The organism is Paenibacillus sp. KN14-4R, assembly GCF_052180255.1.
In the GTDB taxonomy this organism is placed as follows: domain Bacteria; phylum Bacillota; class Bacilli; order Paenibacillales; family NBRC-103111; genus Paenibacillus_AM.
Window position 1 is genome coordinate 80,172 of sequence record NZ_CP197466.1, and the last position, 115,343, is coordinate 195,514.

The 115,343-nt window shown below is 43.2% G+C and carries 106 protein-coding genes (1 of these 106 only partly in view); 99 read left to right on the forward strand and 7 right to left on the reverse strand.

All coding sequences use genetic code 11. The annotated features are described in order from the left end of the window. Positions 1-24: 24 nt before the first annotated feature. From atpD to ACSBOP_RS00600, 38 genes are all read left to right on the forward strand, one after another. Complete coding sequence (gene atpD / locus ACSBOP_RS00415; protein WP_442602562.1) at positions 25-1,428, forward strand: F0F1 ATP synthase subunit beta; 1,404 nt, start codon at positions 25-27, stop codon at positions 1,426-1,428. A gap of 78 nt (positions 1,429-1,506) precedes the next feature. After that, positions 1,507-1,914 (forward strand): F0F1 ATP synthase subunit epsilon, encoded by a 408-nt coding sequence (locus ACSBOP_RS00420; protein ID WP_442602563.1) that lies wholly within the window; start codon positions 1,507-1,509, stop codon positions 1,912-1,914. Positions 1,915-2,136: 222 nt separating this feature from the next. Then, on the forward strand, positions 2,137-2,502 hold the full coding sequence (locus ACSBOP_RS00425; RefSeq protein WP_442602564.1) for an NADH-quinone oxidoreductase subunit A: 366 nt from the start codon (positions 2,137-2,139) through the stop codon (positions 2,500-2,502). Next, positions 2,487-3,005 (forward strand): NuoB/complex I 20 kDa subunit family protein, encoded by a 519-nt coding sequence (locus tag ACSBOP_RS00430; protein WP_258209261.1) that lies wholly within the window; start codon positions 2,487-2,489, stop codon positions 3,003-3,005. Before ACSBOP_RS00425 ends, ACSBOP_RS00430 begins: the two co-directional genes overlap by 16 nt. Then, positions 3,002-3,919: an NADH-quinone oxidoreductase subunit C gene (locus tag ACSBOP_RS00435; RefSeq protein WP_442602565.1), complete on the forward strand. Its 918-nt coding sequence runs from the start codon at positions 3,002-3,004 to the stop codon at positions 3,917-3,919. Before ACSBOP_RS00430 ends, ACSBOP_RS00435 begins: the two co-directional genes overlap by 4 nt. 3 nt (positions 3,920-3,922) lie before the next feature. Next, positions 3,923-5,020 carry an NADH-quinone oxidoreductase subunit D gene (locus ACSBOP_RS00440; protein ID WP_442602566.1) on the forward strand — a complete coding sequence of 366 codons (1,098 nt, stop codon included), beginning with the start codon at positions 3,923-3,925 and terminating at the stop codon, positions 5,018-5,020. Next, positions 5,020-6,042 carry an NADH-quinone oxidoreductase subunit NuoH gene (gene nuoH, locus ACSBOP_RS00445; RefSeq protein ID WP_442602567.1) on the forward strand — a complete coding sequence of 341 codons (1,023 nt, stop codon included), beginning with the start codon at positions 5,020-5,022 and terminating at the stop codon, positions 6,040-6,042. The genes ACSBOP_RS00440 and nuoH overlap by 1 nt, the downstream gene beginning before the upstream one ends. A gap of 3 nt (positions 6,043-6,045) precedes the next feature. Then, entirely contained in the window at positions 6,046-6,498 is a 453-nt protein-coding gene (gene nuoI, locus ACSBOP_RS00450) for an NADH-quinone oxidoreductase subunit NuoI (protein ID WP_442602568.1), read from the forward strand. Beyond that, on the forward strand, positions 6,491-7,018 hold the full coding sequence (locus ACSBOP_RS00455; RefSeq protein ID WP_442602569.1) for an NADH-quinone oxidoreductase subunit J: 528 nt from the start codon (positions 6,491-6,493) through the stop codon (positions 7,016-7,018). The genes nuoI and ACSBOP_RS00455 overlap by 8 nt, the downstream gene beginning before the upstream one ends. A gap of 1 nt (position 7,019) precedes the next feature. Next, on the forward strand, positions 7,020-7,331 hold the full coding sequence (nuoK, locus tag ACSBOP_RS00460; protein ID WP_442602570.1) for an NADH-quinone oxidoreductase subunit NuoK: 312 nt from the start codon (positions 7,020-7,022) through the stop codon (positions 7,329-7,331). 19 nt (positions 7,332-7,350) lie between these two features. Beyond that, positions 7,351-9,231, forward strand: a complete 1,881-nt coding sequence (gene nuoL / locus ACSBOP_RS00465; RefSeq protein ID WP_442602572.1) for an NADH-quinone oxidoreductase subunit L — start codon at positions 7,351-7,353, stop codon at positions 9,229-9,231. Continuing rightward, on the forward strand, positions 9,225-10,838 hold the full coding sequence (locus tag ACSBOP_RS00470; protein ID WP_442602573.1) for a complex I subunit 4 family protein: 1,614 nt from the start codon (positions 9,225-9,227) through the stop codon (positions 10,836-10,838). The genes nuoL and ACSBOP_RS00470 overlap by 7 nt, the downstream gene beginning before the upstream one ends. Beyond that, on the forward strand, positions 10,798-12,363 hold the full coding sequence (locus ACSBOP_RS00475; protein WP_442602574.1) for an NADH-quinone oxidoreductase subunit N: 1,566 nt from the start codon (positions 10,798-10,800) through the stop codon (positions 12,361-12,363). The genes ACSBOP_RS00470 and ACSBOP_RS00475 overlap by 41 nt, the downstream gene beginning before the upstream one ends. Positions 12,364-12,498: 135 nt before the next feature. After that, on the forward strand, positions 12,499-14,631 hold the full coding sequence (locus tag ACSBOP_RS00480; RefSeq protein WP_442602575.1) for a S8 family peptidase: 2,133 nt from the start codon (positions 12,499-12,501) through the stop codon (positions 14,629-14,631). Beyond that, positions 14,628-14,885: a DUF1146 family protein gene (locus ACSBOP_RS00485; protein ID WP_442602576.1), complete on the forward strand. Its 258-nt coding sequence runs from the start codon at positions 14,628-14,630 to the stop codon at positions 14,883-14,885. The genes ACSBOP_RS00480 and ACSBOP_RS00485 overlap by 4 nt, the downstream gene beginning before the upstream one ends. Positions 14,886-15,063: 178 nt before the next feature. Continuing rightward, positions 15,064-16,410, forward strand: a complete 1,347-nt coding sequence (gene murA / locus ACSBOP_RS00490) for a UDP-N-acetylglucosamine 1-carboxyvinyltransferase (protein ID WP_442602577.1) — start codon at positions 15,064-15,066, stop codon at positions 16,408-16,410. Positions 16,411-16,726: 316 nt separating this feature from the next. Continuing rightward, positions 16,727-17,992 (forward strand): stage II sporulation protein D, encoded by a 1,266-nt coding sequence (gene spoIID / locus ACSBOP_RS00495; RefSeq protein ID WP_442602578.1) that lies wholly within the window; start codon positions 16,727-16,729, stop codon positions 17,990-17,992. An 88-nt stretch (positions 17,993-18,080) separates the two neighbouring features. Then, entirely contained in the window at positions 18,081-18,809 is a 729-nt protein-coding gene (locus tag ACSBOP_RS00500) for a peptidoglycan DD-metalloendopeptidase family protein (protein WP_442602579.1), read from the forward strand. Between the two features lie 181 nt (positions 18,810-18,990). Then, the gene (gene spoIIID / locus ACSBOP_RS00505; protein WP_258209248.1) at positions 18,991-19,281 is read left to right on the forward strand and encodes a sporulation transcriptional regulator SpoIIID; all 291 of its coding nucleotides are present in this window, start codon (positions 18,991-18,993) and stop codon (positions 19,279-19,281) included. A gap of 170 nt (positions 19,282-19,451) precedes the next feature. After that, the gene (locus ACSBOP_RS00510; protein ID WP_442602580.1) at positions 19,452-20,450 is read left to right on the forward strand and encodes a rod shape-determining protein; all 999 of its coding nucleotides are present in this window, start codon (positions 19,452-19,454) and stop codon (positions 20,448-20,450) included. A 38-nt stretch (positions 20,451-20,488) separates the two neighbouring features. Further along, positions 20,489-21,391 carry a flagellar hook-basal body protein gene (locus ACSBOP_RS00515; RefSeq protein ID WP_442602581.1) on the forward strand — a complete coding sequence of 301 codons (903 nt, stop codon included), beginning with the start codon at positions 20,489-20,491 and terminating at the stop codon, positions 21,389-21,391. Between the two features lie 14 nt (positions 21,392-21,405). Further along, the gene (locus tag ACSBOP_RS00520) at positions 21,406-22,263 is read left to right on the forward strand and encodes a flagellar hook-basal body protein (RefSeq protein WP_442602582.1); all 858 of its coding nucleotides are present in this window, start codon (positions 21,406-21,408) and stop codon (positions 22,261-22,263) included. A 4-nt stretch (positions 22,264-22,267) separates the two neighbouring features. Beyond that, positions 22,268-22,516, forward strand: a complete 249-nt coding sequence (locus tag ACSBOP_RS00525) for a DNA-directed RNA polymerase subunit beta (RefSeq protein ID WP_442602583.1) — start codon at positions 22,268-22,270, stop codon at positions 22,514-22,516. A 114-nt stretch (positions 22,517-22,630) separates the two neighbouring features. Then, on the forward strand, positions 22,631-23,143 hold the full coding sequence (locus tag ACSBOP_RS00530) for a CDP-alcohol phosphatidyltransferase family protein (RefSeq protein WP_442602584.1): 513 nt from the start codon (positions 22,631-22,633) through the stop codon (positions 23,141-23,143). Between the two features lie 24 nt (positions 23,144-23,167). After that, on the forward strand, positions 23,168-23,599 hold the full coding sequence (gene fabZ, locus ACSBOP_RS00535; protein WP_442604328.1) for a 3-hydroxyacyl-ACP dehydratase FabZ: 432 nt from the start codon (positions 23,168-23,170) through the stop codon (positions 23,597-23,599). Positions 23,600-23,672: 73 nt separating this feature from the next. Next, positions 23,673-25,412 (forward strand): phospho-sugar mutase, encoded by a 1,740-nt coding sequence (locus tag ACSBOP_RS00540; protein WP_442602585.1) that lies wholly within the window; start codon positions 23,673-23,675, stop codon positions 25,410-25,412. 132 nt (positions 25,413-25,544) lie between these two features. Continuing rightward, positions 25,545-27,608, forward strand: a complete 2,064-nt coding sequence (locus ACSBOP_RS00545; protein ID WP_442602586.1) for a DUF5693 family protein — start codon at positions 25,545-25,547, stop codon at positions 27,606-27,608. Next, entirely contained in the window at positions 27,581-28,831 is a 1,251-nt protein-coding gene (locus ACSBOP_RS00550) for a polysaccharide pyruvyl transferase family protein (protein WP_442604329.1), read from the forward strand. The genes ACSBOP_RS00545 and ACSBOP_RS00550 overlap by 28 nt, the downstream gene beginning before the upstream one ends. 9 nt (positions 28,832-28,840) lie before the next feature. Then, positions 28,841-29,638 (forward strand): WecB/TagA/CpsF family glycosyltransferase, encoded by a 798-nt coding sequence (locus ACSBOP_RS00555; RefSeq protein ID WP_442602587.1) that lies wholly within the window; start codon positions 28,841-28,843, stop codon positions 29,636-29,638. Positions 29,639-29,766: 128 nt separating this feature from the next. Next, complete coding sequence (locus ACSBOP_RS00560) at positions 29,767-30,897, forward strand: glycosyltransferase family 4 protein (protein WP_442602588.1); 1,131 nt, start codon at positions 29,767-29,769, stop codon at positions 30,895-30,897. A 213-nt stretch (positions 30,898-31,110) separates the two neighbouring features. Further along, a complete protein-coding gene (locus ACSBOP_RS00565; RefSeq protein ID WP_442602589.1) occupies positions 31,111-34,992 on the forward strand; it encodes an S-layer homology domain-containing protein in 3,882 nt (1,293 codons plus the stop codon). A gap of 526 nt (positions 34,993-35,518) precedes the next feature. Then, entirely contained in the window at positions 35,519-38,851 is a 3,333-nt protein-coding gene (locus ACSBOP_RS00570; RefSeq protein WP_442602590.1) for an S-layer homology domain-containing protein, read from the forward strand. A gap of 109 nt (positions 38,852-38,960) precedes the next feature. Further along, a complete protein-coding gene (locus tag ACSBOP_RS00575; RefSeq protein ID WP_442602591.1) occupies positions 38,961-39,437 on the forward strand; it encodes a hypothetical protein in 477 nt (158 codons plus the stop codon). Positions 39,438-39,522: 85 nt separating this feature from the next. After that, on the forward strand, positions 39,523-41,679 hold the full coding sequence (locus tag ACSBOP_RS00580; protein WP_442602592.1) for an S-layer homology domain-containing protein: 2,157 nt from the start codon (positions 39,523-39,525) through the stop codon (positions 41,677-41,679). Positions 41,680-41,785: 106 nt separating this feature from the next. After that, positions 41,786-42,055 (forward strand): small, acid-soluble spore protein, alpha/beta type, encoded by a 270-nt coding sequence (locus ACSBOP_RS00585; RefSeq protein WP_442602593.1) that lies wholly within the window; start codon positions 41,786-41,788, stop codon positions 42,053-42,055. A gap of 155 nt (positions 42,056-42,210) precedes the next feature. Beyond that, positions 42,211-43,416 carry a methionine adenosyltransferase gene (metK, locus tag ACSBOP_RS00590; protein WP_442602594.1) on the forward strand — a complete coding sequence of 402 codons (1,206 nt, stop codon included), beginning with the start codon at positions 42,211-42,213 and terminating at the stop codon, positions 43,414-43,416. A 125-nt stretch (positions 43,417-43,541) separates the two neighbouring features. Further along, complete coding sequence (locus ACSBOP_RS00595; RefSeq protein WP_442602595.1) at positions 43,542-43,856, forward strand: nucleotidyltransferase domain-containing protein; 315 nt, start codon at positions 43,542-43,544, stop codon at positions 43,854-43,856. Beyond that, positions 43,844-44,263, forward strand: coding sequence for a hypothetical protein (locus ACSBOP_RS00600; RefSeq protein WP_442602596.1), 420 nt, complete (start codon positions 43,844-43,846; stop codon positions 44,261-44,263). The genes ACSBOP_RS00595 and ACSBOP_RS00600 overlap by 13 nt, the downstream gene beginning before the upstream one ends. 80 nt (positions 44,264-44,343) lie before the next feature. Here the strand turns inward: ACSBOP_RS00600 and ACSBOP_RS00605 are convergent, their stop codons facing one another. Both ACSBOP_RS00605 and ACSBOP_RS00610 read right to left on the reverse strand, forming a co-directional pair. Then, complete coding sequence (locus ACSBOP_RS00605; protein WP_442602597.1) at positions 44,344-45,411, reverse strand: SGNH/GDSL hydrolase family protein; 1,068 nt, start codon at positions 45,409-45,411, stop codon at positions 44,344-44,346. Continuing rightward, positions 45,386-46,804, reverse strand: coding sequence for an MBOAT family O-acyltransferase (locus ACSBOP_RS00610; protein ID WP_442602598.1), 1,419 nt, complete (start codon positions 46,802-46,804; stop codon positions 45,386-45,388). Before ACSBOP_RS00610 ends, ACSBOP_RS00605 begins: the two co-directional genes overlap by 26 nt. 170 nt (positions 46,805-46,974) lie before the next feature. Between ACSBOP_RS00610 and ACSBOP_RS00615 the strand changes: the two genes are divergently transcribed. The 47 genes from ACSBOP_RS00615 to ACSBOP_RS00845 all read left to right on the forward strand — a co-directional run bounded on the left by ACSBOP_RS00615 (position 46,975) and on the right by ACSBOP_RS00845 (position 98,060). Next, positions 46,975-49,587 carry a stalk domain-containing protein gene (locus ACSBOP_RS00615; protein ID WP_442602599.1) on the forward strand — a complete coding sequence of 871 codons (2,613 nt, stop codon included), beginning with the start codon at positions 46,975-46,977 and terminating at the stop codon, positions 49,585-49,587. Positions 49,588-49,677: 90 nt separating this feature from the next. Beyond that, the gene (locus ACSBOP_RS00620; RefSeq protein ID WP_442602600.1) at positions 49,678-50,844 is read left to right on the forward strand and encodes a sensor histidine kinase; all 1,167 of its coding nucleotides are present in this window, start codon (positions 49,678-49,680) and stop codon (positions 50,842-50,844) included. Then, positions 50,837-51,568 (forward strand): response regulator, encoded by a 732-nt coding sequence (locus ACSBOP_RS00625; RefSeq protein WP_442602601.1) that lies wholly within the window; start codon positions 50,837-50,839, stop codon positions 51,566-51,568. The genes ACSBOP_RS00620 and ACSBOP_RS00625 overlap by 8 nt, the downstream gene beginning before the upstream one ends. Positions 51,569-51,654: 86 nt before the next feature. Continuing rightward, a complete protein-coding gene (locus ACSBOP_RS00630) occupies positions 51,655-52,023 on the forward strand; it encodes a glycosyltransferase family A protein (RefSeq protein ID WP_442602602.1) in 369 nt (122 codons plus the stop codon). A gap of 583 nt (positions 52,024-52,606) precedes the next feature. Further along, positions 52,607-54,205 (forward strand): DEAD/DEAH box helicase, encoded by a 1,599-nt coding sequence (locus tag ACSBOP_RS00635; RefSeq protein ID WP_442604330.1) that lies wholly within the window; start codon positions 52,607-52,609, stop codon positions 54,203-54,205. A gap of 292 nt (positions 54,206-54,497) precedes the next feature. Then, positions 54,498-55,025, forward strand: coding sequence for a ComF family protein (locus ACSBOP_RS00640; RefSeq protein ID WP_442602603.1), 528 nt, complete (start codon positions 54,498-54,500; stop codon positions 55,023-55,025). 50 nt (positions 55,026-55,075) lie between these two features. Then, on the forward strand, positions 55,076-55,504 hold the full coding sequence (locus ACSBOP_RS00645) for a TIGR03826 family flagellar region protein (RefSeq protein WP_442602604.1): 429 nt from the start codon (positions 55,076-55,078) through the stop codon (positions 55,502-55,504). A gap of 105 nt (positions 55,505-55,609) precedes the next feature. Next, positions 55,610-55,867 (forward strand): flagellar biosynthesis anti-sigma factor FlgM, encoded by a 258-nt coding sequence (gene flgM / locus ACSBOP_RS00650; protein WP_442602605.1) that lies wholly within the window; start codon positions 55,610-55,612, stop codon positions 55,865-55,867. A 62-nt stretch (positions 55,868-55,929) separates the two neighbouring features. After that, complete coding sequence (locus tag ACSBOP_RS00655) at positions 55,930-56,430, forward strand: flagellar protein FlgN (RefSeq protein ID WP_442602606.1); 501 nt, start codon at positions 55,930-55,932, stop codon at positions 56,428-56,430. A gap of 18 nt (positions 56,431-56,448) precedes the next feature. After that, positions 56,449-58,011 (forward strand): flagellar hook-associated protein FlgK, encoded by a 1,563-nt coding sequence (gene flgK / locus ACSBOP_RS00660; protein WP_442602607.1) that lies wholly within the window; start codon positions 56,449-56,451, stop codon positions 58,009-58,011. 26 nt (positions 58,012-58,037) lie between these two features. Further along, on the forward strand, positions 58,038-58,952 hold the full coding sequence (flgL, locus tag ACSBOP_RS00665; RefSeq protein ID WP_442602608.1) for a flagellar hook-associated protein FlgL: 915 nt from the start codon (positions 58,038-58,040) through the stop codon (positions 58,950-58,952). A gap of 33 nt (positions 58,953-58,985) precedes the next feature. Continuing rightward, the gene (locus ACSBOP_RS00670; protein ID WP_442602609.1) at positions 58,986-59,555 is read left to right on the forward strand and encodes a DUF6470 family protein; all 570 of its coding nucleotides are present in this window, start codon (positions 58,986-58,988) and stop codon (positions 59,553-59,555) included. An 84-nt stretch (positions 59,556-59,639) separates the two neighbouring features. After that, positions 59,640-60,113 (forward strand): flagellar assembly protein FliW, encoded by a 474-nt coding sequence (gene fliW, locus ACSBOP_RS00675; protein WP_442602610.1) that lies wholly within the window; start codon positions 59,640-59,642, stop codon positions 60,111-60,113. Next, the gene (csrA, locus tag ACSBOP_RS00680; protein WP_442602611.1) at positions 60,107-60,331 is read left to right on the forward strand and encodes a carbon storage regulator CsrA; all 225 of its coding nucleotides are present in this window, start codon (positions 60,107-60,109) and stop codon (positions 60,329-60,331) included. Before fliW ends, csrA begins: the two co-directional genes overlap by 7 nt. A 139-nt stretch (positions 60,332-60,470) precedes the next feature. After that, positions 60,471-61,319 (forward strand): flagellin Hag, encoded by an 849-nt coding sequence (gene hag, locus ACSBOP_RS00685; protein ID WP_442602612.1) that lies wholly within the window; start codon positions 60,471-60,473, stop codon positions 61,317-61,319. Between the two features lie 147 nt (positions 61,320-61,466). Further along, positions 61,467-61,865: a flagellar protein FlaG gene (locus ACSBOP_RS00690; protein WP_442602613.1), complete on the forward strand. Its 399-nt coding sequence runs from the start codon at positions 61,467-61,469 to the stop codon at positions 61,863-61,865. Positions 61,866-61,890: 25 nt separating this feature from the next. Beyond that, positions 61,891-63,459 carry a flagellar filament capping protein FliD gene (fliD, locus tag ACSBOP_RS00695; protein ID WP_442602614.1) on the forward strand — a complete coding sequence of 523 codons (1,569 nt, stop codon included), beginning with the start codon at positions 61,891-61,893 and terminating at the stop codon, positions 63,457-63,459. Positions 63,460-63,480: 21 nt separating this feature from the next. Continuing rightward, the gene (gene fliS / locus ACSBOP_RS00700; RefSeq protein WP_442602615.1) at positions 63,481-63,885 is read left to right on the forward strand and encodes a flagellar export chaperone FliS; all 405 of its coding nucleotides are present in this window, start codon (positions 63,481-63,483) and stop codon (positions 63,883-63,885) included. Then, complete coding sequence (locus ACSBOP_RS00705) at positions 63,878-64,210, forward strand: hypothetical protein (protein WP_442602616.1); 333 nt, start codon at positions 63,878-63,880, stop codon at positions 64,208-64,210. The genes fliS and ACSBOP_RS00705 overlap by 8 nt, the downstream gene beginning before the upstream one ends. A 145-nt stretch (positions 64,211-64,355) precedes the next feature. Continuing rightward, positions 64,356-64,946, forward strand: coding sequence for a hypothetical protein (locus ACSBOP_RS00710; protein WP_442602617.1), 591 nt, complete (start codon positions 64,356-64,358; stop codon positions 64,944-64,946). Positions 64,947-64,957: 11 nt separating this feature from the next. Next, positions 64,958-66,838 (forward strand): motility associated factor glycosyltransferase family protein, encoded by a 1,881-nt coding sequence (locus ACSBOP_RS00715; RefSeq protein WP_442602618.1) that lies wholly within the window; start codon positions 64,958-64,960, stop codon positions 66,836-66,838. After that, entirely contained in the window at positions 66,838-67,872 is a 1,035-nt protein-coding gene (locus ACSBOP_RS00720) for an SDR family NAD(P)-dependent oxidoreductase (RefSeq protein WP_442602619.1), read from the forward strand. The genes ACSBOP_RS00715 and ACSBOP_RS00720 overlap by 1 nt, the downstream gene beginning before the upstream one ends. Further along, positions 67,869-68,591: a cytidylyltransferase domain-containing protein gene (locus ACSBOP_RS00725; protein WP_442602620.1), complete on the forward strand. Its 723-nt coding sequence runs from the start codon at positions 67,869-67,871 to the stop codon at positions 68,589-68,591. The genes ACSBOP_RS00720 and ACSBOP_RS00725 overlap by 4 nt, the downstream gene beginning before the upstream one ends. Beyond that, complete coding sequence (gene pseG / locus ACSBOP_RS00730; protein ID WP_442602621.1) at positions 68,588-69,619, forward strand: UDP-2,4-diacetamido-2,4,6-trideoxy-beta-L-altropyranose hydrolase; 1,032 nt, start codon at positions 68,588-68,590, stop codon at positions 69,617-69,619. Before ACSBOP_RS00725 ends, pseG begins: the two co-directional genes overlap by 4 nt. A 13-nt stretch (positions 69,620-69,632) precedes the next feature. Continuing rightward, on the forward strand, positions 69,633-70,217 hold the full coding sequence (locus ACSBOP_RS00735) for a formyltransferase family protein (RefSeq protein ID WP_442602622.1): 585 nt from the start codon (positions 69,633-69,635) through the stop codon (positions 70,215-70,217). Between the two features lie 13 nt (positions 70,218-70,230). Continuing rightward, a complete protein-coding gene (gene pseI / locus ACSBOP_RS00740; protein ID WP_442602623.1) occupies positions 70,231-71,289 on the forward strand; it encodes a pseudaminic acid synthase in 1,059 nt (352 codons plus the stop codon). Positions 71,290-71,322: 33 nt separating this feature from the next. Beyond that, positions 71,323-72,270 (forward strand): dTDP-glucose 4,6-dehydratase, encoded by a 948-nt coding sequence (locus tag ACSBOP_RS00745; protein WP_442602624.1) that lies wholly within the window; start codon positions 71,323-71,325, stop codon positions 72,268-72,270. A 30-nt stretch (positions 72,271-72,300) separates the two neighbouring features. After that, positions 72,301-73,491 (forward strand): UDP-4-amino-4,6-dideoxy-N-acetyl-beta-L-altrosamine transaminase, encoded by a 1,191-nt coding sequence (gene pseC / locus ACSBOP_RS00750; RefSeq protein ID WP_442602625.1) that lies wholly within the window; start codon positions 72,301-72,303, stop codon positions 73,489-73,491. A 180-nt stretch (positions 73,492-73,671) separates the two neighbouring features. After that, entirely contained in the window at positions 73,672-74,922 is a 1,251-nt protein-coding gene (gene fliB, locus ACSBOP_RS00755; protein WP_442602626.1) for a flagellin lysine-N-methylase, read from the forward strand. Positions 74,923-75,073: 151 nt separating this feature from the next. Continuing rightward, complete coding sequence (locus ACSBOP_RS00760; RefSeq protein WP_442602627.1) at positions 75,074-76,192, forward strand: DUF2920 family protein; 1,119 nt, start codon at positions 75,074-75,076, stop codon at positions 76,190-76,192. Between the two features lie 298 nt (positions 76,193-76,490). Next, complete coding sequence (gene hpf / locus ACSBOP_RS00765) at positions 76,491-77,039, forward strand: ribosome hibernation-promoting factor, HPF/YfiA family (RefSeq protein ID WP_442602628.1); 549 nt, start codon at positions 76,491-76,493, stop codon at positions 77,037-77,039. Positions 77,040-77,208: 169 nt separating this feature from the next. After that, positions 77,209-79,719 (forward strand): preprotein translocase subunit SecA, encoded by a 2,511-nt coding sequence (secA, locus tag ACSBOP_RS00770; RefSeq protein ID WP_442602629.1) that lies wholly within the window; start codon positions 77,209-77,211, stop codon positions 79,717-79,719. A gap of 115 nt (positions 79,720-79,834) precedes the next feature. Then, a protein-coding gene (gene prfB, locus ACSBOP_RS00775) for a peptide chain release factor 2 (protein ID WP_442602630.1) occupies positions 79,835-80,942 on the forward strand; the annotation gives its coding sequence in 2 pieces (ribosomal slippage) (positions 79,835-79,906 and positions 79,908-80,942; 1,107 coding nt in all). An 82-nt stretch (positions 80,943-81,024) separates the two neighbouring features. After that, positions 81,025-81,903 (forward strand): YitT family protein, encoded by an 879-nt coding sequence (locus ACSBOP_RS00780; RefSeq protein WP_442602631.1) that lies wholly within the window; start codon positions 81,025-81,027, stop codon positions 81,901-81,903. A 313-nt stretch (positions 81,904-82,216) separates the two neighbouring features. Continuing rightward, positions 82,217-83,275: an N-acetyl-gamma-glutamyl-phosphate reductase gene (argC, locus tag ACSBOP_RS00785; protein ID WP_442602632.1), complete on the forward strand. Its 1,059-nt coding sequence runs from the start codon at positions 82,217-82,219 to the stop codon at positions 83,273-83,275. A gap of 45 nt (positions 83,276-83,320) precedes the next feature. Continuing rightward, positions 83,321-84,550 carry a bifunctional glutamate N-acetyltransferase/amino-acid acetyltransferase ArgJ gene (argJ, locus tag ACSBOP_RS00790; RefSeq protein WP_442602633.1) on the forward strand — a complete coding sequence of 410 codons (1,230 nt, stop codon included), beginning with the start codon at positions 83,321-83,323 and terminating at the stop codon, positions 84,548-84,550. Positions 84,551-84,756: 206 nt separating this feature from the next. Beyond that, complete coding sequence (gene argB / locus ACSBOP_RS00795) at positions 84,757-85,551, forward strand: acetylglutamate kinase (protein ID WP_442602634.1); 795 nt, start codon at positions 84,757-84,759, stop codon at positions 85,549-85,551. A gap of 47 nt (positions 85,552-85,598) precedes the next feature. Next, positions 85,599-86,801 (forward strand): aspartate aminotransferase family protein, encoded by a 1,203-nt coding sequence (locus ACSBOP_RS00800; protein WP_442602635.1) that lies wholly within the window; start codon positions 85,599-85,601, stop codon positions 86,799-86,801. 50 nt (positions 86,802-86,851) lie between these two features. Further along, positions 86,852-87,799 (forward strand): ornithine carbamoyltransferase, encoded by a 948-nt coding sequence (argF, locus tag ACSBOP_RS00805; protein WP_442604331.1) that lies wholly within the window; start codon positions 86,852-86,854, stop codon positions 87,797-87,799. A 46-nt stretch (positions 87,800-87,845) separates the two neighbouring features. After that, a complete protein-coding gene (locus ACSBOP_RS00810; RefSeq protein WP_442602636.1) occupies positions 87,846-89,081 on the forward strand; it encodes an argininosuccinate synthase in 1,236 nt (411 codons plus the stop codon). A 29-nt stretch (positions 89,082-89,110) separates the two neighbouring features. Continuing rightward, complete coding sequence (gene argH, locus ACSBOP_RS00815) at positions 89,111-90,535, forward strand: argininosuccinate lyase (protein WP_442602637.1); 1,425 nt, start codon at positions 89,111-89,113, stop codon at positions 90,533-90,535. Between the two features lie 143 nt (positions 90,536-90,678). Beyond that, positions 90,679-93,381 carry a TPM domain-containing protein gene (locus ACSBOP_RS00820; protein WP_442602638.1) on the forward strand — a complete coding sequence of 901 codons (2,703 nt, stop codon included), beginning with the start codon at positions 90,679-90,681 and terminating at the stop codon, positions 93,379-93,381. A gap of 66 nt (positions 93,382-93,447) precedes the next feature. Continuing rightward, positions 93,448-94,260 carry a class I SAM-dependent methyltransferase gene (locus tag ACSBOP_RS00825; RefSeq protein ID WP_442602639.1) on the forward strand — a complete coding sequence of 271 codons (813 nt, stop codon included), beginning with the start codon at positions 93,448-93,450 and terminating at the stop codon, positions 94,258-94,260. 50 nt (positions 94,261-94,310) lie between these two features. Continuing rightward, complete coding sequence (locus ACSBOP_RS00830; protein WP_442602640.1) at positions 94,311-94,769, forward strand: NUDIX domain-containing protein; 459 nt, start codon at positions 94,311-94,313, stop codon at positions 94,767-94,769. A gap of 258 nt (positions 94,770-95,027) precedes the next feature. Continuing rightward, the gene (locus tag ACSBOP_RS00835; protein WP_442602641.1) at positions 95,028-96,356 is read left to right on the forward strand and encodes an FAD-dependent oxidoreductase; all 1,329 of its coding nucleotides are present in this window, start codon (positions 95,028-95,030) and stop codon (positions 96,354-96,356) included. Positions 96,357-96,541: 185 nt separating this feature from the next. After that, positions 96,542-97,513 (forward strand): quinone oxidoreductase family protein, encoded by a 972-nt coding sequence (locus ACSBOP_RS00840; RefSeq protein WP_442602642.1) that lies wholly within the window; start codon positions 96,542-96,544, stop codon positions 97,511-97,513. 19 nt (positions 97,514-97,532) lie between these two features. Next, on the forward strand, positions 97,533-98,060 hold the full coding sequence (locus ACSBOP_RS00845; protein WP_442602643.1) for a GNAT family N-acetyltransferase: 528 nt from the start codon (positions 97,533-97,535) through the stop codon (positions 98,058-98,060). Positions 98,061-98,145: 85 nt separating this feature from the next. Here the strand turns inward: ACSBOP_RS00845 and ACSBOP_RS00850 are convergent, their stop codons facing one another. After that, positions 98,146-98,583 (reverse strand): universal stress protein, encoded by a 438-nt coding sequence (locus ACSBOP_RS00850; RefSeq protein ID WP_442602644.1) that lies wholly within the window; start codon positions 98,581-98,583, stop codon positions 98,146-98,148. Positions 98,584-98,662: 79 nt separating this feature from the next. Then, complete coding sequence (locus ACSBOP_RS00855) at positions 98,663-98,899, reverse strand: 3-dehydroquinate dehydratase (protein ID WP_442602645.1); 237 nt, start codon at positions 98,897-98,899, stop codon at positions 98,663-98,665. 115 nt (positions 98,900-99,014) lie between these two features. Here ACSBOP_RS00855 and ACSBOP_RS00860 point away from each other — a divergent pair, with 115 nt between their 5' ends. The 5 genes from ACSBOP_RS00860 (at position 99,015) to ACSBOP_RS00880 (ending at position 103,193) form a co-directional block, all read left to right on the forward strand. Further along, positions 99,015-99,830 (forward strand): inositol monophosphatase family protein, encoded by an 816-nt coding sequence (locus tag ACSBOP_RS00860; RefSeq protein ID WP_442602646.1) that lies wholly within the window; start codon positions 99,015-99,017, stop codon positions 99,828-99,830. A gap of 24 nt (positions 99,831-99,854) precedes the next feature. Then, positions 99,855-100,181 (forward strand): hypothetical protein, encoded by a 327-nt coding sequence (locus ACSBOP_RS00865; RefSeq protein ID WP_442602647.1) that lies wholly within the window; start codon positions 99,855-99,857, stop codon positions 100,179-100,181. 237 nt (positions 100,182-100,418) lie between these two features. Continuing rightward, entirely contained in the window at positions 100,419-100,979 is a 561-nt protein-coding gene (locus ACSBOP_RS00870) for a TetR/AcrR family transcriptional regulator (RefSeq protein WP_442602648.1), read from the forward strand. A 105-nt stretch (positions 100,980-101,084) separates the two neighbouring features. Next, positions 101,085-101,720, forward strand: a complete 636-nt coding sequence (locus ACSBOP_RS00875; RefSeq protein ID WP_442602649.1) for a GNAT family N-acetyltransferase — start codon at positions 101,085-101,087, stop codon at positions 101,718-101,720. Between the two features lie 144 nt (positions 101,721-101,864). Next, positions 101,865-103,193, forward strand: a complete 1,329-nt coding sequence (locus tag ACSBOP_RS00880) for an APC family permease (RefSeq protein WP_442602650.1) — start codon at positions 101,865-101,867, stop codon at positions 103,191-103,193. 310 nt (positions 103,194-103,503) lie between these two features. Here the strand turns inward: ACSBOP_RS00880 and ACSBOP_RS00885 are convergent, their stop codons facing one another. Further along, on the reverse strand, positions 103,504-104,592 hold the full coding sequence (locus tag ACSBOP_RS00885; RefSeq protein WP_442602651.1) for a hypothetical protein: 1,089 nt from the start codon (positions 104,590-104,592) through the stop codon (positions 103,504-103,506). Between the two features lie 350 nt (positions 104,593-104,942). Here ACSBOP_RS00885 and ACSBOP_RS00890 point away from each other — a divergent pair, with 350 nt between their 5' ends. The 4 genes from ACSBOP_RS00890 to ACSBOP_RS00905 all read left to right on the forward strand — a co-directional run bounded on the left by ACSBOP_RS00890 (position 104,943) and on the right by ACSBOP_RS00905 (position 107,591). After that, positions 104,943-105,962, forward strand: coding sequence for an S-layer homology domain-containing protein (locus tag ACSBOP_RS00890; protein ID WP_442602652.1), 1,020 nt, complete (start codon positions 104,943-104,945; stop codon positions 105,960-105,962). Further along, a complete protein-coding gene (locus tag ACSBOP_RS00895) occupies positions 105,959-106,204 on the forward strand; it encodes an N-acetylmuramoyl-L-alanine amidase (RefSeq protein ID WP_442604332.1) in 246 nt (81 codons plus the stop codon). Before ACSBOP_RS00890 ends, ACSBOP_RS00895 begins: the two co-directional genes overlap by 4 nt. A 333-nt stretch (positions 106,205-106,537) precedes the next feature. Then, complete coding sequence (locus ACSBOP_RS00900) at positions 106,538-106,690, forward strand: transposase (RefSeq protein WP_442604333.1); 153 nt, start codon at positions 106,538-106,540, stop codon at positions 106,688-106,690. Between the two features lie 427 nt (positions 106,691-107,117). Then, the gene (locus ACSBOP_RS00905; protein WP_442602653.1) at positions 107,118-107,591 is read left to right on the forward strand and encodes a hypothetical protein; all 474 of its coding nucleotides are present in this window, start codon (positions 107,118-107,120) and stop codon (positions 107,589-107,591) included. A gap of 249 nt (positions 107,592-107,840) precedes the next feature. Here the strand turns inward: ACSBOP_RS00905 and ACSBOP_RS00910 are convergent, their stop codons facing one another. Then, positions 107,841-109,286: a VanW family protein gene (locus ACSBOP_RS00910; protein WP_442602654.1), complete on the reverse strand. Its 1,446-nt coding sequence runs from the start codon at positions 109,284-109,286 to the stop codon at positions 107,841-107,843. A 233-nt stretch (positions 109,287-109,519) separates the two neighbouring features. Then, positions 109,520-110,419 (reverse strand): hypothetical protein, encoded by a 900-nt coding sequence (locus ACSBOP_RS00915; RefSeq protein ID WP_442602655.1) that lies wholly within the window; start codon positions 110,417-110,419, stop codon positions 109,520-109,522. A gap of 454 nt (positions 110,420-110,873) precedes the next feature. Between ACSBOP_RS00915 and ftsE the strand changes: the two genes are divergently transcribed. From ftsE to ACSBOP_RS00940, 5 genes are all read left to right on the forward strand, one after another. After that, a complete protein-coding gene (ftsE, locus tag ACSBOP_RS00920) occupies positions 110,874-111,560 on the forward strand; it encodes a cell division ATP-binding protein FtsE (RefSeq protein ID WP_442602656.1) in 687 nt (228 codons plus the stop codon). Next, entirely contained in the window at positions 111,550-112,449 is a 900-nt protein-coding gene (gene ftsX, locus ACSBOP_RS00925; protein WP_442602657.1) for a permease-like cell division protein FtsX, read from the forward strand. The genes ftsE and ftsX overlap by 11 nt, the downstream gene beginning before the upstream one ends. Positions 112,450-112,475: 26 nt before the next feature. Next, on the forward strand, positions 112,476-113,699 hold the full coding sequence (locus tag ACSBOP_RS00930) for a murein hydrolase activator EnvC family protein (RefSeq protein ID WP_442602658.1): 1,224 nt from the start codon (positions 112,476-112,478) through the stop codon (positions 113,697-113,699). An 84-nt stretch (positions 113,700-113,783) separates the two neighbouring features. Then, positions 113,784-115,235, forward strand: a complete 1,452-nt coding sequence (locus ACSBOP_RS00935) for a S41 family peptidase (RefSeq protein ID WP_442602659.1) — start codon at positions 113,784-113,786, stop codon at positions 115,233-115,235. A gap of 88 nt (positions 115,236-115,323) precedes the next feature. After that, a protein-coding gene (locus ACSBOP_RS00940) for a PDZ domain-containing protein (protein ID WP_442602660.1) crosses the window boundary here: on the forward strand, positions 115,324-115,343 show its beginning. The gene runs 1,276 nt beyond the window's last position; 20 of the gene's 1,296 nt are visible here — the first part of the coding sequence; its start codon is at positions 115,324-115,326; its stop codon lies off the right edge, out of view.

Sequence of the window (115,343 nt, forward strand, 5' to 3'; positions counted from 1 at the left end):
TGTATGTGACTAGGAGGGAAACAAATGAATAAAGGACGCATTGTTGCCATTATGGGTCCGGTTGTCGACATCGAATTCGAACGTGGTCACCTTCCGGAAATTCTTAATGCGATCAAAATTGAACGTAAAGCACAAAGCGCGAACGAAGTAGACATCGACTTAACAGTTGAAGCTGCTTTGCAACAGGGCGATAACATCGTTCGTTGTATCGCGATGTCCACAACGGACGGCCTTGTTCGTGGTATGGAAGCAATCGATACAGGCACGCCAATCTCTGTACCAGTAGGTCCAGCAACACTTGGCCGCGTGTTTAACGTATTGGGTAACCCAATCGACGATCAAGAAATTGACCGTACGTTAGTAAACCCTATTCACCGTCCAGCTCCTGTATTTGAAGAATTGTCCACAACTGCGGAAATTCTTGAAACAGGAATTAAAGTAATTGACTTGCTTGCTCCTTACGCTAAGGGTGGTAAGATCGGTTTGTTCGGTGGTGCGGGTGTAGGTAAAACCGTTACAATTCAAGAGTTAATCAATAACATTGCGCAAGAGCACGGCGGTATCTCCGTATTTGCTGGTGTAGGCGAAAGAACTCGTGAAGGTAACGACTTGTACCATGAGATGAAAGATTCCGGCGTTATTAACAAGACAGCAATGGTGTTCGGTCAAATGAACGAGCCACCAGGCGCACGTCTTCGTGTAGCATTATCCGGTCTTACAATGGCTGAATACTTCCGTGATGAAGAAAATAAAGACGTATTGCTCTTTATCGACAACATCTTCCGCTTTACTCAAGCAGGTTCTGAGGTATCCGCATTGCTAGGTCGTATGCCTTCCGCGGTAGGTTACCAACCAACTTTGGCTACAGAAATGGGTCAATTGCAAGAGCGTATTACATCCACGAAAAAAGGTTCCGTAACATCGATTCAAGCGATTTACGTTCCTGCGGATGACTATACGGATCCAGCTCCAGCTACAGCGTTTGCTCACTTGGATGCAACGACTAACTTGGAGCGTCGTATTTCCGAGATGGGTATCTTCCCAGCGGTAGATCCACTTGCTTCTTCTTCCCGTATCCTAACTCCAGAAGTTGTCGGCGAAGAGCACTATCAAGTTGCTCAAGGCGTGAAGCAAATTCTTCAACGTTACAAAGAGCTTCAAGATATTATCGCGATCTTGGGTATGGATGAGTTGTCTGATGAAGACAAGCTCGTTGTACAACGTGCGCGTAAGATTCAGAACTTCTTGTCTCAACCATTCCATGTTGCTGAACCGTTTACTGGTAAGAAAGGTAAATACGTTCCAATTAAGGAAACAGTTCGCAGCTTTAAAGAAGTACTTGAAGGTAAGCATGATGACTTGCCAGAGGGTGCATTCATGTACGTAGGTACAATTGAAGAAGCGATCGAAAGAGCGAAAAGCATGTAATTTCGTTTTTTAAAATAAAGCCTGTAAGTTCACCCTTTCCTGCAGTTTTGCAAAAAGGGAAGCATAGGGGGAATAAACGTGAGTACATTCCTGTTGGAAGTTGTCACTCCGGAACGTAAAGTGTACGCGAAGGACGCTTCAATGATCGTTGTTAGAGGTGCAGAGGGAGAACTTGGTATTCTCCCAAACCACATTCCACTCGTAACTCCTTTACGTATTGCGCCTTTAGTTGTTAAACATGCCGGTGGCAAGGATGAGATCATTGCTGTAAACGGTGGGTTTATGGAAGTGCGCAAGGATAAAGTTGTTATTCTCGCGGAAAGTGCTGAACTGCCTGAAGAGATCGATACGGAGCGTGCGATGGTCGCTAAAGAACGTGCTGAAAAACGTCTTGCTTCTAGTCAGCATGATGTGAATATGCTGCGTGCTGAGCATGCTTTGCAAAGAGCACTCAATCGAATGCATGTATCCGAAAACAGAAAATAAGATGGATGAAAAGAGCCCTTTGGGGCTCTTTTTTTATGAATATTTATGAACAAACAAGGTAATTTGACTTCCTATCAAGAAATTATATAGAAGGTTCATAATATTGTGAGTATTTTCATTAGACACTCAAAAAAGCCCTGTGATATAATTGTATAGGCGAATATTACCAATTTTAATGGTTGTGATAAGCATCCTTGATAAGATGGAGGCGGTTTCAAACAAATGCATTCGAACAATTATCTCATTGTCGCTATTTTTCTTCTATTGGGTATTGGACTCGCGATCGTTGCATTTTCGGTAGGAAAATTGTTACGGCCTTACAAGCCGACTGAACCGAAATACACGACTTATGAGAGCGGGAACGAACCTGTCGGAGAAGGACAAATTCGCTTTAACATTCGTTATTACTTATTTGCGCTGATGTTTGTTATTTTTGACGTGGAGACGGTGTTCTTATATCCATGGGCTGTTGCATATAATCAGCTTGGATTATTTGCATTAGTTGAGATGTGCATCTTTATCGTTCTGCTCTTGGTCGGTCTACTTTACGCTTGGAAGAAGAAGGTGCTGCAATGGAATTCAATTTAGAATCAATCTCTCCTGAAGAGAGACAAGAGCTGGAGCGCAATGTGTTCATGACAACGCTGGAGCAAGTTAAAGCGTGGGCCCGAAGCAATTCACTGTGGCCATTAACGTTTGGACTTGCGTGCTGTGCGATTGAAATGATGGGCACAGGCGCTTCTCACTATGATTTGGACCGATTTGGTGTTATTTTTAGAACTTCGCCGCGCCAATCGGATGTTATGATCGTCGCTGGAACGGTAACGAAGAAGATGGCGCCACTACTTCGCCGATTGTATGACCAGATGCCAGAACCCAAATGGGTCATTGCGATGGGATCATGTGCAACAGCTGGTGGTCCTTATGTAAAATCCTATGCGGTTGTAAAAGGCGTGGATCAAGTGGTACCCGTTGATATTTATATTCCAGGCTGCCCACCCAATCCAGCTGCACTTATCTACGGTATTAACAAGCTGCAAGAAAAAATCCGTTATGAAGCGAAGACTGGGAAGCAGGTGACGAATCGATGAGCGATGAGCAAAAACGAGACGAAACCCTTACACAAGCGAAGGTAGCTGCAGAGAATAAAGAATCGACAGCATTGGACAATACTGCGGCAAACCCAATCGAAGCAGTTTCCGAAGCAGAAGATAGTAAGCGTTCTCATAATGCTGAAGAGCATGCATCTAACGAGGGTTTAACTTCAGAAGATGGACAACCTGCTTCGACGGATAAGCCGTCTGCGACAGAATCAGCGCCGCCAGCGGAGCCTGCGGCGCAATCACCCGCGCCCGCAGCAGAGCCGGGCGCTGCAGGCGCATCCGACGTCCCTGCGGGAGACGTCGAAGATGCCGCCGCCGCTAAAGCTGCAGCAGCGGCAGCAGCCCGTGCCGCGCGCGATCAAGCTCGCGCGGCCAAAGCCGCAGACGCCGCAGCTGAAGCGGAAGCGGCGCCCAAAGCTCCCTCCCCGAATCAGCCTGTGCTGGATCGGGTCGTAGCCATCCTCCGCGAACAAATTGACGCGGAAGCTGTCGTTGAGGCGTCGATCAACGAGACCGACGCCGATGCCCCTGTTGTGGTCGTTCACAGCGACCATTGGCTGCGTGCAGCTAAGCTGCTGCGCGATCACGAAGAGCTGGAACTAACGTATCTGCGTAACCTCTCAGGTGTCGATCATGGCACGTTCATGGAAGTGACGTACCACTTGATCTCACTGAGCAAGCGCATCGATTATACATTTAAAGTGAGAACCGATCGGGATACACCGTCCGTTCCTTCTGTTACGCCAATCTGGGCGACTGCGAATTGGAACGAGCGCGAGACGTACGATTTGTTTGGTATTGATTTCCCGGGGCACCCGGCACTTACGCGGATCATGTTATCCGATGATTGGATCGGCCATCCACTGCGTAAAGATTATGAACAGTATGACCCGGAGGTGTAGCTCTTGTTACGGACAGAAGAACTGCTGCTGAACGTCGGTCCTCAGCACCCGAGTACGCATGGTGTGTTTCGTATTATCGTGAAGCTGGATGGAGAGATCATTCAAGAAGCGATTCCGGTTATGGGTTACTTGCATCGTGGAACCGAAAAACTGGCGGAGAATCTGAACTATACACAGATTATTCCGTATACGGATCGTATGGATTACGTGTCAGCGATGACAAATAACTATGTGCTAGTAAATGCAGTTGAACAAATGATGGGCCTCGTTATACCTGAACGTGCAGAATACCTTCGTTTGGTCGTAATGGAACTGCAGCGTATCGCGTCTCACTTGGTTTGGTGGGGCACATATCTCTTGGATATTGGAGCGCTGAGCCCGTTCTTATATGCATTCCGTGAACGTGAAATCATCATTGATTTATTCAACGAACTATGTGGTGCGCGGCTTACTTATAACTACATGCGTGTAGGAGGAGTGAAGTGGGACGCACCTGATGGATGGCTAGACAAAGTACGTGATTTCTTGCCGTTAATGAGTTCCAAGATTGAGCAATACGAGAAGCTAGTATCTGGCAATGAAATTTTCCTAGCTCGGGTTAAAGGAGTCGGTAAATACGACGCTGAGACAGCGATTCAATACGGATTAAGCGGAGCTAACCTGCGTTGTACCGGTGTAAACTGGGATTTACGAAAAGATCAACCATACTCGATTTATGATCGATTTGAGTTTGACGTCCCTGTTCGGGATGGTGGTGATTGCTATGACCGTTATTTGATTCGGATGGAAGAGATGCGTCAATCGATTCGTATTTTGGAGCAAGCAATGAAGCAATTCCCGGCTACAGGTGAAATTATGGGCAAAGTCCCACGGATCTTGAAGCCGACAGGTGAGATTTACTCCGCAATCGAATCACCGCGTGGTGAGATTGGCTGTCATATCGTGGCACAAGGTCGACCTGAGCCGTATCGTCTTAAATTTAGAAGACCGTCATTCGTAAACCTGCAAATATTACCGAAACTTCTCGTCGGAGAATCCATGACGAACCTCATCACCATTTTGGGCGGGGTTGATATTGTAGTCGGGGAGGTTGACGCCTAATGCTTGAGTTAGTAGCTGAAACATTAACGTGGAGCAACTTTGCAATTTTCATTGCAGTTGGAATTGCGATGCTATTGATCGTACTTGGTTTCGTTACGTATGCCATTTACTTTGAACGTAAAGTTATTGGATATATGCAATTCCGCTACGGTCCGACTCGTACAGGGCCTTTTGGCTTGCTACAATCCGTTGCGGACGTATTAAAATTGCTTCTCAAAGAAGACACCATTCCGCGCAAAGCGGAGCGTCAATTGTTTATTTTAGCTCCGATTATTACGTTCGTGCCTTCATTCTTAGTGGTCGCGACAATTCCGTTTACAGCAAATTTCTTGCATGCGGATTTGAATATCGGGGTTTTGTACGTGATCGCACTATCGGGAATTTCCACGATGGGTATTGTACTGGGTGGTTGGTCGTCTAACAACAAATACGCGCTGCTTGGCGGGATGCGCTCTGCTGCACAAATGATTTCCTATGAAATTCCACTTGTTATGTCGATTGTAGGTGTGGTGATGATGACAGGTTCAATGAACCTTCGCATCATCGTGGAAGGTCAACAAGGTTACTTCTGGCAGTGGAATTTCCTTCCGCAGATTATTGGTTTCTGCGTCTTTATTGTAGCGATGATTTCAGAGCTCAATCGTACACCGTTTGACCTTCCTGAAGCGGAGTCTGAGCTTGTTGCAGGTTACCATGTGGAATATAGTGGTTTCCGTTTTGCCTTCTATATGCTTGCGGAATATGTGTATGTGTTCGTATTCTCCGCACTGCTCACGATTCTTTTCTTGGGCGGCTGGAATGCACCGATTCCACAGCTCGATTTTATACCAGGAATTATCTGGTTCATATTGAAGTTTTCACTTGTTGTCTTCTTCTGCTTCTGGCTGCGTGCGACATTACCACGTGTGCGTATCGATCAACTGATGAGCCTCGGATGGAAAGTGCTGCTGCCACTGGCATTGCTTAATGTTTTTGTAACAGCGGGATATATGAGTCTGAAATCCTGGATCATGGGAGGGTAACCGATGAAAGGGATCGTCAAAGGTCTAGGTATAACGCTCAAAGCGTTTACGGAGAAAAAAGTAACATACGCTTACCCGGATGTCCCGCTTAATATGCCGGATCGTTTCCGTGGTATTCAGCATTTTGAGCCAGATAAATGCATCGTGTGCAACATGTGCGCGAAGATTTGTCCGACCGACTGTATTACGCTTACAGGTAAGCCGAACCCAGACCCTGAGAAGAAGGGGAAGGTTATCGATACGTACGATATTAACTTTGAAATTTGTATCCTTTGTGATTTATGTACCGAAGTGTGTCCGACAGAGGCGATCGTCATGACGAACAATTTTGAGCTTAGCACGTATTCGCGTGATGAGTTGTTCAAGGATAGGGATTGGCTGACGAACAACGACTCTTTGGTACGTAAAGAGAACGTTCCTATGGCTCCGAAAGGGGGCGCGACGAAGGATGTTTAGTGGACTCGGAGATTTTTTATCGAATGGTCAAAATATTGCATTCCTCATACTCGCTATGTTTGCGATCGGCGGGGGACTTTATATGATCATGTTCGCGAAAGTCATTCACATGCTCATTTCAGTCGCAGTTACGTTCCTTTCCTTAGCGGGCATTTATCTGATCTTGGATGCTGAGTTCCTAGCAGTTGTTCAAGTGCTGATTTATGCGAGTGCAATCTCGATTCTGATGATTTTCGGCATTATGATGACGAAACATCGGAGCGAAGAGGAGAAGGATACGCGCAAATGGCATATTGCTTTTTCATTTATCGGAGCATTGGCACTGTTCGGTATTTTGTTCTATGCGATCCAGACAGCGACATTCCCGGATGGCACACCATTTGACCCGGGTAAAGATAATACACTTGAAATTGGTAAACTGCTGTTCAACCAGCATGTGATTCCGTTTGAAATTATGTCCGTGCTTCTCACAGTTGCCTTCATCGGTGCTGTCATTATCGCGAAAAGGGAGGAAGAGTAAGATGGGTGGAGTTATTGCTCCTTACTTAACGCTGGCTGCGATATTATTTACGATCGGTTTATTTGGCGCTCTAACGAAGAAGAATGGTGTCATTGTGCTGCTCTCCATTGAACTGATGCTCAATGCAGTGAACTTGAATTTGGTCGCCTTCTCCAAGATGGGAGTTAAACCTTCGCTTACTGGACAAATATTTTCCTTGTTCAATATCACAATCGCTGCAGCCGAGGTAGCAGTTGGTGTCGCAATATTGATCCTCCTCTACCGCAACAAGGGAACGACTGACGTGACAGAAATCGATTCAATGAAACGATAAGGGAGAGGATGGTTAAAAGATGGCTTCAGACTACTCGCAATACGCCTGGTTAATTCCGTTGTTTCCTCTGCTCGCGTTTCTTGTTTTGATGGCTGTAGGGCGTCAATTGAAGGGATTCGGCAGTTATATCGGCATCATTGCCATGCTCGCTTCCTTTGTGTTAGCTGTACTGATCTTCCTAGAGCGGATGGGTGGCAAAGTAGCTGATTATTCGTGGAGTGACTGGCAGTGGCTCAGCATTGGTGATTTTTCAATCCGTATGGGTTTTGAAATTACAAATCTGAATGCACTTATGCTTGTAATCGTCACACTGGTGGCGCTGCTCGTTAATATTTATTCCAAAGGCTATATGAAAGGTGACGAACGCATTAACGTATTTTTCTCCTATGTTGCGTTGTTCACATTCTCCATGTTAGGCCTTGTGATATCTGTCAATTTATTAGAACTTTATATTTTCTGGGAGCTTGTTGGGGTGTGTTCGTTCCTTTTGATTGGCTTTTGGTATCACAAGCCAGAGGCGCGCGCAGCTGCGAAGAAAGCTTTTATTATTACAAGAATTGGTGATGTTGGTTTATTGATCGGCCTTCTTCTGTTGTTCTGGTATATGCCAGGGCATGCACTTGATTTTAGCTCGATTCATAATGTGTTTGCTTCGGGCAATGGAGGTATTTCTCAAGGCGTCATAACAGCGATTGCGATTATGATCTTTATTGGTGCGATTGGTAAATCAGGTCAGTTCCCCCTACATACATGGTTGCCTGATGCAATGGAAGGGCCGACACCGATTTCTGCACTTATTCACGCAGCGACGATGGTTGCAGCGGGTGTGTATTTGGTAGCAAGAACGTATGATATTTTCCTTGCTTCCCCAGACGCACTGATTGTTGTTGCTTATGTGGGCGGATTTACAGCTATTTTTGCAGCGACGATTGGTATTGCACAGAACGATATAAAGCGCGTTCTTGCGTATTCTACGGTATCGCAGCTCGGTTACATGATGATGGGACTGGGCATTGGTGTATCGTATACGTCAGGCATGTTCCACTTGTTCACACACGCATTCTTTAAAGCGTTATTGTTCCTTGCAGCAGGCAGCGTCATTCATGCGGTTAAGACGCAAGATATTCGTGAAATGGGCGGCTTAGCTGGCAAAATGAAAATAACGACGATCACCTTCGCCATCGGTGCATTAGCACTAGCAGGGATTGCACCACTTTCTGGTTTCTGGTCAAAGGATACGATCTTAACGGAAGCCTATGAACACAATCAACTGCTGTTCTGGGTCGGCCTTGCAGCTGCATTCTTTACGGCTCTGTACATGGCTCGCGTGTTTTTCCTCGTTTTTACTGGAAAGAAGCGTTCGAATTATGAACCTCATGAATCACCGGTATCGATGACATTACCACTGATCCTATTGGCTGTATTAGCAGTTGCTGCAGGTTTCATAATGACACCTTTCAACCCTTGGCTGGGTGAATTCTTAACAGGTGCTCATCACGAGGAAACAGCAAATTGGATCGTTATCATTCTTTCTACACTTGTAGGTCTACTTGGAATTGGTGTTGGATACGCCTTGTACTATAAGCGTCCAGTTCAATCACCAGGTACACAAGATAATAAGTCAGTACTTTATACCATGCTTCAACGTAAATATTACATCGATGAAATTTATGATTGGGTAATCGTGACACCACTTAAAGGATTGGGTTGGCTGTTGAAGCTATTCGATGAATACGTCGTAGACGGTGTGGTGCGATTAACGACAGCTTCTGTGGTTGGCCTTGGTCGTCTTGGCTCTAGATTGCAAAATGGTCAAGTACAGCGTTATGGCCTAGTATCGCTGGTCGGGCTCGTCATCTTGATGTTGGCCCTTGTGGCAAGGAGGTTCTTCCCATGGTGAATCATATTTTGACAATGGTACTGCTGTCGCCTCTCCTTGGGGTATTGATCCTGTTGTTTATGCCCAAAGACAAGGGCAATTGGCATAAGACTGTAGCCATTCTGACGTCGCTGCTTGCACTAGGACTTGCTATATGGATGTATGTGAGCTTCCAAACGACAGAAGAAGGTATGCAGTTCAGAGAAACACTGGACTGGATCAAGTTCCCGCTTAATCATGAAGGCTTGCCACAGGTGACTTCACTATTTTTCGAAATGAAATTTAGCTTGGCTGTGGATGGAATATCGATGCCACTTGTCTTTTTAACGGCGCTCGTCTCTGTCATGGCGGCTCTGGCATCGGTTAACATTAAGAAACGCTGGAAAACATTTTACATTTTGTTTCTATTACTTGAAGCCGGTATGTTCGGTGTTTTCATGGCACAGGACTTATTCTTATTCTTCTTATTCTTTGAAATGACGCTTGTCCCTGTGTTTTTCTTAGTTGGAATTTGGGGATTTTTAGAAAAAGAGAAAGCGGCAAATCGCTTCCTCATTTATAACGGACTTGGTTCTGCGATCATGTTTGTTGTGTTCCTAATTTTAGTTAGTACGGCTGGATTTAGTGAAATTCGGACAGCGAATGAATGGCACATTTTCTATAGTGGTGATATTCAGAACATGATGAACAATCTTTTAGTAAATCCGCAAGCTTATGTGAATGTGCCAGAAATGGCCGACTTTTACTTAAGCTCCGGTATGAAGTGGACATTGTTCATTCTGCTCCTTGTGGCATTCGGTATCAAGCTGCCCATCTTCCCGTTCCATACGTGGATGTTGAAAGTGCATACGGAAGCACCAACTTCGATCGTTATGATTCACTCTGGCATATTGCTGAAGATGGGGGCATACGGACTTATTCGTTTTGGTGTTATGTTCTTCCCAGAGCAGGCGTATAGCTGGGCTTGGGTGCTTGCGCTACTTGGCGTCATTAACATTTTATATGGAGCTATTCTTGCTTTTGTCCAAAATGAATTCAAGCTTGTGCTTGCATATTCCTCGATTTCGCACATGGGAATCGTGCTGTTAGGTATCGCAGCATTTAATGAAATTGGTCTGCAAGGCGCTATGTTCCAATTGGTATCACACGGCCTTATTTCAGCCTTTTTATTCCTAATTGTCGGTATGATTTATGAGCGTACAGGTACGACTGAGTTAAGCAGACTGGGTGGATTAGCTAAATCCATGCCGTTTATTAGCGGTATGCTGCTTGTTGGTGGTATGGCATCACTTGGTTTACCTGGTTTGTCAGGTTTTATTTCCGAATTCCTAGCTTTCCTAGGTCTATTTGAAAATCATAAAGTATACGCGATTCTCGGTATTATGGGTGTCATTCTAACAGCCGTGTATGTTCTTCGTGCTGTACTTGGGATTACGTACGGGAAGTTGCCAGAGCAGTATGCAAACCTCCGAGATGCGAGATGGATTGAAGCTCTGCCGATGGTTGTGCTCGTGGCATTCATACTCGTGATTGGCATTTATCCGAGTGTACTAAGTGACCCAATGAAGCTGACGTTGAGTGGGTTTGATGCTTTTATGCAAGCTATCGCTCAGAAGATGGGGGGTTAAACCAGTGGAACAGTTACGATTACATGCATCGGATTTAAACCATCTCTGGCCAGAATTAATACTTGTCATCGCAGCAATTGTGTTGTCTGTTCTTGATTTGGCTCTGCCGAGCAAGCGCAGCCGCACATTTGTTGGTTGGTTGACACTTGTAAGTTTGATTGTATCCGGGGTATTCGTTTGCCTACAGCTAAATCTTGAAGCACCGGTTGAATTATTACTAGGTTCGTATCGTGTGGATGATTTCGCTAGTCTCCTGAAGCTGGTATTCCTCTTAGGTACAGCATTTGTTGTACTGATGAGCATTGGCTCTGTGAAGAAGACGGATATTCCGAATGTAGGCGAGTACTATTACTTCCTCCTTCCAGCAACATTAGGAGCGATGGTAATGGCATCATCTGCTGATATGATTACCCTATATGTGGGACTTGAGCTGCTTAGTATCACATCATACATCATGGTTGCGATGCGTAAGAACAGTTTCCGTTCTAACGAAGGTGCTTTCAAGTATCTCGTGATGGGCGGTATTTCCTCGGCAATGATTCTGTATGGAATGTCGTTCTTATATGGGATTTCAGGTTCAACTAATTTGGCCGCTGTAAAAACAGGCATCCTTACTAATTTCACATCTTTTGAAGCTTTGATCTACGTTGCGTTTTTCTTTTTAATTGCAGGTTTCGGTTTTAAAATAGCGGCAGCTCCGTTTCACACATGGGCACCAGATGTGTATCAAGGCGCACCAACACCGATTACGGCTTTCTTAGCAGTTGTGTCCAAGGGAGCGGCATTTGCAATTTTATTCCGCATTGTATACAACTTGTTCCTTCTACTACCGCAAGATGGTCCTACAGGAGCACTTGTATCTGATGTGTTCTTAACACTTGGCGTTGTGGCTGCAATCGCGATGATTGTCGGTAATGTAGTTGCTTTACGTCAGACGAGTGCAAAGCGGTTACTTGCTTACTCCGGAATTGCGAATGCAGGTTATTTACTTGTACCGCTTGCCACGCAGTTCTCGACGGCTCATTACAGTAATTTCTCTGAATTTATTTATTACTTAATTGCCTATTTGTTTATGAATATTGGGGCTTTAGCCATCGTAACTCTCGTAGAGAAGTCCTCAGGTAGTGATGAAATTAGTGGATTCGCTGGACTCTACTACCGAGCACCGTATACGGCAGTTGCAATGACACTTCTTATTTTGTCGCTTGCAGGTATTCCAATCACAGGCGGATTTTTCGGTAAGTTGTTCATCTTGCTCGGTACGATGGAAACCCATAATTACTGGTTAGCAGCGATCATGCTCGCTACATCAGTTGTGTCCTTTTACTACTACTTTGGCATTGTTCGTCAAATGTATATGCGCAGCGATTATGAATCTGCTCCTATGCAAGTGCCGGGAACAATCGGTTTTACGGCTTGGCTCTGTGTGATTGTCAGCGTAGCGCTAGGAATTTTCCCTAATGTATTGTTACAATATATTGAAAGTGTATTTACCATTACAAAAGATCTGCTATTTGTGTCATAAATTTGCTATAATGAAAGCCACTCCATATTTATGGGGTGGCTTTTGTTCATTTTCACATAATTTCATACATTTTTAGGAAATGGTACATAGATCTATTTTGCAAATTAGGTAAATTTAGGTGAGGATATCGTAAAAATGACAAAAAAATGGAAATGTATCTTTTTGGTAATTGTATGGATGATGAGCATAAGTTGTTCTTTTTCACATCCTTTACAAGCCGCAATTGTGACTGCAACGGACCCTTTACGCGGGAAACAAGCGTACTTGGATCGGATCGGCATTGAGGCAGCCTGGAAAGCAGCATCTTCCTCCCAGAAACCAATCGTTATCGCAGTTGTGGATACAGGAATTGATCTAAACCACCCTGATCTCAAAGCGAATTTAGTACCGGGAACGAACATATTAAATCCGAAGCTGCCACCCCAAGATGAATTTGGCCATGGCACGAATGTTGCTGGTGTCATTGGCGCCATTGCGAATAATGATATCGGGATTGCTGGGATTGTGCGCAACGTGAAACTTATGCCGATTAAAGCGCTCGCTAATGATGGATTTGGTGATGAGAAGAAGTTAGGTGAAGGAATCAAGTATGCCGTTGATCATGGTGCAAAGATTGTTGTGTTATCGCTTGGTCTAAATAAGCAATCTTCCTACTTGGAGAATATAGTGAAGTATGCCGAAGAGCGCGACGTACTTCTAGTAGCGGCGGCAGGCAATGATGGCAGTGCCATTCGGTATCCGGCTGCTTATGCTTCTGTACTTGCTGTAGGTGGAGTTGATGCGAATAATGAGGTTGAACCACGTTCTAACTTTGGGTCTGAGCTCGATGTTGTAGCACCTTGGAATGTGTTCACAACGGCACTTGATGGTCGATATGAGTACAATGAAGGTACTTCAATGGCTGCCCCTCAAGTAGCAGGTGTGGCGGCTCTTATTTGGAATAAATTCCCGCAACTTAAAGCGCATCAGGTACGATCTTTGATTGAGCAAACAGCACAAGATGTTAACACACCAGGTTGGGATGAGCGTACTGGCTATGGATTGGTACGCGCAGATTTGGCACTGACTCGCCCGTATACAGACGACAGTTTTGAACCGAATGATACCAAAGAATTGGCCAAAACGTTATCTGTGAACAAATTAATTCAAGCCTCCTTTTCGTCGCAACAAGATGAAGATTGGTATGCAGTAGACAGCCCTTATGATGGCACCTTGACGCTACGAGCCGATTGGGCAGATAACTCGTCTGTAAGTTTGCTTCATGATGCTGCGGATGGAAGCACAAAATCTTATAAGCTGAAATCCAAGGAAGCTGTACGAATTGGTGTGCATCGTGGGAGAAATTATTTGATGCTGCAGCTGCCACAGATGAAATCAAACATAGCGATTCCATATTCGTTAGAAACAAGCTTTGAAATCTATGCGGATCCTTTTGAAGATAACGATCAACAATATAAAGCGTATGTGCTTCCAGCGCGTACAGGATCGATATTGGGGACTTTTCATCAGACAAAAGATCAGGATTGGTATAAGCTTGTATTGAGCAGATCTGGATCGCTGCGTATTCGTGTTTCGGTCGATACAGCGAGGATGGACCCTGTTCTACTGGTTCAAAGGAAGGGTGAAAAATCCGTTGTTTTCGATAAAAAAGGGGATGGCGGAACCGAAACGACCGAGTTTTTGCCAGTGGTGCCAGGGGAATACTATATACGAGTAAGCAACATTAAAGATTATAGTATGCCTATCATCGGGCAATATGAGCTTTCTGTGGAGTGGAATGAAGAGCCGATCGATCCTTTTGAACCGAATGACAAACCGTTTCAAGCTACAGGTGTAACAAGTGGCACCATATACCGTGGGGTAATCGATCATAAGCAGGACGTGGATTGGTTCCAATTTAACGTCTCACAAGAAGGCCCTGTACAATTTAATATCCGAGATATTTATCCGACTCAAAATCTAGAGGCGACCCTGTACAACGGAATGCTTATGGAAATGGAGTCGCGAAGTCAGGCTGCGGGTACCGGGCAGCTTCAAATTTTGAAGTATTTAAAACCGGGTACTTATTTTATCAAGCTGCATGCAAGTAAGTGGACCGAAAAGCAGACGTATGCGTTAAATATACTCTCGGCTGGGGGCAGCGCCCAAGATAATCATTCGTTATTCTCTTGGGCACTGCACTTTGGTCCTCGTGCAGTTCGATATGAACGAGACATTGCAATAGCTAAAGCAACCGAACAACTTTCAGGAGTGACGCACCCATTATGATTAGTTGGAATAACGATCTTACGAACACCTTTGGATCTTACATGCTCATTGTGCAAATCATTATTTATTTAATAGCGATTGGTCTTGCATGGTGGGGATTGCAGGAAGTTAGGTTTGATGTATTTTTACGTCGTCCGAAAAGTCCTGCTGCAAAAATGTTGCAAATCTTTATAGCTATTGCAATTGGCTCTAATGTAGCTGGATTTTTATTGAACTATTTAGGACTGTCTGTACAACTAGGTTTTTTTCGCTAATTTCTCGAATATTCGAACCTAATTTTGTAAATAATGGGGAAAGAAAGATTCGACAATGCATGACGAATGGCTTGATTAAAAAACGAGCGGTTTCGACACATTGCGGGAGAATTAGTTGATCATCAAAAATGATTTATGCTAAACTAACTACAAAAAATATGTTCGCGGAGGGACCAAGATGAGCAAAATTATCGTCCGCGGTGGTCGAAAAATAACAGGAAGCGTAAAGGTAAACGGTGCGAAAAATGCTGTTCTGCCTATTATTGCGGCTTCCTTGTTAGCTGCGGAGGGAGAAAGCGTCATTCAAGAGGCGCCCCCGCTTCATGATGTCATCACCATTATCCAAGTCTTAGGTGACTTGGGAATTGCAACCGAATATCACCAAGAAACAATTCGCGTTAATGCGACACATATAGCCACTTGCGAAGCATCTTATGAGTTGATTCGTAAAATGAGGGCTTCTTTTCTTGTAATGGGACCACTATTGGCCCGCATGGGCAGAGCGAAGATCTCACTTCCAGGCGGATGTGCGATCGGGACTCGTCCAATTGATCAGCATTTAAAAGGTTTTGAAGCGATGGGTGCTGAGATTGAGCTGGGTCAAGGTTATATCGAAGCAAGAGCAAATGGACGGTTAAAGGGTGCCAAAATATATCTCGATGTCGCTAGTGTTGGCGCGACAGAGAACATTATGATGGCAGCTACTTTGGCTGAAGGCACAACCATTATCGAAAACGCAGCGATGGAGCCAGAAATCGTAGATCTTGCAAACTATTTGAATGCGATGGGTGCGGTGGTACGCGGAGCAGGTACAGGTGTAATACGGATTGAAGGCGTGGAGCAATTACGCGGTGTGGTACATTCCGTCATTCCAGATCGGATTGAAGCAGGAACGTACATGATTGCTGCGGCAATTACAGGTGGAGATGTCTATGTTGAGGGAGCAATCGGCGATCATCTTCGTCCAGTGATTTCGAAATTACAAGAAGTTGGTGTACATGTGGATGAAGATGAGAACGGCATTCGTGTTCGTTCGAATGGATCACTTCGCTCTGTCGATGTGAAGACACTTCCTTATCCAGGTTTCCCAACAGATATGCAATCTCAGATGATGGCATTACTGCTTGTATGCGATGGTACGGGTCTTGTTACAGAGACTGTATTCGAGAATCGATTCATGCATGTAGCTGAATTTAAGAAAATGAACGGTCAAATCAAGGTGGATGGTCGTACTGCCATCGTAAGTGGCGGTTCGCGCCTAGTCGGCGCGAAAGTAAGTGCGACTGACCTTCGTGCAGGAGCAGCACTGATCTTAGCAGGTCTCGTTGCAGAAGGTGAGACGGAGATTACGGAGATCTATCATATTGATCGCGGTTATGTGAATATCACCGACCGTCTAAGCGAGCTCGGTGCCGATATTTCGCGCGTGGAGCCTGCTGCGCTGCAGCAGGAGCTGCAGCCTGAGGCTGTGCCAGCGCGCGTAAGTGATGTGGGCGTGCTAGCCGCGCAGCCCACATGGGCATAGTCCCGTGTGCGCATCAAGCGCCACGACTGGTCTGACGTGCGTAGGCGTAGCCACACGCACGAACATCATACCGGCGCGTATCTAACATTCGCGCCGAACAGAAAAGGGTTCCTCACTTCATTGTGAGGGACCCTTTTCTGCTTTATTGCTTGGCAGCGCATATAACCCTTGTAGCTGCCAACTATCATCTTCGCGCCTATCACCTGAGGCTAATTCAAGTTCTATTCTAGCATCTCTGTTCATACGTATTACTAATCTTGTTTTTATCAGAAGAGACGCAGATTAGATGAACTAGGATACGAAGGAGAGAACGCAGATGTCGAGCATACATAGACAAGCCCCACAATCGGAAGAGCAGCCTCTAACTAACCGAGTCAAGCAGGTTACCCACCGACCTACCATCCATTTTCAAACCAAAGACCAACCCTATCAAGCAGAAAAAGCCTATCCTACGACTAGAGTCCCTTTTCGCCGTAAATCTACTTCATCACGCTGGTTCAAGAACCACTCCCAAAGTCGTCTAAACAAAGGATTATGGGCACTGCTTGTCTTAATCTTTTTCTTTTTTGTCATTCTCGTCATTCCGAGTTTTCTCGCTCACCGCACAGTTCCTTCCAATAAACAAACAATTGGGCAAAATCCACCTGTAGGAGACAAGCCTGATATGCCTCAAGTGAATCCTGACAATGCCGTGCCAGTAGCCGGTGAGAGTCAAGGTATCATGATTCCTGTCTATTTAACAAAGCAAAAAGAGATTGAAACGGTCACACTCGAAGATTATGTTCGTGGGGTCGTGGCGGCAGAGATGCCACTCGAATATGAAATGGAAGCCCTCAAAGCGCAAGCTCTTGCTGCACGTACCTATATCATCAGACGAATGGCAGAGCATGATCGCACACAAGTTCCAGTGCCTGAAGCACTGGTTACCGATACGACTACCCATCAAGTCTATTACAATCGAGCGCAGTTAGAGTCGATACTCGGAGATGGGGGCAGCGCGGCTAGTAAATCGAGGATCGATAAACTGAATCAAGCCGTAAACGAAACCAAGGATCAGATTCTGACCTATGATGGAAAACCGATTAATGCGACCTTCTTCTCTACGAGCGGTGGATATACCGAGAATTCAGAGGATGTATGGCCATTTGCCTCTCCTTACTTAAGAAGCGTCATGTCACCTTGGGATGCAACCTCACCTCGCTATAAGGAGGTCATTACACTCTCTACTACAGAAGCAGCGCGCAAACTTGGAGTCAAGACGATATCTACCTCTGATTCTAGCCGTAATGGTATACGTATAATAGAACGCACAGCGGGTCATCGCATCAAGACGATCACGATCGGCGGCAAGATTTTTACAGGTTCCGAGGTCAGAGCGAAGCTAGGTCTTAAATCGGCGCAGTTCGATTGGCAGTTCAAAGGCAACTCGCTACTTCTGACGACTTATGGTTATGGGCACGGTGTCGGCATGAGCCAGTGGGGAGCCAATGAAATGGCGAAGAAAGGTCAATCTGCTAGCGATATCGTCCGCTATTACTATCAGGGCATTGCGATAACGAAAGCTTCAAACATACTAAACTAACGAACATCTAAATTTTTTATATAAAAATAGTAAAAGCACGTATAAAACTTTTTCACCTGTCAACAATGGTTGATGAGGTGATAATTATATGAGTGATCAAAAACAAGGCTTTGACAACAAATCAAATGCTCCAAAAACGAATCCTGGAGCAGAGCAATCAGCAATGAAGAGATTTTTTGCTAAAAAATGGGTGTTTCCAGTCATCTATGTAGCAGCAGCGGCAATTATCTTAACCTTAACAACATGGCTCTATCAAAATGCTGCTAGTAAGAATGTAAACGAAGCTGTCTCTCAATCCGAGCAAGTGTCCAAAGGTGATCCAGGTAATGGAGCAGTCGCTGCGAATGGCCCTCAGGAGAACATGAAGTGGCCGGTGAAAGACAAGAATGATGTAGACGTCGTGCTCAAGTTCTACGATCGGAATTCAAGCTCTGAAGCAAAAGCACAATCCACCATTGAGTATGCAGATACATTCGTGCCGAACACAGGACTTGCGCTTGCGCGTAAAGACAAAGCAACGTTTGATGTCCTTGCAGCAATGAGCGGTAAAGTATCCGCGGTAGCTACCGATCCTGTCGTGGGAAACTTGGTTGAGATTACACATGCGGATGGAAAAGTAACGGTATACCAAAGCTTATCTGACGTAAAAGTGCAAAAAGGTCAAGATGTGAAGCAGGGCGATGTGATCGCCAAAGCTGGACGAAATGATCTGGAAAAAGCACAAGATGTGCATCTCCACTTTGAAGTTCGTCAAGCAGCTTCTGGGACAGTTTTGAATCCGGAAAACCTTTTGACGCAAAAAGAAGAGAAAAAATAAACAAGTTAGCTGATAACCAAGAAGCGTATGGCCTAGAGCTGTACGCTCTTTTTGTGTTTAAACGGCAGTCTTTTTCAAAATATTTGTACACAAATGGGCTTGTCAGGCTTGGTCACAAAGAATATTAGCCCTTGCCCCTCATATAATGTACCAATCTAACTTGAGCAGGGAGGCGAGAGGCGTGCACGATTACATCAAAGAGCGGACGATCAAAATCGGAACTTGTATCGTGGAAACAAAAAATACGGTTCGAACGATCGCGAAGGAATTTGGGGTTTCTAAAAGTACGGTGCACAAGGATTTGACAGAACGACTTCCAGAAATTAATCCTGATCTAGCTAACCAAGTTAAACATATTCTGGAGTATCACAAATCCATTCGTCATTTAAGAGGAGGCGAAGCTACTAAAATTAAATACCGTAAATCGACCCATCCCAAGCAATCGGAACCGCTAATTCCGGTCAAGTCCTAAGTGCGTTATAGCGTCCTCCCAAATTTGTTGTAAGTTGTCGAGATTCGTCAAGAAAAAAAAGAATATACTGTGTTTTTTTAACGAATATAGTTTATAATTATTAGAGATAATCGCAAATAGATGCCGATTCTTTTTTGGACGGACGGAAATTTTAGGGAGGCTAAGTTTAGATGTTTAGTAAAGATATAGGAATTGACCTGGGAACGGCCAATGTGCTGATTCACGTAAAGGGGCACGGCGTAGTTCTGGATGAACCTTCTGTAGTCGCTATTGAGAGCGAATCTAAGAGGGTTCTTGCTGTTGGAGAAGAAGCTAGACGCATGGTGGGTCGTACACCTGGCAACATTATCGCGATCAGACCACTCCGAGACGGCGTTATTGCAGATTTTGATGTGACGGAAGCGATGCTGAAGTATTTTATTCAAAAAGTAGGCGGTAAGAACTGGTACTCATCTCCTCGTGTTCTTATTTGTGCACCAACGAATATCACATCTGTGGAACAAAAAGCAATTCGTGAAGCTGCTGAACACTGCGGAGCGAAGGAAGTATTCATGGAAGAAGAGCCGAAAGCCGCAGCAATCGGAGCCGGAATGGATATTTATCAACCAAGTGGTAACATGGTCGTGGATATTGGTGGAGGCACAACAGATATCGCCGTTCTATCAATGGGTGATATCGTAACCTCCTCTTCTGTCAAAATTGCAGGGGACAAGTTCGATTCTGCAATCTCGAAATACATAAAAAATAAATATAAGCTATTAATTGGCGAGCGAACTGCCGAAGATATAAAGGTGAACATAGGAACTGTTTATCTGAACGGTCAACGTGCGGAGATGGATATTCGCGGACGTGATATGGTTTCTGGCTTGCCACTGACAATTACGATTCATTCAGGTGAAGTGCAAGAAGCGCTATGGGATTCCGTTTCATCTATTGTAACGGCTGCCAAAAGTGTGCTGGAACGCACGCCGCCTGAACTATCTGCAGATATTATCGACCGTGGTGTGATCTTAACAGGTGGCGGCGCGATGCTGCATGGACTTGATCAATTGCTCGCTGATGAATTGAAAGTGCCAGTCTTGATCGCAGAAGATCCAATGCATTGCGTAGTAAAAGGGACAGGAATTATGCTCGATAATTTGGACAAGGTGTCGAAACGCAAGTTTTAATGTAAAGGCACTTTGCTCCTTCGTAGAGGGGGGTTTTGATGTTAAGGGGATTGTACACCGCAGCAGGTGGCATGATTACACAGCAGCGTAAACATGATACAGTGACGAACAACATTGCGAACATAAATACACCTGGCTTTAAACAAGGCATTTCGTTAGCACGCTCTTTTCCAGAGGCACTCGTAACCGCTATGGGGACCGACGCTTCTGCATCAGGCAGACCCAATGGCCAAATAGGTCGACTAACAACGGGTATATTTGCTGAAGAGAACGTTTCGATCTATGGGCAGGGTGATTTGCAAGAGACGAACAATACATATGACTTTGCTCTGCGGTCGAACATTCAAGTTCCCGGAATGAGATTTGATGCTACGGGCAAATCCTTGGATGATAACGGCACTGTAACTTTTCAGCCGCACGCTTTTTTTACAATGGTTAATGAGAATGGCGAACGCCGTTACTCGCTCAATGGGAAGTTCACAGTGAATGAGGCAGGAGAGCTTATCAATTCGAACGGAAATCGCCTCATTGATCAAGCTGGAGCACCTATTGTACTTAAGGATGCGAACGATGAACCTCTTCGTGACTTCAAGGTAACAGATAAAGGTATTTTCGTAGATAAAGAGGGACAGCCTCTTGCGGATGCGAATGGAGATCCTCTTAAACTTATGATTACGAAAGCGGAGAATCCGAATCTACTCCTTCGTGAGGGAAATGGATTATACGCCATTCGATCAGAGGATGAGGCAACTCTTACACCGTTATTGGACACGGATGCAGCTGAGGTGCGTCAGGGGTATATTGAACGCTCCAATGTGGATCCGACTCAATCCATGGTTGACATGATGACGGCACAAAGAGCATACGAAGCGAATCAGAAAGTCATTCAATTCTACGATCGAAGCTTAGAAAAAGCTGTGAATGAGATCGGACGGATTTAACAGGAGGAGCGACTATGAATCATTCAATAATTAGTTCGTCCGTTTCACTGCAAGGTTTGCAGCAAAAACTGGACATCCTGGCAGGCAATATGGCCAATGCGAATACGACGGGCTATAAGAAGACGCAAGCGTCTTTTGAGGATGTACTCACAAAGGTGAAGTCGCAGCCAGAAGATTTCCGTCAGCCAGGCCGGATGACTCCGCTAGGACTTAATCAAGGCTTTGGTGCTAGACTTGTGAATATGCACAAAGATATGACACAAGGCTCGATTCAGCCATCAGATGGCCCGCTAGACTTCGCTGTGGAAGGTAATGGCATGTTTGAAGTTGGTATTCAGACGGTTGATGCAAATGGTAACCCTTCTGTGAAGTCTGCATGGACGAAGAACGGTTCTTTTGCAATTACGATGAATCAAAATCGCGAAGAAGTTCTGACAACCAAAGAAGGCTATGCGGTTTACAATACAGATGGCGATCCCATTATTATACCGACGAATCATCGGGTTCAGGTAGATGCGAACGGCCATATGCTTGCTTATGATAAAGCAGACGCGGGAGCTCCTCCGGTTGATTTGGGGCAAATGCGAATTGTACGCGCCGTTCGACCGCAGTTATTGCGAGGACTTGGCGACAATATGTATGAACTGCCTGCAGGTGTGGATCGTAATCAAGTATTAAGTGACCTAGCTAATGAAAATCCTTTAAATGGGGACCCAATTCGTGTGATGCAAGGTTTCTTGGAGCATTCCAATGTGAATTTAACAGATGAAATGTCTGAACTGATTATGGTTCAGCGTGCTTTTCAGCTTAATTCACGAGCAATTACTTCCTCGGATACGATGATGGGCTTGGCGAATAATCTACGTGGTTAAATCAATGGAACCTATGGTAACCGATAATCCAGATGCAGCTGCTGATCGGATGAAGAAGCCAAGTAAACCGAAGAAAAAATGGCAGAAGGTCACGCTGACCATTTTAAAATATATACGCGTCCCTGCTCTTTTCATCGTGCTGGCATGTGTCGGCTTGTGGGTCGGTTATGTGAAGCTTGGTAAACAGCCGATGGGCGATATGATGCACTGGAGTACATGGAAGCATTTATTCGATCTTATTTTTGCAGATTAAATCACTTATAGCCTTTGGCATTTCAATCTGGAAGCTCCCGCAAGGGAGTTTTATTTTTGTTTCAGGAAATGTATAATGAATGAAACTAGTAACATGGCAAGGGAGAGGGACTTTTTGAATGTACCGAATTTGCTTACAATAAGCAGGTTTGTCCTCATTCCCGTTTTCCTGTTCTGTTTTTTTCTGGGGTATTTGAAGACATCTTTTGTTATACTCGCACTCGCCGGACTGACAGATGTGGCAGACGGTTATTATGCAAGGACACATAAACAAATTACGCCGATGGGCACGATGCTGGATCCCTTGGCTGACAAAACAATGATGCTTGCCGTTGTTATTTCACTTTTATTATCGGGAATGATTCCTTGGCAAGCCGCACTCGTAATGTTTATTCGGGATGCGGGGATGATCTTGGGATCTGCATATTTTTATTTTCGAGGAAAGAAGACAGTCCCGGCTAATGCATTTGGTAAATGGACGACAGTCCTTTATTATTTAGGCATTTTCTTTATCTTTTTTCAATTTTCGTTCGCTATTGTGTATTTATGGTGTGTGATTGTGTTTTCTTTTGTGACTTCGCTCATCTATGTAGGGCAATTTACGATGCTGAATCGAAGTCGTACATAAGTAATTTGGAGGGAGCTTTAAATGATGCTGGATATTAATCAAATTCAAGAAATTATACCTCACCGACCGCCATTTCTATTGGTAGATCGTATTCTGGAGGTAGAAGACGGTAAGCGTGCAGTTGGCATTAAAAATGTGACAATCAATGAGCCTTTTTTCACAGGTCATTTTCCAGGTTACCCGGTTATGCCGGGTGTGCTCATTGTTGAAGCATTGGCGCAAGTAGGCGCAGTGGCAATCTTGAAAATGGAAGCGAACAAAGGCAAACTTGCGTTTTTTGCAGGAATTGATAACTTCCGTTTTCGTGGACAGGTCGTTCCTGGTGATACCTTAACACTATCTATGGAAATTACACGTCTCAAAGGTACAGTTGGAAAAGGTTCTGCTGTTGCTAAGGTTGGAGACAAAGTTGTGGCAGAAGGCGAATTGATGTTTGCCCTCTCGAATGCCAACTAACTTTCGTCTGATTGAATGATCCAAACGACTAACGTGCAGGAATCATCCTGTATGGGGAAAAGGGGAAATATTCATGGCAACATTGACACGTATTCAAACTGAATATCAACGATGGCTGAATGACCCAGTAGTGGATGATTTGACGAAAGAAGAGCTGCGTGCGATTGCAGAGTCCCCGAAGGAAATGGAAGATCGCTTTTACAAAGATTTGGAATTCGGAACCGGAGGCTTGCGTGGTGTCATGGGTGCGGGTACGAATCGATTGAATGTGTATACAGTGGGTCGTGCTACGCAAGGACTGGCTCATTACATTCAAAGTCTTACTTCGAGTGTTGACCAAGATGTAAAGGGCAAGCAAGCATCGGTCGTGATCGCGTATGACTCGCGTCATCGCTCGGCTGAATTTGCATTGGAAGCGGCACTGGTACTGGCTGGTAACGGCATTAAAGCTTATGTATTCGAAGAGCTTCGCCCCACACCGGAGCTATCATTTGCTGTGCGCGAACTTGGTGCGACAGCAGGGATTGTCATTACTGCAAGCCATAATCCGCCTGAGTACAATGGATATAAAGTCTATGGCTCAGACGGTGGTCAGTTAACGACAGATGGTGCGAATGAAGTTACACGACAAATTCAAAGTATTACGGCATTTAGTGAAGTACGCAGGATGACTCGTGAAGAAGCCTTAGCATGCGATCTGTTGGAATGGATTGGGGAAGTGATCGATCGTCGTTATCTGGAAGCGGTGACTGCTGTGAGTCAGCGTCCAGACGTGGTGAAAGCAATGAGCGGAGATTTCCGTATTGTGTATACACCACTGCATGGTGCTGGGAATCAGCCTGTACGCCAGGCGCTTGCTGCTGCAGGTTTCGAACAGGTACGTGTTGTTGCTGCACAAGAATTACCTGATCCTGAGTTTTCGACGGTGAAGTCACCGAATCCTGAGGAGCGGGATGCATTCACACTTGCACTCGAAGATGCACGAGCATGGGATGCCGATATGATTATCGGTACGGACCCGGACGCAGACCGCATGGGGGCAATTATTAAAGATATTACAGGTGAGTATGTGGCGCTCAGTGGTAATCAATCAGGTGCTATTATCGTGAATTACTTACTAAGCTCCATGCAGGAGCGAGGCGAATTGCCGGATCACGGTGTGATCATCAAGACAATTGTGACCAGTGAGATGGGTGCTGCGATTGCAGCTTCATATGGTGTTGAAACACGCAACACACTCACAGGCTTTAAATACATTGGTGAGCTAATGACACAATTCGCAGCGACGGGTGAGAAACAATTCTTATTCGGTTACGAAGAGAGCTACGGTTACCTTGCAGGTACGTATGCGCGTGATAAAGATGCGATTGTGGCAGCGTTGCTGATTTGCGAAGCAGCTGCTTACTATAAAAGCAAAGGCCAGACACTGGCTAACGCTCTGCATGAGCTGTACGCATCACACGGCTATTTTATGGAAAAACTGGAATCAAGAACGATGAAGGGCAAGGATGGGATCGAGCGTATTCGTGCTGTCATGGATATGTGGCGTGCGAATCCTCCGCAAATGATTGCGGGAATGCCTGTTCAGGAGCTTGAGGACTACACACAGGGACTTCATGGATTGCCGCGTGAGAATGTGATCAAGTGCAAGCTTGAGGGTGGCTCATGGTTCTGTTTGCGCCCTTCGGGCACGGAACCGAAGATGAAGTTTTATTTTGCCGTAAAGGGCACTTCGCTTGAAGATGCACAGCAGCAGTTAGCGGTTGTTTCCGAGGCTGTTATGAAGCAAATTGATGCGGAGCTCTTGGCCTAACCGCAGGAGATAGCCTAATGGTGAGATGACCTCTCCTGATGCATATGCGTTTGGGAGAGGTTTTTGTGTGAAGAGAAATCTAAATAACATGAGTGGGATACCCAGAAGGTATCGAAGGGAGTCATAAGAAGTATGTTCAAGATGTATCGTGCTTGGAATACCAAAGTGCGCAAACTGCTGATTGTACTTGTCGTTCTCGGACTTGTTGCTGCAGTTCCGCTTGTTTTTGCAAGAGAGAATACCGAAACATCGGCGAATAACGTCGAATTTGTGTTTGATTATCGTGATTTACTCGACATTGCAGATACACAGCCAGATCCGCTCGCTTTTGTGGACGAGCATTTAAAGAAGATGAAGGCAGCGGGTATTCACTCGATGTCTGTTTATGAAGGAACTTTGCAAGAAATGAGAGAGCAGCGCCGTCTTGAAGTTTTCTCAACTCGTGATGCGATGTCTCTAACACAAACGTTGCTTCCTGCAGGTGAGAACTTCACGTATGTTCTGTTCGCAGATCAAGAGGTACAAAAGAATCTACAACCAATTATTGAAAAAGGTTTTAAGGATTTTGGCGTCGTGACGAAGCCTTGGACATTCAAAGGTCGCAGTGGGATGATCATTGAAATGGGTATGGATGATGCGATCATGCGTCCGATGGATCCAGATCCAATGACAATGAAGGCACTCAAGGATCAAGGGTTCCATATCGTTGTGCGGATGTCCAATAAGCGTCCATTCGAGCCCAAACAAATGGATAAGCTGATCGGCAGCTTCAAAGAGTATGGTGTAACACGAATTATTCCAGATTCAGATGCGGTTCCTGGTTTCACAGACAAACCGAATGATCTGATTGATATGGCGAGCATTCTTCGTAAGTATGATATTGGGCTTGCGGGTATTGAAATGTTGAAAGCACCACAAAAAGGTTTTAACAAGCTTGCAAGCAAGATTGAGTACAATGTCGTGCGTCTGCACTCTTTTACAGAGAAAGATACAGAGAAGTTTATGGAGCCTGTGGATCGTGAAGAGATTCACCAACGCGTTCTCGACATATCAGATCGTTTCGTTCTTGCTGTAAAAGATCGTAACATTCGTATGGTATTCCTGAACGCTAAGATTTCCAAGAGCTTAGATAAGAAAATGGTTGATCACCCATTAGAAGAGATTTATCAAACCTTGAACGGTGAAGGTGGAGCGATTCCTCGTATTGAGAAATCAGGTTTCGTTGATGCACCTGCAGTAGCATTCACAGTTGATCATGGTTCGTTTATTACGACATGGCAGAAGATCGCACCTTACCTTTTGTTGCTTGGTGGTGTGGCATTAATTGCATTAACGCTTTCTTATTTTGTTCCGAGCTTGACGTTGTTCCTATTCGTTATTGGCGCTATTGGCGCAGGCGGCTTACGTGTGTTGTCAGAGAGCCTGTACTCCCAAGGTTTAGCACTAGCTGTGGCGATTTGTGCATCTACGTTATCTGTTATTCTAGCGATTCGTACGGTGAACAACGGTGGTGCCAAATGGGCACGAAGCTCCCGTCTGTTGTTTGCAGCATGGCTGCTTGTTCGTACATCGCTTACTTCGTTAATTGGGGTATTCTACCTTGTGGCACTGCTAAATCAGGTCAAATACTTCCTCGTCATTGAGCAATTCCGCGGTGTGTCGCTGTTACACCTTATTCCGATTGCACTAGCAGGCCTTTATGTGCTGTTATTCAATGAGAAGATGACAGGTGCAGAACGCATGCAGCGTGTGCGTGATTTATTGAAGTCTAAGATCAGCGTCCTTGCCATTGTACTTGTAGGTGTTGCGCTTGCTGCGGTTTACTACTACTTGTCACGTACAGGTAATGCTGGCACAACTTCTTCTTTGGAGCGTACGTTCCGTTCATTCCTAGAAAATACACTTGGTGTACGTCCACGTACGAAGGAATTTTTGTTGGCGCATCCGCTCTTTATTTTGGGTGGTTATTTAGTCTTAAAGTACAAGCATGCGATCTATTTATTAGCAATCGGTGTTATAGGTCAATTATCGATTATTGATACATTTGCTCATTTACACACGCCGCTTGAAATCTCAGGTATTCGTATCACTTATGGTGTTGTATTCGGCTTCTTAATTGGCCTCGTGCTGATTGTCGTCTGGGAAATCGCTTTGAGGAGTTGGAAAAAATGGGGAGCCCCCTTGTTAGAAAAATAGTAATATCCGGTTATTACGGATTTGATAATAGCGGCGATGAAGCGGTATTGCAGTCTATTTTGTTGGCACTGGAGGAGCAGGGAACGGCTCAAGGTGTAACCATAAAGCCAGTTGTCCTCTCAGCCAATCCCGAGCGAACCCGCAGCATGTACGGCGTGGATGCCGTACATCGGATGAAGCTTGGCGCCGTGCTTGGTGCGCTGCGCGGAAGCGCTGGCTTGATCTCAGGCGGCGGATCGCTCCTGCAAGATGCAACAAGCTCGCGTACGATCCCTTACTACGTCGCGATTATCAAGCTTGCACAGTGGCTGCGCAAGCCGACGTTCATCTACTCGCAGGGCGTTGGACCCGTGCAGAAACAAAGCTTCTTCCCGTGGATCCGCTCCGCGATAGGGGGCAGCGCGTACATATCGGTACGCGATGAGGAATCCGCCCAGCTGCTCGGCCGCATGGGCGTAGCCGTGGATCGGGTCGACGTCGTCCCCGATCCAGTCATGGGCCTCCCGCTGCGCGCGGGAGGCAAATCTGCCAGCAGCGCGCTATCCGCCGCTGCTGCCACAACCCCCGATGACCCGGCTGTGCCGAAGGTCATCGGCGTCTCGGTCCGCTTCTGGAACGCGGACCGCAGTGAGCTCGCTGCGCTCGCAGATGCGCTGCGCCGCATCTTGGCGGCAGCAGCCGATGTACACATTCGGCTGCTGCCGTTCCACCTGCCGACGGACGAAGACGCGTCGGCATACGTGCTCTCGCAGATGGGCATCCGTGCCGATGGCACAGATCCATCATCTGCTGGCAGCGCGGCATCATCGCCATCGCTTGAAGGTTCAGCCTTATCGACAGAAGCAAATAGCGCATCTCTCACCTCCCGCATCTCCATCGTGCGAGGCGTCAGCCATCCGCAAGATATGCTTGCTGAAGTGGCGGCATGCGACCTAGTCATCGGCATGCGCTTGCATGCGCTGATCTACGCCGCCTCCCAGTTCGTACCGATGGTGGGAATCTCTTACGATCCGAAGATCGACCAATTCTTGGGCAGACTCGGCATGAAACCTGCTGCATCAACGAGCCAGATCGATGCGGAGCAGCTAGCGGAGCATACATTAGAATTACTTGCTAATCGCGATCAGTGGAGGGAGCGTACGCTGCCTGCCATTACCGCGCTTAAAGAGCAAGCACAGCGTCCAGCGCAACAAATTTCAACAATCCTCCGTCAAAAAGGATGAGATAGATAAATGACACATCAAAATGAATCCCAATCAAGTTCACAAGCCCAAGCGCTCACGCCGCCATTTCCTGTCGTATCGCTCTACGGTATTCCCGTCTCCCGCATGAACATGAAGGAGACGGTGTCGTACTTAAAGCATGTGATCGATAGTCGTACACCGCATCAAGTCATTACAGCTAACCCCATCATGTTGATGGAGGCGCTAAACAACCCCGACTACCATAACATGATGAGTAAGGCAGACCTCATTGTCCCTGACGGGGCGGGTGTCGTCTGGGCAGCGAATCATGTCGGGCAGCCGGTTCAAGAGCGGGTGGCTGGTTTTGATCTAGTGCAGGAGTTAATGCGAGCTGGCGAAGTGAAGCGCTGGAAAGTGTACCTAGTCGGTGCGACCACAGAAGTCATTGAAGCTGCGGCAGCCAAGCTGCAGCGCGATTTTCCGACCATTCGGATTGTAGGTGTGCGTAATGGCTACTTTGGCAGCGATGAAGACGCACAAGTAATCGCTGATATTCGGGTGCAAGATCCAGACATCCTTCTTGTAGGTCGATCTGCGGCAAGTCAAGAGCCGTGGATTGCTCAGCATAAAGCTGAATTGGGTGTACCTGTCGTTATCGGGGTTGGCGGATCATTCGATGTCTTGTCAGGTAAGCTCAAGCGCGCTCCGAAGCTGTTTCAAAAGCTGCGTTTAGAGTGGTTCTACCGCTTGCTCCAAGAACCTTGGCGCTACAAAAGAATGCTGTTACTCCCGAAATTTGCCCTTAAAGTCATGAGAGATCGAGATAAAGTACTGAAATCGAAGTAATTTATCGTAAAAATCGATTATTATTTGAACTTTTGTGAAAAATGAGGGTGGATTTTTCACAGCAAGAGGGAGTATAATGTGGACGCATGACTACTGATTGAGATAAGAGGGGCAGTGAGGGGAATAACATGTATGGGTTATATTTAATAGGGTTTGTCGTGGCATGTGTAATATCATTGCTATTGACACCGCTAGTGAAGCGGTTTGCCTTCCGCGTTGGAGCTGTTGATGCACCTAATGAACGTAAAGTGCATTCGAGAATCATGCCAAGACTTGGAGGACTCGCTATATTCCTAGCTTTTGTCGGCGCATATTTCGTCATCTCACCTGTGCTCAACTCCTATAATCCAGAAGCAGGGCTTGCGCTCTTACTAGGTGGAGGCGTTGTTGTACTGACAGGCGCACTCGATGACCGTTTTCAAATATCGCCACGCTATAAACTGTTAGGCCAACTGATTGCAGCTATTATTGTTGTTTCATTCGGACTTGTCATTGACCTAAGTTCCTTACCGTTTATCGGCGACTGGTTAGCAGGTAAAGACTGGATTTCCATTCCTATCACCATCATTTGGATCATTGGTGTTTCCAATGCCATTAACTTAATAGACGGACTGGATGGTTTGTCTGCAGGGGTATCGGGTATCGCAACTTCGACGATCCTCGTACTTGCCATCATTTTACCAAGTTCCACAGGCGTGACTGTCGCGCTGCTCAGCGTTATTTTGCTAGGAAGTATTGTAGGATTCTTATTCTATAACATTCATCCTGCTAAGATTTTCATGGGCGACTCCGGCTCCTTGTTCCTAGGCTTTGCACTTGCAACTTTGTCCATCCTAGGTTTCAAACAAGCGACCGTTGTATCCTTATTAATTCCAATCTTGATTCTGGGCGTACCGCTTTCCGATACGGCATTTGCGATTCTGCGTCGTATTGTGAACAAGACACCGATCTCAGCACCGGATAAGAGCCATCTGCACCACTGCTTCTTGCAGCTTGGATTCTCCCATCGCGTGACTGTGTGGATCATTTATGGAATCTCTTGTGTATTCGCATTAAGCGCAATCGTGTGCTCCATCTTGCTCGCACAATCAACGCGCTGGGGTACTGCTGTGATCGTGGCACTATTACTTGCTGTTATCGTCCTGGGAGCAGAAGCAATTGGTCTCATCTCCAAGAACCGCAAACCTGTACTTCACGCTTTGCGACGTCTGTTCTTTAAGCAAGTATCCAAGCCGGATCAAGTAACGAAATCGAACTAATTCCATTCCATTCTTATAACCAATAAGCTCATTCCAATTCAGGGATGAGTTTTTCTTATGCAAAAAATCCATTCATGTCTTCATTTTTGTCTAGCAAAGACCGATAAATATACCAAACTATATCTATTATCATGAGATAAGGAGGGCATCAGTTCTTCGTTTACATAGATCCAGATTTACCATTAATCACCATGTACAAAGGAGAGGAATTCATTGAACATTTATCGCAAAATATTATGTGTCGTCCTAAGCATCTTTCTCGTGCTTCCTACTTTCAGTGGACTTCACGGAATTAACCAAGCGCAGGCAGCAAGCACATCAATCGCGACATTCTTTATGCCAGATGACACAAAGCTCAAGAATACGGCGAATCTCATTCTTGGCGATAGTAGTACCTTAACGCGTGAGATCGCGTATACAACTAACGAAGGCAAGATCACGATCAAAGGTTCTTTCCAGCAAGTAACGGATTCAAGTCTACATATTAAAGTAGATCAGATTGCCTATGATAGTACGAATAGGGTTTGGAAAGAACAAACAGGTAAGACATTTAACTCCAAGGTATTAAGTGAGGGACCGAATCGGTTCTTCGTTAATAACTTACAGTTATTTCCAGGCTATAACCGAGTAACCATCAGTGGGGAACAGAATTACGTTACGAAGAGTGATTATTTCTATATTTTATACGAAGCAAGTCCTGTTATCGCCTCCATGCAGCTTTTTGATGGTAATGCGACTGTGGATGTGAATGAAGGCAATAAAGTTGTAACGACACAAAAAAGCGTTGTAATCCGTGGTACAGCCTATAATGCTGACGAATTAATTGTGAATGGTGAGGTAGGAACTGTTTCGAATTCAGGTGTGTTCTATACGCCTGGAATTAACTTGGAACCAGGTTTGAACACGATTAAATTTACATTCCGCAACAAAGGCGGTGAGGAACTGAAGACAACCCGCCAAATTTTTTATTTTGATAGACAGAAGTCCATCTCTAAGGTCGAACTAACACATGGCGGGCAGACGAAAGACATCCTGCACAGCACACAGACGTTCACTGGTAATGATGCAACAGGTGTTATGAATTTTGAACTTATGGTCCCGTTTAACCAATTAAGCTTTAAGGATAATTCTAAGCTCTTAGTGAACGATGATACGAATCCACTAGGCATAACGGATGTTGTGGAGACAGTCATTAGCGATACATCCAACCAGCCAGCTTATAAGCTCGTCACCTTCAAGACAGCTCCTTATAACTTAAAAATGAATGGGGCAGTTCCAGCAGCTGCACAGAACATTAACTTGAACTTAACCTATGGAGATTTGTCGCCGACTGCAACAGCAGATAAGCGAGTAGTTATTTCAGCAAATCTCAACTACAAGGTTTCGGTAGATGAAGTTCAGCTCGTTAATGCGTATTACTTGCCGAATTTCGAACCTGGTAAAGGGCTTAATAAAGACACACAGAAACAGCTTCTTGATGGAAGCAATGTCCCTTCCGAATATTACATTATGATCGAGAGTGAGACTGATAAAGCTCCGGATGATCTTGTTATTGATGCTGTTCCATTGGGTTCTGTTACACTAGATAACAACGGTAAATCTGTCGCAAGCTACCAAGATGGCGGTCATTTCTTTAAAGCTTATAAAGTTATTAACTTCCCAGATGGTGCACAGAACTTAGAGTTGCATTACAAGACCAACTCTTCTGTGTTAAAAGCGAAAGTAACGCGTTTTTCCAAGGACTATGTCTTGTTAGACAATATTTATAATGGTATGGTTCATACCGTTAATTCAGCCATTACAATTCCGAAGTTGCCGGTTTCAGGGCAAATCGTCGGTTTTGATGGTCCATCTACATTATTAAACACGCAATTTCTTGTTAATGGGGTAGATTATACAAACATGTTGCAATTAGATCCTGCAACACGTAAGTTCAATTTTTTATTAGATATCGGCACTAAAAATACGGATCAATTGTATATCGGTGAGAATAAGATCAAATTTATTCTGAAATACACACTAGGTTCAATCGTTCGCGAATACGTCAATGAAGTGAAAATTTATATCGCTGACTCCAACGTACCGACGATCAAAGATGTTCGTCCACTTACTCCACCGAAGAACGGTCACAACAATAACTTGGATGTACCTCAGCCAAGCGATTACTTACTTCCATCGCCTGAATTCCAAGTTAAAGGCAATCTGAAGATGAACTTTACAACAACATTGAAGAAGGCCGATTACTTCTTAGAAGGTAGTGGGGCGAAGACAGTTACCATTAAGAAGAATGGTGAACTGCTTGTCCGGTTCGATCCTTCAATAGGTGCAACTGATGTGAAAACTTCCATAATTGCAGGAAGCGATAGAGATCAGGTTGGCGGTCTTTCTAATATTACCAATAAGCTCCCTGAGAACACGACACTTGATTATTATGGCAAGAAAGAGAATTTCCGCATTCGAATTAACAATTTGCCAATTGAGAAAGTCGGAACGCATGTATATACCGTTGAGTTAGTTAATGAGACAGGCGCTCCAGTTACGAACACCCTGGAAATTGAGCGTAGTCCTGCCACATATCGTCTGCTTTCACCAGTAGTCAACGTTGGTAAGCAAATCGTCATGAATAAGAACTTTGTTATATTTGACATCGAATCTGAAAGTGCAACAGAAGTAACAGTTAACGGCAAAGTTGCGACAAAAGTTCCAGACATGGTCGATCGCTTCAAAGTAACGATCACGGACTTGAAGAAAGACAAGGATAACAAGATTAAGATTTCCATTAAGCGTCCTACAGGAGATATCACGGATACGGTAAGTGTTTACTACGCCAGTGATGTAGACGTAGATTCCATGTATATGGAGAAATTCTCGAATAAACATTCTGTATTTAATAAGAAGCTGGAACTTAGCTTCCCGAGCAAGACCGTATTAAGACGTACAGACGATAAGAAGATTTATCCGGATGCATCCATTCTCTTTGGTATTGCTTCCCCTGTAGATGGATATTTAGGTCGAACAGATGATTATGGTATTAAGGCGCCAGCAAAAACAGAAAACGAATTATATGAGGCATTCAAGAGAACATTTGGACGCGAGAACTTTACAACCATATCAGAATTCTATTGGGTATCTGTCGGTTATGCAGAGAGAGGTAATCCGGGAGATGCAGATTACCAGCCAGCGACTGGTGGATTAATGCCATATAACTCGGAGAAAATGTTTGGAACTAAGTATGACACCCCTAAATTTAATTTCGACTCTGAGAAGCGTATATTGAAGCCGTCAGAGCGTGGAACAATAACGCTGGCATTTGATCCAAATACAGTCGAAGATGCAGGTTCATACATTAGTGTGTTCTTTATGAATGATAAGGGGCAATGGAAGAACCTTGGTGGTAAAGTGGACGCTAAAGCCCACACAATTACCGTACCTTTTGATGAATTCGGTTATTACATGGTCGGTAAGCTGAAACAGTCTTTCTCTGATATTGTGAATCATGGATGGGCGCGTAATGTGTTACAAGCTATATATGCGAAGGGCTTAATGACGAATTTCGAGAATAGCTTCTTCCATACGGATGTAGATACGACGCGTGGTGAATTTGCTGCTGCGCTCGTAAGAGCACTGGAGCTGCCTATTAACTCAGATAAAAATTTTACATTTAATGATGTTACACCGAATTCTCGGACAATTTCGTGGAGTTATGAAGAGATTGAGACCGCAGCGCGTGCAGGAATTATTTCAGGTTTCAGTGACAAAGTATTTGAACCTGGATACACCATTACACGTGAACAAGCAGCGATGATGATCGCTAGGGCCTTGAATTTAAAGATGGCAGTAAATGATAAGAAATTGGCTGACAAGATTGGCAAGACATTTGCAGATGTTAATAAAATGAGCAACTATGCTTATCCTGCAGTTGATGCTGTAAACGCTGCTAAGATCATGGTAGGCGCACCTGCTGATCCATCGAATCCGAAGAGCAAGGCGGTCAATTTCAATCCAACTGCGAACCTAACTCGTGCAGAGACAGGTCAGATCGTAGTTAATATTCTCCAGAAGTATCGCAAGACGTTCCCAATCAATCTTTCCTAATAATGAAGCAGACACGGTCTCTCTCTGTAGAGGCCGTGTTTAATTGCTGTAAAACTTTTCAATTTGGAAAATCTTTGATGATGACGATTGTGAATAACACTTGTATACTTAGGGTATGGTCACCCATAGATTACATATTGCGACACCTCATACATAGAATTTTGGCGAACAAAAACTTTTTTCATGTTAGCGCAACTTTTTCGAAATTCATGCGTTTAAGATTACATACATGAAAAAAACAGGAAAAATAACTCCATAATCACGTAAATTGGCATGATTTCACATTTATGCACTTTACGTCAGTATGTAGGCGTTGTATAATGTGTAGGGTGACACCACACGTGTCTACTTTTCTATCTATTTGATTACTAGATTCTTGGTGGTGATAACCACACTTGAATATTAGTGTATATATTAACGCTCATACTCTGGAAAGGGGGTGAATCGACCAATGAGGATTTCGAGCTCTCATAATTCCAATAAAAATTTAAATTTAAACGCAACTCAAGGAGGAGAAAAAAAGGTTATGAAAAAAAGTTTATCCGTAATTCTTTCAACTACTATGGCATTATCATTCTCAACAGCAGCATTTGCTGCAGCAACATCTAGCTCAGATTTCTCTGATCTATCCAAATTGTCCGCTGCGGACAAAGTGATCTTTGACAAATTGATCAAAGACGGTATCTTCTTAGGTAAAGGCGAAGGCAAATTCGGCGTTGAAGACAACATGAAGCGTTCCGAATTCGCAGTAGCAATCTCCAAAGCATTGAAATTGACTGCTGATGCTAAGACTAGCTCTTTCGCAGACGTTGCTGCTGATGCTCCTGAGCTTCCTTACATAGAAGCAGCTTACAAAGCAAAAGTTGCTAACGGTAACACTGGTACTCCACTTACTTTCTCACCAGCTGACGAAGTAACTAGAGAGCAATTGGCTGTATTCTTGGTTGGTGCACTTGGTGCAGACGCTAAGAAAGAAGCTGAAGGCGCTAAAGGCACTGACAAGACTGTATCTGACTGGGCACAAGGCTATGTAGCTACTGCTCTTAAGTACAAATTGTTAACTGCTAAAGAAGATGGTACTTTCGCTGGTACTGATAAAGCAACTCGCTACACACTAGCTAAAGGTGTTGCAGCAACTCAAGCAGCTATCGCTTCCAAAGGTGTAGCTACTAAAGTTGAAGCAGTGACTGCTGATAACTTGAAGGAAATCGTTGTTAAATTCGACGGTAACGTTGATAAAGCAACTGCACAAGACAAAAACAACTACTCAACTACAGCTGGTGCTATTGCTTCTGCTAGCCTAAATGCAGACGGTAATACAGTTACTTTGACTCTTGGTAAAGAAACTAACGGTGTTGAAATCAACATGAAAAACCAAAAGAGTTATAAAGTTTCTGTAACTAATGTTAAAGCTGGCGATAGAGTAATTAACCAAAGTGAAGTTGTTTTCTCACCTTTGGATAACACATTGCCAACTGTTGAATCAGTAGTTGCTCTTGGAACATCTGCACTTAAAGTTGTTTTCTCCGAGCCAGTTAAAGCTGCAACTTCTTCAAACTTTAAAGTTGATGATAAATACTTCAATGGTTCAGTAACTGTTAGTGGACGTGAAGTGGTTTTAAGAGCGTTTGATTCCACAACACTAGCTGTAGGAGCTCATAAACTTACTACTTCTCTTGTAGAAGATTATGCAGGATTGAAATCTTTGGCAACATCTTCTGATTTCACAGTAGTTGAAGATAAAGAAGGTCCAGTTGCAAGTGAAATTACAGCAACATTGGAAACTGTAACAATCACATTTAATGAAGATATTGATACAAACACAGTTTCTGCTGATGATGTTTATTGGATGTCTGGAACTAGCAAGAAGAAAGCAAGCAAGTTCACGAAGATCTCCGGTAATAAATACCAGTTTGAATTCACTGGTACTAATGTAATCCCAGCGTACGCTACTACACTTTATATCGATTCCGTAAGTGACTACTCTGGCAATGCTAATACTGTTAAAGAGTATCAAATTCAAGCTACTGTAGACCAAACAAGACCAGAAGTTTCTGAAGTGAAATTTGATGCTAGCTCAGCAGATACACTTATTGTTAGATACAATAAAAATGTAAGTGCTGACGACAGAAAGTTCTACACTTTGACTGATAAAAACGGCGATGTTGTTGGAATTAGCAGTGTATTAGCAGTTGATTCAAAAACTTTTGCAATTAAATTGTACAAAAACCTGCCTACAGGAAAAAATACACTGAAGATTGCTGGAGTTCAAGATACAACTACTTTGCACAACACTATGCTTAGCTATGAAACAACAGTTAATGTTAGTGATTTAGATTCACCAAAAATTGCTGACGTAACAGCTTCTTCCAATGCAACTAATAATACTGTTGTAATTTCATTTGGTAAGAAAATGGATGCAGCAACTTTGCAAAATCCATCTAACTACACAATTTTCTTCAAAGGAAAGACTAGACAACTTCCTTCTGATGTAAATATCCAAGTATTGCAAGATGGAAAAGCAGTACAGTTGGCATTCCCAGACTATATTGGTAATGACGCTGTGACTATTGGTAAGACTATTAATAACGGTTCACTACAAACAATTACTGTAATGGGTGTTAAAGACGTTGCAGGTAATGTTCTTGATAAATACAGTGTTACTGTAGATGTTCAAGAAGCTAATGCTAAAACAGCACCTTTCAGTGCGACATATGGTTCTAAGAACGCTCGCACTACAGATGATACAACAATCTTAGTGAAGTTTGATCAACCAATTGGTTATGCACGTACTAATGACTTTGAAGTAACAGTTAATGGTGGTGCTCCAGTTAGAATTGAATCTGTAACAACTGATGGAACTAGCGTTGTTACAATCAAAACACGTGATAGTATCGGAACTGATGCAGCTGCTATCAATGTAGCTACAATTGTTGGTAACTACATTAAAACAACTAATGGAAATCAAGTGAATGCTGAACCAAGCATTTCATTGTACGATGGTGTTGCACCAGTTGTTAGTGTTTCTTCCACTACTAGACTTGAGCAAGCTGGCGGCGTTATCACACTTCCATTCAGTGAGAAATTAGACGGTACTGCTGCAGCTCAATTCGGTAATGATCTACAAGTAATTGACCGTTCTAACCCTAACGAGCCACTAAAAGCAGGTACTGACTACACTACTCGTCTTGCTGCTAACGGTAAGGATATCGAGATTGTTCTAACAACTCAATCAGCTACAACTGATTATGCTGTAAAAGTAAAATCTGGTGCTAAATATATCCAAGATATTACTCGTAATGATCAATACGCAGCAGAATCAGCAAACTACGAAGTAAAACGCAATGCAGCTGCAACAGTTCAAGCTCCAGTTCTTAGCCCAGCTAAATCAGGAGATACTCAAATCAATGGTAGAGCAGTAGCTAACGCTGATGTTGAAGCATTCTTTAATGGTGCAAGTATTGGTACAGCTAAAGCAGATTCAGCAGGAACATTCACAATCAATACGAATGCTCCATTGGTTGCAGGTGGTACTTATTCAGTGAAAGCATCTGTTAACGGCGTTACTAGTGCTGCTGCAACAGTTGTTGCAACTGCTAGTTCTGCAAAAGCAATCACTTCATTTAACATTGATGCGGCAGTTGGCGTAGTCAACGAAACAGCTAAAACAATTACAGTTGTAGTTCCTATGGGTTCCGATCTGACAAAATTGAATGCTCCAGTTATCGTAGCATCCAATAAAGCGACAGTTGCTCCAACTGTTTCTGTTGACTTCACAGCTCCTGTGAAATATACAGTGACAGCTGAAGATGGTACTACTGTGCAATACACAGTGACTGTTACTGTTGCTACTGCTTAATTAATATGTCAAGAAGAAGTCCCGAGTAATCGGGCTTCTTTTTTTGTCTTCTTTGACCAATCTACAAATCTTCTATACAATAACCTTATTCTATTAAATGAGGTGACCCATGAAAAAATACATAGCAACTCTAGCATTAATCTCTTCTCTCTCATTCGTAGCAACAGCTAACGCTGATGCACCGGTTCCTGGTTCCGTTGATGATCCAATGATTACAAAGAGTTATTTCGACCAGAATGTGCAGAAAGCAGTAAAAGACGCCCTTGCTGGTGGTGGCGCTAGTACAGGCGACACGTCTTCAGGCGGCGGTTCTTCCGAGCTTAAAGTTGTACAACTGAAAGCGGGACAGACTTTGCTTGCGAAGGCGGGCGCTGAGGTGATTGTGCGTCGTGGTAAGCTCATTGCGGTGAGTACAGATGGGGAGACTATTCCCGATGTAACAAGTGGCAAGGACTTGAACCCAGGGGCTCCAGTGGAACTGAATCATCTATTGGTATTCCCACGTGATGGACGTGGCGTGAAGCCAGATCCGAAGAACAACACAGACATTTATGTCATGGTGCGTGGCGGATATTCGGTGAAATAGAATGTGCTAACAACACTTTCCATTTGTGAAAAACCTAGATATATTGTAAATTCAAGGATGATCTTACATAAAAGGGGACATCGTGATGAACAAGGTATTAGGTATTATATTGTCTGTGGTACTTGCATTAACTGCATTACCAGCTAACATGACACTCGCAGCGACGAATCTTTCGAGCAGTGATTTTACTGATTTGAAGGGGTTGTCTGCTGCAGATAAAGCCATCTTTGATGAATTGATCAAAGATGGTATTTTTGTGGGCAAAGGCAATAGATTATTCGGATTAAGGGACAATATGAAGCGTTCGGAATTTGCTGTGGCGATTACGAAGGCGAAGGGTTTAAAGATTTCGAACAAGGTGAAGAAAAGTTCCTTTGCTGATATGAAGTCAGATCGACCAGAAGTTCCTTATATGGAAGCTGCGTACGAAGATGGGATTGTGAATGGGGTTTGGTTAAATCCACCGTTGTTTGCTCCTGATGAGGATGTGAAGAGAGAGGACTTAGCTATTTTCTTAGTGGGCGCATTGGGTGATTCTTATAAAGAGGAAGCTCGCTTAGCTAAAGGATCGGACCCGACCGTAAGTGATTATGCTCAAGGTTATGTAGCGACAGCACTCAAATATAAGTTGATCGAGAAACAGGCAAATGGTCAATTTGGTGGACTGCAAATGGCCTCTCGTTATGAGCTCGCTCATTGTATTGCAGCAGTAAGGCGTGTCATGGTAATTAATCCGAACTTAGAGATTGCATCTGTCAAATCGGGCAATCTGCAAGAGATCAACGTTCGTTTTACACAAGCTGTAGATGCGAATACTGCTGAGAATGTAAGTAACTATCAGTTAAAGTCGGGAAAGCGGATTAACTATGTGACCTTATCTGAAAGTGGTCGAACAGCGACAATAACGCTGAAAGACTGGTTGGATGAAGGGAAACCGGACAACATCACGATTAGAAATATACGAGCTGGTAGCCTTCGATTGGATGAGCACAGTGAGGATTTTAAGACAGTTATTAATACGTATCCATTGGTCAGTGAAATGACGCCATTAGGTGATAAAGCGATCAAGTTGGAATTTAGCGAACCGATTCGTAAACTAGAAGCATTGCCTTTTGGTGGCGAATATTCTGCTTTCTTAATAAACAGAGAACGGTTCAGAGGCACAATCGAACTTGCCCCTAATGGAAGATATGCAATCCTTACTCCATATGGCGGTTTAAAAGCAGGCCAAACTGAGTTTATTAATGAAGGGCAAATTAGGGGATTAAGTGGCAGGAATGGTTCATTCGGTGGAGGTCAACCTCATTATCAGATTTTTAATTTCGCGCCAAGAGCGGATCATCAAGCTCCCACTGTTCAATCGATAAATCAAGCAGTGAATCATGTGACGGTTACCTTTTCAGAGGATATAAATTCAAAATTTGTTTCGAATGATAGTGCCTATTGGGTCGTAAATGGTCAACGTGTGGCAGCACCTTCTGTTATACCGCTTGCGGGAAATCAATATCGGTTCCTGTTCGATGAAAAGATTGCATCGGGTTCGCAAGTGTTCGTTGTAGAAGGCATGGAAGATTACTTGGGTAACAAGATGGTGCAGCACAAAGTAAATTTACCTGTTGAAATGGATCAAATTGCTCCAGAGGTTCGTGGTATGCAAGCGGTAAGTTTCAAGCGTATTCTTGTAGAGTTCTCTAAAGCAGTTACGGAAGAGACAACGTTAAACACAAGCAATTATGTAGTTACCGATCAAGCAGGAAATAAGTACCCAATATCAAGTTTAGCGTTCCTGGATCCTCAACATCGAAAAACGGTTATGTTGGAATTCGATAACGATTTGCCGGTGGGCAAGATCAAGCTTGGGATTACTCAAATAACAGATGATACAAATTCGCACAATAAGTTGAAGGATTACACAGGTGAAGTGAATATTTATGATTATGGCAAATGGCCTGTAGAATTCCAATGCATGATAGATATAATGGGTTCAACTCGCATTGCGATACCACTCGCTGGTGAAAATGATGTGAAAGAACAATATTCAACTCAATTCGTTGATTCTAGTGGGATATTGAATGCATCGATTAAGCCAGTGTTCATGATCAAAGGCAAGCTGCCATTAGGTGTGAAATTCGATCCAGTTCGTGGAGATTTGACGGTTACGAAGGATGCGAGGCAAGGAACGGTGACCTTGATGGCGGTATATGATCGAATTGTAGGTCAGATTAAAATCCATTTGGATTAATCTTATTTCACATAAATTTTACCCCAACTGACAACTTCTTATTCGTGTGAGAACGCGGATTGCAGCCATAATAAATGTAATTCATCTATGAAGGAGGCATTTATTAATGGCTAGAAATCGACAACTTGTACCCGGTTCACAGAAGGCTTTGCAGGCAATGAAGTATGAGATCGCAGCAGAGATGGGTTTATATGGTGGTGGATCGGCGCTTGGAGATGTGAATTCGGAATTTGCTTCCGAGCTTGGTGCTGTGCAGGGTTCAGTTGGTTCTAAGGATTATTGGGGTAATTATTCGTCACGTGATATGGGACATATTGGAGGTTCAATTACGAAGCGCTTGATCCAGCAAGCAGAGGATACGTTATTCACGTTATAATTAACATCATTTTCTGAATTTGGCGCATTGACATGGATCGACAAATCACGTATTATGATTCCTGAAGGTCATACCTGTAACCTTTTCCACCCGGGAAAAGGTTCATTTTTTGTCTTTTTGCATATACTATACTTGATCTGGGGAGGTCGATATAAATGACGCTTGAACGCGGTCGACGTTTATTTACATCGGAGTCTGTAACTGAAGGACATCCGGATAAAATTTGTGATCAAATCTCTGATTCTGTACTTGATGCTTTTCTTAAGAATGACCCGAATGCACGTGTTGCGTGTGAAGTCTCTGTAGCAACAGGATTAGTACTGGTAATCGGAGAAATCACATCCCAATCGGAATATGTGGATATTCAATCAATCGTTAGAGAAACGGTTAAGGATATTGGCTATACACGAGCGAAGTTTGGCTTTGATTATAAAACATGTGCGGTTCTGGTATCGCTTAATGAGCAATCCCCTGACATCGCGCAAGGTGTGAACCAAGCTCTAGAAGCTAGAGAAGGCAACATGTCTGACGCTGAAATCGAAGCGATTGGTGCAGGTGACCAAGGCTTAATGTTCGGTTATGCAGTAAATGAAACACCTGAGCTTATGCCGCTTCCAATTTCTATTTCCCATCAACTAGCTCGTCGCTTGTCTGAAGTTCGTAAGAACGGTACGCTTCCTTACTTGCGTCCAGACGGTAAGACTCAAGTTTCTGTTGAGTATGATGGCGATGTTCCAGTACGTGTAGATACAATCGTTGTGTCCACACAACATGCGGAAGAAGTAACTTTGGAGCAAATCCAGAAGGATATCAAGGAACACGTGATTAATCCGATCGTTCCTGCGAAATTCTTGGATGAGAATACGAAGTATTTCATCAACCCAACAGGACGTTTTGTTATCGGTGGACCTCAAGGGGATGCTGGTTTAACAGGACGTAAGATTATTGTGGATACGTACGGTGGATATGCTCGTCACGGCGGTGGCGCATTCTCCGGTAAAGATCCAACAAAAGTTGACCGCTCTGGTGCTTACGCTGCTCGTTATGTAGCGAAGAACATCGTAGCTGCTGGCCTTGCTGATCGTTGCGAAGTACAACTTGCTTACGCGATTGGTGTTGCTAGACCGGTATCGATTGCGGTTGATACATTCGGTACGGCTAAGGTGAGCGAAGATAAACTCGTTGAGTTGATCTACAAGCACTTTGACCTGCGTCCAGCAGGCATCATTAGAGAGCTTGACCTACGTCGTCCTATTTACAAGCAAACGGCTGCATACGGCCATTTTGGACGTACAGACGTGGATCTTCCATGGGAACGTACAGACAAAGCAGAAGCGCTTAAAGCTGACGCTCTTCAATAATACGGTTTTATAGGAAACAAACAACAGCCCGGGACATTGTTCTCGGGCTTTTTTTGCGAGAAAAAAATGAGTGGATTTGGTGTATAATAGCTAATAATGGATATTCCGAATAGGGGGGCGAGAAAGTGATCTTTCCAGTTGAAAATCTTACGCGTGAGCATATTTTGGAGATGGTAAAAGAAGTAGTTCTCGCCCCATTTTCAAATACAACGGCTCGTGTTTATTTAATAGGCTCGTGGGCGCATGGAAAAGAGAAGAGGACATCGGATATCGACGTGGCCATTTGGTATGATTCCTCGGATGCTGAGGAAGTGTTAAGCGATCTGCGTACGGAACTAGAAGAATCTCTTATTCCCTATCGAGTAGATGTGGTGAACTTAAACTTAGCAGGTCCTAAGATGAATCGTAAAGCGGAAGAGGGGATTGTATGGAAAGACTGAAAGAAATGCTGCAAGAAGTTCTTCAAGATGCATTGAAGCCGATCAAAGAAGACATAAGTTCGATGAAAGAAGATATCAAGTCGATTAAAGCAGAGCAGCAATCGATGAAAGAGGATATCAAATGGATCAAAGAAGAGCAAAAATCGATGAAGGAAGATATCCAATCGATCAAAGAAGAGCAGCAATCGATGAAAGAAGATATCACATCGATAAAAGAAGAGCAACAATCGATGAAAGAAGATATCAGATCGATCAAAGAAGTGCAACAACAAATCTTGCAAGTTGTGCTAGAAACGAATGAGATAGTAAAACGCATAGAGGTCGTACAGGAGCAACAGCACCGCATCATTGAATTACTTTCCTATCGTTCTCTTGATCAAGAAGCTACTTTGAGACGAATTAAATAGATAATCAAGACATCATAATAAAAGAAGCGTACATCCGATCCAATAGGATGTGCGCTTCTTCTTTGTTTAAATTAAGTTCTTCATTTCAACCACTTACTCGCCACAAGCTGACACAACCACTCTGCTCCTTTGGTGTTCAAATGATTCACATCACGGAAGTCTTGTTCGGTCTGCAGCGCTTCGTTAGAGATGATTTCGAATTCAGCTCCATAACGGTTAGCGATCGTGCGAATGGTGTCGTGGAATTGTTGCTGTTGTAAGGCATAGCCACTCTGCATGGCTTGTTCAAATCGATCTGTTCGTGGAATCCGCAGGATGGTCACAGTGACCCCCTGAGCGCGCAAGTCACGTATGAGTGACTCAAATGAATCGGTTAAGATCCCTTTTGTATCATAATTCTGCATCCAACGGTCAACATTATTTTTGGCTAATTCAGCGGAGAGGTCACCCTTTACAGTGTTCGGTGCAATGCCGCCAGGGTGTAATGAAATTTCAAACGATAGCTTCTTCTTTGGATCTAACGCCTGGTCGACGATGCCTGCCCATATTGTACGTAGATCGAACGATTTCAGAACGTAACCGACTAGCAAGTCCCCGTAGTTATCTTTATTCATGACTCTAAGCCGATCTTGCAAGCCCGCATAATAGCGGAACATCGGCTGTTGCTCGGCTTTAGGCTCGGCATTGTTGATCTGATGTTCATTCACGACAACGATCGCGCGGCGCATGTTCGGCATCTGATCTTTATATTTCAAGTAGGTGTGGTAAATCTCAAAAGCTTTACCACCAGATAGACTAAAGTTGAACAATTGCTCGGGCTTCATGCCAGCGGCATTAGCCAGCATCTCAGGGCGCAGCCCGTCTATACTTTGCGAATCCCCGAATATGACAGTATCAATGGCGTTGTGATCAGCTGCTCGGAATGAATGATCCAGCTCGGCGAGCTGACTAATAAATTTCTTCTCGGGTACATAGAAGTTGAGATTACGGAACACGAACACTTCACTTAGAACGAGCAGGATAATGAATCCGATAAGACCCCATGCTAGCTTTTTCTTCGGATTACGATGCTTGTCCCTACGAGATCTTACTAATGTTCCCTCTTCACCTTGGGGGCGGTTGTTAGAATTGGAAGTAGATGAATCCATATTTCTCCCCCTTCATGTAGTAAATAAGGACCAGGGTGATACACAGGTAGCAGACACTGCGGATCGGGAACGGCACAGCATGCCAGAAGCGGCCTGCGGTCGATTCGTATTTGCGCAGCAAGTATTCCAAGATATGCAGGAGGAATAGTCCGCATATCCAGACGAAAGCAGGTGTCTGTACGACATGAAGCCAGCTGCTAGGATGGAGCATTTTACGTGTCATATCCAGGGCTAACGTCATGCTATGCGCCCGGAAGAAGACCCAAGTCCAGATTGTAATTTGGAAAAAGATAAAGACAGCAGCCACGTGATACACGCGGTTAGAACGCAAGTTCTGGATCCAATCGATACGATTGAGTTTTAGCGACAAACGGTGGATCACAAGTAATGCCCCCCAAATCGCGCCCCAGATGACGTATGTCCACAACGCTCCGTGCCATAAGCCTGAGATGAGCATCGCCGCGAATAGGTTCACGTACGTACGAACAGCTCCCTTACGGTTACCACCGAGTCCAATATAGATATAGTCTTTAATCCAGCGGGATAGTGTCATGTGCCAGCGATCCCAGAATTCCTTGGCGCTTGCGGACAAGTAAGGTGCATTGAAGTTTTTCATGAACCGAAGTCCCAATATATAGCCTAGCCCAACAGCCATGTCGGTGTAGGCGGAGAAGTCGTAATAGATTTGGAAGGCAAAAGCTGTCGCGCCAATCCAAGCTTCTGTGCCTGTCATGGCGGTTCCTTTGACAAAAATCTCATCTGCGACAGTGGCAATGGTGTCCGCGATAACGACCTTCTTCACCATACCAATGAGGAACATGTAGACGCCGTATTGGATGTCAGACCAAGGGATTCTTTTGTTAGGTAAGTCATTTAGCTGCGGAATCAGCTCGTCCCCTCGCATAATCGGCCCTGCGATTAAGTGCGGGAAGGTAGAGACGAAGATCCAGAACTTCACGAATGAACGTGTAGGCGTGGAATGCCCGCGACGTACATCGATTAAGTAAGATAGAAATTCGAACGTGTAGAACGAAATCCCAATCGGTACGACGATGCTCGACTGCGCCCATTGTGTGATGAGCAGATCGGTTCCTGCTAGTTTCTGAATGGTTGTAAGGGCGAACACACTGTATTTGAAGAAGATTAGATTTGCTAGGTTGAGTGCAATGGCGATCCAGAACGTCCACTTTAGTCCTGGGCGCTTCATTACATGAACGATCACGAACGTGATCAGACACATCGCAACGAATAGGAGTAGAATGCCGATACCGGAAAACCCATAAAACACGGCGTTGGCGATGGCTAGCAGAATCAGCCTATTTTTGCGGAAAGTGAAGTACGGTATAAGTAAAAGGATGAAAAACACCAGGAAATTTGGCGAATGGAATAGCATGGACTCACCTCTCGGTTTGTATTATATCATTGGGATTTTGGGGTGTAAAACGCCTCGTTCCAATTTTGCTAATAATTTCCTTGTCCCAAAACCGTAACCTTTTGGTATATTTAGGAGTCTATTAATTTACGTACATAAAAGACGAAAAGAGAATGGAGTGGATAAGCAGCATGAAAATACGCAAGCGCGTGTTAAGCGGAGCTTTAGCCGTTGCAATGATTTGTCAGACGTGGGTCGGTATCCCACAAGCTAAAGCAGATTCAGTAGATTTAATTTATAGCCAGATGATTACAGCTGGCGCAGTAATGAAAGATTACAGTTGGACATCGACAAGAAGCAACAAGAAGGTCACGACTAAAGCAAATGTAATCGAAGTGGATTTAACGAATCCGAATGTGAAGCTCGACACCATGACAGGTAAAGGTGGGAATTTTACAAAGAAACAAACGGTGCTTGGTATGGCGAAGGAGTCCGGAGCCGTTGCGGGTGTGAATGGTGACTTCTTTAACACACAAGCTGAAGGTGTGCCAATCGGCCCGCAAATTACAGATGGGAAGTTGATGGCGTCAACTCCGGATAATATGACAGGTTTGTACGCTTTTGCAGTGACGAAGAACAATGAGCCGATGGTTGACCTTTTTGCGTTCAAAGGCTCGATTACAGCGAAGGATGGCTCTACGCATAAGCTCGATGGTGTGAACAAGACGTATTACTGGTACGACGATGGCACACACAGTCATATTGACGGCATGTTCTTGTACACGGATGCTTGGGCACAGGAAGACCGCTCCAATGATGGCAAGTCGGTTCCAACAGAAATTTTAGTTCGTAACGGTGTGATTGTAGATATGGCGATTGATACCGTGCTTAAAGTGGTTGCACCGAAAGATGGCTACATTATCCGTGCAGGTGGTAAAGCAGGGGAATATGCAAAGGCTCATTTGAAAATTGGTGATCCGTTAAAAGTCGACTACCAGCTCACGTCCCAAAGTGGCGATAAGGTGTATGACAAGGATTATTTTAAAACGATGATTGGTGGACACTCGATTCTACTAGACGAAGGCAAGCCAACTGCATTCTCGCGTGATGTGTCTGATCTCAATGGCTATCGCGCACGTACAGCGCTTGGATATTCCAAAGATAAGAAGACAGCTTATATCATCACAGTAGATAAGAACTCGAATAGTGACGGCATGTCATTCAAGGAATTGCAATCATTCATGTCTAGTATTGGCGTTTGGAAGGCAGTGAACCTTGATGGTGGGGGTTCGACGCAGATGGTGTCTCGTGAACTTGGGGATAAAGAACCAACTCTTAAGAATAATCCTGAAGGCGGCGGCTACCAAAGACCTGTCGTGAATGGGATTGGTGTATTCTCACTTGCGCCAAAAGGCACCCTTGCAGCATTGTTCCTCAAAGGACCAAGCGAAGTATTCCTAGGTGAGCGTGTTACATTCACAATGGAAGGCTATGACCAGTACTACAATCCAATGACAGTAGATGAGTCTGTGAGCCAGAAGTGGTCAGCAACAGGAAATATCGGATCGTTCTCAGGGTCGACTTTTATTCCAACAAAAGTAGGCAAGACGACGATTACGGCAGAAGTAGGTAACGGTAAGCAGTCCAAGGAAATTCGTGTGATCGGCAAGGAAGATCTTGCGTCATTGAATATAACGTCTTCGAACCAAGTGTTGAAAGAAGGCGAGACATATAAGTTCACCGTAACCGCTACAGATAAGAAAGGCCGTAAGAAGACACTTGATCCACAAGGCTTGCAATGGGAAGTGAAAGGCAATAAAGGCGAGATTAAAGACGGTCAGCTTAAATTAAGCAGCTTAGACGGAGCGAAGACGGTACAAGTCATTGCATCCTATGACGGCATGTCGGCGATGTACACGCTATCCTCTGGATACGAGAAAATATGGTATGACATGGACAACACAGCTGTACTTACCAATGGCAGCACGTACCCGGCTGAAGTTGAGGGCAGTGTAACGACCAACAAGGACAGCAAGGGGAATAAGAGCCTAGAAATCAATTATGATTTCTCCAAAGGAACAGGCAATAAAGCAGTTTATGCAGACTTCAACAATAAGAATGGCGCACCGATTGAAGGCAGCCCACAAGCGATTAAACTTAAAGTATTTGGTGATAACTCACGTAACTGGGTTCGCGCTGAGGTCGTTGATGGTGACGGAGACTTAAACCGAATTGATATTTCCAAAAATGTAAATTGGACAGGTTGGAAGGAAATTGAGGTTAATCTAGCCGAATACAACCTAACGTATCCTTTTACAATTAAAAATGTGTATGTAGCCACACCTGCGGAAAGTCCCGATGAGCGTGAGCTAAAAGGTCAGATGCTGATCGATGATATTGCATTTGTCTACAAAGGTGGAGTAGCTGTACCGCCGAAGAAGAAAGTGAAATTGACATTAGATCAGAAGACAGTTTACCTAGACGGTAAAGCCATTACACTGGACCAAGCACCTGTTGAAGTAGAGCAACGTACATTAGTACCTATTCGTTTCATTATGGAATCGTTCGGCGGAGAAGTGAAATGGGATCCGAATGACTGGAGAGCTTCGATTCTGTATGGCGACAAGCTCGTACAGCTTTGGAATGGGAACAAGGATATTTCATTCACTGGTAAAAAAGTGGCAACTGACGTGAGTCCGCAAATTATTAATGGTCGCATGATGGTACCTCTTCGAGCTGTTTCGGAATACCTCAACTGGAAAGTAGGCTGGGACCCGAAAACGCGCACGATCACATTAGAGTAAATAAATAGTACTTTTTGGGCAGTCTCAACAATAAGGAAATATGTTACTATAGACAAATGAGAGATTTATAGTGAAGGAGACTGCCTGGCCTTGCAAGCGGATGCGATCGACCAAGTCATCAAGAGTGCTATCGAAGTGATGGAGACTAGTAAATATCAAATTTTTGATATATCAGAGCATGCGCGTGATGAGCGTTCTGAACTGATGAAAGAGCAGGAAGAAGTGAAAGCAGAGGCGATCAAGACCATTGATCAAGTCGATAAGCTGGAACTGGACCTTCGGCGGTCGCGCATACGACTGTCGGAGGTTTCCCGTGATTTCAGACGTTTTCATGAAGTAGACATTAAGGCAGCTTACGATAATGCGAATTTGATGCAGCTTCAGCTTACTTTAATGCGCGAGAAGGAAAATCATCTTAGAACAAGACGTGATGAGTTACAAATCAGGATCAAAAGCTCCGATAAGCTCGTGCAGCGAGCAGAGAGAATCGTTTTTCAAATGGACATTGTGCTTGGGTATCTTTCAGGTGATTTAAGTGAAGTTTCACAAATCTTAGAGACGGCGAAGAACCGGCAGATGCTGGGACTGAAGATTATTCTGGCTCAAGAAGAAGAACGGCGCCGAATTGCTCGAGAGATCCATGATGGAATGGCCCAGACCCTGGCGAATCTTGTGCTGCGCAGTGAAATTGCAGAACGGCTCCTTGTGAAGCAAGAGTATGATGTCGTCAAAGAAGAGCTTCAAATACTGAAGAGTCAAGTGCGTGGCGGATTAGAAGAAGTCCGTAAAATGATCTTTAATCTCCGGCCGATGGCGCTGGACGATTTAGGTCTAGTACCGGCTGTGCGTAAGTACGCACAGGATTTTGAAGAGCGTACACGTATCCTGACGAAGCTTGAAGTGAAAGGCAAGGAAATGAGGCTGCCTTCTGGAATGGAAGCAGCGATTTTTAGATTGATCCAGGAAGCATTCAGTAACGTGTTTAAGCATGCGAAGGCAACGTTTGTTGAAGTGGAGCTTACGTTCGGACTAGACTTCATTACGGTTAAGTTCACGGATAACGGAATTGGCTTCAATGTTGGAAAGACCGAGCAAATCATTGCAAAGGGTGCTAATTTCGGAATTCTCGGAATGAGAGAACGGCTGGATCTGTTAGAAGGTAAGATGGAGATCGTGTCCGAAATTAACATGGGAACGAAGATCAACATGGAAATTCCGATTCGACCGCAGAACAAGGAGGAGAACACCGATGGATAATGCAAGCAACGTGAAGAATAAGGTGAAGCTCATTCTGGCCGATGATCATCAACTGTTCCGTGAAGGTTTGAAGCGTATTATTAACATGGAAGACGATATGGAAGTGATTGGAGAAGCGGGTGATGGGATTCAAGCGCTTGAATTGTGCAACATCCTTCAAAATGACGTTCATGTAGTCCTAATGGATATTAATATGCCGGAAGAGAACGGCGTTGTTGCAACTGAGAAACTGAAGGTTATTTTTCCGAATATCAAAGTGATCATTCTATCGATTCATGACGACGAAAGTTACGTATTCGAGACGTTGCGTAAAGGCGCATCTGGATATTTACTGAAAGATATGGAAGCGGAGTCATTAATTAATGCGATTCGTTCCGTCGTAGCAGGACATGCCTATATTCATCCGAAGGTTACAGGCAAGTTGATCAATCAATTGCGTCGGATGACTTACCTCGATGATATTGGAGTCGTAGGACCAGGGGAAGCTGTTCGTGAGAATGGTATAAAGTATGTACATGCTCCAAGTTCGCCACTAACGAAGCGTGAATCTGAAGTGCTGCGTTTGATGTCTGAAGGCAAGAGCAACAAGTTAATAGGAGAATTCCTCTACATAAGTGAAAAGACAGTGAAGAATCATGTAAGTTCAATTTTACAAAAAATGGAAGTTGATGACCGTACGCAGGCCGTTATTATCGCGATCAAGTATGGCTGGGTGACCTTGTAAACGCTAGACAACTTCATCGACTAAAGGGAGTGCACGGAACCTCTCACTTCTTGGCGGCATATATTGCTCCAAAGGAGGGAGGCACCATGTGGATCGGCTTAGGCTTGATTGTAGGAAGCTACGGCTTATGTGTCGCTCTGATACATCTTTATTATGCAATGAGTAAATGGCAAACGACTCCGCCGCAGCGGGTGATAGTCGTAACTAGCAACAATCAACAGCAAGTAGAATGGGTTCTTCGCTCATTGTTCTTCTCCTCGTGGCTGCGAGGACGTACGATCTCGGCAACTATCATCGATACTTGCTCGACCGACGATACCTTGAAGATCATTGAGCGATTAGCCTATCAATATTCGTTAGAGGTACACCGTCACACATCCCCTACACCTCTAGATGAAATTATCCGCAACTACCCCCATGATCTAGCCATCGTCTGCCCGAGAGGCGCAGTTTGATGGGCAGAAAGTGAAACCGTAACCCATACCCTTTTATCTCCATTTATCACATTCAACTTTCAATAATCAAAATACTTCACAGGTAAGGTGATCTATGCTCGTTCAATGTTATGCAGTAAAGCTGCATGAAGGATGGACGTGGGATTTCTCATTAGATGTGAGGGTTGATGTTCAATATAGGTCCGAGTGTCATCGTGCCGATCTTGGCATGGTCATGCTAGAACCTTCTCTTCCCTATGGACAAGCCCTTCGTTTATGTGAGCAACTGCGTGCAAATTCAAGATTCATAAGGCCAGTTCCTAGAACGACGATAAGTGCACCTAACGAGGTAACGGAGGTCGTTTCCACAGAGGAACTTAAGATTTTACAAGCGCAATTAAAAGCTGCTCTAACGGCGTGTCAGATATCTGCTGGCGCGCAGAAGTGGCGGCTAGTTAGGGTAGATGAAGCCGAAAGTAGGCAGCAGCTGTCCATGCATGAATATGAGTACCGGATGTTTGTTCATGCCTTAGCGGGACGAGCCTTGTTGGAGACGGAAGTACAGTCTCTGGTGGATAGCGTGTGCAGCAAATTGGGACAGGATGTGCATTTGTCAGAACGATGGAAATCCTATATTCAGTTAGCAGCGCTGCGCGGTGACGTTGTGCTGGAGAAAGGGATGGAAGAGTTTGAACATCGAGAACGACCTTTGATTTGGAAAAAAGTTCGTAATTATACATGTAAGCGATGTGGGTCAAGTAAGGACCGCATTCATAGAACTTCATGTGTAGATTGCGGAGGGGCATGTGCATACTGTCAAGCTTGTCTCACGATGGGAAGGGTTCGATCTTGCTCGATGCTCATTCGAGGAGTGGGGATGGGCCAGAGGGAGATAGCAGGAGTGGTAGACGAGGGTGGAGGGGTTCGAGAGGAATCTAGGGAATGGGATAGAACGGAGGGTGCATCAAGAACATTGAGCGCTGTAGGCGCATCCCCTACTGAGGTTGAGCTGCAGGGCTTCACTGCGCCATGGGGATTGAGTCCTGCACAATCCGCTGCGGCTACTGCTGGTTTGGGCTGGTTAAGTGGGAATCTATTGTCTGTTCATGAAAATGGCATGCAGCTTGATAGGAATAACGTAAGCAGATCAAACTTTCTGATCTGGGCGGTAACAGGTGCCGGGAAGACGGAAATGATCTTCCCGTTTGTGGCGTATACCCTTACCCAAGGGGGCAAGGTCCTCATTGCAACGCCTAGGCGGGACGTCGTGCTTGAACTTGCGCCCCGCATTGCGCGGGCGTTCCCGGATCAAGCCGTCGTCGTCCTCTACGGCAGCAGCGACCAGCGATGGGACACAGGTCCCATCACAATTGCGACCACGCATCAGCTCATCCGCTTCCGCGAAGCCTTCGATCTCGTCATCATCGATGAACTCGATGCATTTCCCTACCACGGCGACCCGATGCTCGCGTTCGCCGCAGACAACGCGTGCAAGCCCGGCGGCTGCACACTGCTGCTCTCCGCAACGCCGCCGCAGGCGTTGCAAAGAGATGCCGTGAGGGGCAAGCTCCCTCACGTTAAAGTTCCAGCGCGATTCCACGGCCATCCACTGCCCGTACCCGGGCAGTTGGCCATTCCCGCGCTGAAGCGGGTGCTGGGGGCGGGGCAGCTGCCGCCCGCCCTGCAAGCGAAGCTCCGCGCGTCACTTGCGCGCGGAGCGCAGTTGTTCATCTTCGTGCCGAGCATCGCGATGGTGGAGCCGCTTGTGCATCTGCTGCGGAATAATTTGCAGGGGGAATATTTCCCCTCACAGGCGTCAGTGGATGCTAATGCTCAATCGCCCCGTGTGCCCCAAGAGTCAGCTGGTCCACTTGTCATCGAAGGCACCTCATCCAAAGACCCCCTACGCACCGAAAAAGTCCAACAATTCCGAAGTGGTGCCATACGCATGCTCGTTACAACCACAATCCTAGAGCGCGGAGTTACAGTGCCGAAGACCGATGTGTTCATACTTGATGCGGATACCAAGCTTTTTGACGAAGCTGCACTTGTTCAAATGTCGGGTCGGGCCGGACGCTCCAAAGATGATCCAGCAGGAAACGTATATTTTGCCGCAAAGGAACGAACCCGATCTCAGCATACTGCAATTGCCCATATCAAGAGCATGAACAAAATTGCGAGAAAGCAAGACTTTTTAAAATAATGGTTAATCAATCATCCCCAATAACAAGGAGGTTCATACGATTACTTCCCCCGTCTCATTCTTCAAAAACATAAAAAATTTGCTAGGGATTCGCCATCTCTCAACCTTCCTAGCACCGACTAAAAATCGATGTATCATCTGCAGCAACGAAGCCCATCTCCAATCCGATCATTTTGGTTTATGTCAGCCTTGCTACACCAGCTTAGGGTGGATTCGGGAAATTCATTGCCCAACATGTGGTCGTTATGAATATTGCCCAGATTGCCCGCGCAACCTCGATCGTTCTCTTGCCATGAATCGCAGTGCGGTTCAATACAATCAGGAAATGCGGGAAATACTAGCCCGTTACAAATATCGAGGTGATGAGCAGCTATGCGGACCTATGTCAGATATGCTCTGTTATGCGTATGCCTTGATCCAGCAAGCAGCGCCATCACCGCCTCAAACAAAAGAAGTTTTAACGTATGTCCCGGTTAGTCAGGCGCGTTTTGCCGAGAGAGGCTTTAATCAAGCCGAGCAAATGGCACGAAGTCTTGGGAAAAAATTAAGTATGCCTGTCATCCCCTTACTGCAGCGCAATCGTCATACGGAAAAGCAAAGTTTAAAATCTCGCAACGAGCGTCTACTGGATTTGCAGCATGTTTTTTCTTTTGATAGACAAGGGAAGGATCAGCTAGAATTACTTAACTCCAATCACCCGTATCGTATTTATATCGTTGATGATGTGTATACAACGGGAAGTACACTGCAGCAGTGCGCAACGATTATTCATGAAAGTGTTCCTTTTGTTACCGTATATGGCTTGACATGGGCACGATAAATTGCGATAAAATAGATGCAACGCTATTGTTAGTCAAAAGGGAGGAACAAATGATGGGCTACCAGAATGTTTCAAATTGCCCAACCTGCGGTCGTGTGTTTGTAAAGGGGATAAGGGATATATGTAATGCTTGTTATCAGAAGATTGAAGAGCAGTACGATATTTGTGTTAAATACCTCAGAGAACACAAGACAGCCACTCTTTATGAATTAAGCGACGTGACCGGAGTCACTGTGAAGCAAATTACGAAGTTTGTGAGGGAAGGGCGAATTTCGCTAGCTGGACACCCGAACATGACCTACCCGTGTGAGATTTGCTCAACTCCTATACGAGACAACATCATGTGCGATTCTTGCCGATCGAAGCTAGCAAAAGATTTCAAAAATGTTCAAGCAGATGAACAGCATAGAAAAGCAGCGGTAGAGGACGATTCGAAGCTTTCTTTTAACATCCAAGATCGCTTAAATAATCGCAGGTAGCATTTTGTCAATAATCGAATATAAAGTTTTCATTACCAAATGCCGATAATAGAATTAAATGTTATCGGCTATTTATTTTTTTGTTGGAAGATGAGGTGAAATTCCATGAAGATCAGCGACATACACCGTATTGGGGCGATGAATCCATATAAACGGGCAGGTGAAGCTAGAGCGCAGAGTGATTTGAATCGTTCATCACGTAAAGATGAAGTACAAATTTCGCCTGAAGCAATGGAATTATTGGAAAATAAAGTAACGAATAAAACAGAACGTATCGCAGAGCTGAAGCAAGCCGTTGCAACGGGGACTTACCAAGTAGAAGCAGGCAAGATCGCAGAGAAAATGCTGCCTTTTATTAAGTAAAACGTATCCGTCTTGAAAGACAGTGAAATGAAGAAGAAGCACAAAGGAGCGGGTTTTCGATCATGTCCATTACAGATCTGTTAGAGGTTATGGGGGAGCTAACTATCATCCATACCGAACTACTTTCGTTAGCCAAGGAGAAGACCCCTCTGCTCGTTAATAATGATGTTGAAGCTCTTAATCGCATTATTCATAAAGAGAACAATTGGATTAAGCAGGTTAGTGAACTGGATCAGAAGCGCTTGCATTTTGTAGGTGAATATTTGGTCAAGCGTGGCTATCATCCCAATCCAAAAGTAACGATCAGCGACCTTATTCGCATTATTTATAAAGCAGAAGAAAAGCAATCACTTACGGAAATGCAAGAAAAGCTATCTCAGGTAATTGCAGAGCTGCAGACCGTGAATCAACTGAATCAAGAAATGATCAAGCAATCCTTAGCCTTTATTGACTATTCGCTTGATATACTCGTCGGATCACCAGAGAACGAAGTCACTTATCAGCATCCGGCTATGCAGAAGCAGACAGGCACTCGCGTTGGTTTATTTAATGCAAAAGCTTAACATGGAGGGGGTATCCCAATGAGATCTACATTTACCGGATTGGAAATTTCCAAACGAAGTCTGTTCACGCAACAAGCGGCCTTGCAGACGACAGGTCATAATATATCCAACGTGAACACACGCGGATTTTCTAGACAAGTAGTTAATATGGTGGCGTCAACTCCACTTGAGGCTTATGGCATGATGCGAAGTACGGTTCCGGGTCAAATGGGACAAGGTGTCGAGTTCGACCACATTAATCGGATCCGGGATCAATTCCTCGATCATCAATTTTACAATGAAAATAAAGGCCTAGGTGAGTGGTCAACGAAGAAGCTTGCCCTTGAGAAGCTGGAGAACATTGTGAACGAACCTTCAGACTCTGGTATTCGCCAAGTAATTCAGAATTTCTGGAATTCATGGCAAGAGCTAAGCAAGGCACCAGAAAACTTAAGTGCTCGTGCCGTTGTAAAAGAAAGCGCACTTGCGATGACGGAAGCTTTCAATCATACAGCTACACAGCTTAAAGATTTTGAACGCGATTTATCCGATAACATTACTGTCAAAGCTACTCAAATTAACTCGATGCTTCGCGAAGTTGCGAGTTTAAATAAAGAAATTTACCGCATTGAAGGCCTAGGCGATCATGCCAATGATCTTCGCGATCAGCGTGACGTTGTGATGGATGACTTGTCGAAAATTATCAATATTGAGATGATGGAAGATTCGACAGGTTACAACATCACCATGGGCGGTGTGGAGCTGCTAAATTCAGCAAATGAACAGCCTGAAGTCAATGTTACGAGCGATTTCTTGGTTGGGAATGCACAAGGTGGCGCGCTGAAAAGTGGTGAAGTATACGGTCTTGTCTATTCACGCGATACGCTGGTGAAGAGTTACCGTGATCAGATAGATAACATGGTGAAGACATTCGTTGGCGGGGACATTAAGGTCACGCTGCCAGCAGGTAGTGTTCTACCTAAAGGTGTTGTCATTGATGGTGTATCCGGGACGTTGACGAAGGATACTGAGGTGACGGTAAAAGGATTTAACCAACTGCACCAGCTCGGTTATACCGGCGAGAAGACACTTTCCCAAGGCGGCTTGTTCTTTACGATGAAGCCAGGTGCAACTGAGATTACAGCAGAGAGCATTACTGTGAACCCTGCAATTGTAGCTGACGTTGGTAAAATCGCTTCCTCCATGCGTACTTACATGGATGGTGGAGTGGAAAAGGTAGTAACAGGTAACAATTCACTTGCCCTATTAATGGCAGGGATGAAAGATAAGAAGTTTGATTATGACCCAACAGGATCTGGAACGGCAGTTCTGAACGCAGGTACACTCGATGAATATTTACGCTCAGTTGTAGGTAGTATTGGGGTACTTAGCCAAGAAGCGAAGCGTCAGACAGCGAATCAGGACTTACTCGTTCAACAGATTGAGTCTTATCGCCAGTCAGTGAGCGGTGTCTCCCTAGATGAAGAGATGTCCAACCTCATTAAGTTTCAACATGCGTACAATGCAGCAGCTCGTGCGATGACAACCTATGATCAAGTGTTAGATAAAGTAATCAATAGTATGGGAATTGTAGGTAGATAAATAATCTAGCTTGAGGGGGCATTCGCATGGCGTCAAGAGTTACGCAGAATATGTTGAGTTCGCAATTGCTAACCAACTTGAATAAGAACTTAAATAATTCACAAGTATTTCAGAATCAATTATCGACAGGCCGAAAAATTAACAAGCCTTCCGATGATCCAGTGGGTATCAGCTTCTCCATGCGCTATCGGAACGAACTGTCTGTGAATGATCAGTATGAGAAGAACGTGGATAATGCGATTTCGTGGTTGGATTATTCCGATACGATGATGGGGCAAGTGGGTAAAGTCATGGACCGTGCACGAGAACTAACTGTTCAGGCTTCTAACAGCACCAATCCAGATGCTGCCCTTGAAGCTATTAATAGTGAGATTAAGCAGCTTTATGGTCAGCTAGTCAGCATTGGGAACAGCCAGTTCAATGGTAAATATGTATTTAATGGGGAAGTAACGGATGTAAAGCCATACACGGAAGCCAATGCTTCTGGTGAATCAACAGACAACGGCAAAATTAAAATTGAGACAGGTGTCGGCGTTACGATGGAAGTTAACGTGACAGGCAACGAAGTATTCGGTAACCCGGGTGATAATGACAACATGTTTAAAATTTTGCAAGACTTAAGTGGACTTCTTGTACCGAATCCACCTGGTAGTCCCGTTAATTTCTCCGCTATATCGGGTACACTCGGTAGATTCGATAGTCGTATTGATAAAAATCTTGAGACTCGTGCGAATATTGGTGCGAAGGCAAACCGCATTGAATTGTCTCAGGACCGACTTGCAGATATCAAGTTAAACCTGACAAGCCTTCGATCCAAGACAGAAGATGCGGATATGTCCGAAGTTATTTTGCATATGAAAGAGAATGAAAATATATACCAAGCTTCTTTATCCGCAGGTTCAAAAATTATCCAGCCAAGTCTTGTCGACTTTCTCAGATAGAAGCTAGATTCTAACTTATTAGGAGGGGAGATCATGGAATTGTCCCCGATCGTCCAGATACACACTCAGAATGCCAAACTTGGAATTGTTGCGAATCGTGGAGTGCTCGATATCGAGCAACCGAGGGCGACGATGGAGATGAAGACTACCCGTCCTCAGCTGGATATCCATAGTGAGAATGGTGAGCTGCGTATTGACCAGAGTCGTGCGTGGGATGCTTTAGGTGCTGGTGGCACCTTGAAAATGCTGCAGAGCATTTATCAAGAAGCACGCCGCGTTGGGATGGAAGGCGTTGCTCGTATCGTACAAGACGGGAATCGGATGGCAGCCATTCAGAATAAGGCGGATGCGTTCGTTGAGCTTGCAGCTTTTAGACCGCAGCAGTTCAATGAATTCAATTATCTGGGCGATGCATCTTTTGATAACGTGGACATTGATTACATCCCTCATAAGCCAGATATTCGTGTTCAAGATGGGCAGTTGTCGATCGATACACAAGTGAATAATCCGATTGTGAATAGTCATAGTGGGAAGCTGGATATTTATATGATTCAATATCAGCAAATTCAGTTTACCCCGCCGCAGATCGATGTGCTGCGTTAAATCAATTGCGATATAATTAGCTATGGATGAGAGTCTATGGCTATTTTTTATATGAAGATAACTTGATACTAGGGGATGATCTTGGTGCTAACGATTGAAACTATACATTTTGGTGAAATGAACATAACAGAAGAGCGAATGATTGAATTTTCTCATGGACTACCTGGTTTTGAAGAGTTAACGAACTTCATAGTCGTTGTACCAGACGAGAGCTTGCCATTTGCTTATTTACAGAGTGCTGACAGTGCTGAAGTGAGTTTCTTAATGGCAGATCCTTTTCAATTCTACGGTGAGTATGAGTTCGAATTGAGCGAAGCAGCACAAGCCGAGCTTGAGGTTAGTGGACCTATGGATGTACAAGTGCGCGTGATTGTAACGGTACAGGAAAGTTTGCAAAGCGCGACAATTAACCTATTAGCTCCCATTATTATAAATCCAGTTAGACGTAAGGGTAAGCAGATTGTGCTGCACCAGACATCTTACACAACTAAGCACCCTCTTATTCAAGCAGCATCGGATACGAAATCACCCACGAAAGTCGGTGAATCAACATGCTAGTATTGTCACGTAAGAAAGGCGAGACGATCGTCATAGATGGGAACATCGAGGTGACTATTCTGGACACAGAAGGTGATTCCGTTCGTATTGGGATCAACGCCCCGAAGCATATCGACATTTATCGTCAAGAAGTGTTCCTTGCCATTCAACAATCCAACCAAGAAGCGGCAAGAACTATCGTTAATCCGCTAGATTTAAAATTTTTTGATAAAAAATAAATTTTGCTATTCACTTCCGCAGATGGAATTACGATAAATAAAGTATAAACGATTTGCGAGGGCGGCCGACCTTAGCAAGCCGTGAGGGCCCCACAAGGATGTGGGGTACTAACAGACACCTTCAAGGAGGAAGAAAATAATGATTATCAATCACAACTTAGCAGCAATGAATACACACCGTCAAATGGGTATTAACACAGGATCTTCTGCAAAAAATATCGAGAAATTGTCTTCAGGTCTTAAAATTAACCGTGCTGGCGATGACGCTGCAGGTCTAGCAATTTCCGAAAAAATGCGCGGTCAAATCCGTGGTTTGGACATGGCTTCCAAGAATGCTCAAGACGGTATTTCCTTGATTCAAACAGCTGAAGGTGCATTGAACGAAACTCACAGCATCTTGCAACGTATGCGTGAACTTGCTGTACAATCCGCGAATGATACTAACGTGACTACAGACCGTACTGCGCTTCAAGATGAAGTAAATCAATTGGCTAAAGAAATCAACAGAATCGCAAATACAACTGAGTTCAATACACAAAAAATCTTGGATGGTTCCAAATCAGGAGCAACTAAAGGATTGGTATTCCATATCGGTGCAAATTCATCACAAAGCATTACGTTAAATATTGGTGCTATGGATGCTAAAACGCTGAACGTAGCAACTACTAAGACTGAATCCGCAGCTGGTATCGATATTACAAAACAAACAGCTGCTAACTCTGCAATCACTAAAATTAATAGTGCTCTTACAACAGTATCCACTCAACGTTCCAAATTGGGTGCTGTACAAAACCGCTTAGAGCACACAATCAATAACCTGGGAGCTTCTTCCGAGAACTTGTCTGCTGCTGAATCCCGTATTCGTGACGTAGACATGGCGAAAGAAATGATGCAGTTCACGAAGAACAACATCTTAACGCAAGCTTCCCAAGCAATGTTAGCACAAGCTAACCAACAGCCACAAGGCGTATTGCAATTGCTTCGTTAATTCTTAACGGAATCAGGAAAGAGACCTTAGTTCATCTAGGGTCTCTTTTTTTATCTAAATAAATTTGTGCTCCCATAGATTTACTCTAATAGGATCCTTTGTTTTATCCGATATAAAATAATAATAGTTAAAAATGGGGGTATTACAATGAATGTTAATTTCCCAACAGGAGGATCTGCGCAGCAAGTAAATAGTGACATAACTTCAAATCAATCCATTTCAGGAAATCAGCAAGCAACGGTTAAAGAGGTATCTACACCGAAAATCAAGACTTCACAGGAATTGAAGGTTGCAGAATCACAGGGACAGCCAATACCAATCAGCGAAGAACAAGTCATCAAAGCGATTGATCGTGCAATTAAGGCGATGCAGGGTGCTTCTACATCACTTAACTTCTCCGTTCATGAAAAAACAAATCAGATCATGGTAAAAGTGATTAATAATGAATCAGGAGAAGTGATTCGTGAGATTCCGCCTGAGAAGAGTCTTGATTTTCTTGCGAAGGTTTGGGAAATGGCTGGCATACTCGTAGACGAGCGGAGATAACAACACCAACTAAGGAGGGGAAATAATGGTTGAACGCATAAGTGGATTGGCATCAGGAATGAATACGGAAGATATGATTGCAAAGTTAATGCGAGCACAACGTGAACCGGTAAACCGATTATTTCAGAAAAAACAGTCACTTCAATGGGAGAGAGAAGCATATCGAAGCATCAACTCGAAAATTCTCGATTTCCATGATAATAAATTACATAAATATCGCTTAGAAGGGACTTTCTCTTCTAGAAGTACATCTGTCACAGGTGCGGATGCATCAGCAATTAGTGCGAAAGCGAATACGAACGCAGCAACAGGTTCTTTTGCAATTGCAGTTGGTGGATTGGCAACAGCGGCTAATGTGCAAAGCAATGTAGGAATTAATGCAGCAGGGAAAACGATAGATCCTACTAAATCATTGGAATCACAAAATAAAAATTTTGGTAGTGATCCGGTTGCTGCCTTAAAAAATTCTAGCTTTGATAGTGCTAAGCCAGTTTCAGATACGAACCGAGAGTATTTACCGCAAACGATTAATGGCGTTCAGATCGATATTGATCCAACAAAAGATTCATTGAATGATGTGATTAACAAAATTAATTCCAAAACGAATGTGAATGCTTACTTTGATGCAACGACAGGTAAAATCTCTTTGGTATCAAAGGAAACGGGATTAGTTAATGGTGCTAATAAAAATGCGGATACAATCGATGTTAATGGCGCATTCTTAACAGATTCCTTGCAGCTAACGAAGCACAAAGAAGCGGTAAATGCTGATGTTACTATTAATGGAATTAAGACAACTCGGACAAGTAATACATTCGATGTGAACGGCACTACCATTACGATCAATGGGAAAACAACAGGTCCAGTAACGGTTACATCAGGTGTGAATGAAGATGATCTTATTAGTAAAGTCAAAGATTTTGTAAAAGATTACAATGAAATGCTGAAAGCCCTTCAAGATCAAGTGAGTGAAGCGAAATATCGTGCCTTTAAGCCATTAACAGATGATCAGCGTAAAGAAATGAAAGAAGATGAGATAAAAAAGTGGGAAGAGAAAGCGAAAAGTGGTACGCTTAAGAATAATGACATTCTGAATGATGCGATCTCTAAATTGCGCTTAATCACGATTAGTCGTGTAGAAGGTGATGATGCCAAATACAACACTTTAGCATCGATTGGAATTACAAGTACGAGCTACATGGATAATGGTAAATTGTACGTAGATGAGCAGAAATTAAAGGATGCAATCAAGGCGAACCCTGATGCCATAGCTCAAATATTTACTGCTAAAGGCAATGGGGATAAGGATGTATCCGATGTGGGAATTGCCAAGCGTATGTATGATGAGATGCAGTCAACACTTAGTAAAATAAAGGATCGTGCAGGAAGTGCTTTTGTGGCAGTTGATGCGTCCGATGATAGTCCAATGGGTAAGCAGTTTTTTCGATTAAACAATGATATTAAGAATGGAAATACACGACTTAAACAGATTGAAGAGCGTTATTATAAGCAATTTTCTGCAATGGAATCAGCGATGAGTAAGCTGCAGGCACAAGGTTCTAATCTATTAAGTCAATTTGGTGGAGGTAAATAGGTAGTTGGAGGGAATAAAAGGATGATCAGTGCTCAACAACAAAAGAATCGCTACTTGGAAACGGCTGTACAGACGGCAACTCCTACGCAATTACTCATTATGTTATGTGATGGTGCTATTCGTTTCACGAAGCTTGGAATAGAAGCAATGAAAAATCAAAATTATGAGGATGCGAACCGCTACTTATATCGGACTCAAGATATTATAAAAGAATTTATGGTTACATTGGATCGCAGTTCTCCTATAGCGGATTCACTCATGTCGCTCTATGAATATTATATTCAATTACTCATCAAAGCGAATGTGAAAAAAGTGGTTGAGCCTGCTGAGGAGGTATTGGGATATTTAATTGAACTCAAAGAAACCTGGATTCAAGCAGCTAAGTTGGCTTCAAGCTTAGGTGTAGTTGGTTCACAGAATGGATAATTTAATCACGCAATTAGAGGAGATAACATTCGAGGCATTAAATCAGTTAGATTATATGGATGCAGATCAAATATCAATGTTCGTAGACAAACGTGAATCCATTGTTATGAATATGCAAGAGTTGCTTCATCAAGACACGACATTAGATCAGCGTGCAAGAGTTATGCAAGTCTTGAACCATGAACATCTCTTCCTTGCCCGTATGGAGCTATTACGTCAGGAAGCAAGTGATTCAATTCAGCAATTAGAACGTGCTAAGATCCGACGAAGTGCATATGAATTAGCTTATGCACCCGAAAGTGCATTTTTTGATAAACGTAATTAAGATAAGCTCCTACTGGTTGAAATACCGTAGGAGTTTTTTTAGGTAAAATTTGGATGTTTATTTGGAGTCCGTTTTTACCATGCACTATACAAATCTAGATTAGAATGACCGATAGTAATAGTAAACTATGATGAAGGTGTTGATCGTGATGCAAATATATATAGATAATAATAGTATGAATCACTCATTTCAGGATATTTCCTTATTTCAGGAGAAATGGAATGAAGAATTAGAGAGTATAAATCTACAAAACAGATATATTTCGTTTGTTGAGATTGATGGTGAAGTTTATTACGACAATTATGAACTAGCAATTGAACAAATGTTTGATCGTATTCAATGTGTGAAAGTGAGCACTGTTTCAGCTGAGGAACATTTAACCAATTTAATTGCATCTATAAAAGAATATAATATATTGTTCGTGAAGGGTACTAGAAGTATTTCAGAGTATTTTTATGGGGAAATGAATGAACAACAATGGGAACAATTCCGTTTGTTTATGGAAGGGTTAGATTGGTTGTATAAATCATTGGAGTTCGCACTTCTTTTGATCAAGCAAACAGATAAGTTCCATGTATGTGAAGAGTCATTAAGGGTTTCTCTAAGTTTGATTAAGCCACATATTGTGGAACTAGAACGAGCTCTAGCGGAACAGGATTATGTAACTGTAGGAGATTTAATGCAGTACGAAATTGAGCCAGTATTCCAACAACTTTTTTCCAATCCTGTGAATTAAGGGTGAGAATTATGAACACAAATTTAAAGCTGAATCTTGCCGTCCTTAAAAAAAAGTTCCCTAACATCTATAAATTTGCACAGGGGAAAGATTTTAATATAGCAAAATACTCCATTTTAGAAGCGAAAAATCATCAATCAATCGTAGCGGTTAATATGGATCAGTCGATAACGTTTCTACATAGTAAATATAACCCAACCAATGAAGCAAAAAATTGGGTTAATTCCATTGAAGATAGCGTTGTTGAAATGAAAAATATATTGGTATTTGGATTTGGAGCAGGATACCATATTCAAACTTTGCTAGAACGGTTCCCAAACAAAAAAATATTTATCTACGAACCGGATCATGAGCTATTTCTAGCAGCATTGGAAGCTAGAGATATAAGTTCTATATTTGATCATGCCAATATTGTGACATTCGCTCTTGGTCAGGAACAATCCATACGATTTGGACTATTAGATAGTCTATCTAAAAATGTAACGGAGTCGTTCGGTTATTTAATTTTGCCCGTCTATAATACACTCTACAGTCAAGTAGTTGAAGATTTTAAACAAGACGCTACAGAAATTTTGAAAAGATACAGTAGTAATCTGTCAACGTTTAATAGTTTTCAGTTGGAATGGCCGGAAAATATTTTGAAAAATATGGCAAAAAATTTAGGTAGTCCATCTATACAAGGTTTAGCGTCGAAATGTAAGGGTGAAACAGCGATTATTGTAGGCTCGGGACCTTCGTTGCAACCTGATATTGAATATTTACGAAAATTAAAAGATCATTGCCTTATAATTGCAGCAGGTTCAAGCATACAAGCACTTCTGCATCATAAGATAGAACCTCATTTAGTAGTCTCAATTGATGGAGGTGTAGCGAATTATCGAGTATTTAAGGATTTAGATATTTCACATATCCCATTCTTATATGTACCAATGATTAAACATGAGATATTGCACAATTATAATGATAATTTAATTCATGTTATGTTTACTAATGATTCAATTACTAGACATCTATTTGAATCAGTTGCAGAGATCCCAATGTTTAGTTCGACATCAAGTGTGACAGGTACTGCTATTCAGGCGGCCTTATATTTGGGGTGTAGTCGAATTGTATTTATGGGTCAAGATTTATCTTATCCAAATGATCAACACTATACAGCCGGTGTCGATCATATTGATGAAGAAGCAATTGCTAGAACAGTGAAGAATGCGACGCAATGGGTGGATAGTGTTAGAGATACGAAAAATAGAACAACGGAGTCAATGTTAGTAACATTACGAGATTTAGAGAGTTTAATGGGATGTTATCAAGGAGCTGAATATATTAACACATCCAAGGTTGGTGCCAAAATAGCACATACCAAGTGGCTACCTATTGAGGAAGTTTATGAGATGGAATCCAAGAATAAACTTGATTCTAAATGGTTTAAGTCTTTGTTGGAATCAAATTTGAAACGATATGATGAAGCTACAGTTATAAAAATAGTCAAGAAGATACACCAAATACAAAGAGAAACGAAATCAATGATAAAGAAATTAGAAGAGCTTCTTAACGAACTAATTTTACTAGATAGTTATGCAAAAGAAGGTAAAGGTGATGGTGAAAAGTTATTTTCTAATGTGAATAAGTTATGGGGTTCTATTACAAATAGACAAGCCTTTAAGACGGTATTTAATTTTGGTTTGAACCATTATATTGAAGTTTATATGCGATATGTCCCCGATATTGTCGAGGAGAGAAATTTACGAGTAAAATCGAATTTAATTGTTAAACATTTAGGTCCACTTGTAGGGAATATAGCTCAGAGTGCCCCTGTTTATTTGTCATATATGGAAGATGCGGTAAAGCAACTTAATGAGCAATTTGTAATTGCATCAGGAGGAAAACGATAATGGAATCATTTTACCGCGGAAAAAAAGTATTAATTATTGGTGGTACAGGTACCATCGGGCAAAGCTTACTTCGTCATATTTTAGCTGATTCACCAGCCGTTATACGACTATTAAGTCGGGATGAGCACAAACAATTTGAACTTCAACAAGAGATGAAAGAATATAATAGTATTCGCTATTTAATTGGTGATGTTAGGGATTACGATCGAGTAAAACGAGCGATGCAAGATGTAGATTATGTATTTCATGTGGCTGCAATGAAGCACGTTCCTGCTTGTGAGTACAATCCCTTTGAAGCCGTACAAACCAATATTATAGGCACACAAAATGTCATTCGAGCTTCACTAGAATGTGGAGTTAAAAAGACAATATTCACAAGTACGGATAAAGCGATTGCCCCCACGAATACATACGGGGCTTCTAAATTAATGGCAGAGCGTCTAATATCAGCAGCTCAGTTTCAAGCAGGTGCGAGCCAAACGGTATTCGCAGCTGTTCGATTTGGCAATGTAATGGGATCTAGAGGATCGGTGATTCCATTGTTTAAAAAACAGATTGCAGATAAACGTAGAATTACAGTGACTCGAAGAGATATGACTCGATTTATGATGACACAAGAACAAGCTACGCGCCTGACTCTGAAAGCTATGGAAATGGCTCAAGGGGGAGAGGTGTTCGTATTAAAAATGCCGGTAATCCATCTTAATGATTTAGTAAACTGTATTATCCAAGAATATAGTCAGCAAATCGGCTGTGACCCTGCATCTATCACAATTGATGAGATCGGATTGCGTCCAGGAGAGAAGATGTTTGAGGAGTTAATGACAGAGGAAGAGGCGAATATCGCACTAGAACTGCCTGAGGTATTCATTATTCCTAATGCATTTGTGGGTGCACATAAATATGAAGGAGCAGCTCCGGTAAGCGATCATTGCTATAATTCTCACAATAGTGTTCCTATTAGCAGGGGTCAGTTACTTGAATTGTTAGTAGATAACAATTTACTAACCATAGAAAGGAAGGTATACAGTTGAACGTTGTAGCAATTATACAAGCTAGGATGGGTTCAAGTCGTCTTCCTGGAAAAGTAATGAGAAAATTAATAGACCAGTCGGTTTTAGCCCATGTTGTTCAAAGGGTGAAACAAGTTGAAGAAATAAGTCGGATTGTAATTGCCACTACGTCCCAATCAATAGATGATCCAATAGTTGAAGAAGCAATAAAATTAGGTGTAGATGTTGTAAGAGGTAGTGAGGAAGATGTGTTGTCTCGATATTTTATTGCTAGTGAACATGCAAAAGCTGACGTGGTGGTTCGGATTACTTCGGATTGCCCTTTATTAAGTCCAGAAATTACGAGCGAGGTTATTAGATTTTATATGGATAACCATTGTGATTATGCAAGCAATACTCTAGACCGGACATTTCCAAGAGGGTTAGATGTAGAAGTATTCTCACAAAAAAGCTTAGAGAAGGCACATTATGAGGCAGTTGAATTGAGCCATCGTGAGCATGTAACTCCTTACATGTATCAAACAAACCAATTTACGGTGGCTTCTTACAAAGGAGATGAAGATCTTTCGCCATACAGATGGACCTTGGATACAATAGAAGATTGGGAATTAATCCAGATAATATATGAGCAATTGTACAGTAAGGGTGTAATTTTTGAATGGACCGAAGTGCTGAATTTGATAAAAGTGCAGCCATCGTTAAGTCTTATAAATGCACATATTGAGCAAAAAAAAGTATGAATATTTGTTTTAGAGTAGATGCAACTGTAGCAATTGGTACGGGTCATTTTATGAGAAGTCTTACCCTTGCAAGTATTCTTATAGAAAATAATCATAGAGTTACTTTCATAACGAAAGCGATTCCTCATGCTTTGTTGGAAGAAGCGTATAATAGACAGGTTGAGATTTTTCATATTTATGAGGGATGTGATGATGCAGAAGCTACAATCGACACAATTCTTACAACCAGGTTAGAATTGGACTGGTTGGTAGTGGATCATTATGGCATTGATAAAACATGGGAAGAAAAAATCAGGCCTTATACAAAAAGAGTGATGGTTATTGATGATTTAGCAAATCGTCCTCATGAATGTGATTTGTTACTAGATCAAAATTATTATACAAATTTGACTACTCGCTACAATGGTTTAGTTTCTGACGGATGTAAGACCCTACTCGGACCGGAATATGCGTTACTTCGAAACGAGTTTTCATTGATTCCAAAAAATATAAGATTGAAAGAATTTCCAGCTTTCAAGGTACTTGTATGTTTTGGTGGATCAGATCCAACGAATGAGACAACAAAGGTATTAAATGCACTTGAGTGTTATTCAAATCTAAATATTGATGTTGTAATAGGGTCTATCCATCCTTCTAAAGATAATATTGTGGAATACTGCAATAGAAAAAATAATGTCAATCTATATATACAAACAGATAGGATATCCCAAATAATGGCTACTGCAAACGTTGCCATTTGTTCAGTCGGTTCGATGACTTGGGAGAGACTATGTGTGGGTTTACCAGGAATTACAATTGCAGTTGCAGACAATCAAATTGAAATAGCAAGGTCAGTTGCAGAGCTAGGAATTGATAATTATTTAGGAATATCCGATGAAGTTGATGGATTAGATATTGTAAAAGAGTTGGATTCATTAATAAGCAGTAAGGATAGACTTAAATCACTAAGTGACCTTGCGATGAGTATTGTTGATGGCCAAGGCGCTAACAAGGTATGTATGATTATGGAAGATCTACTTATTCAGTGAAAGAGTGGATGAAATGAGGATATTATATTTAGGTCCTTCTAGAAAACATATTATTGATCATATGAAATCTTATGGGGATGAAGTTGTTCACTGGGAAGACAAGTTGGACCAGTTATTCAATGGAAATTTTGAACGAAGTTTTGATCTAATTGTAAGTTATGGTTACCGGCATATTATTAAACCCCATGTATTAATTAATTATGATAAAAGAATTATTAACCTTCACATTTCTTTATTACCATGGAATAAGGGTGCTGACCCAAACTTATGGAGTTTTTTGGATGATACTCCCAAAGGAGTAACAATTCATTATATTAATGAAGGAATCGATACCGGAGAAATAATATTACAACAAGAAGTAAATTTCGAACCATCAGACACCCTAAGTACAAGTTATGAAAGACTAAGTACAACAATAGAAAGTTTATTAATGTCTAATTGGAAATCAATTAGAACGAACAATTTACCATCTACTACTCAAAAGCATCAGGGATCTATCCATTTTCAAAAGGATAAGGAACAAGTTCGTCATCTGCTTCACAAAGGATGGGATACCCCTGTAAAAGAATTAATCGGAAAAGGAAATTCCGTAACATAAGGATGTGCTATGTATGAGTGAAACCGCTAAAATCCAGATTGGTCCATATAAAATAGGAAAAGGCGAACCTCCATTTGTCATTGCTGAAATGTCAGGAAATCATAACCAATCTCTAGATAGAGCACTTCAAATTGTTGAAGCTGCAGCAAGAGCTGGTGTTCATGCTTTAAAGTTGCAAACATATACGGCTGATACAATGACATTAGATATCCATGAAGGCGATTTTTTCATACAGGATCCTAACAGTCTGTGGAAAGGCAATTCACTTTATGAGCTATATCAAAAGGCGCATACACCATGGGAGTGGCATAAACCTATCTTTGATCGTTGTAAAGAACTTGGCATCATTTGTTTTAGCACACCATTTGATGATTCAGCAGTAGATTTTTTAGAAACTTTAGATGTTCCAGCTTATAAAATTGCATCATTTGAGAATACAGATCATGCTTTGATTAGGAAGGTTGCATCAACAGGTAAGCCACTAATCATTTCTACTGGAATGGCTTCAATAGCTGAGTTAGATGAAACAGTTCGTGTGGCAAGATCAGCTGGTTGCGAAAAACTTATTCTATTAAAGTGTACGAGCACTTATCCGGCCTCCCCAGAGAACACGAATATTCTGACTATACCCCATATGCGAGAACTATTTAAATGTGAGGTTGGTTTATCAGATCATACAATGGGAATTGGTGTTGCTGTTGCTAGTGTGGCTTTGGGAGCCACGGTCATTGAGAAACATTTTACTCTATTGCGAGCTGATGGTGGGGTGGATTCTACATTCTCGTTAGAGCCTGATGAGATGAGATCGTTAGTCATTGAAACGGAGAGGGCATGGGAGTCACTTGGTACAGTTAAATATGGAGTGACACAACAAGAGAAACCCTCTATGGTTTATAGACGCTCACTTTATATTTCTCGTGATATACAAGCCGGAGAAACACTTACGGTTGATAATATAAGAGCTATTCGTCCGGGGTATGGTCTTCCAACAAAATACTTTGATCTTGTACTGGGCAAAAAGATATCAAAGGATGTCTCTAAAGGTACTCCTTTAACTTGGGATATATTATAGTACATTAGAATTGCAAGAGGAGCTGAATAATAGATGAACATATTACTAACAGGTGGCGCTGGATTTATTGGGCGTTGGGTAGCTAAGAGATTATTAGAAGATGGGCATCATATATGGATTTTGGATGATTTATCTAATGGCAGAGAAGTGAATCTAGCGGAGTTCCGTGAACATTCTGGGTTAAAGCAATTTATTCAAGGGACAATTTTGGACGAGCAGTTGCTTAGCAATTTATTTGATGAGCATCGTTTTGAGATTTGCTATCATTTAGGTGCTTCAATTAATGTGCAAGATTCGATTGATGATCCACGCACTACTTTTAATAATGACACTGTTGGGACATTCAATATTCTTGAGCAATGTCGCAAATACCATACGAAAGTGGTATTTATGAGTACATGCATGGTCTATGATCGCTGCACAGATGTTGAAGGGATTACTGAACAGCATCCAATTAAACCAGCTTCACCTTATGCTGGAGCTAAAATTGGAGCTGAGAACATGGTGTTATCCTACTATTACGCTTACAGGTTACCAACTGTAGTAATTCGTCCTTTTAACACATACGGTCCTTTTCAAAAAACGGGGGGAGAGGGCGGCGTATTAGCTATTTTCATAAAAAATAAGCTGAGCGGAAAAGACCTTGCTATTTATGGAGATGGCACTCAAACGAGAGATCTGTTATATGTAGAAGACTGCGCAAGATTTGTGGTGGAATCAGGATATTCAGACCGAGTGGATGGTCATATTGTGAACGCAGGACTAGGAAGAGATATCACTATGAATGATCTTGCCAAACTTATTGTAGGGGATGAATCTCGTATTAAGCATGTGGAACATATTCATCCACAAAGTGAGATTGCTAAGTTACTTTGTAACTATAAGAAAGCGAAGCAGTTGCTTAATTGGGAGCCGCAGATTTCCTTAGAAGAAGGGATTCGACGCACGGAGGCATGGATACAGGATAGTAACTTGATCTAGTATGGCTGAATGCGAAGAGGGGGAATTGATATGTCAGAGGATAATCACAACCATACGCTAATTCGTGAGACGTTTCTGCCTTACGGACAACAATGGATTGATGATGAGGATATTGCTGAAGTGGTTGGTGTCCTGAAAGGTGAGTTTATTACTCAGGGGCCCAAGATTACGGAGTTTGAGCAAAAGGTAGCTTCCTATGTGGGGGCTAAATATGCGGTTGCATTCTGTAATGGTACTGCAGCGCTTCACGGGGCTTGCTTTGCTGCTGGTATCAAGCCCGGCGACGAAGTGATCACGACACCAATTACGTTTATAGCAAGCAGTAATTGTGTGTTATATGAAGGTGGTACTCCTGTATTCGTGGACATAAATCCCGATACGTATAATATTGATCCTGATCAGATTACTGCTAGTATCACAGACCGTACGAAAGCGATCATTGCAGTCGATTTTACAGGCCAACCAGTAGAGATGGATCGCATTCAGATGATTGCAAGGGATCATGGACTCATTACGATTCAAGATGCCGCACATTCGCTTGGAGCTTTGTATGGTGGTCGTAAAGTTGGAACTTTGGCTGATATGACGATGTTCAGCTTTCACCCAGTCAAACACATTACTACAGGTGAGGGCGGAGTCATTGTAACAGACAATGAAGAGTATTATGAAAAACTATTACTTTTCCGAAGCCATGGCATGACTAAAGATCCCGACAAGATGATTAATAATGACGGTCCATGGTATTACGAAATGCATGAACTCGGATACAATTATCGGATGACTGATTTACAAGCAGCATTAGGTTGTTCGCAGATGCATAAATTGGATGGTTTTGTGAAGAGAAGGCAGGAAATTGCACAGCAGTACAGCGAGGCTTTCTTGAAATTTGAGGGACTTGTTATTCCCAAACAGCACCAAGAAGCTGAGTCCAGTTGGCATTTATATATGCTTCGCTGGCAGCCAGAAAACTTTACAGTAGATCGCAAGGTGATTTTTGAGGCGTTACGAGCAGAGAATATAGGTGTTCACGTTCATTACATCCCTGTTTATTTACAACCTTATTACCAGCAGTTAGGTTATGAAAAAGGGCTTTGTCCTCAAGCTGAACAATATTATAACACTGCAATTACGCTGCCATTGTTCCCTAGAATGACGGATCAGGATGTAATAGATGTTATACAAGCAGTTCAAAGGGTGTATGAGCGATTTCAGCTCTTGTAGCTGGATTTTAAATAAATCTGCTTGTTAATCGATCTAATAAATTTATTTCACTCAGTTATTGTGAGGTGCACCCTGTAAGATCCATATTGGATAAACACGAAGGTTTATCTGATTAAACTCACGGGGTGTATTTTTTATTGTGATAAATGAAAAATTAAATGGAAATAGGAGGTGCTTAGCATGTCTACCAAGCAAACAATGACGCTAGTCCCCAAATATATGGCAGAATTCAAATGCATCGGTGGTGAATGCGAGGATACTTGTTGTAATGGTTGGCAAGTACATATCGATCAGAAGACCTATAAACAATACAATCGTGTCAAAGATCGTGAGTTAGCCGGTGATCTAAACAAATATGTTAAACGTGTACGTAGTGGAGTGAATGATCAAGCATATGCACGAATCATAATGAATGAGGAGGGAGATTGCCGATTTTTAAATGAACAAAGAATGTGTGGGATTCAATTGAAACTTGGAGAGAAGTATCTCTCTAATGTATGCAATCATTACCCACGTGAATTCAATAAGGTGAATGGGGTTCTTGAAATATCGACTTCCATTTCTTGTCCGGAAGCGGCGAGAAAAGTGCTGCTTAATCCAGAAGGAATTGTTTTTGAAGAGATGCGGGCTGAAGAAGATTCAACATATATGTTACTAAGGAATTTTGATACACAAGTACATGAGAAACAGAATAATATCATCCGTTATTTTTGGGAGCTGCGTATTTTTACGATCCAAATCTTACAGTCCCGAGATTATTCACTAGAGGACCGTCTTGTTATTTTGGGACTATTTTATCAGAATATACAAAATCATATTGATGAAGGTGAGATTGAGTCGTGTTTGGCAACGATAAATAAATACACTCGTCTGGTCCAAAACGGTGATTTTCAAGGAATTCTTGCAGAAATACCAACCTCGGTTACAGTACAGATGGGCCTTCTAAAGGGCTTGGGTGATATGAGATTACAGATGAGCAATATTAATAAAACCTACAAAGCATGTTATATGAATTTCTTAGAAGGAATCGAATTTGATGAAACCGTGACACCTGAGCAGACTGGAGAGCGTTACCGCAATGCATATGAGCATCACTTTAAACCTTTTATGAATGAACATGGTTATATTCTTGAAAATTATTTAGTGAATTATGTATTTAAGAATGCGTTCCCGATCGGAATGTCAGTTGGGAAGACTGTATTTGATGAATATATGAAAATGGTGCTTAATGTATCGATTGTAAAGCTTCAATTAATTGGTCTCTCCCGTTATCATGGTGAGCAGTTCTCGACAGATCATGTTATTCAATTGTTATATTCATTCTCTAAATCTGTAGAACACAATGCTACATTTTTAAATCAGCTATATCAGATACTTCGAGATAATAACTTCAATACCATGGCCTACATGTCCATTCTTATAAAAAATTAACGCTCTCACTTGTTTCTCAGTGAAGAAACGATTGGATATGAAATGCCCAAGGAGCATTCTCATGATATTGACACCTTATTTGATTTCAAATTAGTTGAACTATTAATTGGATTAGATAAATGAGTACATAAATGGAGATGGGGTTGGAAATATGGCCAAGGAATATACAACAAATATTTCGGCACATCCCAGCATTTATAAATCATCAGAACGGGAAATGCCTGTTTATTTTTGTGAACCTGATCTAGGTGTAAATGAAGAAACGGGAATATTATTAATGATTCCGGGCTTTGCTGGCCATGCGAATTCGAATGTGTACAAGAAAATGAGGAAGGAATTTTCGGACCAGTATAATTTAGTTACAGTTCAATGCGATTACTTCGGTTGGGAATTTATGCAGGGGTTTCAAGAACTAGAACAAGTGTCAATAACAGAGGAAAGTTTAGGTTTAATGGGTGGATCTGAGAAAAAAGAGTTATATCCTAACGGAAAATTATCAGCAACTAATTTAATGAAATTGCTGCCTACCACCCCGTTAGAAGTGATTGGCAAGTGTAAATTAAATGAAAATCGCTCTAATTTCAATGATATGGGGATTATGCAAGTGCTAGATAATATAACGGCAGTACTTGTTGTCAGCGCTATTCTTAAGGATAATCATTTGAAATATAATCCTAATCGTATTTGGTGTTACGGTCAGTCACACGGTTCTTACCTCTCTTACATGTGCAACGCATTTGCTCCTTCTTTGTTCTCTTTAATAATCGATAACTCCGCATGGATATTCCCTGAATATCTAAAAACCAATAGGATGATGACCAATCAAATAGGGCAATCAAAGATTCATGGGGTATTTGATTATTTAGCGAGGCAAGAGGCTATTTATGATGAGGAGATATTAGATCTTAATCATGTATATCGCATGTTTTCAAATCAATGTAATATTATTGCATATCATGGTCAAGGTGATCAACTAGTCAGTCATACAGACAAACAACTATTCTGCCAAACCATCGATAAATGCATGTATAAAGAAATATCACTTAATGATGTGGATGGTGAAATTATTAAATCCACAGGACATGGATTAGATGCAGACTTCCTCAAGCTGTTCGAACAAGCGCTTAGTTATTTTCCTAGTAATGAAACAAAAATCAAACATGATATAGATATTCCAAATGTTAGTTATGTTACAAAAAAAGCGCGCTATGAAATTGATTATTCTCAAGGTGTACCAATGATGGAGAGACATCAAGTTATAATGAGATAAATTCAACTCATAGTTCGAAACTCCAGATACCTCGCTCAAACTCCTATCGGTCTGAATGCCGAAGGAGTTTTTTGTATGCAATAAATCAAGTTTACCCACACCCTGTGGACAATGTGGATAACTCTGTGTATAACTCTGTGAGTAAGTGATTCAAACCCAGAATTAAAGCCATTTTTTCGCACGACTTAATTATGAATAAGTTGTGAATAGACTTGTGGATGAAATGTTTTTATTTGTTAAGGTTTTTTGAAGTTAGGAGCGGAATATAGTATAATGGAGACAGAAGGGAGGAATTACTATGAAATTCAATATCCGTGGAGAACATCTTGAGGTTACGGCAGCCCTTAGGGACTACGTTGAGAAGAAGTTGAGCAGGCTCGAAAGATATTTTGAGACCCCCCTTACAAATGAAGTAAATGTAACAATGAATGTAGTAAAAGGTATGCATATTGTTGAGGTGACGATTCCACTGCATGGTGTCATTTTACGTGCTGAAGTCAAGCATAGCGATATGTATGCATCGATTGATCTCGTGGTAGACAAGCTTGAGAGACAAATTCGTAAACATAAAACAAAAACGAACCGCATGATTCGAAGTGAAGGTGGCAAGCGCGATCTATTCAAGATTGAGACTTCACCTAACGCTTACGAGGAAGAGGATGACCTCGAAGTGGTACGTACGAAACAATTTGATTTTAAACCGATGGATATAGAAGAAGCGATTCTTCAAATGAATTTAATTGGGCATAATTTCTTCGTTTTCTCGAATATGGATTCGCAGCAAGTAAGCGTCGTGTATCGTCGTGATGACGGTAAATATGGTTTAATTGAACCAGCGGCTAGATAGATCGGAAAGCTTGGTCCCTGAAGACAGGGATCGAGCTTTTTTCTTTCGCTCGACATCTATCGTTGTAGGAAAAAAAAGAGCGCTTGTAAATCGTGCTAGGTTTGTTGCGACTAGCCTTCTAAACTGTTACAATTTATGCAAACTGTTTTTTGTAGGAAGGGGTTCACCCATGCTAGGATTAGTAAAGAAAATATTCGGTGATTCCAACGAACGGGAAATCAAACGAATGTTAAAAGTCGTAGAACAAATTAATTCGATTGAGTCTCAATTTACAGGCTTATCGGACGAGGAACTTAAAGCCAAGACGGTTGAATTCCGTGCGCGTATTGAAAAAGGTGAAACACTCGATGAATTGCTACCGGAAGCATTCGCAGTGGTTCGTGAAGCGTCTAAGCGTGTGCTTGGCAAACGTCACTATGATGTGCAACTAATTGGCGGTATGGTACTGCATGAAGGCCAAATCGCGGAGATGCGTACAGGGGAAGGTAAAACACTGGTAGGTACTCTGCCGGTTTATTTGAATGCCTTGCTTGGTCGCGGTGTGCACGTTGTTACGGTCAATGATTACTTGGCACAACGTGATAGCGGGGAAATGGGACGGATCTATGAGTTCCTCGGCTTGACGGTAGGTGTTAACTTACACGAATTATCCCATGAAGAGAAGCAAGAAGCTTACGCATGTGATATTACGTATGGTACGAATAATGAGTATGGTTTCGACTATTTGCGCGATAACATGGTGCTTTACAAAGAGCAGATGGTACAGCGCCCTCTATATTTTGCTGTAATCGATGAGGTGGACTCTATCCTGGTCGATGAAGCGAGAACGCCACTCATCATTTCGGGACAAGCTGCAAAGTCGACAGACATGTACTATGCGGCTGATCGATTTGTAAGTCGTTTGAAAGAAGAAGAAGATTACACAATTGACATTAAAGTACGTGCAGTTGCTTTGACTGAGTCGGGTGTAGCGAAGTCTGAGCGTGCATTTGGCATTGATAACTTATTTGATCATCAGAACGTTCAACTGAATCACCATATTACCCAAGCGCTTAAAGCGCATGCGATTATGCGTCGCGATGTGGATTATGTAGTCAATGAAGATGAGATCGTTATTATTGATGAATTTACAGGTCGTATGATGACAGGTCGTCGTTATAGTGATGGCTTGCACCAAGCAATCGAAGCGAAGGAAGCCTTACAAGTTCAGAATGAAAGCATGACACTTGCTACGATTACGTTCCAGAACTACTTCCGTATGTATCGCAAGCTTGCTGGTATGACAGGTACGGCGAAGACAGAGGAAGAAGAATTCAAGAAAATTTACGGTCTGGAGTGTATCGTTGTTCCAACGAACCGTCCAATGGTTCGTGAGGATAAGCCAGATACGGTATATAAATCGGTAAAAGGTAAATTCACTGCAGTTGTGGATGAGATCGTAGAGCGCCACAAGAAGAACCAACCGGTCCTTGTAGGTACGGTGTCTATTGAGAATTCCGAGATATTGTCGGAGATGCTTAAGCGCAAAGGCGTGAAGCACAAAGTATTGAATGCGAAGTACCATGAGGAAGAAGCTGAAATTGTATCCATGGCGGGTCAACCGGGCGCAGTAACAATTGCGACGAATATGGCGGGTCGTGGTACGGATATTAAGCTAGGTGATGGCGTAGAAGAGCTAGGTGGACTATACATTATCGGTACAGAGCGTCACGAGAGCCGTCGTATTGATAACCAGCTTCGTGGTCGTGCAGGCCGTCAAGGTGACCAGGGTGCTTCCCAATTCTATATCTCCTTGGAAGATGAGTTGATGCGCAGATTCGGTGCGGAGAATATCATGGCTATTATGGATAAAATGGGCATGGCAGAAGACCAACCAATCGAGAGCAGACTTGTGAGTCGTGCAATTGAGAGCGCACAAAAACGTGTTGAAGGCAACAACTTTGACGTTCGTAAAGTCGTTCTTCAATACGATGATGTCATGAACCAACAACGTGAGATTATTTATAAGCAGCGCCGCGAAGTGCTTGAATCCGAGAACATCCGTGCAATTGCAGAGGGTATGATTGATTCAGCAATTGAGCGAATCGTGAAAGCACATTGCCCAGCGGACCAAATCCCGGAAGAGTGGGAATTGGAAGCAGTTGCTGAGTACATGAATAACAACATGCTTGGCGAAGAAGCTGTAACAGAGAAGATGCTCTGGGGTAAAGAAGTTGAAGAGATCGTTGAGCTCTTGAAAGAACTTGTGAAGAATAAGTACAATGAACGTGAAGAATTGATTGGCGCGGATAACATGCGTGAGTTCGAGAAGGTTGTTGTTCTGCGTGCAGTAGACAGCAAATGGATGGACCACATTGATGCGATGGATCAGCTTCGTCAAGGGATTCACTTACGTGCTTACGGCGGTACGGACCCACTTCGTGAGTACCAGTTCGAAGGTTTTGAAATGTTCGGTGAGATGGTCGAGAGTATTCAAGATGAGGTTGCGACATATATTATGAGAGCACACATGGAGAGTAATCTAGAGCGTCAAGCTGTTGTTGAGGGTCAAGCAGTTGATCCCAAAGCGGAGTCCGCTGGTAAAAAGCCGGTTGTACGTGATGAAAGTGACCGTATTGGTCGCAATGATCCATGTCCTTGTGGCAGCGGCAAGAAATTTAAGCAGTGCCACGGCAGCTAATGATTATTAGCGCGTGATTCAAACGTATATATTTAGCTAAGGTTCGTTAGTAGCAGCGGTCATAAGACTTGATCTGCATACTTGCGAACCTTTGCGTGCAGAAGAGGTGTTAACGATGCTGGATCCAGAAGTAAAGCATGGTTTACGGGGAATTGCGAAGAGATTAACTGAACTTAGGGGGTCTCTTTGACTTAGATCATAAGTTAGAGATGATCGAAGATTTTGAAGAGAAGATGAGTGCGCCTGGCTTTTGGGATGATAATGTGCAGGCTCAGAAGCTCATTGCGGACATTAATACGGTTAAAGCTGTTGTAGAGCAATTCAATAGCTTGTCCAGCGAATACGACGATCTGGATGTGATGGCACAGCTTGCGGAAGAAGAAGCGGATGAGGAAATGGCTGCTGAGGTAACGAAGAGCATGCAGGGGCTGACAAGCAAGCTTGCCAACTTTGACCTGCAGCTGCTGTTAAACCAACCGTATGATAAGCTAAATGCCATTCTTGAACTCCATCCTGGCGCGGGCGGTACGGAGTCGCAGGACTGGGCGGAGATGCTGCTGCGGATGTACCGTCGCTGGGCGGAGAAGCGTGACTTCAAAGTTGAAGTGCTGAACTATTTGCCAGGGGATGAAGCGGGCGTGAAGAGTGTGACGCTTCTAATCAAGGGCTTTAATGCTTATGGCTACTTGAAAGCGGAAAAAGGTGTACACCGCCTCGTACGGATTTCACCGTTTGACTCCTCGGGTCGTCGTCACACTTCTTTCGTATCGTGTGACGTCATGCCGGAGATCGATGACGACGTTGAAATCGACATTCGGACAGAAGATCTTAAAGTGGATGTATACCGTGCATCAGGTGCGGGCGGTCAGCATATTAATACGACAGACTCTGCGGTACGGATGACGCATATTCCAACGGGTGTTGTGGTGACGTGTCAAACAGAGCGTTCACAGATCAAGAACCGGGAACGTGCGATGAAGATGCTTCGCTCCAAGCTCTATGAGAAGAAGATCGAAGAGCAAATGAAGCATCTTGCGGAAATCCGTGGGGAGCAGACGGATATTGCATGGGGCGCACAAATTCGCTCTTATGTCTTCCATCCCTACTCGATGGTGAAAGATCACCGGACGAGTGTGGAGACGGGCAACGTCGGCGCCGTGATGGATGGCGATTTGGATGCATTTATCGATGCTTACCTGCGCATGCAAATTAAACAAGAATAGAAATCGGATATTTTATTAGAGAAAAGAAAAATCCTACACAGTATGGTGTAGGATTTTCTTTGGTACGGGGTGAGCAGACAAAATGAGTAAGAGACAGAAGGAACCGCGGATTATACCCGGCTCGCCACTGCATATGGCTTGGGAGTACGCACTTTTAATTACGGGATGCTTTATATTGGCGTGCGCATTTAACATGTTCCTGAATCCGAACAAAATTGCATCTGGTGGAATATCTGGGGTATCGACCATTCTTCAGGTCACATTCGGTTTTGAACCGGCGATTACACAATGGTTTTTTAATATTCCTTTATTCCTACTCGGTACAATTCTACTTGGTAAAAAATATGGGATAAAGGTAGCGGTGGGCACAATTGCGCTTCCGTTCTTTGTTTTAATGACCAAGGGATTGCCCATTCCCACAACGAATATGCTGTTAGCTTCCGTATATGGCGGAATTGGGGTAGGACTTGGCGTAGGTATCACGTTCCGCGGACGGGGTTCGACAGGCGGATTGAGTGTTGCTGCGCAGATCGTGCATAAGTACACAGGTCGGTCACTGGGTGTATGTATCGCTATGTTCGATGGTATGGTGATCGTATTAGCAGGTTTTGTTATTTCGTGGGAAAATGCACTCTATGCACTGATCGGATTATTTGTTACGAGTAAAGTCATTGATATTGTGCAGGTCGGACTTAGTGTCTCAAAAGTTGCTTATATTATCTCGGATAATCAAGAAAAGATAAAAGAAGCGATCCTATACGATTTGGATCGTGGTCTAACTCAGCTGGAAGCCGCAGGGGGATATACAGGCGCAGCCCGTAACGTATTTATGGTTGTTGTCTCTCAGGGTGAAGTGATGAAACTTAAGTATTTGGTTAAATCCATTGACCCGTCTGCGTTTGTTATCTTCACCGATGCGAATGAGGTATTAGGCGAAGGATTTAAGCATCATCATATATAATCACATATTCATATGAAGTCGATTTCCTGTTACAAGGGGATCGGCTTTTTTGTTCTGCAAATATGCATTGAATTATTATACCTTCGTATGTATAATAATACATAGTTTTTAACATTTAAAATAATTAGTATATATCTATATATCTGAATCAATTTCATAATACCTTTAGCTGCTTTAATCAAGACTATATATAGATCCAAACGGTTCAATTGGTCTAAATATAGTTTCAAATTTAAGTATTAGATAAGTTATGAAATTGATTCATCTGAAAAATACATAAAAAAGTAAATCTGCGGGGGAGGCAGGGGTTGAAATGGGAGTGAATAACAAGGTTCGTGTAGCGATTGTAGGTTCAACAGGATACGGCGGGGTGGAGTTAATCAGGTTGCTGCTCGCACATCCGAATGTAGAAATTACTTCAGTTATTTCATCATCGAGTGCGGGTACGCCGATAGCGGCGGGCTTTCCGCATTTGACAGAGATTTTGACAGATCAATTAGATGGTATTGATATAGATATGATCGCGCAAAAAGCAGATGTTGTGTTCTTGCCAACACCAGCGGGTGTAGCAGCAGAGCTTGCACCGAAGCTGCTTGATGCGGGACTGAAAGTGATCGATATTTCTGGTGATTTCCGGTTGAAATTGCCGGAATCCTATGAAACGTGGTATAAGCGCAAAGCTGCAGAAGAGACGTACTTGGCAGAAGCCGTATACGGATTGTGTGAGGTTTGGGGCGATGAGGTACAGGAAACGACAAGATTGCTTTCCAATCCAGGCTGCTTCCCTACGGCGACGCTGCTTGGTCTGATTCCAGCAGTAGCTGCAGGTTGGATTGATCTCGATTCCATTATTATTGACGCTAAATCAGGCGTATCTGGTGCGGGTCGCGGCTTACATCTTAGCGCTCATTATGCAGAAGTGAATGAGAACTTCTCCGCGTACAAAGTGAATAAGCATCAGCATATTCCTGAGATTGAGCAAGCACTAAGCCGTGTTGCAGATCGTCCAGTCGTTACGACGTTTACCACACATCTCGTACCGATGACGCGCGGTATTATGACGACCATGTATGCGAAGGTCGTTGGTGAGCATAGCGAAGCAGATTTCGTAGAGATGTATCGTCAGTATTATGAGGGACGCAAGTTCGTACGGGTACGCAATGCAGGTACTTGGCCAGCAACGAAGCACGTGTCTGGTTCGAACTATTGCGATATTGGATTGTGTTATGACGCACGTACGGGCCGTATTACGATCATTTCGGTCATTGATAACATAGTGAAGGGCGCAGCGGGTCAAGCGATTCAGAATTTGAATTTAATGATGGGCTGGGAAGAGACGACAGGCCTTCATTTTACACCTGTATATCCATAAGGAAAGACCACATAGACAATTGAATGGGGATTGGGGAGAGGAACTATGGCTGGATCCATGTTTACAGTAATACCAGAAGGATCGGTTACGATGCCAAAAGGATTTCGTGCAGGCGGGCTGTTCTGCGGTTTGAAAAAGAACGGTCGCTACGATTTAGGCGCGATCGTATGTGAAGTGCCGGCAGCGGCGGCGGGCGTGTATACGCTAAACGCGTTTCAAGCGGCACCGCTGAAAGTAACGCAGGAGAGCGTCGCTGCCTCCTGCGGAAAGTTACAGGCGTTGCTGGTCAACAGCGGCAACGCCAATGCTTGTACGGGCGAGCAGGGCGAAGCCGACGCTCGCCAGATGCGCGCCGGCTTTGCGGCGGCGCTAGGTTTGGACGCAACGCTAGTTGGCGTTGCATCCACGGGTGTCATCGGCGAATTGCTGCCGATGGATAAGGTGAACGCCGGCATGGCGGAGCTGCCGGCGAAGCTCAAAGCGGACGGCGGCGAAGACTTCTGCCAGGCGATCCTCACGACGGATCTTGTGCAGAAGATGACATGCGTCCGCTTAGAAGTAGGCGGCGTTGTGGTACACATCGCCGGTGCAGCCAAAGGTTCGGGTATGATCCACCCGAACATGGCAACCATGCTCGGTTTTATGACAACCGACGCGAAGATCGAACCTGCGCATCTGCAAGCGCTGCTGGGTGAAATGACGGACTCCACGTTCAATATGATTACCGTGGATGGCGACACGAGCACGAATGACATGGTCGTCGTGCTAGCAAGTGGGCTCGCGGATCACAGCGAGCCACTGAGCCCAGCGCATCCAGACTGGGATGCGTTCGCAGCAGGCTTCCGCTTCGTATCCGAATACCTAGCGAAAGCAATTGCTCGTGACGGTGAGGGCGCAACGAAGCTTATCGAAGTGAACGTCAGCGGTGCCGTTACGGAGAACGCAGCTCGTGCTATCGCGAAGACAGTGGTTGGCTCTAGCCTTGTTAAATCAGCTTGCTTCGGTGCTGATGCGAACTGGGGACGGATTATCGCGGCGATCGGCCGCGCAGGTCAGCCCGTAAACGTAAACACCGTAGACATTAACGTTGGTGACTTCACAGTGCTGACGCAATCTCGACCTGTACCATTCGATGACGCCGCGGCAACGGAATATCTCAAAGGCGACCTCGTTCAGATCTACGTGCAATTGCATAACGGTGAAGGCAAAGCCACAGCCTGGGGCTGTGATTTAACATATGATTACGTGCGCATCAACGCCGCGTACCGAACTTAATCGTATTCAAAAAAACATTTGAATGTTTAAAGTAAGCATACGGATAAAAATGGTTGCGTAAGAGAAAGGAAGTGCTGAAGGAGCGAAGCGTTAGCCTTTGAAAGAGTGAAATCCCCTCATTAACCTAATCAAAATTTCACGATTTCAACAGCGACCGGAAGCACTTCCTTTCTCTGCAGCACGCTCAATGTAAGGAGTAATGCCCAATGAACAATCAAGCTTTCGTCATGAAATGCGGCGGCTCCACACTTGCTGCCCTACCCCAAACCTTTTTCGACGATTTACGTCACTTGCAGCAGACTGGTCAAATGCCTGTTATCGTACACGGTGGCGGCCCTGCAATCTCGGAAACACTCGATCAGCTTGCGATCACAACTGAATTTGTCGGCGGCCTACGTGTAACAAGCGAAGCTGTACTTGACGTTGTAGAAATGGTGCTCGCAGGTCGTATTAATAAAGAAATCGTGCGCCGCATCGGTATTTCCGGCGCTAAAGCACTCGGTGTATCGGGTGTGGATGGCGGTTTAATCGAAGCCAAACCAGTAGCAAATGCACACGAAGTTGGTCTTGTTGGCGATGTAACAGCCGTGAACAGGGAGTTAGTTGAAGGTATCGTGGCAATGGGATATATACCTGTGATTGCGCCAGTCGGTATTAGCCCCGACGGCACGCAGCGATATAACATCAACGCGGACACGGCAGCGGGCGCTGTTGCTTCTCAAATCGGTGTGAAGCAGATGATCGTTGTGACGGATGTACCGGGCATTATGAAGCCAATTGATGGTGTAAAGACTGTTCTGCCGCAAGTTACCGTAGCGGAAATCGAAGAAATGATCGCAAGTGGCGATATCTACGGGGGCATGATTCCCAAGGTGCGTGCAGCGATTGCGTGTATACAAGGTGATGTGCAAGAAGTTGTCATCGTGCATGGCGAGGAGCCGCAAGTGCTCTCACGAGTAATGGGTGGCGAAGCGATTGGCACACGTATTTTGCAAAAGTAAACAACAATAATCGGGTTAAACCCGATTTAATTTTGGAGGGATGAGCGATGGGTCAAGAGGAGAAGCAAAGCTACTTATTTCCGCTTTTTTCAAAGTTTCCAATTAAGCTGGTGAAGGGGCAGGGCAGCCGTCTGTGGGACGATACAGGCAAGGAATATATCGATCTGATGTGCGGACTCGCGGTGACGAATCTTGGACACGTTCATCCGAAGGTCAAAGATAAGTTGGTTGCTCAACTAGATGAGCTTTGGCACGGCTGTAACTTATTCTATTTACCGCATCAGGAGCGTCTAGCCCAATTGTTAGTAGACAACAGCTGTATGGATGCGGCGTTCTTCTGCTCAACGGGTGCGGAAGCCAATGAAGCGGCGATCAAGCTTGCACGTCGTTATGCGCAAAAAATAAAGGGGACAGATCGTTATGAAATCATCACATTCCGTCAGTCGTTCCACGGCCGTACACTTGCGACGCTTACAGCAACAGGTCAATCGAAGGTGCAAGAAGGCTTCTTGCCGCTTCCTGAAGGTTTTGTCTATGCAGATTACAACGATTTAGAGTCTGTGCGTGCGCTGCTGAGTGATCGTACCTGTGCAGTCATGGTTGAGATGATCCAAGGTGAAGGCGGCGTTATTCCGGCTGATCTTACTTTCGTTAGGGAGCTTGCACAATTGTGTGAGGAACAAGACATTCTGCTCCTTGTTGATGAGATTCAGACGGGTATGGGGCGTACGGGCAAGTTGTTTGCGTATGAACACTACGGGATTGAACCGGATATCATCACACTAGCTAAAGGTCTCGGCAGTGGATTCCCAATCGGCGCGATGCTTGGTAAAGCGAAGCTCATTCCGGCTTATACAGCGGGTGCGCACGGTTCCACTTTTGGTGGCGTACCGACTGCAATGGCAGCAGGCGTTGCGACAGTGGAGACGATGCTTGAAGAAAATTTGGTTGAGCGTGCAGCCGAACTTGGCGAGTATGTGCTAGCTCAACTGACAGAGAAGTTGGCGAGCAATCCACTGGTTACAACCATTCGTGGTAAAGGCTTACTGCTTGGAATCGTATGTACAGAACCTGTGGCTGACATTATTAACACGATTCATGCCAAAGGAGTGCTTGTCGTTCCTGCCGGTCCGAATGTGATTCGGATTGTGCCTGCAATGACGATCTCGCAAGAGGATCTGGATCATGGATTAGATGTGGTGTGCCAAGTATTAGCTGAAAAAGCAGCATCAGCAATTTCGACAATTTAAATAACATCAGGTTATTTTGAATAAAGAAAGGATGAGGAAAGATGAGCGTTATGGTAGACAACGAGATTGCATTAGGGCTTAAAGGGCGCGACTTCCTTGCATTGGTTGATTATTCGCCTGCGGAGGTTGAATACCTGATTGAGCTTGCTATAGATTTGAAGGCCAAACAGAAGGCAGGCGAGCAGCATCACTTGCTGAAGGGCAAGTCCCTAGGGATGATTTTCGAAAAATCGTCCACGCGTACGCGTGTTTCTTTTGAAGTCGGGATGTATCAATTGGGCGGTCAAGCGTTGTTCTTAAGTAAGAACGATATTCAACTTGGACGCGGCGAAACAATTTGGGATACAGCGCAGACGATGTCCCGTTACTTGGATGGCATAATGATTCGTACGTTTGGACACCGCAATGTGGTGGATCTAGCGCGCGGTGCGACGGTTCCGGTTATTAACGGGTTGACTGACTTATCCCACCCTTGTCAGGCACTGACAGACTACATGACAATTCTTGAACATAAAGGCAAGCTGAAGGGTCTGAAAATGACTTATATCGGCGACGGCAACAATATGGTGCATTCCCTCATGGTTGGGGCAAGCAAGCTGGGCGTAGATATCAGCGTGGCGACACCTGTTGGCTATGAACCAGATGCTGAGATGGTGAAGATTGCAGTAGAAAATGCGAAGGCAACAGGTGCAAAGATTCATGTCTGCCACGATCCGCGTGAAGCAATGGAAGGTGCGGACGTTGTCTACACAGACGTGTGGGCGAGTATGGGCTTTGAGGCAGAGCAAGCGAAGCGTGCAGAAGCATTCCGTGATTTCCAAGTGAATGAAGCGTTGATGCAGGTTGCGAAATCCGATTACTTATTCATGCACTGTCTACCTGCACACCGTGGGGAAGAAGTGAGTGAAGGCGTGATTGACGGTAAGCATTCGATTATTTTTGATCAAGCTGAAAATCGTCTGCATGCACAAAAAGCGATCATGGCAGCGATCATGTAATTTTTGAAGACACTATATCAGCATACTATTGGGGGAGCGAACTATCATGGCAAAACAAAAAATTGTGCTAGCCTACTCGGGCGGCTTGGATACATCTATTATTCTAAAATGGTTAAAAGAAACATATGACGCAGAAATCATTGCTTTTACAGCAGATATCGGTCAAAAAGAAGAGTTGGATGGCCTTGAAGAAAAAGCATTAGCAACTGGTGCTTCCAAAGTCTACATCGATGACTTGCGCGAAGAGTTCGCGTCAGACTTCATTTTCCCAATGTTCCAATCAGGCGCCTTGTATGAAGGTCAATATTTGTTAGGAACGTCTATTGCACGTCCGCTTATTGCAAAGCGTATGGTGGAAATTGCACGCGCAGAAGGTGCAACAGCAATCGCACATGGTGCGACAGGTAAAGGCAATGACCAAGTGCGTTTTGAGCTTGGCGTAGCAGCGCTTGCACCAGACTTGCAAGTGATCGCGCCATGGCGTCTGGAATCATTCCGTGAGCAGTTCCCTGGACGTGCGGAGATGATCGCATACGCAGAAAAACACGGTATTAAAGTGACAGCTTCCGCAGCCAAACCATACTCCACAGACCGCAATTTGCTTCACATTTCGTTTGAAAGCGGCATGTTGGAATATCCGTGGTTTGATGCAAGTGCGGAATCGAACAAAGACATGTTCGTGATGTCCGTATCACCTGAGGATGCACCGGATCAGGCTGAATATATCGATTTGGGCTTTGACCAAGGAAACTGCGTAACAATCAATGGCGAGTCCTATAACCCACTTCAAACCATGGAAAAATTGAACGAAATCGGCGGCAAGCACGGCATTGGTCGTGTGGACATGGTAGAGAACCGTTTTGTCGGCATGAAAAGCCGTGGTGTCTATGAGACACCGGGCGGTACTATTCTTTTCGCTGCTCACCGTGTGATGGAGTCTTTAACGATGGATCGTGATGTGATGCATTTGCGCGATTCCTTAATCTCCAAATACAGCACACTCGTATACAACGGCTTCTGGTTCGCACCCGAGCGTCTTGCGCTTCAAGCTTTGGTGAATGAGAGTCAGCGTAATGTAAGTGGTACCGTTCGTCTGAAGTTATACAAAGGTAATGTGATTACAGCTGGCGTGAAGAGCCCTGTATCCCTCTACAATCCAGATATCGCAACGATGGAAGCTGATCCAACGCAAGCGTACGATCAAGGCGATGCAACTGGTTTTATCCGTCTGAACGCACTTCGCTTGAAAGTTTCCTCCGGCGTGGAGCAGTCGAAGAAATAACTAACACACTGGGATAGGGAGAGGTTTCTATGAGTAAGTTATGGGGCGGACGTTTTACGAAAAAAACAGACCAACTCGTGGAGGAGTACACAGCTTCGATCACGTTTGATAAAGAATTAGCAGAAGAAGATATTCAAGGATCGATGGCGCATGTCACGATGCTTGGTAAATGCGGCATCTTGCCTTTAGAAGACGTAGCGAAGATCAAGGATGGCTTGCAGCAAGTATTGGCTATGATCCGTAAGGGTGAACTGGAATACACAATTGCCAACGAAGACATCCACATGAATATCGAGAAAACATTGATCGACCTAATCGGTCCGGTTGGTGGTAAATTGCACACGGGACGTTCACGTAATGATCAAGTTGCAACGGACATGCATTTGTACTTGCGTAAGCGGGTTGTAGAATTCGTTGGTTTATTGCAAAAGCTGCAAGAAGCACTTATCGCGCAAGCAAAAGCGAATATCGACACGTTAGTGCCGGGTTACACGCACTTGCAGCGCGCGCAGCCTATTTTGCTCGCGCATCATTTGATGGCATACGTATCGATGTTTGAGCGCGACATTGACCGCCTTAAAGACAGCTACAAACGTATTAATGTACTGCCACTTGGTGCAGGTGCTTTAGCAGGCACGACGTTCCCGATCGATCGTCATTATGTAGCGGAGCTGCTTGGGTTTGATGGCGTGTATGAAAATTCCTTGGACGCGGTAAGTGACCGTGATTTCATAATCGAGTTTTTAGCTAGTGCGTCCACCCTAATGATGCACCTCTCCCGCATGAGCGAAGAGATGGTGTTGTGGATGAGCACCGAGTTCGGTTTCATCGAGTTAGATGATGCATTCTGCACAGGATCTTCCATTATGCCGCAGAAGAAAAATCCTGACGTAGCTGAACTTGTACGTGGTAAGACAGGTCGTGTGTACGGTAACTTGGTTGGTTTGTTGACTGTGCTGAAGTCACTTCCGCTTGCTTATAACAAGGACATGCAGGAAGACAAGGAAGGTATGCTCGACACGGTTCGCACCCTGCAAGGCGCGCTTCAGTTGTTCGCGCCAATGGTAGCGACAATGAAAGTGAACAAAGATCGTATGCGTCAAGCGGTGAATCAAGACTTCTCCAACGCGACGGATATTGCGGACTTCCTTGTGAACAAAGGGCTTCCGTTCCGTGAAGCGCATGAAGTGATTGGTAAAACGGTGCTTTATTGCATTCAAAACGGTAAGTTCTTGCTCGATCTGAAGCTAGAAGAATTCTTGCAGTTCTCCGAGTTGTTCGATGAACGTATTTACGATGTGCTTCAGCCAGAAGCCGTTGTTAACGCGCGTAACGTCTATGGCGGTACAGCAGCACCGCAGGTGAGCGCTGCAATTAGCCGTGCGGAGGCAGCCATTGCTGATACGGCTACATGGGTAGAAGAATACCTGGAGCGTGCACACAAGACCGTATAGAGCGTTTGATAAGACAGTTAAGAGTGAGTTCACCTTTAGGGGTGAATTCACTCTTTTTTTGCTTGGAAAAATGTTACTTCGATTCAATAATGATACAATAGATTCATAGTAGCAAACATCCAAGAATTGGGGGTTTTTTTGTAATGAGAGGAATAAGACTAGTAATCTTTATATTGTTATTAAGTATGTTTACTAGCATGGCACATGCGGCTGACTTCCCAGCGAAGGGCTCAAATTTTATTCATGATACTGCGGGAATGATCCCTTCTGAACTTGTAAAGGAATTAGAGAAGGCAGCAGGGGCGAGTGCTCCCTACACCTTCCATATCCTTACGGTTGAATCTTTAGGAAGCGTAGAAGCCGAAGTGTACGCCAAACAAGTGTATGATACGTGGTCTCTTCGTGCAGATGATATCCTCATCCTACTTTCAAAGATGGATCGCCGTATTCAACTTTATTTCTTAAATGTGCCGCTTCAAAAAAAGTTTGATGCCTTGCCGGAAGATTATGCTGGTAGTGACTATGCTACTCGATCGTCTATCGATCGATTAATTGGTAAAAACTTTACACCACTTGCAAAGGAAGGGGATTTTGGTACGGGTCTTATGAACCTGATTACCGCAACGAATACACTAACTAAACCAGTAGCAGAAACAAGTACTTCGTCTCAACCGGTAGTAGAACCAAGTGCTTCGCCTAAACCTGATATAGAGACAAATGTGGTACCCAAAACTGAAACGGAAGTGTACACTCCACCTAAACCAGATGCAGAGGAGGTTACACCGGTACCACAAATGAACGATTCCCAGATTGCGAGAAGTGATCAGGCACAAGAAGAACCCTTTTATGCAAAAAGTACTACTATCATTACAGGGATTGCTGTTCTTGGTTGTGTCATATTGGCACTTGTAATCTACTTTGTTATTCGTTACCGAATGCGGGTCGCTCTAAAGAAAAAAGCTTTGATAAGTACAGAAGCGAATTCGATCGAATTGTTACATGCACAGGAAAACCTTAGGCCACTCCTTGATTTGTATGTAGGCGTATCTGCTGAGAAGACGCTCCTTCCGCTATCTAGTGAAATTAATGAGCATGCAGATCTTACTCAAAAGCTAATCGATTCTATTACGAATCATAAGATTAAATTCTTTATTTTTGGAGCAACTGAACTCGATCAGCTTGTAAAGAGAGTTAATGATCTAGATAGTAAGGTGAAGCAATTAAGTGCTAGTGCAAATGAGCTCGTTGAACTTGATCAGTCAAACAGTAGAGAAGTAGAAGAAATGAAAATTGCAATTCAGGCGGTTTCCGAGCGAGCGAGTGAACTGGCACATCATTATCAGATGAATCTGAAGCGAATTTGGGAAGAAATTGAGGTTAATAAGGAAAAGGCAGAAGCTATTTATAAATTACAGCTTGTGGAACTGATCGACGCTAAGAAAATGCTTGAACCGCAACGTAAGCAGACCACATTACATAATCACTTGTTTGACGCACTTCCGAGTTTACTTACGGACCAGAAGGAAGGCCCTCGTAACATTACTGAGGTGGAATCGAACATTCATATGCAATTGCGAGACAATCGATTGGAACTCATTGAATTTAATCCCTTTGAAATGACGAACTATGCGCTTAATGCTCATAAGCTCCTTTGTGCATCACTTGAAAGTGGTGATTTAGAAGAGGCACACAAACAATCTCAAGACTTGCATGAATCTTTACAAGTAGCGGTTCAGATGATTATCGACCGTGTGAAACTTCGTGATTCGATTGAGCAGGATACAGAGAAGTCACAACAATTCATACAATCGTTCGTTAGTAATGAGGATGAATGCGAAGATAAACTTAGTAAAATGAAAAGTCAATTTCATGAATCCGATTGGAGTACAATGCCTTCTAAATACGAACTTGCTATTCAGTCGTATAAGGAAGTTGTTGCGAGTTTACCGGCGGCTATACTTTCGTTTGATGAACAACGCTATCAGGCAGCTAGGAAGCAAGTGGATCACATCTTACAAATGTCGGAGCAAGCATCTAGTGCGATGGAAGAGAGCATGCTGATTTATACACAAGCTGTGCTGCGGCGGGAGGCGATGGATCGTGATGTATCTGAATTGTGGGCCAAATTCCAGGAAGCTTATTCTCTCATTTCGCTACAGGATATATCACTACAGAGTGGAGCCGGTAAGCTTCTTGCCAAGACGAGTGATACCATTCGAAAAGATAAGGGGAACTTAGATCAAGTATTATGGTCATCACGAACTCGTCTAGTAGATGCGGAAAGAATGCTAAAATCCCTTCATAATGACATAACCCTTTTTGAAAAGAATGTGGAACAAGCCGTACAACTGAAAAAACAAGCTGAAAGGGAAATAGATGAGGTTCAACGTAATTTTGAAAAGGTGAGTAAGCGAACTAGAAATCGGGATATATCGAGCAGTTACAGTTATCATTATCAAATGAAAATAAATGATGCCAATGATTTATTTACACGCGGGCTCTATGCGGATGTTAGTAATCGTCTTAGCGAAGCTAGTCAGTACATTGGACAGATGCAATCTGAATACGATGCCATCATACATGAGGAGAAGAGACGGGAAGAAGAAGAGCGTCGTCGACGGGAAGAAGAGGATCGGCGTAGGAGAGAGGAAAGGCGCCGCCAGAAAGAAGTAGATGATCGACGGAGAAGAGAAAAAGAGCGTCGTTCGCAAGAAAAAGAAGATCGGCGCAGGCAAGCATCCAGTAGTAGTTCGTCGTACTCATCTTCTGATAATGGGTCGGACGCCTCTTCCGGCTCAGACAGTTATAGATCCCCAAGAGGTTCGAGTGGTGGAGATAACTGGTGATTTTGAGGACTGAATAAGTGTAATTAAGAACGGACTTCAAGCTTGAATAAATGGGGGATGATCGAGATGGATAAAGTGATGGCTTACTACAATCAATTCGATGAATGGGGACGCTTGAATCGGGAGCCGCTCGAATTCCTCGTGAATTGGCATTATATCCGGCAGCACTTACCGCAGACTGGACACATACTAGATAATGGAGCTGGTCCTGGAAAATATGCCATGGAGCTGGCGCGAGCAGGGTATGAGGTCACACTTACAGATTACACACCAAGGTTGGTTGAGGTTGCACAAGAGAAAGCGCAGGAGTTTGAGCTGCTGGAACAGTTTCAAGGTTTTCACACAGCGGATGCTCGGAACTTGGAACGTTTTGAAGATGGGCAGTTCGACGGTGCGTTAATGCTGGGGCCACTCTATCATTTGCAGGAAGAAGCAGATCGAGTGAAAGCAGTTCAAGAGCTGCATCGCGTGACGAAACAAAATGGCATCGTCTTCGTGGCGTTTATGACGCGGATCAAGTTTTTAACGACATCATTGATGTTCCCGGACCACTGGAAGCCGCATAATAGTGTGGATCAAATTGAGACATTTTTAGAGACAGGAACGTTTAATCATGCTGATGAAGGGCGATTTACGGGAGCGTACTATTTTCCAATTGAAGAAATTAAGCCTTTCATGGAATCTTGTGGATTTGAAAGTGTAGGTCTGATCGGTTCATCCAGTATCGTAGGGGCGATGAATCCGGAGCAGTTCGATTACTGGCGTGAACGTGGAGAGGATGAGTTTAACCGAGTTATGAATTTGGTCTATAAGGCGGCTGCAGACCCTAGCATTCTAGGCGTTGCTTCGCACCTGCTGTATATCGGTAAGCGCAAATAGCCGCGGAGGTGTAAGAGTGAGGTCGGGCAGATAACAGCATAGAGAGGGGTGTGGATGAAATAACAAAGCCAATTTTTCATGGAACGGTGCATGTGCTCTTCTATAGGCAACCTCATGAAGTGCTGCTGTTAAAAAGAAAAAATACCGAGTATGCACCTGGTATGTGGAGTGTGGTCGGGGGACGTATAGATGGAGGCGAACAGGTGAAAGAAGCAGCCATTCGGGAGGCCAAGGAGGAAGCGGGAGTCAGTATAGATCCTGCTGATCTGGAAGTTGTGGGGCTTAATCACCGTCTTCATGCGGATAAGAGTGAGTGGATGGATTTTTACCTACGTGTAGATACTTGGCAGGGAAATATTGTAAATATGGAGCCAAGTAAATGTGAGGAACTCCGCTGGTTCTCAATCCATGAGCTTCCTGATCATATGATTCCTTTTGTTCGCAAAGCGCTGACTACAAATCACGACCAGATGTGGTTTGATCATGTGGGTTGGGATCGTTCGATATAATACTTTCAGAAAACCTCTAGAATGGCTGGATCTGTCTAGGGGTTTTTCTACATTGTGATTTTTGTTACAAAAAGGGGTTGCTATTCATTACTTTGTGAATTATAATACAATCTATAAGTAAGTGATAAATATCACAAGCAATAGACAAGCAATAAATAGGAATATCCATAACGGATTATTTTTTTGAAATAAGAAGTGAATATTTTCACAATAGCAAATTGCACTTATTTTTTCATACATCTAGAGGAGGTTTTATTGATGAAAGTAGCAGTGATTGGTTGTACACATGCAGGGACAGCGGCGATTGTAAATACGGCAAAAATGTATCCGAATGCAGAGATTACGGTGTACGAGCGAAATGATAATATTTCGTTCTTATCATGTGGCATTGCGCTTTATGTGGGAGGCGTTGTGGAAGATGCGAAGGGCTTGTTCTACTCATCGCCAGAGCAGTTGGCGGCGCTTGGAGTGAGAATGAACATGCAGCATGAAGTCGTATCCGTGGATACAACAGGTAAAACACTGCGCGCACGTAACTTAGTGACAGGTGAGGAATATGACGATACATTCGATAAATTAATTATGACAACAGGTTCATGGCCGATCATTCCAAAGCTTGAAGGGATTGAATTGGACAATATCGTGCTATCTAAGAACTTCAATCACTCGAATACGATTATTGAAAAAGCGAAAACCGCTAAGAACATTATCGTCATTGGTGCAGGATACATTGGAATTGAGCTGGTAGAAGCTTTTGAAATGAATGGGAAGCAAGTGACCTTAATCGATAGCAGTGACCGCATTCTTAACCGCTACTTGGATCAAGAATTTACGGATGTCATTGAAACAGAGTTCAGAGATCGCGGTGTGAAGCTGGCACTCGGTCAGACCGTCACGAAATTCGAGGGTAAGGATGGTAAGGTGAGCAAGGTTGTTACGACTAGCGGGGAGTATGAAGGTGATCTCGTGCTCTTGTGTATTGGATTTAGACCGAATACAGATCTTGTTCAAGATCAAGTGGATATGCTCGGCAATGGCGCCATTCTTGTCGATGAATACATGCGTACAAGTCGTCCAGATGTCTATGCTGCTGGCGATAGCTGTGCGATTATGTACAATCCGACAGGTGAGCATGCCTACATTCCACTGGCTACGAATGCAGTTCGTATGGGGACATTAGTAGCTCGAAATCTGGTGACGCCGACCATTCCTTATATGGGTACGCAAGGAACGTCAGGGATCAAGATTTACGATTATAATATCGCGTCTACAGGTATGACGGAAAGTGCTGCTACAGATGCAGGTCTAACGGTTCAAGCGGTTACGATTGAAGATACCTACCGTCCTGACTTTATGCCGACAAACGAGCCGCTTAGCTTAAAAGTTGTATATGAATGCGAGTCTCGTCGCATTGTTGGTGCACAACTCATGTCCAAGGCTGAATTAACACAGTCGATTAACACACTTTCTGTCTGTATTCAGAACAAGATGACAATTGAACAGCTAGGTTTTGTGGATTTCTTCTTCCAACCGCACTATAACAAACCTTGGAATTTCTTGAATTCGGCGGGTTTGCAGGCGCAATAAATCAAGAAGATCTACTCATACCCAATAAAAAGCCAGTATCCTCAGAATGATTGAGTGTACTGGCTTTTTTTATATTTTAAATCCTGAGTTCATGAATTGCGAAGGGGATAGACAGTCACTGTGGAAAAAGATACCATAAAGGCAGTGGATTTGCGTAGAAATAGAGTATATATGGAGGTGGCGGTATGAAAGCCGTAGTTGTATCTCAATTCGGTGGGCCTGAGGTTTTGGAATATAAAGAAGTGGAACGGCCTGTTGTAGGTTCGAACCAAGTGTTAATTCAGGTTGCGGCGACAAGTGTTAATTTTGCGGATATTAAGGCTCGCTATGGGAACAAGGGAGCAAAGGATCTGCCATTTATACCTGGGTTGGATGCAGCAGGGACGATTGTCGAGGTCGGAAGTGAGGTAGAAGGGTTGCGCAAGGGTCAGCGCGTCATTGCCTTTCCAGAGGGTTCCTATGCGGAGTATGTGGTAGCGGATGCGGTGCTGACCTATGTATTGCCGGATGGCATCGATTTTACAATGGCTGCGGCATGTCCGCTTGTCTCATTCACTTCGTATAAGCTGCTAGCGGATGTTGGGAGAATTCAGCCTGGGGAGCGTGTACTTATTCATGCGGCGGCAGGGGGGATCGGTACGACAGCTATTCAACTTGCAAAAATTCTTGGTGCTTCGCAGGTAATCGGAACGGTGAGCAGTGAGGAGAAGATGGTTGCTGCCTATGAAGCGGGTGCGGATCATGTAATTAACCTCTCCAATACGGAGTTAGCTGATAAGATACTTGAGCTAACTGATGGACGCGGGGTGGATGTAATCTTAGATTCGATTGCAGGCAACGTGACCAAAGAAAGCTTGAAAGGTCTAGCACGTTTCGGAAGATTGGTACAATTCGGTAATGCGAGCGGGCAAGTTGCGACATTCGAGTCCAAAGATTTGCATGCGAGCTGCCGCTCTGTACTCGGTTTTAGCTTAGGTACAACTAGGCAGTACCGACCGGAAACCTTACGTGTAGTGGCAGACGCAGTGCTTGGTTACATCGAAACCGGTGCATTACAGATCAAGATTGGTCACACTTTCCCACTGCATGAGGCACATCTCGCTCATCAATTGGTAGAGAATAGAGGAAGCCGTGGCAAGGTTTTATTAGTTCCGTAACGGGGAGAGAGGGATTCTGATGCAGATTCGAGCGGCACAACCTCAAGATGCAAAGCAAATTGCTCATGTGCATGTAGCAAGCTGGCGAATGACTTACCAAGGGATCATTTCCGATGATTATCTAGCCAATTTGAGTGTGGAAAATAGGGAGAAGCGGTGGGAGTCAATCTTCGCGAATAGGAATCCGGATAACCAGATTTGGGTGGTAGAGGATCAGGGTACAATTGTAGGTTTTGCAAATTGCGGAGCAAGTCGAGACAAGGATAAACCGTTTGACGCGGAAATTTATGCAATCTACTTCCTGCAAGAATATCAAGGGAAGGGGCTGGGTTCCGCACTCTTTCGCCGAGTCGTCCAAGAGCTAGTGAAACATAAATTTACCTCTTTGCTGGTTTGGGTACTGGAGGGAAATTCAGCTCTATCTTTTTATCAAAAATTAGGTGGAGTCATTGTAGCAGAGAAAACAGTCATCATTGGCGATCAGCAGGTCAAGGAGTTTGCGCTAGGGTGGCCTGATTTAATTGCGGTTCCCTACAAAAGCAGGTAGAGAAGCATGGATGGAGATCCTTACTTGTAACACTAAAAAAAGCACCCGAAGGTGCTTTATGTATGTTGGACCAGGAGCGTAAGCTTTACTTAACAATAAGTACGGGTATTTTCGAATGCTGCGCCACATGGTGGCTTACGCTGCCGAGCATGAATTCGCGCATGCCTGTCATACCACGGTTTCCGATGACGATTATATCACTGCCAGACTCGGCTGCTTGTGCAAGAATGCCTTCGGATTGCTCACCTTGAACCAAATAATAATTGGTGGTAGGTGCATCTGCGATACGGTCTACAACTTCTTTGGCTTCATCCAGTATCGCTTGCGCGTTATTGTAGACTTCTAGTTCCTTACTCGCAGGTGGTGAGAGAACACCTTCTCCAATAATAAAGACAGGGATCTGGAACACATGGACAACGTCGATTTGGACTTCACGTCCACTTGCAAGGGCGATGGCTTGATGCAGGGCTTTGTTAGATAAATCGGATCCATCATAAGCGACTAATATTTTTGAAAAAGACATGATGTTCACCTCTTCTACTTTTATAAGTGACTGTAAGTGAATTATACCATGAAATAAATGGAAAACAAAAATACCCCTCTTAATAGAGGGATATCGCTAATGAATCGATTTCACGTCTTGTATGCAGGATAGCTTCAGATCCGACGATCTCAATGCTGATAAGTGTTTTTAAGCAGGTTTGGAGCGCTCGTTTGCCGCTAATAAATTTCTTGTTTAGTGTGGCAACTAGTATAGGTAGTGCGTTCGATTTAGTTTGAACAGTTGGAGAAATATAGACGGGAATCGTTTTATTTTGGAAATTAATAAGTGTCTTCATATTGAGTCTCCTCCTTGGATCGAGATTAACTTGAGACCAGTATAACCTACAATTATTAAATTAAGATTAAGATATTGTGAAAAAAATAATTTAATTCGATTACTGAGGTGCATCCATGATTGAGAACATTCTACAATTAGCAAGAGAAACGGCAATTCTCGCGGCAAAAGCAGCAGGGAAAATAGCCAAAGAGCGTTTTGGGACAACGATGACGATTGATGAGAAGGGCTTGTACGGGGACCTTGTGACAGAGGTCGATCACTTAGCAGAGAATGTGATTATACACGAGATTCGCCGTCATTTTCCAGATCATCAGATTGATAGTGAAGAGTGTGGCAGGGATGATCAGGAGAGCGACTGGTTATGGCTTGTAGATCCATTAGATGGGACGAACAACTATGCGATTGCGCTGCCCGTGTTCTCTGTTTCTATCAGTCTAGCGTATCAAGGAAAGCTCGTGCTTGCTGTTGTATATGAGCCGATGGTGGACCGCTTGTTCGTTGCGGAGCATGGTAAAGGTACTACTTGTAACGGTGAGCGGATACAGGTGACAAAGAAGACAGAAATTCGCAGATCGACAATTGGTTGGATACAAGGTCATAACGTGCAGAATCAAGAGCCTGCCGTACATTTAAGGAACCATATTGATATAAGTTGTAAAAGAATGCTTCGCCTCTGGGCGCCGACGCTGCTCTGGTGCATGGTCGCTAAAGGCGACATGGATGGCATTGTGCTCTATCGTTCCGCAGGTGCGGACTTATATTCAGGCATCTTGATGGTACAAGAAGCGGGTGGTGTCGTTGTTGATTTCGAGGGAATACCGTATGCAGGTATGCTAGATGAGCCTTATCTAATCGCTTGTCATCCGGAGCAGCAGGAGTCTTTTATACAGTTGGTTAAAGATGGTTTAGGAAATGAAGGCAATGTGTAGGGCAATGTACAGGGGGTGACATTCTTGGAAAAGAAACTTATTAAAGGCGCGATATATGGCTTTATAATCGGGTTATGTTTAGCGATCTTATTCATTTCAGATACAGAAACCGTGAATCATACGCAAAATACAAGGACAATAATCGAACTGCCCTTACGAACTTACATTTTGAAAATATTACGTTTTGCAATTGCTAGTTCATTTGCAGTTGTGATCGGGTTGGGGCTTGTTCATCTTCTTCAATCCAAGGAAAACGGCGGGGAGTCTTTTCTTAGAGGGTACGTTAAATCGTTCGTAGTTACCTTAGTAGCAATTGTGATAGGTGGCTTCGTCATTACACGCCTCTTTTAAGCACCGAGCAGGTATATCCCCCCTATATACATATGAATAAACGAGATTTAACGAGAAAACATAGGATTTCTTAGCAGCTTTGCAAGTTTACGTTGAACCTGTATAGATTTCGATGCATTTACCACGGTTGGGAAGACTTGAGTTATGGGCTGGGTATGGGTAAAATATAGGTATAGCACCGAAGAAACGATTTTTGTTTACCTAGTTTTCTCGATGCGATGGGGTGGAGGATTGATAATGAAAGATCGGATTGCAAAAGCATTTATAGAAGAAATTCATGATAAAGGCATGAAATTTACGATGGATGATCTGGCAAAGAGACTTGGGATCAGCAAGCGCACACTGTACGAGCATTTTTCGTCTAAAGTGGATGTGCTAGAGATGATCATTGAGCAGGCTTTGCGAGAGGCCGACGAGAAGACGGAAGCCATCGTGCAGGATGAACAGCTCACTTTGATGGAGAAAATCAAAGGGGTTATGACGGTTTTACCCAACCATTATGAGTTCTATGACCTGCGAATCCTGGAGCAAATGAAGCGTTACTACCCCGAACAATGGGTGAAAGTAAATGCCGCGCTTGTCGACGATTGGGACACGCTGCGGGTGCTGATTGAGCAGGGCATTCGTGAGGGAATCATCATAAATAAAAATACCGCCTTAATTATGAAATTAATCGTAGATGCAACCAATTCGACTCTGGACCAACGGTTCTATATGAAGAACAATATCAGTGTTTCAGAAGCTCTATCGTCGATTGTGGATGTCTTATTATACGGATTAGTGGTTAAGGATTCGTAAGAATAAAAGACTATCTTTTATTCTTTTCTTTTACCACGAGAAAACTATGTAAACAAAAATCGTTTCGTCAGTAATCTGACGATTTAAAACAAAGGATGTACAACCATGGATATCATTGATATCAGACCAGCAAGAAAAGAACATGCCGGAGTTATTGCTCAGTTAATTTATAGTACAGAGATTGATCCCCAGCTCATTTGGGGCGAAGGAAGCCCTGAAGAAGTGCTAGAACGTTTAACAAATCTTGTAGCAGCAAGAGGAAATCGTTACAGTTATGAATATGCAAGAGTGGCCATGTGTAAGGGTGAAGTAGCAGGTGTTATGCTCGCTCTTCCTTATGAACAATTGAATGAGCTCAATGCTCCAACTGAAAAAATGCTTCGTAAGATGCAAAAAGGATTTTTAACTAAACTTAAGTTTATGTCTCGTGTTTATAAATTTTTTGGCTTTAAGGAAGCAGAAGAGGGCGAATTATTCGTTGCGAACCTTGCGACATTAGAGTCATTCCGTGGCAAAGGAATCGGTTCAAGGCTGCTTAAAGAAGCGCAGCGCCTTGCTTATATAAATGATATGACGAAGTGTTCCTTAATTGTGAACGCGACAGACGATGCGGTTGTGCGATTATATGAGCGAAATGGTTACCATACAGTGGAAGACAGCTATATTGGTGATAAAAGCTATTTCCGAATGGTGAGCGGCCTCGCTGAAATCCCGCGTAAACAACGTTTGATGACCGTTTAGGAATAAATACGAAAAACAGCCCATTCAACAAGAGTCGGGCTGTTTGTTGTTTTTTGTAGAAATATGACATAAATGCTTGATTTATTGTCAAAAAAACAGTACTCTGAAACTTGTCGATTTTTTTATAGAAAAGGGGGATTTGTATTGGAAAATAAGGCTTCTCTGCGGCGGATGCTGAAGCTGGGGCCCCTAGTGGTAATCGGTTTAGCGTACATGGATCCGCTCGTTGTATTTGATTCATACGGTGTTGTTTCCAAGTTAACACAAGGACACGTGCCTATTGCTTACATTCTAACGCTTGTTGCATTGATATTTACAGCGCTTAGTTATGGCAAGATGGTGCAGGTGTACCCGTCAGCTGGTTCAACCTACACGTATGCGCAGAAAAGTATTCATCCGCATGTCGGATTTCTCGTCGGTTGGTCGGTAATGCTCGATTATTTGTTTTTGCCAATGGTTAACTTTGCGATTGGAAGTGCCTATTTAACGGCTGCTTTCCCTGCAATACCTGGACCTGTCTGGGTGATCTTGTTAGCAATCGGGATAACGGTAGTCAACTTGTTTGGAATTAAACTCACTGCCAATATCAGCGCCTTGTTCGTAACATTTCAGACGCTTGTGGCGCTCGTATTTGTCGGTTTTATGATAAAAGGAATTTCAGGTGGTATGGGAGAAGGTACGCTTATTTCCGCGGCACCGTTCTATTCCTCTGATATGAATATAGGTCTAGTGTTCTCCGGGGCATCGATATTATGTTTCTCTTTCTTAGGTTTTGACGCTGTAACAACATTATCTGAAGAAACGATTAACCCGAAGAAAAATATCCCGCGTGCGATTTTAATGATCGCGTTTATCGGTGGTATTTTGTTCACTGGCATTTCTTATTTGATGCACATGGTACATCCGAACTTTTTATCTTTCCAAGATACAGATGCAGCTTCGCTTGAAATTGCTTCTTATGTCGGAGGATCATTCCTGCATTCGTTATTTTTGAGTGGTACGATGGTCGCTGTATGCTCTTCATCGTTATCTTCTCACACAAGCGCTTCTCGTTTGCTTTATGCAATGGGACGCGAGGGAGCGTTGCCAAAGCGTGTATTCGGCTATGTAAGTCCGAAGCGTGGGACGCCTGTATATAACATTATCATTATTGGTGCGATTTCGATGACAGCGGTATTCGGGGAGCTTGAAGTGATTTACTCGTTTATTAGCTTCGGTGCACTGATTGGGTTCTTATTTGTTAACATATCTGTCATTGCACATTATTATATTCGTGAGAAACGTCGTAGAGGAATGGATTTCGTTCGTTATGGCATTATGCCGTCGATCGGTGGAGCATTTTGTATCTGGCTCTTCGTGAGCTTGAACATTTCTGCATTACTCGTAGGTTCCTCATGGCTCGTATTAGGAGGCTTGTACTTGTTTTATAAGCTAAAGCAAAACCCGTCTTTAGTTATCAACTTTACCAAATGAACGGTTAGTGGCAATAAAGAGGAAGAAAAATGCCCATAGATTCCTGAACGCAGTTTACGTGTTCAAGGATCTATGGGCTTTATTTATGATAGAGTTGATTAATTGGGGGGTTATTCTAAAGGAATTTATACCAGTACCGCTTTCATTGGTACGGATCGTCCGTTTTCTCTGGTTATAAAGAATCCTATTTACTTCCTATCTGACAATTAATCAAAACACAACTGACCCGCAAGAGGTCACTTTTCCCAAAGTATACCTCTTACGGGTCAATGTTGATATTTCAAGATTGGAACTGTTTAAACCGATCGTATTAGCGGAAATCCATGCTGCAATAATAATCATAATACTGTGAGATCGTGTTGACGCTGGTTTTGGCAATTTCATCGGTAGTACCTTTTTTATCATGATGAACAACGACGCTCGCGTTCATTAATGAAGAACCACTAGGTTTATAAACATAAGTGTTTGCAAAATGACCATTTAACAGATAAGAACCATCGGAAATCGAATGAACCTTCTTATATGCCATAGAAAAACCGGTAGCCATTTCTACGTTGCTGCCATCTGCTTTGAGATAGATGTTGTTAAAGTAATAAGATATCGAAGTGATGTAATTATAGTTAGCATCAGACGCGGTGATTTGTACTTGGTTGTTAGCAGATACCTTATAGTTCAAGTAGACTTTGGACGGCAGGGTAGCTTCGGAACTTGTCCAAAGTGCACCCGTACCGTTGATGCACAATCTCCAGTTGCCATCTTCATAAAATGCACCGATGTCTGCTCCTCCAGAGTAGTTCACATTATCTGTAGTTACATAAGCTCCGCCAAGAATGTAGGGAATAATACCAGAAGTAGTAGTACTCCTCACTGACGGAAGGTCAACCATTGAAGTGATTTGGTTGTAACCTACTCTCGCATCCACATTATATTTAGGACCGTCGCTCAACGTAGCTAACGCAGACACGGTCGTTGTTTTATCAGAAGAACCATTGATTTTCTCGTTCTCGGGAACTGCAATTGTGTTTCCGTTTGGCAATGTAACTTCACCATTAACTACTTTTCTGGTGAACTGAACGGATTCATCTGTTATACCGTTTTTGCGATTATTCTCGACTATCCGGGCCTGTTCATCCGCTTTCTTTACACCCTGAACATAATTTTTTATTTGCTGGTCGCTAAGTCCCTGGGTCTCAATCTCCTTATTTAAGGAGAAAACATCGCCTCTTCCCAGATTCATAATATCGGTATCCGAAACACCATTTAATTTGAGGAGATTCACACTCTTCTCATACGGATCAGCAGATTTTTCCGCGGGTGTTGCAAATACAGCGGAAGGCATTACAGCAGTGAGCAGCAAAGCGGGAACAGCGATCTTAATCAAGATTTTCGACATTTTCATTGGGTAGATCCTCCTAATTTAAAATAAAATAGCATGTCCAAACATATTTTCTTAACAAAACGACAAAAATAAATAAATTCTACCCTCCTTAATGGCAATAAATGTATAATACTGTTAAAAATAGGTTTTTGCAATAAAAATATATTATTTTGATGATTACGAATAATTGCGAATCTTTCGGAATGATTTTTTGAACCGTTACTCTTTCATTTCCCGCTTCTAGAAACACCTACCTCTTACCCTAAAAAATACTTATCTCTTGACGAAATAATTTTTATTCCTGATTTTGGAAACAAATTGTGTTATGATTTCGTCTAAGGTATGGAACAAGAAAAATTGGAGGGATTCTAATGTCGTTTAAGAAGATGGTAATTCTGAGCACAGTTTTGGCGTTAACTATGGTGAGCCCCACGTTTGTAACTGCTGCAGAAGGGGAAAGCGCAAAATTCAAGGACGTTTCTAAAGATTACTGGGGTGCAACCAATATTGAATGGGCGAGTGATCAAGGAATCATTTATGGTTATCCAGACGGAACATTTAAGCCGGATGAACCGGTTACTCAGACTGAATTTGTTGCAATGCTGGTTCGAGCTTATGTGAACAAAGACCAACTTCCTAAGAACGAGGGTTACTGGGGGGCCCCCTATTATCAATATGCGTTTGATATGGGGTGGGGTGGAAGTATTATCAATCCTCCCGGGGGTGATTATCGCACCGGTAAGAATTATGATGTCATTGAGACACGAGGCTATGTCGCAAAGGTAATTACTAATGTTAGTGGTCGGAATTATAATTTTGAAGGTTCCATCCAGTACTTATTAGATAGTGGTTTATCAAAAGGGAAGACAGCTCCTACGGTTGAGGGATACGGTTCTAGAGATCCGTTAACAAGAGCAGAATCGGTAACTTTCATCAAAAAAGTAAAAGAAAAATTAGACTTACTATACCCATCGCCCTTTTATGAAAGGACCTATGACCAGGCAACTTTGAAGTTGACCCCTTTTGAAGTGTTTCCTTTGGAAATGACCGTGCCATCATCGGAGGATCGATTTAGTAAGTTAGTCCTTACAAAACCTACCACAGGGTATTTCAAGACTGCAGAAGCAAGCTACAAAGTGGAGGGAACGGTATCTCCGGCTATAGGATCAAGTCTTAGGATAATGTTAGAAAAGTGGGATAAAGGGTTTTTCAAGCCGGTAACTACTGTCAGTGCCAAGATACAGCAAGAAAAAATCACCGAAACATTAAATTTGCCGGAGGTAGGAGTGTATCGCGTAAAGGTTTATTCAGACAATGAACATAAGGATGGTTCCAAGATAGATGGTGGGATAATGTTAACTCAGTTCTATGTGGAGTATAAGGCGAAATAACTAATCTTTATTCCATTGGAATCGAGCACGAAGGTTTCATCACAAACCCAGGAGACTTCACAGCAACTATGTATCGACAATCCGCAAATTTAGCTGGTCTTCTAGCATTTAGTTTTCAAATCCCTGTTGATCGCCAACATATCAAAGGACATAGTGAAATGCCTGGAAACGATCATACTGATCCAGGACCAAACTGGGATTGGGTTGGCTATATGCGATTAGTAAAATCTTACCATAATTAATGGGAAAACATGGGTTCATTAAGATGATTCATATTATTTGGAGGGGTAGCTATGATATTGCTACTCCTTTATGATTTTTTCTGATAAGGAACAATTAAATAAGCCTCGCAAGCTTCAATTGGACTAGGAGAAGGTTTGGTGGCAGCTAAATATGAGCTGACGATGCTGCTAGAGCAGTAAGAAATGTTTAGTCGTTAGATTCAATACATCATGACACAGGTAAAACAGTTACTCGAGAAAATTCCAGGGACAGAAGAAATATTAAGCGGCCCATGAGTAGCTACTGTAACGTTAGTAGTTGGCAACTGACAGGATTATGATCATGTACATCAAATCAAACGGCCTGCAGGTTTTAACTTCAAAGCGAATAGCTCTGGTAAGAAGAAAGGCAAGTCAATGATCACAAAACGCGAACGATCACGGCTTCGAACCTTGTTGCTCCGAGCCGTCATGCCAATGGTTGCTAAAAATGCATTTAGGTACTAAGCGGATTCGTTACAATAAAACAGTTGTGTTAGGACCCGAGCGTCAGTCGTAGCTACAGATGGCAGCTTAAAATAAGACCAAATTAACTAATTACTCAATAAGAGCTTAGAAAGTAACAAAGACAATAGAAGCACGGATCAGTCGCAGAATTAATACCGTAAGGGCAACGACCCAGTAAAGGAGCAAGAAGCGACGTCCACTCCCTGAGTGGTAGAACGAAGGAATGTAAAAGGCATTGACCTAGTGTGACATGGGAGTGCAGACCGCAGGGGAATGATGTGGATAACCAAGGTGCGATCATATTATGAACGTATCCATAGATTGTAGAAGAGGTTCCCTTTATTCTCGTCTACGCTGTTCTTAAAAAATTATGTCATCACAACATTATATCTCTATCTCTTAAGAAAGTGGATTGGGAGTGGATTGTATGAAGAAAAGAGCTTTTTTAGTTTTGATAACAACACTTGCCTTCATCTCATTACTAGGATGTTCAGACAAAAAGGAGATCCAGATTAATGATTTATCATTTGGTGGTATTTCACTAGGTTACTTAGACAAACAAATTGCTGACGTCTTGCGGGAACCAACCTCAATTCAAAATATTGTTGCCCTTAAAAAATTGTCTTATGAAGAGTCAAAAGCAGAATGGGCGATTTTCAGTTTAAAAGACAATAAGCTCATTACTGCTGAATGGTTTCCTCGTTATGCACCAAAAGAAAAAATTCCATTGACATATGATCAAATTGATTTCTCACAAGAATATAAAACAGAACAATTTAGTTGCTATCATACTACCACTTGTAATAAATACATTTTTACAAAGGGGACTTCTGTATTAGAAATCCTTATGGATTGGGAAAACAAATACATTGATCGTGCAACACTAAAAATTTCGAAATAAAATCATTTTTTCCAAAATAAAGCTAGTGAATGTATGACCACTTATGTGTGCTTATAAGAATGTGTTCAAAAAGTTGAACGGAGGAGAAAAGATGCACTGAAGGATATTCTTACGATGTAACATTTTCCTTCGGAAAAGTTTTGTCGTCTTTGAAAGAGTGAAATCCCCACATTAACCTAATCAAAATTTCACGATTTCAACAGCGACCGGAAGTGCTTCTTTTCTCCACAGTAATTTTGTATTCATGAACTAAACGCCTTCTGCATCGACATAGATCGGTCCGCTCACACCATCTTCTACATTTGATTTCTCCTCCGGCGTGGAGTTAGGAGGTGTTGTTAATTTTTGAACAGCGATGACAGTCGGCTGGGCTGAATAAGTATCACGCGATATTTTTTCACGGCTAATGAATTGTCCGTTTCTCTTCTTCGTGCGATAAGTCTCTACGATATATCCAGGCTTTCCAGCGAGTAATTGGATCTCTTGGTTCGGTGCTAATTCGGGATTGGCAACATATTTAACAGATGGCGGAAGCTGCTCTACGACTTTGGATTCAATTTCATACGTGGTGTCTTCTTTTAAAGTGCCGAATAGCTTGATGGTAAAACGTTCCGCTGATGTTTCTGTGCGAATAAGCAGATAACCATCCGTATTGTTACGGAATTTGAAATTAATATATCCCGTTGAAAAGGTTGCATCCTGACCAAGCGGCGCATAAGAGATCGGCAGAGAATGGTTGCGCCGTTCGACAATTGCAAGTCCACTGCGCAGAACAGCATTATATAACGTTGTCGAGACTTGACAGATACCACCGCCTACACCCGGAACAAGCTTGCCATTGAGAATAACCTTGGCTTCTTGGAAGCCATATCGCCTTGATGTTGCCTCAATAACCTTTTCATAATCGAATACTTCACCAGGTTTGAGGAGCATATCTTGAATGACAGCGGCAGTCGCTTCAACATTATGGAGTCTTCCGGGGGAAGGATCGATAATAGGTGTGGAAAATTCCACAATTTTGCGGGTAATGCCTTGTGTCTTTAGGCTTTCAAGTGTAATTTCTGGAGGCATGGCATACGTTGGAAGTTCGAGTCTAATGGGTTTGCCTTCTGGCGGCAAATAACCAAGCTTGGGCAGTGATTTCATCAGCAGTTCTTGGAGTTTTTTGGATTCGATACGAAGCGCTGTTTTTTCAGGAATATAGTGAATTTCATCCGTCTCAGAGACGGTTCGTTTGGCTGACAGCGGAAGTTCTCGATAAAGGCTGGGCCAGCTTTGGGTGACTTGGGTGGTGAGGACATTTTCATCAAATGTGAGAGGGACGGGGATGATCTTATCGTTGAATCCCCACCGAGCTTGCGCTCTTTTGTAAAGAGAGCCGGTGAATAAATGATCAAGCGCTGTACGCACAGCGGTGTAATCGACACGTAGACCAAGTTGTTCCAATGTAAAACGATGCGGCGCAAGTCCCTTACTGGATGCTTGAAGAATGACAGCTTGATTTTTCAATAATTGCACTTGTTCCTGCCACAATTTGCGAAATTGAGTTAGCTGTAGTCCGCCTGCTTGTATACCTTCAACTTGAAGCTCGGAAGGCAGCGTTTGTTGGCGTGCATATCCAATGAATGAGCCTACAAGACTGATAAGAATGAGGATGGATGCGATGAGAAGCACAATACGGCGATTCCATTTCATCGTATAGAAACTCCTTTTTATCAATTATAGAAGCAAATAAAAAATGAGCCTGTACCAACAGTGTATTCTTCCTCTTGAAGAAGTAGCACCGTTACGTACAGGCTCGTTATTTCTTTAAGCAATATTTAAATAGATTTTGCTCTATCTGTAATCAGGTAAATGAACAAATGATAAGAAGCACTGGGGTCCAGTGCTTCTTATCATTAAAAATGTTGTGATTATATTACTATCAGTTAAGGTCTAAAATCGTATCCAATGTTATCATATGTGAACCCATTGACCGATTCTCCCCAGTAAGATATTTTACCGCTTGTGCTAACAGATTCGTAACCTTCAAATAATACATGATTTGAAGAGTTAGTGTTATTGAGTTTTACCCATGTTCCAGAGGTTGTAATTACATAAGAGTCTAAAAACTTTGCATTAAATGCATAAGAACCGTTCTTGTAATAATTAACAGGGTTGGATTGATTTGTGACCATGTTGAATTGTTGATTAAATCTTGCTCCATTTGTTAAAGCACTATTTTTGTATTGATCTTTTACAGGAAGAACTGCTTGTGCAAGGAAGGTCGAACCGTCATATATATCTATTTCAAGTGCTGAACCACCTGTGGTTCCTGATTGGGTAACAAAGTTAATGTCCATACGAATTTGTTGACTTGGGACATAATCTAATACGATTGGACTTTGTCCTGAAGTACCACTTGCACATCCGGTAGAAGTATCACCGACATTACAGGAGCTTGAACCGTATTTAGAAGACCATGTTGTAAATTTCGGATAGTTAGATGAGCTAGTACCAACTCGTGCAACGTTCCCATCTTTAGAGTTGGATCCGCCAAAGTATTGGAAACGGAAGCCACCATCATAGTATTGTAGACCAAAATCTAAGTTATAGTAACCATCAGATGCATTAGTATCTACAGTATAAAATAATGAAGGATATGTTCCACTAGTTAAACTCATTGAATCGGGCATTTTAAAATAAAATTGAGCAGCTTTATAACTCACATTATTGGTAGTTCTCCCTACTATACCCCCAGAGGCAAAAGCAGACATTGGTAGTGCTAAGAATAAACACATAATCATTAATGTTAAAATCATGCTTTTTTTAAATTTATAAACTTTCATATTGGCCCCCATGTTGTTTTGTTATATTTGAAAGCTGGCCAGCTTTTCAAAACGAATTACGCTTTGAATGGTAATAAATAACAAATATGTTACTGAATACAAAATCAATTGAGTACTTCCTAATATATATCAAATTTACAAGGGAGTCCATGGACATTTAGTGACATTTATTAAGATAAAGATAATTAAGTGAGTAAGTGTCCAATCGTAGAGGGCTAAATAGCTATGTGATATTACAAATAATCGCTATCTTAATACAATATAGTTGCAATCATAAAAATATGATTATCTTTGGAAATGGATATCCTATTACATTTGAGGGTACACTTTTTTGTTGGAATTTGTAATGTAGTGTTATACTAGTAAAGGTTTGCGAGAAATTGACTCTTTTTCAAAGGAATTTAGGTTAAAGTGTCGAATACATAATATCGAATGAAAGACAGGATGTGATAATGTGATTGAAATGCAGGATGTATGGAAAACGTACTCCAACGGAACACATGCACTGCGTGGTATAAATATCCAAGTAGACCGCAATGAATTTGTGTATGTAGTAGGCCCATCTGGTGCTGGAAAATCGACATTTATGAAGCTTATTTATAGGGAAGAGCGCCTCTCAAAGGGGCATATTTTTGTTAGCGGATTTAATATTGAGAAGCTAAAAAGTCGAAAAATCCCCTATTTTAGAAGAAATATCGGGGTTATTTTTCAAGATTATCGCTTGCTTCCAAAGTTAACGGTGTTTGAGAATGTTGCATTCGCAATGGAAGTTATTGAAGCGCCGGCTAAATATATTAAGAAGCGTACAATGGAAGTGCTAGATCTTGTTAAGTTGAAAGATAAGGCGAGTTCTTTACCGAGTCAATTGTCAGGTGGCGAACAACAGCGTGTCGCAATTGCCCGGGCAATAGTGAATAATCCGTCGGTAATTGTCGCTGATGAACCAACAGGTAACTTGGATCCAGAAACATCATGGGGCATTATGAAGCTGCTAGAAGAGATCAATTTCCGTGGTACAACCATTATTATGGCAACACATAACAAAGATATCGTGAATGGCATGCGTAAGCGCGTGATCGCGATTGAAAACGGGCTTATTGTCCGGGATCAGCAGCGAGGTGAATACGGTTATGAAGATTAGAACATTATTGCGCCATTTGCGTGAAGGAATTAAGAGTGTCGTTCGGAATGGTTGGATGACATTTGCTTCAGTTGCCTCGATCACTATCTCCCTTTTTATACTAGGGATATTTCTAATACTCAATTTAAATGTGAATTATATTACCTCGCAAATTGAAGACCAAGTTCAAATCCAAGTGTATTTAGAAGTCGAATTACAGAAGAATCAAGTCGATATGATCGGTCAAAGCATGCAGCAAATGCCGGGCGTGAAGAAAGTGACGTTCATTTCGAAGGAACAAGGCTTGCAAGATTTGAAGAAAAAACTCGGCGATGTCCTGGAAGGGATTGATGAGAATCCATTAATGGATGCTTACACGGTCGAAGTTGACGATCCACAAAGTGTGGCGACGGTTGCGGATGCTATATTGGCACTGAACAAGGATCAAAAGGTTAAACCTATTTTCAAAGTGAATTATGGCAAGGGTACGGTAGAGACGCTATTCAAAATCACACAATCGATACGTAACGCAGGACTTATTATTGTTGCATTACTTGCTTTCACAGCTATTTTCCTGATTGCGAACACGATTAAGCTTACGATTCTCGCGAGAGAACGGGAAATATCGATTATGAAGCTGGTGGGTGCGACGAATTGGTTTATTCGTTGGCCGTTTTTTGTCGAAGGAGCGCTGCTTGGATTTATAGGATCTATTATTCCGGTAGGTATTCTACTCTATGGATATTGGCAGTTAGAGAATGCGTCGATGCTCAAAATTAAGCTTTTGCTTATTGATTTCAAACCTTTTGCAGAAATTTCGTGGACCATTGCAGGCTTACTCATTGCCCTTGGCGTGTTAATTGGGATCTGGGGAAGTATTTTGTCAGTTCGTAAATCACTTAAAGTGTAGACATCCACCTTTAAGGAGGCTATTAGATGAAAAAGAAAATTGTTCCGATTGTACTAGCAGTAGGACTTACTTTTACATTAAATACACCGGTGACAAGCTTTGCGGCTTCTTCTTCGGCAAAGATTGACAAGGAAATCGAAGGTATTCGTAAGCAGAAAGAAGCTGCGGAGAAGACGGCTCGAAACGCAAAGAGTCAAATTCAAGATGTGAAAAAGGATCAAGCAGCAACAAAGCTTGAATTAGCAAGTATTAATGATCAATTAAGTAAGACCTATAATCAGTTAAATGCGCTCGATGCCAAGCTGGATTCGACAGAAACCGAGCTGAAGAAGCAAGCCAAAGAGCTTGACGAAGCAGAGAGTCGTGTGGAACGTCGGAATAGTCTGCTTGAGTCTCGTGTAAGAATGATTTATACGAATGGTCCGGTATCTTATATGGAAGTGCTATTCAGTGCGACAAGTTTCTCTGATTTTATTAATCGTGTCGATTCACTCAAGTCAATTATTGGACAAGATCAGGACATTCTGGAATCGAATAAAAAGGATCGAGACATCGTTGCAGATAAAAAGCAGCAAGTAGCCGTAAAACTAGAAGAAGTAAAGAAACTTCTAGATGAGACAACAACAATCAAGGTTGCGTTGCAAAGTAAAGAGCGTGAGAAAGAAGTAAGAGTGGCTCAACTGGAGAAGAAGGAAGAAGAGCTTGAGCACATTTCGGAAGACGAAGAGAATCGGGTCATGGAATTTGCCCGTAAAGAAGCACAAAAAATTACTGAACGTAATCGAGAATTGGAAAAAGAGAAGAATAAGAACAACAGCGGCTCCAATAACAGTGGGACCACCTATAAAGGCGGGAAATTTGGATATCCTCTTGCTAAGAGCGCACCTGTAACTTCCGGATTTGGTGGACGTACAGATCCGATTACAGGCAGTACAGGTGCTTTTCACAAAGGGATCGACTTCGGTGCTCCTAAAGGAACAGCGATTCTTGCAGGTGAGAGCGGTAATGTGATTCTAGCAGGACAATGGAGCGGTTACGGAAATACGGTCATTATTGATCATGGAAACGGTGTATGGACGCTTTATGGGCATATCCGTGAGGGCGGCATTATGGTCAAACAAGGCCAATCTGTTAAGCGTGGGGAAAAAATTGCAGAAGTAGGATCAACGGGTCAGTCGACAGGGAACCATCTGCATTTTGAAGTGCGTATTAATGAGAAGCCAGTAAATCCTGGCCCATATTTGAATTAGTCTAATTTTCATAAAATGGAAGCGCCCGTCATATACTATGCAGACAAGCCAGTATGGTTTAGATAAAAGGTGGTGTAAGGGACATTGCAGTTTAAAGGGCGCACTGTATTGGTATTTGTTCTCATTGGGATGCTTACCAGTGCGGTATTAACAATGATGATTGTGGACTCCACAGCTAAATCGTTTGTTTCAGGTCATGCAGCAAGTACGTCTTCGGACGGTTCGAAGCTAACAAGTAAAGACTTAACCAAGTTGTCCTCTGCCTATAAGCTGATTGAGGAACAGTTCTACACGAAAGTGGATCATGATAAATTAGTCGATGGTGCAATTAATGGGATGTTAGGTTCTCTTGAAGATCCTTACTCCGTGTATATGGATGCGCAGGAAGCAAAGAAGTTCGAGGAATCGATCTCTTCTTCATTCCAAGGTGTAGGGGCTGAAGTCACACAAGAAGAAGGCAAAGTGGTTGTTGTCGCCCCCATTAAGGGCTCACCTGCTGAAAAAGCGGGAATTCATGCAAATGATGTAATCTTGTCCGTAAATGGTGAGAAACTCGACGGGTTGACACTCAACCAAGCTGTCATGAAAATACGTGGTGCGAAGGGAACCCAAGCAAAGATAGAAGTGATGCGAGCTGGGGTAAACACACCGATTCTGTTTACGATCGTACGAGATAACATCGATGTAGAGACGGTTGAAGCCATGATGCTCGATCAAGGCATCGGAAGAATTGATATCCATCAATTTTCATCCAATACGGCGAAACGTTTCCTTGATGAGTTAAGTAAGCTTGAGAAAAAAGGGATGAAGGGGTTAATTATTGATGTTCGCAACAACCCAGGTGGGCTTGTGAATGTAGTGACCGAAATCTTGAACCCGTTCCTCGAAAAGGATAAAACGATCCTACAAGTGGAAACTCGAGATGGCAGTAAAGAAGCGACATTGTCTAAAGGTCCGGGAAAATCTTATCCCGTTACCGTACTTATGAATAAGGGTAGTGCTAGTGCATCTGAAATTTTAGCGGCAGCTCTTCAGGAAAATATTCATGCGAAGCTTGTTGGTGAGACGTCATTTGGTAAAGGTACTGTACAAATGACATTCGGAAAAGAGCTTGGCGATGGAAGTAACATGAAGATGACAGTCTTTAAATGGCTGACTCCAAATGGCAATTGGATTCACAAGAAGGGGATTACTCCTGATATTGCGGTTGATCAGCCTGCTTACTTCAAAGCAGCGCCTTTATCGAAGAAAGATGTACTCAAAGCAGACACGACAGGCGATGACGTAAAAAATCTACAGTTAATGCTTTCAGGCCTTGGCTTTAAGATGGATCGTACAGATGGTTACTTTAGTTCAAAGACTGAAGCGACTGTAAAAGAGTTTCAACAGGCAAACGGTTTGCCTGCAAATGGGACCGTAGATGCAGCAACCGCTTCAAAAATAGAGAAGAAGCTCCTTGAAGAAGCGCGGAAGCCAGAGAATGATTCACAGCTCAAGGCAGCCAAGGAAGAACTCTTGAAGCAATTTGCTCGTTAAGCAGGAAATAATCAGGTAAAAGTCGAATAAATGAGAAGGCTGCATAAGCGGCCTTCTCATTTATTTTTAACCAAAGGAGAACCTTATTATGGATGTCGTGCTTGAGAT

Coding starts and splice junctions, on each gene's coding strand:
- hag (WP_442602612.1), top strand. CDS start 60,471: ATGATTATCAATCACAACTTAGCAGCAATGAATACACACCGTCAAATG.
- ACSBOP_RS00845 (WP_442602643.1), top strand. CDS start 97,533: ATGCAGATTCGAGCGGCACAACCTCAAGATGCAAAGCAAATTGCTCAT.
- ACSBOP_RS00605 (WP_442602597.1), bottom strand. CDS start 45,411: ATGGATTCATCTACTTCCAATTCTAACAACCGCCCCCAAGGTGAAGAG.
- nuoK (WP_442602570.1), top strand. CDS start 7,020: ATGGGTGGAGTTATTGCTCCTTACTTAACGCTGGCTGCGATATTATTT.
- argC (WP_442602632.1), top strand. CDS start 82,217: ATGGGAGTGAATAACAAGGTTCGTGTAGCGATTGTAGGTTCAACAGGA.
- argH (WP_442602637.1), top strand. CDS start 89,111: ATGAGTAAGTTATGGGGCGGACGTTTTACGAAAAAAACAGACCAACTC.
- ACSBOP_RS00470 (WP_442602573.1), top strand. CDS start 9,225: ATGGTGAATCATATTTTGACAATGGTACTGCTGTCGCCTCTCCTTGGG.
- secA (WP_442602629.1), top strand. CDS start 77,209: ATGCTAGGATTAGTAAAGAAAATATTCGGTGATTCCAACGAACGGGAA.
- ACSBOP_RS00630 (WP_442602602.1), top strand. CDS start 51,655: ATGTGGATCGGCTTAGGCTTGATTGTAGGAAGCTACGGCTTATGTGTC.
- ACSBOP_RS00930 (WP_442602658.1), top strand. CDS start 112,476: ATGAAAAAGAAAATTGTTCCGATTGTACTAGCAGTAGGACTTACTTTT.
- ACSBOP_RS00655 (WP_442602606.1), top strand. CDS start 55,930: ATGTCCATTACAGATCTGTTAGAGGTTATGGGGGAGCTAACTATCATC.
- ACSBOP_RS00890 (WP_442602652.1), top strand. CDS start 104,943: ATGTCGTTTAAGAAGATGGTAATTCTGAGCACAGTTTTGGCGTTAACT.
- ACSBOP_RS00430 (WP_258209261.1), top strand. CDS start 2,487: ATGGAATTCAATTTAGAATCAATCTCTCCTGAAGAGAGACAAGAGCTG.
- fliD (WP_442602614.1), top strand. CDS start 61,891: ATGGTTGAACGCATAAGTGGATTGGCATCAGGAATGAATACGGAAGAT.
- ACSBOP_RS00735 (WP_442602622.1), top strand. CDS start 69,633: ATGAGGATATTATATTTAGGTCCTTCTAGAAAACATATTATTGATCAT.
- ftsX (WP_442602657.1), top strand. CDS start 111,550: ATGAAGATTAGAACATTATTGCGCCATTTGCGTGAAGGAATTAAGAGT.
- ACSBOP_RS00810 (WP_442602636.1), top strand. CDS start 87,846: ATGGCAAAACAAAAAATTGTGCTAGCCTACTCGGGCGGCTTGGATACA.
- nuoL (WP_442602572.1), top strand. CDS start 7,351: ATGGCTTCAGACTACTCGCAATACGCCTGGTTAATTCCGTTGTTTCCT.
- ACSBOP_RS00570 (WP_442602590.1), top strand. CDS start 35,519: ATGAAAAAAAGTTTATCCGTAATTCTTTCAACTACTATGGCATTATCA.
- ACSBOP_RS00455 (WP_442602569.1), top strand. CDS start 6,491: ATGTTTAGTGGACTCGGAGATTTTTTATCGAATGGTCAAAATATTGCA.
- hpf (WP_442602628.1), top strand. CDS start 76,491: ATGAAATTCAATATCCGTGGAGAACATCTTGAGGTTACGGCAGCCCTT.
- ACSBOP_RS00520 (WP_442602582.1), top strand. CDS start 21,406: ATGAATCATTCAATAATTAGTTCGTCCGTTTCACTGCAAGGTTTGCAG.
- ACSBOP_RS00875 (WP_442602649.1), top strand. CDS start 101,085: ATGGATATCATTGATATCAGACCAGCAAGAAAAGAACATGCCGGAGTT.
- nuoH (WP_442602567.1), top strand. CDS start 5,020: ATGCTTGAGTTAGTAGCTGAAACATTAACGTGGAGCAACTTTGCAATT.
- ACSBOP_RS00555 (WP_442602587.1), top strand. CDS start 28,841: ATGACACATCAAAATGAATCCCAATCAAGTTCACAAGCCCAAGCGCTC.
- pseC (WP_442602625.1), top strand. CDS start 72,301: ATGTCAGAGGATAATCACAACCATACGCTAATTCGTGAGACGTTTCTG.
- ACSBOP_RS00600 (WP_442602596.1), top strand. CDS start 43,844: ATGGAAAGACTGAAAGAAATGCTGCAAGAAGTTCTTCAAGATGCATTG.
- argF (WP_442604331.1), top strand. CDS start 86,852: ATGGTAGACAACGAGATTGCATTAGGGCTTAAAGGGCGCGACTTCCTT.
- ACSBOP_RS00525 (WP_442602583.1), top strand. CDS start 22,268: ATGGAACCTATGGTAACCGATAATCCAGATGCAGCTGCTGATCGGATG.
- ACSBOP_RS00780 (WP_442602631.1), top strand. CDS start 81,025: ATGAGTAAGAGACAGAAGGAACCGCGGATTATACCCGGCTCGCCACTG.
- ACSBOP_RS00610 (WP_442602598.1), bottom strand. CDS start 46,804: ATGCTATTCCATTCGCCAAATTTCCTGGTGTTTTTCATCCTTTTACTT.
- ACSBOP_RS00715 (WP_442602618.1), top strand. CDS start 64,958: ATGAACACAAATTTAAAGCTGAATCTTGCCGTCCTTAAAAAAAAGTTC.
- argB (WP_442602634.1), top strand. CDS start 84,757: ATGAACAATCAAGCTTTCGTCATGAAATGCGGCGGCTCCACACTTGCT.
- ACSBOP_RS00910 (WP_442602654.1), bottom strand. CDS start 109,286: ATGAAATGGAATCGCCGTATTGTGCTTCTCATCGCATCCATCCTCATT.
- ACSBOP_RS00690 (WP_442602613.1), top strand. CDS start 61,467: ATGAATGTTAATTTCCCAACAGGAGGATCTGCGCAGCAAGTAAATAGT.
- ACSBOP_RS00855 (WP_442602645.1), bottom strand. CDS start 98,899: ATGAAGACACTTATTAATTTCCAAAATAAAACGATTCCCGTCTATATT.
- ACSBOP_RS00745 (WP_442602624.1), top strand. CDS start 71,323: ATGAACATATTACTAACAGGTGGCGCTGGATTTATTGGGCGTTGGGTA.
- ACSBOP_RS00905 (WP_442602653.1), top strand. CDS start 107,118: ATGAAGAAAAGAGCTTTTTTAGTTTTGATAACAACACTTGCCTTCATC.
- fliB (WP_442602626.1), top strand. CDS start 73,672: ATGTCTACCAAGCAAACAATGACGCTAGTCCCCAAATATATGGCAGAA.
- pseI (WP_442602623.1), top strand. CDS start 70,231: ATGAGTGAAACCGCTAAAATCCAGATTGGTCCATATAAAATAGGAAAA.
- ACSBOP_RS00850 (WP_442602644.1), bottom strand. CDS start 98,583: ATGTCTTTTTCAAAAATATTAGTCGCTTATGATGGATCCGATTTATCT.
- spoIID (WP_442602578.1), top strand. CDS start 16,727: ATGTCGAGCATACATAGACAAGCCCCACAATCGGAAGAGCAGCCTCTA.
- ACSBOP_RS00860 (WP_442602646.1), top strand. CDS start 99,015: ATGATTGAGAACATTCTACAATTAGCAAGAGAAACGGCAATTCTCGCG.
- ACSBOP_RS00545 (WP_442602586.1), top strand. CDS start 25,545: ATGTTCAAGATGTATCGTGCTTGGAATACCAAAGTGCGCAAACTGCTG.
- ACSBOP_RS00825 (WP_442602639.1), top strand. CDS start 93,448: ATGGATAAAGTGATGGCTTACTACAATCAATTCGATGAATGGGGACGC.
- pseG (WP_442602621.1), top strand. CDS start 68,588: ATGAATATTTGTTTTAGAGTAGATGCAACTGTAGCAATTGGTACGGGT.
- ACSBOP_RS00480 (WP_442602575.1), top strand. CDS start 12,499: ATGACAAAAAAATGGAAATGTATCTTTTTGGTAATTGTATGGATGATG.
- flgL (WP_442602608.1), top strand. CDS start 58,038: ATGGCGTCAAGAGTTACGCAGAATATGTTGAGTTCGCAATTGCTAACC.
- ACSBOP_RS00870 (WP_442602648.1), top strand. CDS start 100,419: ATGAAAGATCGGATTGCAAAAGCATTTATAGAAGAAATTCATGATAAA.
- ACSBOP_RS00540 (WP_442602585.1), top strand. CDS start 23,673: ATGGCAACATTGACACGTATTCAAACTGAATATCAACGATGGCTGAAT.
- ACSBOP_RS00835 (WP_442602641.1), top strand. CDS start 95,028: ATGAAAGTAGCAGTGATTGGTTGTACACATGCAGGGACAGCGGCGATT.
- flgM (WP_442602605.1), top strand. CDS start 55,610: ATGAAGATCAGCGACATACACCGTATTGGGGCGATGAATCCATATAAA.
- atpD (WP_442602562.1), top strand. CDS start 25: ATGAATAAAGGACGCATTGTTGCCATTATGGGTCCGGTTGTCGACATC.
- ACSBOP_RS00720 (WP_442602619.1), top strand. CDS start 66,838: ATGGAATCATTTTACCGCGGAAAAAAAGTATTAATTATTGGTGGTACA.
- fliS (WP_442602615.1), top strand. CDS start 63,481: ATGATCAGTGCTCAACAACAAAAGAATCGCTACTTGGAAACGGCTGTA.
- ACSBOP_RS00560 (WP_442602588.1), top strand. CDS start 29,767: ATGTATGGGTTATATTTAATAGGGTTTGTCGTGGCATGTGTAATATCA.
- argJ (WP_442602633.1), top strand. CDS start 83,321: ATGGCTGGATCCATGTTTACAGTAATACCAGAAGGATCGGTTACGATG.
- ACSBOP_RS00500 (WP_442602579.1), top strand. CDS start 18,081: ATGAGTGATCAAAAACAAGGCTTTGACAACAAATCAAATGCTCCAAAA.
- ACSBOP_RS00475 (WP_442602574.1), top strand. CDS start 10,798: ATGCTTTTATGCAAGCTATCGCTCAGAAGATGGGGGGTTAAACCAGTG.
- ACSBOP_RS00515 (WP_442602581.1), top strand. CDS start 20,489: ATGTTAAGGGGATTGTACACCGCAGCAGGTGGCATGATTACACAGCAG.
- csrA (WP_442602611.1), top strand. CDS start 60,107: ATGCTAGTATTGTCACGTAAGAAAGGCGAGACGATCGTCATAGATGGG.
- ACSBOP_RS00550 (WP_442604329.1), top strand. CDS start 27,581: ATGGGGAGCCCCCTTGTTAGAAAAATAGTAATATCCGGTTATTACGGA.
- ACSBOP_RS00800 (WP_442602635.1), top strand. CDS start 85,599: ATGGGTCAAGAGGAGAAGCAAAGCTACTTATTTCCGCTTTTTTCAAAG.
- ACSBOP_RS00670 (WP_442602609.1), top strand. CDS start 58,986: ATGGAATTGTCCCCGATCGTCCAGATACACACTCAGAATGCCAAACTT.
- ACSBOP_RS00640 (WP_442602603.1), top strand. CDS start 54,498: ATGAATCGCAGTGCGGTTCAATACAATCAGGAAATGCGGGAAATACTA.
- ACSBOP_RS00760 (WP_442602627.1), top strand. CDS start 75,074: ATGGCCAAGGAATATACAACAAATATTTCGGCACATCCCAGCATTTAT.
- ACSBOP_RS00580 (WP_442602592.1), top strand. CDS start 39,523: ATGAACAAGGTATTAGGTATTATATTGTCTGTGGTACTTGCATTAACT.
- ACSBOP_RS00585 (WP_442602593.1), top strand. CDS start 41,786: ATGGCTAGAAATCGACAACTTGTACCCGGTTCACAGAAGGCTTTGCAG.
- ACSBOP_RS00840 (WP_442602642.1), top strand. CDS start 96,542: ATGAAAGCCGTAGTTGTATCTCAATTCGGTGGGCCTGAGGTTTTGGAA.
- metK (WP_442602594.1), top strand. CDS start 42,211: ATGACGCTTGAACGCGGTCGACGTTTATTTACATCGGAGTCTGTAACT.
- murA (WP_442602577.1), top strand. CDS start 15,064: ATGAGCAAAATTATCGTCCGCGGTGGTCGAAAAATAACAGGAAGCGTA.
- ACSBOP_RS00625 (WP_442602601.1), top strand. CDS start 50,837: ATGGATAATGCAAGCAACGTGAAGAATAAGGTGAAGCTCATTCTGGCC.
- ACSBOP_RS00485 (WP_442602576.1), top strand. CDS start 14,628: ATGATTAGTTGGAATAACGATCTTACGAACACCTTTGGATCTTACATG.
- ACSBOP_RS00510 (WP_442602580.1), top strand. CDS start 19,452: ATGTTTAGTAAAGATATAGGAATTGACCTGGGAACGGCCAATGTGCTG.
- ACSBOP_RS00645 (WP_442602604.1), top strand. CDS start 55,076: ATGATGGGCTACCAGAATGTTTCAAATTGCCCAACCTGCGGTCGTGTG.
- flgK (WP_442602607.1), top strand. CDS start 56,449: ATGAGATCTACATTTACCGGATTGGAAATTTCCAAACGAAGTCTGTTC.
- nuoI (WP_442602568.1), top strand. CDS start 6,046: ATGAAAGGGATCGTCAAAGGTCTAGGTATAACGCTCAAAGCGTTTACG.
- fabZ (WP_442604328.1), top strand. CDS start 23,168: ATGCTGGATATTAATCAAATTCAAGAAATTATACCTCACCGACCGCCA.
- ACSBOP_RS00705 (WP_442602616.1), top strand. CDS start 63,878: ATGGATAATTTAATCACGCAATTAGAGGAGATAACATTCGAGGCATTA.
- ACSBOP_RS00820 (WP_442602638.1), top strand. CDS start 90,679: ATGAGAGGAATAAGACTAGTAATCTTTATATTGTTATTAAGTATGTTT.
- ACSBOP_RS00615 (WP_442602599.1), top strand. CDS start 46,975: ATGAAAATACGCAAGCGCGTGTTAAGCGGAGCTTTAGCCGTTGCAATG.
- ACSBOP_RS00425 (WP_442602564.1), top strand. CDS start 2,137: ATGCATTCGAACAATTATCTCATTGTCGCTATTTTTCTTCTATTGGGT.
- ACSBOP_RS00435 (WP_442602565.1), top strand. CDS start 3,002: ATGAGCGATGAGCAAAAACGAGACGAAACCCTTACACAAGCGAAGGTA.
- ACSBOP_RS00885 (WP_442602651.1), bottom strand. CDS start 104,592: ATGAAAATGTCGAAAATCTTGATTAAGATCGCTGTTCCCGCTTTGCTG.
- ACSBOP_RS00915 (WP_442602655.1), bottom strand. CDS start 110,419: ATGAAAGTTTATAAATTTAAAAAAAGCATGATTTTAACATTAATGATT.
- ACSBOP_RS00575 (WP_442602591.1), top strand. CDS start 38,961: ATGAAAAAATACATAGCAACTCTAGCATTAATCTCTTCTCTCTCATTC.